We start from the raw sequence: 115,343 nt of genomic DNA on the forward strand, positions 1-115,343 counted from the left end.
TTGATAGCGGCTTCCAGAGCAACCAGTGCAGCTTCTACCGCAGTCTTCTCTTCAGCAGTGACCTTGTCACCCGCGTCAGCGATCATCTTGCGAGTCGAGTGGACCAGCGCATCACCCTGGTTACGGGCAGAGGCCAGCTCTTCGAACTTGCGATCTTCTTCGGAGTTGACTTCAGCATCACGAACCATCTGCTGAATTTCTTCCTCGGACAGACCGGAGTTGGCCTTGATCACGATGGACTGCTGCTTGCCGGTGGCCTTGTCTTTCGCGCCAACGTGCAGGATGCCGTTTGCGTCGATGTCGAAGGTCACTTCGATCTGTGGCACGCCACGTGGAGCAGGTGGAATCTCGGCCAGGTCGAACTTGCCCAGCGACTTGTTCTGACCGGCTTGCTTACGCTCGCCCTGCAGGACGTGGATGGTTACCGCGTTCTGGTTGTCATCGGCAGTCGAGAACACCTGGGATTTCTTGGTAGGAATCGTGGTGTTTTTCTCGATCAGCGCAGTCATCACGCCGCCCATGGTTTCGATACCCAGGGTCAGCGGGCTGACGTCCAGCAGCAGAACGTCTTTGACATCACCAGCCAATACTGCGCCCTGAATGGCAGCACCCATGGCAACGGCTTCGTCAGGGTTGACGTCTTTACGTGCTTCTTTGCCGAAGAACTCGGTCACCAGCTTCTGCACCAGCGGCATACGCGTCTGACCACCGACCAGAATCACGTCGTTGATCTTGCTGATATCGATACCCGCGTCTTTCAACGCCATGCGGCAAGGCTCGATGGTGCGCTGAACCAGGTCTTCAACCAGCGATTCCAGCTTGGAGCGGGAGATCTTCACTACCAGGTGCTTAGGACCAGTTGCGTCTGCAGTGATGTACGGCAGATTGACTTCGGTCTGGGTGCTGGAAGAAAGCTCGATCTTGGCTTTTTCGGCAGCTTCTTTCAGACGCTGCATCGCCAGCGGATCACCCTTGAGGTTCATGCCGCTTTCTTTCTTGAATTCGTCGACGAAGTAGTCGATCAGACGAATGTCGAAGTCTTCACCACCCAGGAACGTGTCGCCGTTGGTGGCCAACACTTCGAACTGGTGCTCGCCATCGACTTCAGCGATCTCGATGACCGAAACGTCGAAGGTACCGCCACCCAGGTCATAAACGATGACAGTGTGGTCGCCCTTGGCCTTATCCATACCGTAAGCCAGTGCAGCTGCGGTAGGTTCGTTGATGATGCGCTTGACGTCCAGACCGGCGATACGGCCAGCGTCCTTGGTAGCCTGACGCTGACTGTCGTTGAAGTAGGCCGGAACGGTAATGACCGCTTCGGTAACCGCTTCACCGAGATAGTCTTCGGCAGTCTTCTTCATTTTCTTCAGGATTTCAGCGGAGATCTGAGGAGGCGCCATTTTCTGGCCATTCACTTCAACCCAGGCATCACCGTTGTCAGCCTTGACGATCTTGTAAGGGACCATCTGGATGTCTTTCTGAACGACTTCCTCTTCGAACTTGCGACCGATCAGACGCTTTACCGCATAGAGGGTGTTGTGCGGGTTAGTGACCGCCTGACGCTTGGCGGACTGACCGACCAGGATCTCACCATCATTTGCATAAGCAATGATCGAAGGTGTAGTACGAGTACCTTCGGCGTTCTCGATAACCTTGACGTTACCGTTTTCCAGAATGGAGACGCAGGAGTTGGTAGTCCCCAGGTCGATACCGATAATTCTGCCCATCTTTGACTCTCCCGAAACTTGCAAAACTTGGATTGGGTTGCCGCCAGTGCGTTTACACCGTGCGGTAGCTCTTAAACGCTTGACCTTTAAATGGGGGCCTTACAGCTGATTTCAAGCCTGCTCGTTGATTGACGGCGTTGCAGGCGACGGTGCCTTGCTGACCACGACCATGGCCGGGCGCAACAGGCGACCATTAAGCTGATAACCCTTCTGAAATACCTTGAGCACCGTATTGGGCTCAACGTCGGCACTTTCCTGCATGGCCATAGCCTGGTGCTGGTCGGCACTGAACGGTTGACCGTGTGGATCGATGGCTTCCAACTGATAACGCTTGAGGGTGTCCTGGAACATCTTCAAGGTCAGCTCGATGCCTTCACGCATCGGGCGAATGCTTTCATCGTCCGGACTGGACAGATCAAGGCCTCGCTCCAGACTGTCGATGATCGGCAACAGATCACCGGCAAATTTTTCCAGCGCAAACTTGTGCGCCTTTTCAACATCCTGTTCGGCACGGCGGCGGACATTCTGCAGATCCGCAGCCACGCGAAGGGATTGGTCCTGCGCAGCAGCCAGTTGCTCTTCGAGCACCTGCACGCGAGTTGTCAGTTCATCACCCGCGCCCGCTTCGGCAGCCTGATCCTGCGCCTGCGCATCCAGATTCTGTTCGTCAGCCATACATGTTCTCCTCTAAAGACGTCCGCGATCCCGATTCGCGCTTCTGCCCACCTATATGGGATCGGATTTTCCGGCTTCAAGGGTTTCATGTGATCGAGATACGCATTCCCTGACAAATAATCCGGATTCCAGCCCACCAAAAAATGGCGACTTGACACAAGAGGGACTAAAAACCACCACAGACCGATCAAATCGAGCTAAGCAAGGGCATTGTCAGCCACAAATAAAACACTGTATAAATAACCAGACAAACAGCCCGGGAGCCGCTCAATGCTGGTGCACCTTTCCGTACACAACTACGCCATCGTCGAACACCTTGACCTTGAACTGGATCGAGGCATGAGCGTCATCACCGGCGAAACCGGCGCGGGCAAGTCGATCATGCTCGACGCCCTCGGCCTGACCCTGGGCGACCGTGCCGACAGCGGCGTGGTCCGGCCAGGCGCCGACAAGGCCGACATCCTGGCCACGTTCGACCTGGGCGACATTCCCGAGGCACAGACCTGGCTCAAAGAGCGCGACCTGGACAACGACGGCCCCTGCATCCTGCGCCGGGTCATCACGGCCGAAGGCCGGTCACGCGCTTATATCAATGGCTCGCCCTGCCCTCAGGGCGACCTTAAAGCGCTGGGCGAATTGCTCATCGATATTCACAGCCAGCATGAGCACCAGTCGCTGCTCAAGACCGATACCCATCGACGCCTGCTCGACGAATACGCGGGTGCGACCGATCTGGCCCGTCAGGTCCATCTCGCTGCACAGCGCTGGCGGCAGACGCGGCAGGAGCTCGAACGCCTCTCCAACTCGGGTGACGAGCAACGCGCACGGCATCAGTTGCTGAGCTATCAGCTCGAAGAACTGGAAAGCCTGAGCCTGGGTGAAAACGAGCTTGAACAGCTCGAACAGGAACACAAGGACCTGACCAACGCCGAAAGCCTGCTGAGCATTTGCCGACAAGTGGTCGAGCAGTGCAGCGAAAGCGATTCCGGCAACGTACTCAATGCCCTGACCGCCAGCCTGCATCGTCTTGGCAGCGTCGACCATTCACCCTCCGCCCTCAGCGAGGCCACAGGGCTGCTGTCCAGCGCGCAGATACAGGTAGAAGAAGCGGTAGGCGAACTGAATCGTTTTCTGGATCACTTCGATGCCGATCCGGCCAGGCTGCAACAGCTTGAAGAACGTCTCGATGCCATTTACACACTGGCGCGCAAACACCGCATCCAGCCGGGCGAAGTCGCGACACTGCAACAAAAGCTGCTGGATGAAATAGAAACACTGAATGCCAACGACGAATCCATCGAACGGCTGGAGCATGAAGTGCAGGCATTTGCCAGGCACTATCAGGATAAAGCCCGCGAGCTGAGCGACCTGCGCCACAATTCGGCGACGAAACTGGCCAGCGCTGTAGAACAGGAAATTCATCGTCTGGGCATGCCCGGCGGCCGCTTCCAGATCGACCTCAAAGCCAACGCCAGCGTAGAACCCTCGCCTCACGGCCTGGAGCAGGTAGAGCTACTGGTCAGCGCCAACCCCGGCCAGCCATTGAAAGCGCTGGCGAAAGTCGCGTCGGGTGGCGAACTGTCGCGCATCAGCCTGGCGATTCAGGTCATCACCGCACAAACTTCGCGGGTGCCGACACTGGTATTCGACGAAGTGGATGTGGGGATTGGCGGGCCGACCGCCGAGATCGTGGGGCAACTGCTGCGTCGCCTGGGCGAGCGCGGCCAGGTCATGACCGTCACTCACCTGCCGCAGGTCGCGGCGCAGGGCCATCAGCACCTGTTCGTGCACAAGGTGCGGGACAACGACGCAACGCGCACCGCCGTGTCCAAGCTCAGCAAGACTGAACGTATAGAGGAAGTCGCCCGAATGCTGGGCGGCATCGACCTGACCAAGGAATCTCTGGCGCACGCCAAAAAGATGGTCGTTACGGCTAAAAGCTGAGCCATAGAAAGCACAAAGGCGACCGCGGTCGCCCCTGTTGCTGATTACGCCTTCTTGTTGCGGACGTAGAGCACCAGATTGTGGTCCACCAGGTCAAAGCCGTGTCTTTCGACGATGGCTTTCTGAAGCTTCTCGATTTCTTCGTCGAAGAATTCGATCACCTCACCCGACTCCACGTTGACCATGTGGTCGTGGTGGCCGCCATCAGCCAGCTCGAATACCGCATGACCGCCATCGAAATTGTGGCGCACCACCAGTCCAGCGGACTCGAACTGAGTCAGAACACGGTAAACCGTGGCCAGACCGACGTCCTCGCTGGCCTCCATCAGAGCCTTGTAGACATCCTCGGCACTCATGTGGCGTTGCTCTGCAGAATCGAGCATTTGCAGTATTTTGACCCGCGGTAAGGTTACCTTGAGTCCTACTTTACGTAGTTCGTTATTTTCAACCATGGTCAGCTTTCTCGCAGACGCTGCTTCGCAGCTTCTCTTAATGCAGGTATGATCGGAGTTTACGTTGTCCCAGCCAAGATAGTGGAAGTCGCCCACCGATGCAAAACACCAAGCTCTTGCTAACCAGTTTCACCTTCGTGGGACTGCTCGCACTCGCCGGTTGTTCATTCCCCGGGGTTTACAAAATCGACATCCAGCAGGGTAATGTCGTCACGCAGGACATGATAGACCAGTTACGCCCCGGAATGACCCGGCGGCAAGTACGGTTTATCATGGGCAACCCCCTGTTGACCGACACTTTCCACTCCGATCGGTGGGATTACCTGTACAGCCTGCAACCAGGTGGCGGTGAACGCCAGCAGGAGCGTGTCAGCCTTATATTCAACGGCAATGACCAGCTCGTGAGCCTGTCTGGCGACTTCATGCCCGGCGTCAGCCGCGATGAAGCCATTCTCGGCAAGGGCAGCGACACCACTGTCCCGGCAGAGAACCAGCCAGTGCAGCAGCCTGAAGAACCGGCCAAGCCAGGTTCATTGCTGGATACAATCCAGAAGGACGTGGACAGCGTCGAGACCGTACCGGTCCCGACCCAGGAGCCGCTGGACACCAACACCCGGTAGTCCAAAGCGCCCAACAAAAAGCCCGGCATGCCGGGCTTTTTTGTGCCTTCCATTCAGCCAGCGTTCAGCCGGGAGGCGTTCTTTTCTCACGCGCCTTGGCGGCACGCAGACGTCTGATCTCCATGGGGTCGGCCACCAGCGGGCGATAAATCTCTATCCGCTCACCCGCCTCGAGCACCCGCGCAGCAGGATCAGCCACCACTTTGCCGAAGATACCCACGGCACACTGACCAAGATCCAGCTCGGGAAACTCCTTGTCCATACCGCTGAGTGCCAGCGCCTGACGTACCGAAGATCCGGCCGGGACATCAATCGTCTTCAATGCCTGGCGCTGTACAGAGGCGTAGACCACCTCTATCTGAATCGATGCGTCAGCCATGCAGCTCTTTCGCTCGCTGGCAGAACGCATCCACCAGCGTGTTGGCTGCCTGATTGAACAGTGGCCCTAGTGTGGCGCGAACGAGGGTGCCGGCATAATCGAAGGACAGATCCAGACTGATCTTGCAGGCTTTCTCGCCCAGCGGCTTGAACGTCCAGACGCCGTGAAACTGTTCGAAAGGCCCTTCGACCAGGTCCATCACGATCGACTCGCCGGGAACCAGCGTGTTGCGCGTCATGAACTTCTGGCTCAAACCGCCCTTGGCGATCTCCAGGCTGGCGCGCATCTGCGCCTCACTGGCTTCAACCACGGTAGCGGACGAACACCACGGCAGGAACTCGGGATAACGAGCCACATCATTGACCAGGTCATAAAGGAACCCGGCCGGGTAAGGCAGTAAAGCAGAGCGTTGTATATGCGTAGTCATGTGAGCGTCATTTCCAGAGCTGAGCGGCAAACACCACAAGAATGCCGAGCGGCGCCACGTAGCGCATCAAAAAGTACGTCAGGTTGAAGAGCAGCGGACTGCGAATCGACAATTCGTCGCGCACTGTCTCACGGCCCATCACCCAACCAGCGAATACTACAAAACACAACCCACCCAGCGGCAACATGATCCGCGAAGTGAAGAAATCAATGACTCCGAAGAAGTCCAGGCCAGTCGATGCGCCCCATTGATAGAGGTGGAATGCGCCTCCATCGTTCACGAAAAACTTGGCTTTTTGCCAGATATTGAACGAGAACACGGTGCCGAGGCCCACAAACCAGCAGGTAAAGGCCAGCCAGAACGTCACCCAGGCGCGGCGAATACGGGTGCGCTCGACCAAGTAGGCGACCATTGGCTCTAGCAACGAAATCGCCGAGCTCCAGGCTGCGACGGCCACCAGCACGAAGAACACGATGCCCATCAATTGGCCGAATGCGACGTTGCCGAACGCGTAAGGCAGCGTGACGAACATAAGGCCCGGCCCCTCGCTGGGGTTCAGGCCCGCAGCAAACACGATCGGGAACAGCGCAAGGCCGGCCAACAGCGAAACGAAGGTATCGAGCAACGCGATACCGACGACCGTGCTGCTGATCGACGCACCTTTGGTCATGTACGCGCCATAAACCATGATCGAGCCGACACCGACGCTCAGGGAAAAGAACGCATGACCCATCGCGGGCAGCAAGCCATCCAGCACCTTCTCCGGGTTGAAGTCGAACATGAAATGCACGCCTTCCATGAAATGCCCCGTGGTCAGGCTATAGCCCAACAGCGCGAGCATCAGCAGGAACAGCATCGGCATCATGATGCGCAGGCTTTTCTCCAGCCCGGCCTCGACACCCTTGCCGATCACCACCGCCGACAGCAGCATGAAAATGGTGTGCCACAGAATCAGACGCCATGGGTCGGCAATCACCGCGCCGAAATACGCACCGACCTGATCCGGCGACACGCCTTGAAAGTCGCCGCGCCCCATGTCGATGATGTAATCCAGCGACCAGCCGCCCACCACACTATAAAAGGAGAGAATCAGCAGCGCCGTGATCATCCCGGCAAACGCACCCCAGGACCAGCGCGGCGAATGCCCGGCTTCCTGCGCCAGCGTCTTGAGCGCATTCGCAGGACTGAGCCGGGAACGACGGCCAATCAGCGTCTCGGCGATCATGACCGGAATACCGATCAGCGCGATGCACGCCAGAAAAACCAGTACAAATGCACCGTCGCCATAGGCACCGACCATGTACGGAAATTTCCAGATACTGCCCAGCCCCACAGCAGAGCCGGTAGCAGCCAGGATGAACACCCAGCGACTTGCCCAGCTACCGTGGACCGAAACCTTGTCCGTCGACATTATCGAAACGCCCAGCCAAAAAAGATCGCGCATTGTCCGGGATTCAACCTTTGTGCTCAAGCACGCGCTTTCCCGTAGCCGACATTGATGCAACTGCCTATAATGCGCCCCCTATGGCTAAGCTCAAGAAACACCCTACAGGGACCATCGCGCAAAATAAGAAAGCGCGTCACGATTACTTCATCGAACACAAGTTCGAGGCCGGTCTGGTCCTGTCTGGCTGGGAAGTAAAAAGCCTGCGTGCCACCAAGGTACAGCTGGTCGACAGTTATGTGCTGCTCAAGGATGGCGAGGCCTGGCTGATGGGTTGCCACATCACGCCTCTCAAGACTGCCAGCACGCACGTCATCGCTGACCCGACACGCACCCGCAAACTGCTGCTGAACAAGCGCGAGCTCGAAAAGCTCACCAGCTCGGTTCAGCAGAAAGGCTATGCCTGCGTAGCCCTTTCCGTTTACTGGAAGGAGCACCTGGTGAAGTGCGAAATTGCGCTGGGTAAAGGCAAGAAGGAATACGACAAGCGCCACACCGAACGTGAACGCGATTCGGACCGTGAGCTGCAGCGTGCCGTGCGCTCCAAAGGCAAGGAAGACTAGCCCCTGGCGCTGGCGTGTGCCAAATGTCCTGACCCGGACATTTGGCACTTCGTATCCACCCCTTTATCCCCACCCCCCTCTCCACTCCCCCGCTTCAACCCGTTCGATACCCCAAAGCGAAGATCGCCTCATTTTGGTGCTTGAATGCGCAATGTGGCTATTTCGCAGTATTCCGAAAATAAAATAGAACGCCTGCGTCACACCACAGTCAATCCTTTAGGCCCAACTGTTAAACGGGCTTTCAAACCCTCGGGCGACGGCCTCAAATACCGGCCATACCGAGTCCACAGGTTATAAGGAGACACACATGAAGCGTACCGCCCTCACTGGATTGTTCCTCAGCGCCGCCCTGTTGGCTTCGCCGGTTTTTGCCGCCGATGATTTGTGCGCTGCAAACATCAAGACCATCGAAAACGCCAACACCTCGTCCAGCACTAACCTGAGTCCCGAAAACAAGACCATGCTCGAGACCACTGTGAAGAACGCCAAAGCGGCCCAAGCGCAGAATGACGAGAAAAAATGCGTTGAGATCACCACCAAGACCATCACTTCCCTGAAAAACACCGGTTCGGGCAGCGAAGGCACCAAGTAAACCTTCGAGCAGGCCAGCCACTCAGGCTGGCCTGAACGATTGCAGCAGACGGGTCGACGTGCCACGCCAATTGGCGTACACTGCGCCCCAGCGATTGCGAAAGCAGTCTCGGGGCCGATTTGGATTCGACGCCGGTGATGAAACTTTAGGTGCATGCCGAGTTGGTAACAGAACTCGTAAATCCACTGTTGCAACTTTCTATAGTTGCCAATGACGAAACCTACGGGGAATACGCTCTCGCCGCGTAAGCGGTGCTAGCCTTCCTTCTGGTAGCTTCGGCTCCAGCAATCATCAGGGGATGCCTGTAAACCCGAAATGATTGTCATATAGAACAGGATCGTCGCCTAGTACGTTGTGGACGAAGCGACTAAAACTTACACAACTCGCCCAAAGCACCCTGCCCGTCGGGTCGCTGAGGGTTAACTTAATAGACACGGCTAAGCATGTAGTACCGACAGCGGAGTACTGGCGGACGGGGGTTCAAATCCCCCCGGCTCCACCATATCCTTACACAGCGCCCCGTTTTCGGGGCGTTGTGCTGTCAGAAGCTAGCATTTTTAGCTAGTGCGCCACCAAGGCGTGACACTCTGGTGAGGCATCAACCGGTGCTCATCATGAAACTCCTCCCCTCCTACCTATCGCTCAACCGTCACGGAACTTACTATTTCCGGATGGTCATTCCGGCACCCGTTCGCAAACTGCTCCAGGGTAAACGCGAGATTCGCCGATCACTTAAGACTGACAGCCAGAGGCTAGCCGTGAAGCGTGCTAGGCAGCATGCTGTGCGCTTAGAATCAGTTTTTGATCGAGTATTGAGCATGACGGCACAAGACGACTACGAGCCCTCAGAGGAGGACTGGAAGCTGTTTGACGAACTCACCGGCGAAAATCAGCACGGGGTATGGGGCGAAGCCGAATTGCGGCCGCAGGACCCTCCAGAGCCTAAGCTGTCCAATGCTGAAATTGAGACCCGTCAGCGGAGAAGCGAAGTCGAACGCCTGTTGGCTGGCGCTTATCACAGGCCTATCCCGCCGGAACAAGAGCCGCTCGCACGCAGGTTGCTTGAGTTATCAGCCCCCTACCAGCCTACTGAACTCCGCACAGTGCTACCCCGGTTGCGGGATGAGCTAGTGCTTCAAAATATAGCCCTCGACTCCCAAGCGCCCACTTTGAAGGATGCTGTATGTCCCGCCCCGGACAAGGCACATTGGACGCTGTATGAGGTTTGGCAACACCAACTTGCCCGCGACAGAGCCGACAGCTCTTCAAAGGGCGGACAAGCCAACCACGGCGGCACGTTGGAGGAACGAGAGAGACGCGCCCGAGTAATGACTGTTTTAACTAACCACAGGCCGGTCATGTCGCTAACGAAACACGACTGGCAGGACGCCTATGACGCTGCTCGCAAAATGAGAAGTGGCGCCACCGCCTCGATAGCACCGACGCCCACTCCGCTTGTTGAGCTTCTGACAGATGACCCGGAGCTCAGGACAGGTCATGAGCGCGTGGGCGCACTCGTTACATCAATGAAGCAGATCCAAGAACATGCCCGGTTTCTCGACTTAACTACTGTCAGAGCAGACGACCTTATCATCAAGCCCATCGAGAAGAGGGTGACCCCACGAAGCCGGGACGGTGTTCCGTTCTCAGCAAAAGACTCAGAAACAATTTTCTCTGGATACATCTATCAAGGGGCATTGCCTGCGAATAGGACGAAGGCATACCCCTATTGGTTCTGGCTTCCCCTAGTGGGTTATTTCACCGGCGCACGAACCAACGAGATAGCTCAGCTCGACACCGCAGACGTCAAAAATATTGATGGGCATGCATGCATTGACTTCTGCGCTGACGATCAAAATGCCTTTGAGGCGAAACGAATCAAGACGGGTGAGGCGCGGCTCGTGCCGATTCATCCACGCCTGATAGAAATCGGTTTCCTTGATTACGTGGATGAGCAGCGACATAACAAGCAGAAAAAACTTTTCGGTGATGGCCTGACATATCTACAGTCCCGAGAAAGCAACACTGCGCACAACAAGGAAGGGTGGGCTAAAGCAGCAGGTAAATTCTTCAACGAGAGTCCCAATGGATACTTGGTCACCATTGGCGTCCACCTTCCAAACGATGGGAAAAGCCTTTACTCGTTCAGGCATACGTTGGAGACAAATTTACGCAACGCTAGGCGTGACGGCAAACCAGTGGACCAGAGCATTATTGATTCAATCACTGGACACGCCCCTGAAACAGTTGCGAGCAAACATTATGATGGCGGAGCCACGATGGATCAGAAGCTCGCCGCGCTTATGCATCTTCCTATCCCAGCGGCGGTTAAATGCCTCACTAGCTACAAGGCAGATTTTGTGGATCGATTTGGCGAGACCCTGACGAAAGGTATCACTAGTCACCGGCTGAAACGTCCGCGTACCATCTATGCGACGGCTAGAGATCAATCTATGCTCCTGACAGCAACGCTACGCTAGCGGTCCTACATGGCCATGCCTTCAATGGACCGGCTGCGGAGGCGGGCTGGGTCTCATCTCACTCGTACGACTCTGAATCGACCTCGCAGGGAATTGCACCGATGCTGCATCACTACACGACAGTGAACACGTTGGCTTTGATACTTAGGCACCAGACTTTACGCTTCACTCGTTTAGACCAGTTTGATGACATAACCGAAGGCCGGTCGCTGGGCCCATATCCTCTCGGGGCGCGGATGTTTGCAAGCTGCTGGTCAGCCGCCGACGAGGAAAGCATTCCGCAGTGGGCGATGTACGGAGACTCAATGCGGGGTGTTCGCCTTTCCCTCCGCTCTGACCCTTTCACCTGGCGTCCAATCGATATTAGGTGGCACGAGAATTTTCAATTTCTCGATCTTGAAGCGCCGTACAGTATTGAAGAGATGCTCGCCGCCAACATAACGCTACTTCCTACGCCTCAGATGAGACAAACATTCGGTCAACCAGTCAACTACGTGCCGGACGTATCCGCTGCGATTGGGCGATTCGCTACCGTATCCAGTGAAAACGAAATCACACTCCATGGTGAAGGCACCGAGATCGCATTCTTGAAGTCTGACTCATGGGCGTTTCAGCAGGAGCATCGGTTCGTAATGGTCGCAGCGCCGGGCCCCACGGAGCCGTACACCGGCGACGCATCTGCATATATTGAATCCAGGAAAATCTGGCATCGAAAGGGCGTCGATCCCATAAGAGGAATCCCTAGTCCTCTTCACGTTGACCTGAAGCTCGATCACAAAGCGCTGACGAATGCGGAAATTTTGGTAGGACCTCTAGCGCCGCCAGGCACGATGGAGATCGTTGAATCGCTAATCGCGCGCTTCGCAGTAGGTGCAGTCGTGCGTGAAAGCAATCTCAGAGGCATGATCCGCCCGAAGTAACGTTACACGAGCGCAAACCACTCGAAAGACACCCTTCGAATCACTATCAATAAAGTAGACAGGTTTGATAGTCAGCCGACCATTTGTCGCCATCTATCAAATAACTATAGTTAATAGCTATATGATCATATTATCATAGACCTATCAAATCGTAGTCTAACGGATAAACGCTAATGCTCGCCCATCTCTACCTCCGCGCATCGACCAAAGATCAAGACGCCAACAGAGCGAAAGCTGCACTCGAAGCCTTTGCCACAGAGAAAGGGCTCACCATCGCGGGCATCTACGCGGAGAACATCAGCGGGACTAAGCTTGATCGCCCTCAGTTGCTCGCCATGCTCGAAGCAGCAGCACCCGGTGACATCTGTCTATGTGAATCCGTAGACAGGCTTACTCGCCTCTCTCAGTCGGATTGGAGATCGCTGAAAGCTACGATTGAAGCTAAGGGCTTGCGGCTGGTCATCGCTGACCTACCAACCAGCCACTTACTTGTACAGGACAGCGGTATCACCGGCCAGATCATGGAAGTGGTCAACGGCATGCTGATCGATCTTATGGCAACAATGGCTCGTCTCGATCAAGAAAAACGCGTGGAGCGTATCCGCCAAGGTATCCAGAACAAGCAGGCCGCTAACCCTGACTGGAAGCCTACTGGCAAGAGCAAGGACGCGGCCAAGTGGAAGAAGGTTGAAAGCATCCTCGCAAAACATCCGCAGGCGTCTGCTGAAGAGGTCGCCAAGATGGCCGAGTGCGGCGTTGCGACTGTGTACCGCATCAAGCGGGCGCTGATCGCCTGAGCTAGCCGTAAGGTCCCCTAGCCCGCCTCGTGCGGGCTTTGTGCTTCTTGGCATGTGTCAGCGTCCACGGACGAATTTTGTCCGGAGTCGGTAGCGTGAATTTCAGGCGCATGGATCAAGAAACCACGACTTTGAGCCAGCCCAATCTTCCAGTGATAAATGTCGAAAAAACGCTTGCAAATCAACAGACTACCTGAAATCAAACGCTAGACGCTAAGCATTCAACGCCTTATCATCAACCCACTGCTCAATAGAAGCAGATTAACCATTAAACAGACGAGAGACTCACTCATGAACCGCTGCCAATACCCTAAACGAAGGATACGCCCCGATGAGTACCGTAGAAGAAAACGCTCGTGATTTCCTCAGCAACTCACTCAGCTCATACCGCCGACTAGCGCAACATCTGAACAACAGCAATCCCAGAACCGACGGGGTTCGCTGGACGAAAGATTCCGCCTACCATCTTTGCCGTAAGAATGGCATCCGTTCGCCTAGACCGTGTAGGAACCAACCTGCTGCTGCGATCACCCAACGCAAACACACACGCCAAGCCATCGCTGAGGCTCTTACAGAAGCACTCAGAGCGTCCGGCACCCCGCTCGCCTCGCTAACTCCCTTTCAGACAAACGATGTCGCCCGCTTGTCCGGCTTTCCGCTTGCCACCGTTTCAGGCAACTGGGGCCGACTTGAATGCGAGCTGCTAGCCCTCGCAAAGCTGCCCCCAAAGCCGACTGTCATCCCCATTCTTGAAGACGAGGTGTGAGATGCCTGGCAAAAAAACCACAACAGATAAAAGCACTCAGGTCGTCATTCTCCGGGAAGCCGGATACACACTGCCGGTGATTGCGGATCGCCTGGACTTAAGCATTAGCACTGTGCAACGCATCATCAAAACAACAAAAGCTGTCGCTGGCGCGGGAACACAGGCTCTCATCGACAAAGCGAGGGAAGAGCTGCTCAGCTCTGCTTTTTCACTCGACGCTGTACAACAGACAGTAGCGACACTGGTAGCTGATGAGCTAGCACTGAGTCATCTGATCAGGACCAAGATCGCTAACGCCTTGGAAGCGCTTGACCCGACGGACCCGGTTGCGTTCAGGGGGCTCGCAGCCGCATCGACGGCGCTCAAGCTAACCCAAGATGTGACCCGACGTTCCCTGCCTATCGAGAAGCTCAATCAGGCGCAGGATATTGAGGAGCTGCCCACACTACAGATTCACATCCTGACGGAAAACGATGTAGCTGAGATGCGCGCAAAACAGCGGCTTGAGGAAGCGGAGATGAATGGAGACACTCAAGGAATCGAGGATGAAATCGCGAACCTTGAATGGATGGAGCGTCGGAGGCTCGCGCAGTCAGATCAAACGGATGACGACGATGATGTGGTATGTGAAGGCTTTGACCTACACATGACCGGGACGTGAACAGGCCAAGTGTCAAAGTCTTAGAACGAAATTTGATGGTCGATCACCTTGGCGGCTCTGCCGGGGTGACGATTTTGAAAATCCAATCCACCGGACCAGCGCGGAGTTGGGTCATGACGCAGAATCACAAGGTCCTCAGCATTAGCCATCTTGTTGAGGACGCCCCCCTCAAATCAAGCGGACCTTTTCCAAAAAAGGCTGCTATTTCGCCGACTGCACAAAAGCGCTGCACCTCAGCTGTGTCGGGGGTGTTGGCGTGCTTCTATGCTCTACATGCTAGGAACCTAGCAGTATTAGAGGAACTAGAGCTTAAAGAAACAAAAGATCAAGCAAGAATCGACTCGTTGAAAGCCAACAACAATTGCTTGAAAGCAATCGCCCAGGCCTACGCTTCTGATGTACTTCTTCAAGACTGGAAACGAAGACTGCCGCCTGAGGCAAAGCGGGCCTTCTGCTTCCTAGGATTCGCAATGAAGCCCGGCGCGAAAGCAATCACGTTTCGCCTGGGACACGAAGTGGCAACCGCTGCACTTTCGGCCAAGAAAGGATCAACAGACTATCTTTCAGCGCTTGCAAGGACGATGGGTATCACTGACTTTGCTTTTACCACTGAGTTTGTCGATAGCAAGAGCGAAGAGAACCACGGCCTCCATATTCACGGTATCGCATGCATACCGGCAGCTCTAACTGTCGAAGCGATACAACGGCTACTTGCTCCGAAGCAGAATTTGAAAGCAAACCCGCCGGTGAAGGGATATCGTCAGCGCGGAAAAAATAAAGCCATCTCAGCTACTGAGCTTCAGACGCCGGGCGCCTGGGTATCCTACATCGATAAAGAGTTCGAATTTACCTCCCACCGTTTGCACTCCAATCCGGGCTACGCCAGTCGGTCAGCAACCCTCGCAGGTAAAGAACTCTATGAGGCTATAAGAGCGTGGCTGCGATCTTAAGCTACTTGGATGAATCTCCGCCTACCCTGTTCATTTTAGGCAGCCGGTCACAGATAAGTCATGAAGGCCTGCATGGCAGGGTGAGGACGCCCTGTATCGGCCGGTAATGGCTTAGCTTATGCCTGGCTCAAACTCATCATTGTAGTGGGCATACTCTGAGCATCTATCACACACTGACCCATTCTCGGCCTCGTAACCTTCGAGTACCGTATGGCAACCAGCGCACCGTGGCGGGCTATATACATAGCCACAAAGATGACAGTGGCATTCAGTCAAATCAAAAGTAGGCGCACCACAGCAGTTGCACCCTGTAATTAACTCCTCTTCGCTGAAAGGATCTTCCTTCGCGAAGCGTAGTTGCTCAGCCAGCATCTCAACAAACGGATCAGTCTGGTTGCAAGCAAGGCAGTTGTAGCGGAACTCGGAGCAGTCAAACGGCATCCCCGACTGGACATCCTCACGGTTTGGCTCAAGTAATGGAGATCCGCAAGCGCGGCATACGCAAGTCTTGAGCAGGGCACGCGCGTGTTCAATAACCCCTAGCTCTGCCCACCGATGCTGTATCTCATCTAAGTTCCGAACGAAAAACTCGTGATTTTTGAGCATTACCTCCCATGTAATGCCTAGAAGGGCTGCCGGGTTCTCCGATAGCTCATATGTGATGAAGTCTTTCAGAAGAGGAAACAGATCAAGCAAGAACTTGTTGATATCCTCCAGCGGGTGTTTTGCATGAAGATGCTCCAAATCGTTCCGACACGCTTGCAAAGCGTGAACAGCTGGCCAATTCGTTCGGATGCCCAATCCTTCGAAGTGAAGCTCGATGTCTCCCACGTCGATTGTCTTGTTTCTTTCGAGCTCGGGACGCCATTCGATCATGCCTCCGTCGATTAGACATGGTTTAAATTTCCGAGCTTTGTATATAAGGCTTGCGGCGTGCTCTGGGGAGTTTGCAAGCGTAGAAATCTTGTACTTGAATAGCAGGAGTACGCCAGCAAACAAGTTGCGAGCGGCGGATACCGCTCGGAGCGGGTTCCCACTTTTTCCTTGAGTGAGCTGATAGTCCTCTATGCCCAGTTGGATCGAGGTCACTGCGTTGTCTAGGACCTTGTTTTTTTCTAGCGTTGGTACACGTTTCCCAGACATATAGCTCCCATCCCTGAGCGCCTCTGGCGCGATTGATGCCGCAAGATAGCCCATCCACGCGATAACAGAAAGGATGCCTCTATCCGTGCTTGGCTTGGCGGGCAGTCGGGCATGTCGGTGTGCTGACCAGATTTCCAACCGAACCCATTGGACATGGTGAACGCTAGGGGTTAGCTTTCAAAACACGGCTCCTGGATACGCTGTGGTAGACGCCGACCAGTTACTCAGGAGTGCTCCGGCCCAATACTGCAAACAGCGAAGGATGCCTAATACGATGTCTAACCTTGATAACCTTGACACGTTTTTTTTTGGGGGTGAGGCAGAAGCAGAGGCCGAGATCCGGAACGACATCTTTATCGAGCCTGGTGCGATTGATGAGCTCCTAAGCTTCCGGAGATCGAGATATAAGGTTCTGATTGCTCCTAAAGGAGTGGGGAAAACGATTCTGCTGTCGGTTCTGCATGAGTCAATATTGGAGCATGATCAAATATCGATACTTCTAACTCCTCGTGATATGGACTGCAAAGATATTTTTGATAGGGACGCACTTGCAGATCGCATTAGCTGTGCCTATAGGCAGTTACTAACCGCTGCTGCAAGTCATATTGGATCACTGAGTAAAGATATTGCAATTTCAGACGCGCTAGTTAATTTACAAGCATTGAGTGTGGATCAGGGGGTTACACGTCCGGATCTTATGTCCAGGGTCACAACCTTTCTGACGGCTATTGCACCAAAGGGTAAAGACATAGCTGAGGCTGCAAGAGGAGTTCAGCGCCTAAACAAATCAGTAGCCATTCTCAAAGGCGATGTGCAGTCGGTGCTGGCACGCAACAAAAATAAGCTTTGGTTATTGATCGACGATATCGATCTAGCCGCTGTGGATGCTGGGGACAAGTATGACTATTCGGCCTGTTGGGCCATCATAAGTGCAGCCATAGACTTGGCCAATGATTTTGAAGGCGTGCGCTGCTTGATATCGGTTCGCTCTGATATATGGCATGTTATGACCAAAGTTAAACGTTTAGGATCAGAGCGTCTCGACAAGATAAAGAAAAATACAGTGCATCTCTCTTTCGGAGAGAAGGAGTTGCGTGAAATGTTTGTTCGGCGTGTGGACTTAGCCAGTCGCACAGCAGGTGCCGACTCTATCGATATGGATTTGTTTTTTGCTAATCGCTGGCTGGTGTTGCCTGGAGTGAAAGAGGAAAAAAGGACTTGGGATCAATGGATCTCTAAGAACTCTAGAGATAAACCGAGAGACATGGTTCAGCTTGTACAAACTTTAATTGAAGAAGCGCGGCGATGCAAAGCGGATAAAATTGGGGATACCCACGCTCATGCGATCGTGCTGAGTTTCTCAAAAGACCTGATAGGAAACATTTCGGCTGAATATCAGCAAATCTGCCCGCAGATTGAAGGCGTCATGAAATTTGTTGCTCGAAAAACACTTTTTGATTTCGAGGAGATAATCGACTTATTAAAGAAATCGCCTTCTGCACAAAAAATCTATGTAGATGGCGTGCGTATGAAGCCAGACGATAAGGAAAGTGCGCTAAAACTGCTAGGAATATTGCATATGGCAAATTTCATGAATCCAAGAGTTGAGGTTGATCAACGATATGATCACCTACCGTTTTCTGCGTTCCCGGATTTCGTAAGGGAAGAGAACTGGAATGAGATGCAGAAAACAAAATGGGAGATACACCCAGCGTTTCACGCTTTTGTCAATGAGGCTAAATTAAAGAACAATTGACTGGCTAAGTTGACTCACTACCGACGAGTTGTTTTGATTTGGCCGATAGCTGTCATTTGGGCTAGGCAGCTGTCTGTATTGAGGTTGCATCGGGTCGACTTTTGCAGACAAGGCTACCAAGTGTGCTAGTCAAACCCAACGCAAGCCACTGGTGAAAAGTCGAATGCAGATAGGTGTACAAGTCGGTGCAGTTACGCGAGCTGGCTCCGTCAGCGCGCAGCCATCAGCGAACGCTAGCTAGGAAGCCTATTCATCTGATAGGCAAGCGCCTCCAATACCAGAAGGTTATTGGCACGAACCAGTCTTCAAGAAGAGAGCGATCTCGTCTACAAAATCAGTCTGGGGCGTGTAGCTCTGATCCCGTATCGTCACCTTAACCGTATCACCATCCTGTTTTCCGTAAGCGCCGTCCCAAATGTAGCTGTGCCCTATGAAATTCTCGCCAAAATAAACCACGAAACCGTCTCCATTGTTGTAAAGCTTACTTGAATGAATTGGGGGGCAACCAGGCCCCTGCATCTCCTGAGCGAGCGACTGGTAAACCTGACGGGCGGAGCCCTTTACTGTGACTGTCCTACTTTCTGGCGAGTTGTCGATGCCCTTTTGAGTAAGACCGTAGCTGCATCCAGTGACCATAGCGGCAGTAGTGATCAGCAATGCAACACACCTCAGAGATGCATCAAATGAGAATCCTCTCGCTCTACGTGGGCTGATCGAGTCACAAACTTCGCAACCGTCAGGCGTTTTATGCCCCTTTGAATCAGCGATCATGCGGCGGCCCCTTTACTAAAACCTCTAGCTACCCAAGCGATGCTGCATCCCAAGAGATAGAGCAGTGCACATAAAACGATCCAAGCTCCAGCGAGCTGAGCCACAGTAACCGGACGCTGCTTGCTCACCTTCGCCATAAACTCAGCGTGTTGAGCATTGCTCTCATCGATTTTGGCTAGGCGTTCAGAAACCGGGGTCTGCATCAGAGCATCACGAACAAGGCGGTTCGAACCCTGCACAGGTTCCTCAATGATCTTGATATCAGCTAGCTGCTCCTCAATACGTTCCTGATGGTCCCGATTCAGCTTTTCATCACTTGGTATGTACGTGCGATACACATACACCGGTGCAAGGAGTAGCGCCATGCAACCTACGACCCAAAGCCTCCTCCAGCCGTTCATACCTGAGCGCCTCGCGCGCTTTCGTTAGATTCCCGTGACGGATCAGGTGCTGGGATAAACGGGACCAAGAGTGACCGAACGGTTAGCACATGCAGCTCCTTGCATTTCGATGATTGGATTCTGCGAGCAGAATTAGGTACTGCGCGCTTGAAAGTGCTAATCATAGTATGTCGAATCATGGTATGCAAAAAGCGAAATTTGGTGAATGCCTATATCACCAGATCAATGCCCGCTCGTAGCAATTTTCGCCACCAATGTGCGTCGGAGAAGGCTGGCGCTTGGGCTATCGCAGGAAGAATTAGCGGAGCACGCCGGGGTTCATAGGACCTATATCGGGATGCTGGAAAGGAGTGAGAAAAATGTCACGATTTACAACATCTGGCGGCTTGCCTCTGCCTTGGACGTAAAGGCATCAGACCTGCTAATCGAATAGGCATCTCGTGGTCGGAGGATGCCGGTTCAGTTCCCCTCCAAGCATTTATCTCCAGCGAGCGGGTTGTCCAAGGAGAGCAACGGCGGTATTCTGGCCCCTCAACCATTAACCCGCTCACCAGGGTGTGACACTGACGGTAGCAGCGGAAGGCATGGGGGCAGGCAGATTGGGGGTGGAAACTTAGCGGCTGTGTAAGGTTATGTTCCCCCCGGCTCCACCAAATTGCAAATGAAGACGCCTCAGGGCGTCTTTTTTTGTGGGTGGGATTCTGTGGACTCGCACACAAGCCTGCCTTCAATGCAGCATCATCGATGAGAAGCTACTGTTCGTAAGGAGCATAGCTCGCGCACCGTAAGGGCCTGGCTTTGCGATTTCAGGTGGTCACGTCACGGAACGTTAACCCGCACAGGCAAAAGGTGCTTGACGACGAATCTCAAATGTATGAGTTGTGCTATCGTACGGCGTCAATGAATTACATTAAGAGATATTCCAAGGAGCTGGAATGAGTATTGATGCATATCTTTGGATTGATGGCATTAGCGGAGAGTCTACGGACTCTGACTGCAAAAACTGGATTGAGATTAACACATTTTGCCTATCAGCCTCTCAATCAGTTTCTAGGACTGCAAGCTCGGCAGGCGGGGCTACCGTAGCCAGGGTCTATTTAAGCGACTTCAGTATTGTAAAACTCGCTGACAGTGCGACTCCAAAAATCCTCGAAGCATGTTGCGCTGGTCGACATATCAAGCAGATGAAGCTGTATGTACGTCGTGCGGGCGGTGACAAGCAAAAATATCTGGAATACGTATTTGACGAAGTCATAGTAAGCGGCGTCGTATCCGGCAATCTATTTGAGCGGTCGCCCTCAAACTTTCCTGAGGAGGTAGTTAGATTTAATTACGCCAAGATCAGCATGCAGTATTCACAGCAAAGCCGAACCACAGGCTTGATAATTGGACAGATCTCCGGCGGCTGGGATCAAGTAAAAAATAGCACTTACGCATAAGGATAGTTTAAGTGGCTAGAATATATTGTTACGATGGCGACTGCGGATTAACTGCAAATGAGCTGCTATTTGTAATTGCCACAGAGGTGGCAATGGATGAATTTGGATTGGACGATGCAGGGGCTGCATTAGCCATCGTCTTAGGTGCCAACATAATACCAACCAGAACAAAGCCTGGCGGAGCGATTAACAACACTTCCATCATGTCCATAGTCATGCGACGCACTCTAAACAACCGCAAATTTCCTGGAGACTTCAGAGCACCATCTCTTACAGGATGGTTTCCGCCGCACCTCCGATGGACACGAAGCATTGGTGGCTTCATCGCACGAGCAACACCGGTTATCGGATGGTCTTATACTGCATACGAACTGGGTAAGATAGGATACGTAACGGTGAACACCTACAACTCTATCGTAGATGAACAAGATCAGGTTTTTTAAGATGGATAAAAATGATCTGAACCATGAAGTACTTAATTACCTCATAGAGAGAATTTACTTTTATGTTGGATTCGGAAAAAAGGCATTTGAAACACTTAGCCTCGCCACCAGAGTCAGTTGGGATCTAGGGCTTGACGGTGACGATGCCAGTGCTTTCATGGAAGATTTTTTCGAACACTTTGGCGTTGACCCCGGCGACTACGACCACTATCGTTACTTCAAGCCAGAAGGGACTGACATTTTCGTGTTCTTCAGATCTAAAGATCGGCGTGCAAAGACAGTAATGACGTTAGGCATGTTGTATAACGCAGCCCAAACCAAGGCATGGGACTGCGAAACTCTTGAAAAGATTAACTTTAGCACTTTACCAATTTACAATCGTACCGAAGAAATTCCTATTGAGGGTTTTAGCATAAACACCAGATGATATTTATATTAGAGGATAGCTGAGCAGAAGCACAAATGACTGAGCTCGTTCAAAGGAGCTCCTCATGCCCGGTATAAATATTTAAACCTTGCGAATCCCGAACTGTGCGACCTTGGCCGTCGAATTCTGCGCGACGCCTGCGGTCCGGTAAAGACTCATCCGTGAGGTAGTAACCGTTTCAGTCAAGTAATCGTGCCGCGCTGCGTTTCCAGCTTTCAGTCATCGCCATGCCGTACTGGAGCCTGCCCAGATACTGCTCATGCATGGAGTAGACCCGGTCATCGATGATTCTGAAAATCATCGTGGTGCCAAACCAGATATTTCCGTCCACCGCTCGTCTGCCGAGCTTGGCGTTGCGCGGGCCTTAAACCCCATCCGCCGTTGTGGTGTATTCCATTACCTCTCCTTGGTGCTGCCCCAGCTCCTGCTGGCTGCTTTGCCCATAGCAGTGAATAGCAACGGCGGACGCTTATGAAATCGAATCGCACCCAAGCGTCGTGAAAAACGTTGGATGCATAACCACAACCTGATTTTGCGAAAGCCAGCAATCGCGGCAGGCAGCAGCCTGCCTACAGAAACCAAAATGAGTTGCATCATGCTTTGCCTATCCCGTCGCGTCGGCGAATCAATTGTCATCGGAGACAACATCACGGTGATCAGTGGCCGTGACGGCAAGATCTGCCTGGTCATCCATGCCCCGTTCGAGCTGGCTGTCGATCGTTCCGAAGTCCGTACTGCCAAGCTGGCCAACCCCTGCGGGATAGCACTCAAGCTGCGCACGGTCGCTGAATCGGGGGCGCGCGATGATGAAGGCTGACGCGTCAGTCTCCACCGAAGTTCCAAACCTGACACGGCAGGAGTAGCAACCAATGCGCTACATGACCATCAGGAAATTCGCCAGCGAGTCTGGCTACAGCGAGGACGCTATCCGCTCGAAAATCCGTGATGGAATTTGGCGGCTTGGCGAAATCTGGTACAGAGCTCCGGATGGCCGGACGCTCATCGACATGGAAGGGTACGAGTCATGGGTAGAGACGGGCGGGGAGTTCGGGCGGTCTCCGATACGAGCATCGAAATCACGTTCATGTATCGGGGCGTCCGGTGCCGCGAGCGCATCACGCTCAAGCCCTCCCCCACTAATCTGAAGAAGGCAGAGCAGCACAAGGCAGCGATCGAGCATGCGATATCGATCGGCGCGTTCGACTACTCAGTGACGTTTCCCGGCTCGCCCAGGGCCGCGAAGTTTGCACCCGAAGCGAACAGGGAGACGGTTGCGGGATTTCTGACTCGCTGGCTCGACGGCAAGAAGCGGCACGTATCGAGCAGCACGCTTGACGGCTATCGCAAGATCGTGGAGCTGCGCCTGGTGCCGGCTCTGGGCGAGCACATGGTGGTCGATCTGAAACGGAAAGACGTGCGGGACTGGCTGAGCACCTTGGAAATCAGCAACAAGACTTTAAGCAATATCCAGAGTTGCCTCAGATCGGCGCTTAACGACGCCGCCGAAGAGGAGTTGATCGATGTGAATCCGCTGGCAGGGTGGACGTATTCGCGAAAAAAAACGCCAGCCAAGGACGACGACGTAGATCCGTTCAGCCCGGAAGAGCAGCAGGCGGTGCTGGCGGCGCTCAATGGCCAGGCACGCAACATGATGCAGTTCGCCCTGTGGACTGGCTTGCGCACGAGCGAACTGGTTGCGCTGGACTGGGGGGATATCGACTGGCTTCGCGAAGAAGTGATGGTCAGCCGCGCTATGACGCAAGCTGCAAAGGGTCGAGCTGAGGTGACGAAGACCGCGGCCGGGCGCAGGGCCGTGAAGTTACCGAGACCTGCGATGGAGGCTTTGAAGGCACAGAAGGCCCACACATTTCTGGCTGACACGGAGGTGTTTCAGAACCCTCGCACGCTTGAACGTTGGGCCGGCGACGGGCCGATTCGTAAGACGATGTGGGTTACGGCGATGAAGAAGGCGGGAGCTCGCTACCGCCGTCCGTACCAGACTCGCCATACCTACGCCTCGATGATGCTTTCCGCTGGAGAGCATCCTATGTGGGTGGCCAAACAGATGGGGCATACAGATTGGACGATGATTGCACGGGTGTATGGAAGATGGATGCCATCTGCTGACTCAAGTGCAGGGAACAAAGCCGAGGCGCTATGGCACCTGGAACCTATGACCGGCCATCAAGAAACCTCTTGAAAGACTCGTCGTTAAGAATTTTCTGTATTTCAGTTGCTTGAATACTTTCAATAGTTAAAGTTTTACGACTAAGCAATTCACTCCCGCCGTAGAGTAAATGATGATACTGCTCAGCAGCATCGTGCGGCTTAGAAGAGGCAAATGTGCATAGATTATTAAAGAAGTTTCTGAGGTATCGTACTGAGGCAAGAATCTCGACAGTGGTTTTCCCTACGGTAGCCACTGGGGTTAAGCCTGTATCATCGTATTGCACTGAAAATGACGCACCTTTTTCGACCATGCCGATAGATACTTCGGCCACTCCAAGCCGCTTGGCAACTGACAATATACTGTTGCAGGCGCTCAAATAGTAATCGAAAGCTTTTTCATCGTTGCGCGCGACTACAGCACGCAGCAACTTAAGAATAAAATCTAAATCACTTCGGACTGACTCAAAGGCTTGTTCTCTGGGCTCTGGAATACCATTTTTTGGATCCCCAGAAAAAAAAGCTTGATGGATATTAGGATGTATTTTGTATTCGGCGACTAGACAACCCAAGTAAGTCACAGTACCTATCTGAGCAAAATAAGAAAACAGTTCTTTACGATGAGAATAGAACGCATCGAAATTATTCTTTCGTGAGACTACTGCGATCTGAACGGCAGTCTGCTGAGTGGAGTGAAGCTTTGAAACAAGACCTGCTAAGGGCAAAGAAATTGACAGAGTCGCCAAGGGTAGGACACTTATCTCGATAAATTTCTTAAAACCTTCTGCGTCTATTGAAATATTGTACCCATGCCACGCCGCCATACCTAAAATTAAAAAATATAAAAATGGAATCACTATACTTACCCAAAGCAAACCCTGATGCACTAATCCATCCTCAGGGTGCAAAGTCAGTATCGAACGCCAGCGGGAGTTTTTCCATTCCCCCTTGCCCATAACTAAAGCAACAAGTCCAACGCCAAAGAAAGGCGGTGCGAGTACCACGAGCATCAAAAGTAAAAACTGTTCCATCAGAGCGTCTTCCTTGAGTAAGCCGCGATTCTACATCCTTCCAGCCTATGACAGCAAAATGACAGCTCCATAGCTGTAGGCCTAGATTTACAAGCCCTGGATGCGGGTTCAAATCCCTCCAGCCACATTTATACCTAAGACGCCAAAAGGCGTCTTTTTTGACCTGAAATTCAGTGAGTACTAGCACCAAGCAGAACACTGCCCTCCAGGCTCATCCATGCCTTGCAAACCTCACGAAGCACTCCAAGCATGCCAGACGCCCAGCTTTTAGCCCCCCATTGACACCCAACCCAATCCCCCAGACTATAAATCAATGACCAATCCTAACCGACCAAACATCATGCACACCTCAATGACCGCCTCGTGCGGGCCATAGGGTGATGCGCGCGTAACTACCAAGTGCATTGACTAGAGCCCCGCCAGGAATGGATGGGGCTTTTTTATTCTCCGTTCACGATGGCCCCCATTTCAGGAGCATAAAAATGCTACAGGTCCGTCGAGCTAAGCGATGCGATGCCGAGGCAGCGTTCAATATCCGCTTTCAGGCAATTCAGAATCAATGCAACTCCGTTTATACGCACGACCAAGTGGTGGCGTGGACCTGCGTTCCGCTCACGGATAAATACAGATCCTGGGTCGAAAAAGATTATTACCTGGCCTGCGTCGATGGAGTTCCTGTGGCAACAGGAGTGATCAATTTTGAGAGCGGCGAGCTGGAGGCGATCTTCGTATTGCCCTCATTCATGGGCCAGGGAATAGGTAAAAAGATGGTCACTCATCTTGAGCATTTGGCACGAGAGGCAGGACTCACCGAAATCCATCTCGAAGCCACATTGAATGCGGAGATGTTCTATCAACGTTGTGGCTTCACAGGAAGCGCCCATGCTGTCTACATCTCCCCCTCAGGGCTACGTTTGGCATGCGTACCTATGCGCAAGCAACTGTAGAACAGACTGGCCGCTGCCCTGCCCCTCATTCAACAAGGCCTGCGCGCGCCGCCCACAGCAAGACCAGCGGCCATGCCCCCCCATCTGACAATCACGTATAGTGGCCATATATCATCACCCCTCTCGACCAAGGCGTGTGCCGTCGATAATGGTTCGGCTGGCATAAGTATGGAAAACTGCACATGCCGCAAAGAAGAAACCTGAAAAACTCTATTTTCATACCCTTGAAGCTGTCTCAACTGATCGGTCTTTTCAGTTGGGTTATCAGTTGGTGCCTGAATCCGTCCATTGATCGATCGCTGGATGTATTCATCTGTTGCGCGCTGACGGGGGCGGCGCTGTCGATCATTGTCACGTCCAATAGCAGGAGCATGCTGGCGTGGCGTCTGTTCGGCATTATTTACATGGCGTCACTGACATTTCTGTTCAATGAACAGATCGAACGCATGGGCGAGCAAGCGTCGATGTGGGGGCTGGTTGTCACCTCCCTGCTCATCACGGGAATGAGCGTGTTCTTCGTCAAGTTTATTGATTACATCGCCGCCACTGCGCTGATCTGGTTGATCATGTGGCACACGGACCTGACGGCCATCGGCGTGGGCCATAAGCCTCTGTTTTATGTGTTCCTGATCAGTTCGACCTTGCTGGGCGGCTGCCTGAATGCGACCTTCCTGAGCCTGATCATGCAGACCATGGCAGCCAGGGACCGCTATCAGGAACTGTCCGAAACCGACACCCTGACGCACGCCCCCAATCGCCGTGCGCTGGTTGACAGTCTGAATACTGCGCTGGCGTCCGCTGAAAAGTCGTCGTTGTGGTTTGCCATGCTTGATCTGGATCACTTTAAAAGTATCAACGACACCCATGGGCATGAGGTGGGTGACAATGTCCTTATAAGTTTTGCGACACGCCTCAAAGACACTAAGGGGCGAATCGCTTTTGGGCGCTTGGGTGGGGAAGAGTTTGGTGTGATCTTATCGGCGGCGAACGCCACAGACGCTGTACACGCACTGGAAGAGTTATTGATGCTCACGCAAAAGGATGAAACGGCTCAAGTGCCCTATTCATTCAGTGGCGGTGTTGCAAGTTTGTCGCGGGTTGAAACGTTCAATGACCTGTTGAAAGAGGCTGACGAGAACCTGTATCACGCCAAGCGCAGTGGCAGAAAATGTATCGCCTTTGAAGGCAGGATAGTTTCACCGAGCGCTGCCAGCACGACAAAGCAGAATCAAGCGATGCAATTAGTTGACGCGCCTACGCATGCGTAGCGCCCGTCTCCCCCTTCAAACATTCCCGCCCCGCCGCACCTTCGAATACCGATCGATATCCTCCCGCAACGTCCACCCTTGCCCGTGCCAATAACGCCCGGCCGCTTCATTACTCTTCATGACGTCCAGGTGACATTTGTAAATACCCAGCGCGTCCAGACACTCAAGGCAGCGTTCAACCAACTCATGGGCAATACCGCGCCGGCGATACTCGGGCAGCACGATCAGATGCTGCAGATAACCGCGGCGTCCGTCGTGCCCGCACATCACACAGCCGCACAGGGCGCCGCCTGCCTCGGCGACGAAGCTCATGCCGGGGTTGCGCTCAAGGTAACGTGCGGTCGCTTCGCGTGAATCGGCGTCGCGCAGGGAAATGCCCGGCGTGCTGCGCATCAGTTCGATGACCGCGTCGTAGTCGTCCAGGGTCATGCGGCGAATCGTGATCATGGGCTAAGCCTGGCCTGCAGTCTCATGGGCTGGACAGGTTAGCAGAGCCGCTTGATGCCTTGATGACAGCGCCGCCAGAGTCTGCCTATCAACCCGTAATGTTCTTTCTATTAGAAATCTTCGCGAAGAAGGCTAATCTGGATAAGCGTCGGTGAGAGCCGCGCGGTTTCACCCTGATGAGGAGATAAGAATGAGCTCAAGTTTGCGACGCACGTTGCGGGCTTGCCTCGCAGCAATCTGATGATCGCTGTGCTGCGTATCTGTAGAGCTGGCCCGATCGTTGACCGAGCGGCCGGCATGAACCCAGTGCTGTTGAGTTTCGTCATCACTGTCTGAGGTCCCGCGAGTGGACTGGATGGCCGGATGCAAATGACAAAAAAGGTGTATCAAGCATGTCAACTGAATCGAAATGCCCCTTCAACCACGCTGCTGGCGGCGGCACTACCAACCGTGATTGGTGGCCCAAGCAGCTGAATCTGAAGATCCTGCATCAGCATTCCTCGCTCTCCGACCCGATGGGCGAGAGTTTCGACTATGCCAAGGAATTCAAGAGCCTTGACATCGAAGCGGTCAAACAGGACCTGCGCAACGTCATGACCCAGTCCCAGGACTGGTGGCCGGCAGACTTCGGCCACTATGGCCCACTGTTCATTCGTATGGCCTGGCACAGCGCCGGTACCTACCGCACAGGCGATGGTCGTGGCGGTGCCGGTGCCGGTCAGCAACGTTTTGCGCCGCTCAACAGCTGGCCTGACAACGTCAGCCTGGATAAGGCGCGCCGCCTGATCTGGCCGGTCAAGCAGAAGTATGGCCGCAAGATTTCCTGGGCTGACCTGATCGTGCTGACCGGTAACGTCGCGCTGGAGTCCATGGGCTTCAAGACCTTCGGTTTCTCCGGTGGTCGCGCGGATGTCTGGGAACCGGAAGAAGACGTGTACTGGGGTTCCGAGACCACCTGGCTGGGTGGTGAAGAGCGCTACGGCGCGCAGAAGAAAATGCAGCAACCGGGCGACGGCACGCTGGTGGCCGAGCCGGAGAACCATGCCAACGAAGAAAGCCGTACTGCCAGCGGCGAACGCAACCTGGAAAACCCGCTCGCCGCCGTGCAGATGGGCTTGATCTATGTGAACCCTGAAGGCCCTGAGGGTGTGCCGGACCCGGTTGCTTCGGCAAGGGATATCCGTGAAACCTTCGGTCGTATGGCGATGAATGACGAAGAGACCGTGGCGCTGATCGCCGGTGGTCACGCCTTCGGCAAGACCCACGGTGCCGGCCCTGCCGACAACGTTGGTCCGGAGCCTGAAGCAGCCGGCCTTGAAGAGCAGGGTTTTGGCTGGAGAAACAAATTCGGCAGCGGCAAGGGTGGCGACACCATCACCAGTGGCCTGGAAGTGACCTGGACTTCGACGCCGACCAAATGGAGCAACGAGTACCTCGAAAACCTCTTTGGCTTCGAATGGGAACTGACCAAAAGCCCGGCAGGCGCGCATCAGTGGACGCCGAAGAACGGCGCTGGCGCGGGCAAGATTCCGGATGCCCACGATCCCTCCAAGCGTCATGCACCGAGCATGCTGACCTCTGACCTGGCGCTGCGCTTCGATCCGGCTTACGAGCAGATCTCCCGCCGTTTCCTGAACAACCCTGAGCAACTGGCCGACGCGTTCGCCCGCGCCTGGTTCAAGCTGACTCACCGTGACATGGGCCCGCTGGCCCGCTACCTCGGCCCGGAAACACCGACCGAAGAGCTGCTGTGGCAGGACCCGATTCCAAACGTTGATCATGCGTTGGTCGATGATCAGGATGTGGCCGCACTCAAGGCCAGGATTCTCGCTTCGGGCCTTTCGGTCTCGCAGCTGGTATCGACGGCTTGGGCGGCAGCTTCTACCTTCCGTGGCTCGGACAAGCGCGGTGGTGCCAATGGCGGCCGTCTGCGTCTGGCTCCGCAGAAGGATTGGGCGGTCAACCAGCCTGACCAACTGGCGGGCGTGCTGAAGACCCTCGAGGGCATTCAGAGCGAATTCAACGCGGGTCAGTCGAGCGGCAAGAAGGTTTCAATCGCCGACCTGATCGTCCTGGCGGGTAACGCAGGTGTCGAGCAGGCTGCGAAAAATGCAGGCCAGCACGTCACCGTTCCATTTGCACCGGGCCGCGCCGATGCGTCTCAAGAGCAGACCGATGTCGAGTCGTTCGGCTTCCTTGAGCCAATCGCTGATGGTTTCCGCAACTATCAGAAGGGGCATTACAAGGTCTCGGCAGAATCGTTGCTGGTCGACAAGGCGCAATTGCTGACCCTGACTGCACCGGAAATGACTGTACTGCTGGGCGGCCTGCGGGTCTTGAACATCAACGTCGGACAGAGCAAGCATGGCGTCTTCACTGATCAGCCGGGCACCCTGACCAACGACTTCTTCAAGAACCTGCTGGACATGGGCGTGGAGTGGAAAGCGACCGCAGGTGGCACTGATACCTTCGAGGCCCGTGACCGCAAGACTGGCGCAGTGAAATGGACCGGCACCCGTGTCGACCTGGTCTTCGGCTCGCATGCTCAACTGCGTGCGATTTCCGAGGTGTATGGCAGCTCGGATGCTCACGAGAAGTTCGTCAAAGACTTCGTGGCAGCCTGGACCAAGGTGATGAACCTGGACCGCTTCGACCTGGCTTGATGTGTCGGATGTGCTGAGTTGAAAAAACGCCTCCCTTGCGGAGGCGTTTTTTTTTGCTGCGATCAAAAAGCGAAGGCTGGTTTCATGAGCGGCTCATCATGCTTGCCGCCTGCTCCGTCGCTTCGGTCGTTCGGGTCGCCAGCTTGCGGACTTCATCTGCCACAACCGCAAAGCCCCGCCCTGCCTCACCGGCGCGCGCAGCTTCGATTGCCGCATTGAGCGCCAGGAGGTTGGTCTGGCTGGCAATGCTCTGGATAGTGCCAACTATCTGGGTCAGTTGAGCGATGTTCTCTTCCAGGTTTTTCTGATGCTGTGCTTCGGTGTCGCGAAGAGCGTCCTGTTCATGCTTCAAATGCACATCCACCAACGCACCCACCACCCTGAGTGGAACACCTTCGGGGTCACGGCGAGTCTGGCCGCGCGCACGGAACCAGCGGTACTCGCCGGTTTTCATCTTCAGGCGGTACTCGATATCGAACGGCGTCTTGCCAGTCCGGTCATTCAGGTGCTCACCGAAAGCCGTCAGACTGCGCTCCTTATCTTCAGGGTGCAGCCGTGACGCCCAGCTATCCAGTACGTCGGGAAACTCTTCCACCGTTTCAAAACCCAGCAGACGCCTGAATTGTGGAGACCACCAAAAAGGATTGCGCGCATTGACCGGGTCGCCAGCAATGACCTCCATGTCCCAGAGCCCGTCGGAGAGCATCTCCCGGGCCAGTTCGAATCGGGTAATGATCACATCGTGTTCAAGATCACGTTCAAGCTCGTCGTGGATATCCCGAAGAGAGCCGGCGACCCTCAGCGGCGTTCCGCGTGCGTCTCTTAACGTTTCGCCCTGGGCATAGAACCAGCGATACGTGCCATTCTTCATCGCCAGACGATTCTTGACTCGGTACGGCGTGTTGCCGGAACGGTCATTCAGATGCTTGGCAAATGCATCGAGCGTGGCTTGTTTATCCTGAGGATGAAGCCGGTCTGCCCAGCTCGCCAGTACGTTGGGGAAGTCGCGCTCGTCGTTGAAACCGAGAAGCGTGCGTAGTTGCTGAGACCACCAGAATCGGTTGTTCGGATTGACCGGATCGCCCGCGACCACCTCCATATCCCAGAGGCCCTCGCTCGATGCACGGTTGACCAGATCAAAGCGGGTTTCATAAGCGGCAGCCGAGGCAGAGGCTTCACCCAGTAGATGGCGGGCGGTTTCCAGTTCTTGCTCAAGATCGGCAATACGTTGCTCGTCAAGGCGACGCTGGGTGCTCAGCAAGCTCCAGCATTCAAGTACCGCAGCTTTTTCAGCACATCCCCCTAGCGCGGGCTCAGTGCCGCCCTTGAGCGAGGAGATCAGTTGCTGAAGGGCCTTTTTGTCACGACGGGGACTGAACAGGTGAAGCATGCTGTGGGCTCTCAAAGTAGGAGAAGTTGGCCGAGTCCCTGACACGTCCCGTCTTTATCGTCCTGCCGCCCGGTTTCTGTAATGCCAGATTGCGATCAGATTCACCCCCGCTGCGCAAACCTGCGCAACACAACCACACCCAACACAGCCGACAACACCGAACCGATCAGCACACCCACCTTGACCTCGTCGACCAGTTCCGGCGCGCCCGGAAAAGCCAGTGCGCCGATGAACAGGCTCATGGTGAAGCCGATACCACACAAGGCCGCAACGCCGTAAAGCTGACCCCAGTTGCTGCCGTCCGGCAAACGGGCCAGGCCTGCGCGAATCGCCAGCGCGGCCATGGCGAATATGCCGACCTGCTTGCCGACCAGCAGCCCTAGCGCAACGCCGAGCGGGACCGGGTCCACGAGCTTGTCGGTGGTAATGCCCGACAGTGACACGCCAGCGTTGGCAAAACCAAAGATCGGCACGACCGCAAACGCCACCCACGGGTGCAGCTTTTCTTCCAGATGCAGCAGTGGCGAGCGAGCCTCTTCATCGGGTTTGCCCAACGGGATGCACAGCGCAAGCGCAACGCCAGCGAGGGTGGCGTGGATGCCGGACTGGAGCATAAAGAACCACAGCAGCGCGCCAACGATGAGGTAAGGCAGCAGTTTTTTAACACCCAGACGATTCAGCGCGACGAGCACGGCGATGGAACCCAGCGCTGCCAGCAACATGGGCATGGAGAGATCGCTGGTGTAGAACAGCGCGATGATCAATACAGCGCCGAGGTCATCGAGAATCGCCAGTGCAGACAGGAAGATCTTCAACGACAGCGGTACGCGCTTGCCCAGCAGGGACAGCACGCCCAGGGCGAATGCGATATCGGTCGCTGCCGGAATGGCCCAGCCGCCGATGGTGTCTGGCCGTCCCCAGTTGAACGCCACGTAGATCAGCGCCGGAACCATCATGCCGCCCAGTGCCGCAAAGCCTGGCAAGGCTCTCTGGTTCCAGGACGCGAGCTGACCGGCGAGCACTTCGCGCTTGATCTCCAGGCCGACGAGCATGAAGAAGATCGCCATCAGACCGTCATTGATCCAGTGCGAAACCGATAACCCGGCGAACACTGCGTGCAGCGCGGCGAAGTAGCTGTCGGCCAGCGGTGAGTTGGCAACGATCAAGGCCGCCAGCGCAGCCGCCATCAACACCAGCCCGCCAGCGGATTCAGCAGCGAAGAAACGCGTGATGAACGCCAGCGCGTTCGGGGATTCGGTACGGGGGGTGGGTTTATGCATGACGGCTCCGCGGGGGTACAGCGCAAAAAAGGCCGCAACCTTACCATCCGCGGAGTCTGTTGAAGGCTTGGTAAACCTGAGGATACAAATTAACGCTTCCCGGCCGAAACCGGGCCGGGAAACGTCGCTGAACAATGCCTGCCGATCAGGCAGATATTGTTCATGTCACTTCTTGACCGTTTCCTCGAGCGTAAAGCGGCCCAGCGGGTTCTGACCGAAGTGCTCGATGTTCTTGCGCGACACACTGATGTAGGGACTGTAGTAGAGGTCGATCCAGTTGACGTCGGCCTTGGCCATTTTCTGCAGGTCGATGTACATCTGCTCGCGCTTTTTCGGGTCCATTTCGACCCGTGCGGCAGCGACCAGCTCTTTGACCTTGTCGTTCTTGTAATGGGTCATGTAGTTATTGTTGGTGTCGTGGCCGAGCACGAAGGTGGTCTTCTGGTCCGGGTCGAGGATGTCGTTGGTCCAGTACATCACGGAGATGTCGTAGTCACCGGCAATCAGCATGTCCCAGCTCTGGCTCGGGTCGACTTTCTGCAGCGTTGTGGTCACGCCGACCTTGGCCAGTTGCTGTTGCAGCATGACCGCGATTTGCTCGTCGACTTCGTTGCCCGCGTTGACCACGTAATTGAGTTTCAGGTCCGACGCGCCGGCGTCCGCCAGCATCTGTTTGGCCTTCACCGGGTCATAAGGGCGTTGCAGGTTGTCGGCGTAATGGTACAGCGCGCCTTTGGGAATGTAGGAATTGGCCACGGTGCCCAGCCCGAAGGTAGCGGCTTCGACCAGCGATTTCTTGTCGATGGCCATGTCCAGCGCCTGACGCACTTCAGGCTTGGCCAATGCGCCGTGTTCGTGGTTGATCAGCAGGTGATCCTCGCGAGTGGAGGGGTCGAGGTGGACCACCAGATCGGGGTCCTTCTGCAGATTTGCGATGCGCGAGAACGGTATCCATATCGCAGCATCGAGCTCGCCCTTCTGGACCATGAGCGTGCGGGTGTTGTCGTCCGGCACCGAGATCCACTCGACACCGTCCAGGCTCACGCTCGGCGCTTCCCAGAAGTTAGGGTTCTTCGCCAGAATTACCCGGTCACCGCGCCGCCATTCCTTCACGGTAAATGCGCCGGAGCTGACAGGCTGCTCGGCATACGCCTCTTCGCCCATGCTCTTCATGGCTTTCTCGGAGAGAATCGACACGTTGGGCAGGGCCAGTTGCGAGAGGAACGAGGCCGAAGGATTCTTCAGCGTGATGACCAGCGTATGCGGATCTGTCGCAACGGCCTTGTCGATAATCTTGTAGGAATCGCTCCACAGCGAACCCTTGTCGTCGCGAATTCGCAGCAGGCTGAACACTGCGTCACTGGCCGTCAGGTCCGAGCCATCGGAGAATTTGGCCGGGCGCATCTTGAGCGTATAGGTCAGCCCGTCAGGCGAGATCGACCAGCTTTCCGCCAGCCCCGGCACCAGCTTGGTGCCTTTGTCATCTACGCGGATCAGCACATCGTAGACGTTGGAAAACACCCAATTGTCGATGTTCTGCGCACTTTTGATCGGGTCGAACGTGGTGCCGTCCTCACGACGGCCGATGGTCAGCACGCCCGCAGCTTCGGCAACACCCGCCGCCAGTGAACAGGCCGCCAGCATGGCGACGGTCAGCATTTTCATTGGTCGAGCTTTCATACGCATGAACTCCTTGTCGATGTCGGGACAGATGTCGTTACAAATCAGGATCAAAAAATCGGGGCTTCCAGCACACAGTCGTAGCGCTGCTGGCCGACATGCCGCGTCGGTGGCGCGACGCTGGAACAGGTCGGCCTGGCAAACCGGCAACGCGGATGAAACGCGCAGCCGTCGGGTAGCTGCAGGGGGCTTGGCGGCTCACCCTGCAACGGCTCGCCGGGCAACGGGCGATCCGGATCGATTTCCGGAATCGCCTGAATCAGCGCAGCGGTATAGGGGTGACGCGGCGAGAGAAAGACGTCCTCTACCGGGCCTTCTTCAACAATTTTGCCCAGGTACATGACCGCCACCCGATCGCACAGGCGACGCACGATGGCCAGGTCATGGGCAATGAACAGAATCGCCAGGTTCATGCGCTGGCGCAGCTCCAGCAGCAGGTTGATGATCTGTCCCTGAATGGAGACGTCCAGTGCCGCCACGCATTCGTCGGCAATGATCAGCCGTGGCTCGATGGCCAGCGCGCGGGCGATACCGACACGCTGACATTGTCCGCCGCTCAAGGCACCCGGCTTGCGTTCGGCAAATTCGGGCCGCAGACCGACCATGTCGAGCAGCTCGATGACCCGCGCCGGAATGTCGGAAGTGGCGACCTTGCGCTGCACGGCGAGCACCTCGGCCAGCGTCGCACCGATGGTCATGCGCGGGTTGAGCGAAGAGGACGGGTCCTGAAAGACCATCGCGGTTTCGCTGCGCAGGCGTTGCAGATTGATACCGCTGCCTTGGGCCATGTCGACGTCATCGAAGACGATCTGCCCGGAGGTGATGTCATTCAGGCGCAGAATAGCCCGCCCCAGCGTGCTCTTGCCGCTGCCGGACTCGCCGACCAGACCCAGCGTTTCACCCGTACAAATGCTCAGCGACACCCCGTTGACGGCGTGCACCCAACGCTTGTTGAGACCGAGGAAACCCGAGCCGGGGGCCGGGAAGCGCACCACCAGATCATTGACGTTCAGCAGTGTGGTGCCGCTCATGAAACGGCCTCCCGGGATTGCACCAACGGGTGGTGACAGGCCGCAGCATGGGCAACGCCCATCGGCCGCATCAGCGGCAGCTTGTCAGGGCAGTCTGCCCCCGCATGACTGCAGCGGGCATGAAAACGACAACCGCTTGGCAGTGCGTCGAGCAAGGGCGGCTGACCGGGAATGGTCCGTAGCAGTTCGCTGCCCGCGCTGCTGGCGGGCTGGCATTCGATCAGGCCGTGGGTATAAGGATGGCGTGCGCGAGCGAGCACGTCGCGCTTGCTGCCGTGCTCACACAGGCGACCGGCATACATCACCGCGATGGAGTCGCAGGTTTGCGCCACCACGCCGAGGTCGTGGGTGATCATGATCAACGACAGCCCGTGCCGGTCGCGCAAGTCCAGCAACAGACGCAGGATTTGCGCCTGCACCGTCACATCCAGTGCGGTGGTCGGCTCATCGGCGATCAGGACCTGCGGCCCACAGCCCAGCGCCACGGCAATCATCGCGCGCTGGCGCATGCCACCGGAAAATTCGTGGGGGAAGTTATCCACACGCGACGCCGGATCGGGAATGCCGACCTGGCGCAAAAGGTCGATGGCCTGCGCCCGGGCTTCACGCTTCGACGCGCCCTGATGCAGACGCACACCTTCGGCGATCTGCTCGCCGATGCGCATCAGCGGGTCCAGGTGGCTGCTGGGATTCTGGAAAATCATGCCGATCCGCCGTCCGCGCATGGCACGCATTGCAGCGGCATCCAGCGTCAACAGATCGATATCATTGAGGCGTACCGAGCCGCCGCGCACGTGCAGATCCGGCGACGGCATCAATTGCATCAACGCCCGGCAGGCCATGGTCTTGCCAGAGCCACTTTCACCGACCAGCCCGAGAATCTCGCCCTGGTGCAGGTCGAACGACAACCGGTCAACCAAGGTCACTTCGCGATTTCGATGGTTCGCTGCATGGCTCGCCACCACGCTCATCTCGCTGACCTGCAGCACGGGCGTACTCATTGCCGTTCTCCCAGGGTTTCGGCGACGCCGTCCGCCAACAGGCTGAAGCCCATAGCCAACGTCACGATGGCCAGGCCCGGAAAGGTGCAGATCCACCACGCCGAGGTGAGGAACGCCTGCCCTTCGGCGACCATGGTCCCCCACTCCGCCATCGGTGGTTGCACACCCAGGCCCAGGTAGCTGACCGATGCGCCGCTGAGCAGCACCAGAACCGCGTCAGACATGGAAAACACAATCGAGCCGAACATCGCGTTGGGCAGCAGATGGCGGAACAGGATACGCAAGTGACCAAAACCCAGGCTTTTGGCCGCCAAGGCAAAATCGCTTTCCTTGAGCACCAGGATCTGTGAGCGGATCAGCCGCGCATAAGACACCCAGCCCACCATCGCCATGGCGATGTAGAAGCTGCCCAGGCCCGGCCCGAGAATCGCGATGATCGCCAGCATCAATACCAGAAACGGGAACGCCAGCACGATGTCGATCACGCGCATGCACAGGTTGTCGAAGCGCCCGCCGATGTAGCCCGACAAGGCGCCTATGAAGGTCCCGATCATGAACGGGAAGATCACCCCGAGCACGCAGATCTGCAGGTCGACGCGTGCCGCCCAGATCACTCTGGACAGAATGTCGCGACCAAAATTGTCGGTGCCGAACGGATGCGCGAGGTGCGGCGCGAGCATGCGCAGCTCGGTGTTCTGGTAGATCGGATCGTAAGGTGCCAGCCATGGCGCAAACAGCGCCAGTATCAGCCACCCGCCCAGTAAGCAGCCGCCCAGCAGCATCGCCAGCCGGCCATTGCGCAAACGCAGGCGCAGCCGGGAACGCCAGTGCGGACGAAGATGCGCATGGGCCACGGTCATTTGATATTCACCCGCGGGTCGATGGCCACCGTGGCCACATCGGCAAGGAAGTTCACGATCACCGTGGCGCATGCCAGCACCATCGCCACACCCTGCACCACCATGTAATCGCGGCTGAAGATGCCGCGCACCAGCAACTGACCGATGCCGGGAATCGCAAACAGACTTTCGATCACCACGGTGCCGCTGATCAGCCAGCCGATGTTCACCGCCAGCAGGTTGATCGAAGGCACCAGCGAATTGGGCAACACGTGGCGCCGAAACAGCGCACTTTCACTGAGGCCACGCGCCCGGGCCGCCGTCACATGATCGGCTTGCAGCTCCACGAGCATGCTCGCACGCAGGTTGCGAATCAGCACCGCAGACAGGGCCAGAGCGATGGTCAGACAGGGCAGCACCAGGTGATGAACCTTGTCCAGCCAGTCGCTGCCGTAGCCCGACACCGGAAACCAGCCAAGCTGCACACTGAACATCAGGATCAGCATGATCCCCAGCCAGAACGCCGGCATGCCCAGCCCGGTGGTGGTGAAGACGCGGATCAGGTTGTCGCTCCAACTGCCTTTGTTGCGCGCCGCGAGCGTGGCCAGGGGCACGGCAATCAGCAACGCCAGCAGAACGCTGCCCAACACCAGAAATACGGTGGGCTCGATCCGTGTGCTGATCAGCTTGAGTACGTCTATCTTGTACAGCAGCGATTTACCCATATCACCCTGCACCAGGTTTTTCATGAAATACACGTACTGTGTCCACAGAGGCTCATCCAGACCATACTGGGCGCGGATGTTGGCCAAGGCCTGCGGTGTGGAACGCGAACCCAGCAGGATGCGCGCCGGATCGCCGGGGATCGAACGCACCAAAATGAAGGTGACCAGGCTGATGCCGAACAGCACCGGCAGCAGCTGCAACGGACGCTGGAGAATGAAACGATAACGACCCAGATTCATCAGACGCCCCGATGCTGTGACAGAAAATTCAGCAGGACCGGAAAGTACGCCGCCGCCCCCTCTACGTAAAAGGGCAGAGCAAAGTTGTAGTCGAACATTGACCATCCGTCGACTTTGATTGTTTTCAGCTCATCCGGCCTGTGTTCATAGCCCATTGAATTGCACCTTTGCGGACGACGCTCATGGCATCAACCCTATCCTGCAAGGCGAGCGCAGACAGCTAGCAATTCTTATAGGTTTTACAGGACTGGCAGCCGATTGGGCGCACGCGTGGCACCGTCCTTGCTAATTGCTATATTAGGGCCCTACATCGGCTCAATGACAAAGGAGGTCATGCCATGCATATCAGGTTGTCGGATTTCAATTCGCGGCTGCAGTCTGCATCCACGCTGGATCAGCAAATGGATTGCGCGCTGCTGCTGGCATCGGATCTCGGATTCGATGCCGTGATTTATGACTACAGCCCGGTGCCGGTGTCCCATGATGGAGCACTGATCACCCCGTCGCTGCTGTCATTGCGCAATACACCTGCGGACTGGTACGCGCTTTGGTGCAGTCAGGGCTATTACCAGATCGATCCGGTGCAACACCTGGCCGTCGCCAGCGTCTCGCCTTTTGTATGGTCATACCAGCCCAGGGCCGATACGGTCCTGAAAACCTTCATCACGGATATGCACAAGCCGGTAGTGCGCTATCTGCATGACTCACACATGACCTGTGGCGTGACGGTGCCGATCCACATGCCCAAAGGCGGTTTCGCCACATTGACCGGCCTGTGTGCGGACGGCAGCGACGTTGCCCTTGAGGACGCCCGCCAGAGCCTGGCCGAGTTCGGCCTGCTGGCTCACGCCTTTCAGGAGGTCGCCTACCCGCTGTTCGACCAGAAAATTCGCTCGTGCAATGCGATCAGGCTGACCCCGCGCGAGCGCGAATGCCTGAGCTGGTCTGCCGAGGGCCTGACGGCCAGAGAGATTGCCGATCAGCTCAACCGCTCTGTCGCCACGGTGACCTTGCACCTGAATTCGGCCATGCAGAAGCTGGGGGCCAAAAACCGTGTACAAGCGGTAGTGCGTGCCGTTCATTACCGTTTACTCGACCACTGACCGGTTTATCGGCCAAAACCTATCATTTTCTATAGTTATGAGGCGCAAGACGCCGCGCTATGGTGCCCCCAAACTATCCAGCAGGGACCGGCGACATGGCAGATATGACGATCAAGGAAGGTTTTGCGCCTTTTGGCGACTATCAGACGTGGTATCGCATCACAGGCGACCTGCACGGTCCCGGCACACCATTGGTCATTCTGCACGGCGGCCCCGGTTGCACGCACGACTACGTCGATTCGTTCAAGGACATCGCCAGCACCGGCCGGGCCGTTATCCACTACGACCAGTTGGGTAACGGAAAGTCGACCCACTTGCCCGACAAGGGTCGCGACTTCTGGACGGTCAAACTGTTCCTGAGCGAGCTGGATAACCTGCTTGAGCACCTGGGCATCGAAAACAACTACGCATTGCTGGGCCAGTCGTGGGGCGGCATGCTGGCTTCAGAGCATGCCGTGCGTCAGCCCGAAGGGCTGAAAGCGCTGATCATCGCCAACTCCCCCGCAGACATGCGCACCTGGGTAAGTGAGGCCAACCGGCTGCGCGAGAATCTGCCATCTGACGTACAGGCCGCGCTGCTCAAGCATGAAAAAGCGGACACCTTGAAAGACCCTGAATACCTGAAAGCCTCGCGAGCATTCTATGACCGTCACGTGTGCCGCATCACACCGTGGCCGGAGGAGGTAAAACGTACCTTCGACGCGATTGACGCCGATCCGACCGTGTACCACGCCATGAATGGCCCTACCGAGTTTCACGTTATCGGCACGATGAAGGACTGGACCATCGTCGATCGCCTGAAACTCATCAGCGTTCCGACCTTGCTGATTTCCGGTAAGTATGACGAAGCCACACCGCTCGTCGTGAAGCCCTATGTGGATAACGTCCCCACCATCAGTTGGTCTGTTTTCGAAGAGTCCAGTCACATGCCCCATGTAGAAGAGCGAATGGCCTGCATGGGATGCATCGCAGGTTTTCTGGACACGTTGGTCGAATCGGTTGCAGAGTCCGCAGCTTGATGCTCAGGCCTGATGGATCCACGCCCTGAGAGTTGCATTATTAGAGTGAATACTTTAGTAGCATTCACCCGACTAACGGTTAACTTTGCTCACAGTGTTACTGGAACTTTTTGCCGACATACCGCTGCCTTACAGCGGATAGTTGCAAAAGGCCATTATTAAATAACTTTCATGGCTATTTTGTTAAAGCTCTCTCGTTTTCAGCAGAAAAACAGTTACTGAAAGGAAAGTATTGGCCTTCCGCCTGTTTTGCCGCTGGAGGCAACCATGAACCTCAGATCGTTAAGTATTTCACGCAGGGCCTCCCTGTGCTTTGGCGTCATTACCTTACTGTTGATCGGTCTGGGTGCCTTCTCCTACGTGCAGATCGACCATCTGCGTAAGGCTGAGCAGAACATTGAAGAAAACTCACTGCCCAGCATCCAGGTAGTCGACGACATTCAGATCGCCCTGCTTCACGCTCGCCTGGAAAGCATCAGGATGCTTGCGAGCACCGATCCGGCTGTACACGCCACCGCGGAAGCCAAGGTCCGGGAAGCGATCGAGGCGCTGCGTGCCAACAGCGACTTTTATCAAAAACACCTGCTTTCAGGTGAAGCCGACCGCGCGCAATTCGAAGAAGCCAACAACAAGATGAGCGTATACATTGATGGCTTGAAACAGGTGGTCGCGCTGGACACCTCTGATCATGAAAGAGCGGTCTCCCTTGCCAACGGAGAGCAGGCCCAAAAGGCCACTGCGTACCAGGAAAAACTTACCAGACTGCGCGAGCAAAATGCCACGGAAGCCGTGAGCTCCGGGAAAGATGCAACCGAGGTCTACAATCACAGCGTCAACGTCCTGATGATTGTGCTGATCGCAGCGTTCCTGCTTACCGTGGTCCTCGCGATTGCCCTGACACGCAGCATCGTCGACCCGATCAGCGTCTCGCTTAAACTCGCAGAAGACATCGCCGCCGGTGACCTGACCCGACAACTTAGCGTTGCCGGCAGTGATGAAGCATCACGCTTGATGACGGCCCTGAATACCATGTCGGGGAACCTGCGCACCACCATTCACGAAATTTCCGGCGCCTCCGCACAACTGAGCACTGCCGCCGTCGAGATGACGTCGATCACCGAAAGTGCCGACCGCACGCTGCAGCAGCAGAACAGCGAAATCGAGCAGGCTGCTACTGCGGTAAACGAAATGAGTGCTGCCGTAGAAGAGGTCGCTCGTAATGCTACGTCGACCTCGCAGGCCGCCCAACAGTCGAGCCTTTCCGCCGACCTGGGTAACCAGCGCGTTAACGAAACCCTGACGGCCATGCAGAACCTGACAGGCCTGGTCGAGGGCTCTTCAGCGCAAGTCACTGCGCTGGCTGGCCAGGCTCAGGACATCAGCAAAGTGCTGGGCGTGATTCGCGGCATTGCCGAACAGACTAACCTGCTGGCACTCAACGCAGCCATCGAAGCGGCGCGTGCCGGTGAACAGGGTCGTGGCTTCGCTGTAGTAGCCGATGAAGTGCGGGCTCTGGCGCATCGCACACAGACGTCCACCCAGGAAGTCGAACAGATGATTTCAGCGATTCAGGCCGGTTCTTCCGCCACGGTCGAGTCCATGCAGAAGAGCACTGAGGAAGTTCACAGCACCCGCAAGACGGCAGAGGACGCCGGAGAGTCGCTGCGTCAGATCACCAACTCGGTACTCGAGATCAATAACCGTAACCTGCAGATCGCAGCGGCCTCCGAGCAGCAGGCGCATGTAGCACGTGATGTCGACAGAAGCCTGGTCAGCATTCGCGACCTGGCCGTTCAGAGCAGCGAAGGCACCCGTCAGACCCTGATCGCCAGTACCGAACTTTCGCAGTTGGCGGTCAACCTGAATGATCTGGTGCTGCGCTTCAAGACGTAATCCAGAACAACACCCACACATGCCGGGCATGACAGAAGGGCAGCAGATTCGTCTGCTGCCCTTCTTTTATAGCGTCAGTACCGTTTTCGGCAAAAAACCCGCAATGGTTCCTCCAGCCGGCGGTCCCCTCCTCTCAAAAACTGTGAGCCGCGTCTCTCTGCTGACAGCCTTTCAGACACATAGTCTTCATTAGTTGAAATAGGATCCATAAAGACCTATTTACAAGCACAGGCTATTTGAAAAAGCCCGCAACGTTGACAGGGGCATTGAACTCATTCAATAGTTGGCGTCGAACAACACAATATTTATGTAAGCCACGATCAGGTATGACACGATCACTTCCTGCACGGGATCGGCAGCGCCCGGCGTACCGCCAAGGCCGCATCAGTGCTTTTATGACCAGGGTGACACATTTTGAACAACAAACTGACTTCAGCAGAGCTGGCAGTCATCAGTGAAATCGAGGCCACTTCCAGTCTTTTACGACTGGTGACCCGGCTGACCGGGCTGAGATTTGCGGCAATTGCCAAAGTAACCGAGGCCAGCTGGACCGCATGTGCTGTATACGATGAAATCCAGTTCGGGCTGGAACCCGGTCATCAGCTCAAGCTGGAGACCACGTTCTGCAATGAGTTGCGTCAGCACCGCCAGCCTATCGTGATCAACGAAGTCGCGACCGACCCCGTCTACGCAGAGCATCCCATTACTAAAATGTACGGTTTCCAGAGCTACTTCTCGTTGCCGATCATTTTTCCCAACGGAGAGTTCTTCGGCACCCTGTGTGGCCTGGATACCAAGCCTGCGCCACTCGATGACGCCAATACCCTCGATACCCTGAAAGTGTTTTGCACGCTGATCGCCAGCACGCTGTATGCGCACTATCAATTGCAGGAAATGCAGGAAGTCACCGCTTAAGGCATGGAATGCCTCAGACGCGCAGTTGCCGCTCCATGATCAATGTGCGCTCCTCTCCCTCCAGGTGCTCCCGCACCACGTTGAAACCCAGCGCCAAGTAGAACGCCTGCGCAGTCAAGGATGACGGTCAACCATCCGCACCGCTGCTCTCTGACGCTACGAATACCCAACGCTGCTGTGGATGACGGATTTATTCACTCAGCACGCAAAAAATGTAGGCGAACAGCCCGAATAACGACGTTCGATCAACTTATTTTCGGCCAGTCGACGAATGGTAGTGCTCACAAGATACCGTAAACAAATGGCCAACCCCTCGCCGTGCGCGGCTTGAACAACGATAGCGTTCAAAAAATCCGATCTGCGGCCGATTAATCGGTATCTCGCCGCTGTGGTCGGAATATTTTCGTCTGTTAAAGTGAGTTTCGTGATGTCATATAGTCATCATCGAGCACCCATTGAGAATTGTCATGAACGCCAGTGCCCCTATTCCCTTGAATGAAACGCAACGTCTGTTGCGCATACGGGAGCTGTGCGTGCTTGAAGATACGTCCGATGACGTATTCGATGAAATCGTCGCGATGACCGCTGCCTTTTTCGAGACGCCGATTGCCTTGATCTCGATCGTCGATGAGCACCGTCAGTGGTTCCGCGCAAGGGTAGGCCTGAATGCCCGCGAAACACCACGCAACGTGTCCTTCTGCGCCTACACCATCCTTTCCGAAACACTGTTCGAGATTCCCGACGCCACGCTCGACGAGCGCTTCGTCAACAACAGCCTGGTGACCGGACACCCTGACATTCGCTACTACGCAGGCGCGCCACTGATCACCGATGACGGCATTGCCCTGGGCAGCCTGTGTGTGATCGACACCAAGCCGCGCGAGCCGATGAGCGAGTACCAGACGCAGATGCTCAAGCGCTTTGCGTCGCTGGTCATGAAACGCATTGTCGGCCTCAGGCTCAGTTGCTTTATCGACCAGCCCACCGGCTTGTACAACCGCTCGCGCCTGCAGGAAGATATTCATCAGGCCGTAGCATCCAGTGTCGATTATCAGCTGGTCGTGGTGGACATGATTACCTCCGCGTTCCTCAACGATATCGTCAAGGCCCTGGGTTACAGCTTCTCCCAGGACCTGGTAACAGGTATCAAGAGCCGCTTGGAGCGCCTGTTGCCGCCGACCTGTTCTTTATACAAGGTCAGTCCTACGCGCTTCGGCTTTCTGTTGGCAGGCGACCGTACGCCCGAACACCTGTTCCGCACCATCCTCAAGGATTTCGAGACGCCCGTTGAGTGCCGGGGAATTCCGGTGCAGATGCAGGTCGGCCTGGGCGTCGTGACCCTTAACCGTAATCCGGTCGAAGAACAGGACTGGATGCGCATGGTGATCAGCGCTGCCGACGATGCCCGCGACCGCGACCTCGGCTGGGCGATGTATGAACCGCACTTTGACGCCGCCCAGCAGCGTGCTTTCAAATTGCTCAGTTCGTTGACCGGGGCGGTGCATGCTGACGATCAACTGCGTCTGGTCTACCAACCGCGCATCGACCTCGACTCCGGCCTGTGCACCTCGGTAGAGGCCTTGCTGCGCTGGAATCACCCGACGCTCGGCGCCATCGGGCCTGCCGAGTTCGTGCCGCTGGCCGAGAAGACCGCTCTGATGCGCCCGCTGAGCCTCTGGGTGCTGACCAGTGCAATCGAACAGGCCGCTCGTTGGCAGCAGCAGGGTTTCGATTTCCGTATTGCGATCAACGTGACGCCCGAAGACCTCACCGGCCCGGCGTTCACCGACCGGATGATACGCCTGCTGGGCAAGCACAAGATTGACCCCACCCGCTTTGAGCTGGAGTTCACCGAAGGCGCGTTGATGCACAACCCGGCAGAAGTGCGCCACCAGCTGGAGCGCATGCGCCAGGAGGGCATGGATGTGGCGATCGATGACTTCGGTACGGGCTACAGCAACTGGAATTACCTGCGGCAGCTGCCTGCCACGACGGTCAAGCTCGACCAGTCGCTGATCCGCAATCTGGCGTCCGACAAAACCGATCAGCGTCTGGTCAAGGCACTGATCGGTCTGGCCAAGAAACTTGGTTACTGCGTCGTGGCCGAGGGCATCGAAACCGACGAGATTCGTCGCCTGGTCAAGCAGTGGGGCTGCGATGAAGGTCAGGGTTATCTGATCGCCAAACCCATGGAAGCCGAGGCGTTGCTGAACTGGCTGGGCCCCAACCAGCGCCTGCAGAGTGCCTCCGAAGCCGCAGAAGCCGCCATCATCCGCGACAAACGGTTATAACCTTAGAACACATCTTCATAACCGATTACAACGCAAGCCGTTATGCTGCCCGCCACTTTTTGCCTGATGCGTTTGCTTGAAAAAGGTTGGATATGGAAGCGGGTGGTCTGGGTTTCGTAGTTGCAGGGCTGGTAGTCGGTTTCATCGTGGGCATGACCGGAGTCGGCGGCGGCTCGCTGATGACTCCGATACTGCTGTGGTTCGGGATCAATCCGGCCACGGCGGTCGGCACGGACTTGCTGTACGCGGCGATTACCAAATCCGGCGGGGTTCTGGTTCATCGCAAGAACGACAACATCGACTGGAAAGTTACCGGGCTGCTGACTCTGGGCAGCGTCCCGGCGGTGCTCATGACGCTGTGGTTTCTGAGCACCCTGCACACCGCCCCCGAAGCACTTAACGCGATCATCAAGCAGGCCTTGGGCTATGTGCTGCTGCTTACCGCACTCGCCGTTCTGTTCAAGAAAAAACTGCTGGCCTTCGCTCATCGGCGCGGAGACGGGTACTCGTTTTTCAGCGGCACCAGCCTGACGGTACTGACCGTCATCACCGGTCTGATCCTCGGCACCATGGTTGCACTCACCTCCATCGGTGCAGGCGCGCTGGGCACGGTGGCCCTGTTCATCCTCTATCCATTGCTGCCGACCCGACGTCTGGTGGGTACGGAGATCGCCCATGCGGTCCCGCTCACGCTGGTCGCAGGCCTGGGTCATGCGAGCATGGGCAACATGAACTGGGAGTTGCTGGGCTGGCTGCTGATGGGCTCACTGCCCGGCATCTACCTGGGCAGCCACATGGCCGGCCGCGTCTCCGATGACCTGCTACGGCCCTTCCTGGCCATCATGCTGGGCACGATCGGCTTCAAGCTGGCGTTCTGATCGGCGCCTATCCATCAGCCTGTCACATTTCTGAGTCAGGCTTGCCCACGAACATAGCCTCGAAAGCCGCAGAGCCGGTTTGCTTGCAGGCTGTGCGCACTCATCGGGAATTGTAATTTTTTGTAGCGAGACACCGATTTTCGGCGCAGGATTTCGTGCGTCAGCTTCAGCGCCGATGACCCGGCACAGACTTACCCTCACTGAAAGGAGATGCCAACAATGCTCATCCGAATTGAAGAAGGTGTATATGGCGACGCTTGGGTTGTAATACTGGACGACTACCCGGTCAAATGCCGGAGCTGGCAGGAAGCCAGAGAATTTGCCGACCGCATGAAATCCAGAATCGACGCGCCTCATTCGCTGCCGCATATGGCACGCCGCGCAGCGGCCGAAATAAGTGTTCAGGCGGCCGCCCGCTAGACCGCCCCCTCCCCGCGAATTAATCCCTACAGCGTTGCCAGGCAATGGGCGACGCTGCTTCACCCTGTCATGTTCGCCCTGTCATAACGCCGCTTGAACTATCGAACCACTTCTCGTTTCCATGACATCCGTTTCACATCCCCTTCACGTCCGGCTGCGTAAATTGGCCCTACTCCTTTGATGAATCCCATTTGGCCCACCCCGTTGTGGGCCATTTTTTTGCCTGCAGAAAAGTGCCGGTGCTCCCACGCTGATGCGGCGGGATTACTCGTCTTGCGCTGCGGGCGACGATGATACAGCCAGCACTTGGCTGCCCAATACGCCAGCATTCAGCTCTGCCAGCCGATCACTGCCGGTGCCATTGGCAACGTGATTGCTCCAGCTCGCCACCGAAACTGCCATCCAACCCAGCACAAACAACGCAGCTGCCTGTAACGCCCACTTGGTCATGATCGACATACGCTTTCTCCTTGTTCAGGTCTGGATGGCAAGCATGTAAACACCTCACCATTGCAGAAGAATTGCAGAGATTTTTATTTTTGCCAGCCGACATTCCACCTTTGTGAGCAAAGGTGTCGAAAAACAGGAGGGAGCGATCTACATGAGGAAATACCCACGCCCGCAGGCGGGGTATTTTTGAAAAGCGGGGTCAGTACTTGGTGCTTTGCTGCTCAGGTCTGGCCGGTGTGTCCACATGACTCGGACCCGCAATCAGCAGAGCCAGCACGCCAACGATTGGCACGGCAACAACGACAATGATCCACATCAGCTTGTTGCTGGATTGTGCCTTGCTCTTGCGAATACGCAGTACTGCCCAGATGTCCGAAATCACGATCAGGGCGGTCAGCGCTGCGAACAACCACAAATGATTTTCCGATATCCAACCCATTTGAAATCTCCTGCACCATCAACGAAGGCAACCAGATCGGCTGCCCTACTGTAGAAGAGGTCAAAAAGAGCCTTAAAGTTCAGAGAATATTTCGGATTGTGACCGGGTGCTCAGCGCAGAGGCAAGAGCGTCCAGAACGGCACGCCCACGCAGAGCATGGGCACGATAGGCGTATTCCTCTGCACATCGCTCCTCACACTCCAGCGTGGGAATGCCGTTCGTGACGCTGCGCGCCACACTTCCGTCAGGTAATCGGTGCCGGGTTGAAGAGCGTGATGTCGTTGTGCAGCCGGTAATGCTCGGTCCAGGTCTTCTTCTTGCCGCTGGCCACGTCCAGGTAGAAGTGGAAAAGCTCCCAACCCAGGTCCTCGATGCTCGCGCGTCCGGTCGCGATGCGTCCGGCGTCTATGTCGATCAGGTCAGGCCAGCGCTGGGCCAGTTCGGTGCGGGTCGAGACCTTCACCACCGGCGCCATTGCCAGACCGTACGGAGTACCGCGGCCGGTGGTGAACACGTGCAGGTTCATACCGGCAGCCAGTTGCAAGGTGCCGCAGACAAAGTCACTGGCCGGTGTCGCGCAGAAGATCAAGCCCTTGCCGCTGACCCGCTCGCCCGGGCCGAGTACGCCGTTGATGGCGCTGCTGCCTGACTTGACGATCGACCCTAGAGACTTCTCGACGATGTTCGACAACCCGCCCTTCTTGTTGCCCGGCGTGGTGTTGGCGCTGCGATCAGCCTCGCCTTTGGCCAGATAGCGGTCGTACCAGTCCATTTCCCGCACCAGCGCTTGTGCGACGTCCTGATCCTGTGCGCGGGAAGTCAGCAAATAGATGGCATCCCGCACTTCGGTCACTTCGGAAAACATCACTGTCGCCCCAGCGCGCAACAGCAGATCCGATGCATAACCCAGCGCCGGGTTGGCGGTAATGCCGGAAAACGCATCACTGCCGCCGCACTGCATGCCCAGAATCAACTCCGACGCCGGAACCGTTTCGCGACGCCGCAGATCCAGCTTTTTCAAGCGTGTTTCGGCCAGCTCCATGATCTGTTCGATCATTTCATTGAAGCCATGACTGGAATCCTGCAAGCGATACAGCCAAGGCTCGCTGAGGTCCACCGAGCTGTCGCCCTCATGCATGACCTGTCCGGCCTGCAACTTCTCGCAGCCCAGGCTGATCACCAGCGCTTCGCCGCCCAGGTTCGGGTTGCGCGCCAGGTTGCGTACTGTACGAATCGGGATGTAGGCATCGGTGGCCGTGATTGCCACGCCGCAGCCATAGCTATGGGTCAGCGCCACGACGTCATCGACGTTCGGGTACTTGGGCAACAACTCGTCACGGATGCGCTTGACCGCGTGGTCGAGCACACCGGTCACGCACTGCACGGTAGTGGTGATGCCGAGAATGTTGCGAGTGCCCACTGTGCCGTCGGCGTTGCGATAGCCTTCGAAGGTGTAACCCTCAAGCGACGCCTGCTTTTCCGGCACGGCATCGGACATCGGCAGGCTGTCGAGCGCAGGCGCGGAAGGCATGCGCAACTGGTCTTCCCTGACCCAACTGCCGCGCGGTATTGGTTGCAATGCATAGCCAATGGTGTGGCCGTAACGAATCACGGCTTCGCCCACGGCCAGGTCAACGGTGCTGACCTTGTGGCTCTGCGGTACGTTATCGACAGTGACCAGGCCGTTGTCGAATTCGGTTCCGGCCGGCACACCCTGGTCGTTGACCACGACCACGACGTTATCCAGCGGATGCAGCCGGATATAGCGTGGCGAATCGGCATGTTGAATCAGGTTCATCACGGTTTCCTCAGGATTTTGCTTCGGAAAGGTCGCTGACCGAGTCGTTCAGCAATGGCCCCTTGGCAGGCGGCTCTTTCAATTCCACACGCTTGATTTCACCCACGATGAAAATGTAACTGATCACCGCCAGCAGCGCGTTGGCGCCCACGAACACCAGCGCCCATTTGAACGAGCCGGTGCTGCTGATGATGTAGCCAATCACGATCGGAGTGGTGATCGATGCAATGTTACCGAAGGTGTTGAACAGGCCGCCGCTCAAACCGGCGATCTGCTTGGGCGACACGTCGGACATCACAGCCCAGCCCAGCGCACCCACGCCCTTGCCGAAGAATGCCAGGGCCATGAAGCCCACGACCACCCATTCGATGTCGACGTAGTTGCAGGTCACGATCGAGGTCGACAGCAGCAGGCCACCGATGATCGGCGCCTTGCGGGCGAAGGTCAGCGAATGGCCCTTGCGCAGCAGGTAGTCGGAAATGATGCCGCCCAATACCCCGCCGATGAAGCCGCAGATAGCCGGCAGAGAGGCGATGATGCCAGCCTTGAGGATGGTCATGCCGCGCTCCTGAACCAGGTACACCGGGAACCAGGTCAGGAAGAAGTAGGTGATGCCGTTGATGCAGTATTGGCTGAGGTAGATACCCAGCATCATGCGGTTGGTCAGCAACTGGCGGATGTAATCCCACTTGGGGCCGCTGCTGGCTGTTTTTTGCGCGCCTTTACCCTTGTCCTGATCCAGATCGACCAGCGCGCCATTGCTGGAAATGTGCTCCAGTTCGGCCTCGTTGATCATCGGGTGGTTGCGCGGGCCGTAGATGACCTTCATCCAGATCATGGAGAACACGATACCGAACGCGCCCATCACGACGAACACGTGCTGCCAGCCGTAGGTGTAAACGATCCAGCCCATCAGCGGAGCGAACAGCACGGTGGCGAAGTACTGCGCCGAGTTGAAGATCGCCGAGGCGGTGCCGCGCTCGGCAGTCGGGAACCAGGCGGCGACGATGCGCGCGTTGCCCGGGAAGGACGGCGCTTCGGCCAGACCGACCAGAAAGCGCAGCATGAACAGCGCAACGATTGCCGTGGAGACGCCGAACTCGCCCACATAGCCTTGCAGCAGGGTGAACAGCGACCAGGTGAAAATGCTCATGGCATAGACTTTCTTCGACCCGAAACGGTCGAGCAGCCAGCCACCGGGAATCTGACCGGCCACGTAGGCCCAGCCGAATGCGGAGAAAATATAGCCCAGAGTGACGGCACTGATGCCCAGGTCTTTCTGAATGCTGGAACCAGCGATAGCGATGGTGGCGCGGTCGGCGTAGTTGATCGTAGTGACCAGAAACAGCATCAACAGGATCAAATAGCGGACGTGCGTCGGCTTGGACTTTTGCATGGTAGAGCTCCCACTGATTATTTTTTTACGCGGGTAAATCTGTTTTTTGGGTGTAGCGTTACAGGCCCCTTGGCAGTATCACGGCGACGACATCTGCCACCTGTAAGGGTCATGCAGTGCAATGAAAAAACCGCTGATCGCTCAGCGGCTTTGTCGTGGCAGGTGTTATTGCTTGCCTTGCTTGTCCATCAGAGCGGCGAGCATGTCGCACTCGTCTGGCGTCAGATCGGTCAACGGCGCGCGCACCGGACCTGCGTCGTAACCGGCGATCTTCGCGCCGGCCTTGACGATACTCACGGCATAGCCAGCCTTGCGGTTGCGGATTTCCAGGTAAGGCAGGAAGAAATCGTCGATGTATTTACCGACCGCCTGATGATCGTCGCGGGCGATGGCGTGGTAGAAGTCCATCGCCAGTTTCGGTACGAAGTTGAACACGGCAGACGAGTAGACCGGCACGCCCAGCGCCTTGTAGGCAGCGGCGTAGACTTCAGCGGTCGGCAGCCCGCCCAGGTACGAGAAGCGGTCACCAAGACGGCGGCGGATCGAAACCATCAGCTCGATATCACCCAGGCCATCCTTGTAACCGATCAGGTTCGGGCAACGCTCGGCCAGTTGCTCGAGCAGGGCCGGCGTCAGGCGGCAGACATTACGGTTGTAGACCACCACACCGATCTTCACCGATTTGCACACGGCTTCGACGTGCGCGGCAACGCCGTCCTGGCTGGCTTCGGTCAGGTAGTGCGGCAGTAGCAGCAGACCCTTGGCGCCCAGACGCTCGGCTTCCTGCGCGTACTCGATGGCCTGACGAGTCGGCCCGCCTACACCGGCGAGGATTGGCACACTGGTGGCGCAGGTGTCGACGGCAGTCTTGATGATTTCGGAATATTCGCTGGCAGCCAGGGAGAAAAACTCACCTGTGCCGCCCGCAGCGAACAGAGCGCTCGCGCCGTACGGGGCCAGCCACTCGAGACGTTTAATGTAGCCGGCGCGGTGGAAGTCGCCCTGGGCATTGAAATCGGTAACCGGGAAAGACAGCAGACCGGACGAGAGGATGGACTTCAGTTCTTGTGGATTCATTATTCGAACACCCTGGAGGACTTAATTGTTAGAGGATCACCGGGTCAGTGCCGATGTCGTAAGTCATCGTACAACTGATAATAAAATCACTCAACAGGGATTTTCGGGTTTTTTCAGGGGGAGCGGACAGAGCCCGGTTTTGACTTTTGCGCTGCCGCATAGATGTGTGACGCAGAGCGTCTGGCGCGTGAGGAACGATAGGTGTTCCCCCTGCCACCTATCGTACCCAAGCTCCAGCGTGGGTATGCCGTTCCGGACGCTCCGTGTCCTCTTTTAATCATCAAGCCCGCTGCGATTCAGCCTCTTCATGCGCATGGCGCAGGCGTTCGCGGCTGTTGGTGAGGTGCAGGCGCATGGCCGCGCGGGCCGCATCGGAATCCTGGCGGGCGATGGCGTCGAAGATTTCTTCGTGCTCACGGCTCAGCCGATCCATGTAGTGCTGCTGGTCATCATGCGCCAGACGCGCGGAATTGAGCCGGGTGCGCGGGATGATGCTGGTGCCCAAGTGGGTCATGATGTCCGTGAAGTAGCGATTGCCGGTCGACAAGGCAATCTGCAGATGGAACTGGAAGTCCGACGCCACGGCATCGGTGGCATGTGCCGCACTTTCATTGAGCGCGTCCAGCGCCGAACGCATGGCTGCCAGTTGTTCATCACTGCGCCGCTGGGCTGCAAGGCCTGCCGACTCGACTTCCAGACTGATGCGCAACTCGAGAATCGCCAGTACATCACGCAGGGTGACGATGGTCGCCGGGTCAATCCGGAAGCCACTGGGGCTCGGCGTGTCGAGCACGAAGGTGCCGATGCCGTGACGGGTCTCGACCAGACCGGAGGCCTGCAGACGCGAAATCGCCTCACGCACGACAGTCCTGCTGACGCCCTGCTCTTCCATGATTGCGGATTCGGTGGGCAGTTTGTCGCCGCGCTTGAGCTGACCGCTGCGAATACGCTCGGACAGCTCTGTCACCAGCTCCTGCGCGAGGCTGCGGTGTTTTCTGCGGGCGCGGGGCAGAGCGCTTTGATTTTCCATCCAACATCGATCTCTGGACTGCTAAACATGGGGCTAATCATAGCTCAGCGGTTGTATGATCACACCCTCAAAAGCGCCGTGTCCCCTATAGCATCGACCTCAAAACGTTGCGAATCACGGTTGCTCGATCAATTTGCCGCCCTCGACACGCACATGCCGGTCATGAAAGCGTTTGAGGCTGCTGCGGTGCCCGACGCTGATCAGCGTCAGGCCCGGCAGCCCGTCGATGACTGCGCGGTGCATGGCCGTCTCGTCATCTTCGTCCATGGCCGAGGTGGCTTCATCCACATACAGCCAGTTCGGCGCGACCAGCAGGGCACGAGCGAACGCCACCCGCTGCTGCTCGCCCGGTGAGAGAAAACGCTGCCAGTGATTACTTTCGTCCAGACGCGGTATCAGATGCTCCAGACGGCACTGCTCCAATACCTCGGCAAATCGCTGAGCCGGGTAATGTTCCGCGGGTTGTGGATAACTCATCGCCTCACGCAGTGTGCCGATAGGCAGGTAAGGCCGCTGTGGCAGGAACAGCGCCGTACCAGTGGGCAAGCGAATCTGCCCCGCCCCCTCAGGCCAGAGACCGCCCAACGCCCTCAGCAACGAGCTTTTACCACTGCCCGAACGACCGCTGAGCATCACCCGCTCTCCCGCGCCGACCTGCAGACTCGCGTCGCTCAGCAATTGCCGCCCACCGGCGATGCTCAAGCCCAGATTGCGCAGGTCAAGCGTGTCGTTGGCGTGAATTCTTTCGATAGCAGGCTGCCGATCTTCATTGTCACTCATCGCCTGACGGAAGCTCAGCAGACGGTCGCTGGTGGCGCGCCATGACGCCAGCGTGCCATAGGCGCTGATGAACCAGCTGAAGTTCTCCTGCACATTGCCGAATGCCGAATTGATCTGCATCAGATCACCCAGCTCGATCTTGCCGGCGAAATACCGTGGCGCGGCCACAATGAACGGAAAGATCAGCGCAATCTGCGAATAGCCCGAGGTGAAGAACGTCAGCCGCTTCTGGACCTTCATCGACGCCCGGAAGTTATTCCAGATCATCATGAAGCGCGCGCTCAGGCGCTGGTTTTCATTGCGTTCGCCCTCGGACAAGGCAATGCTTTCAGCGTTTTCGCGCACACGCACCAGCGCAAAACGCAGGTCTGCCTCGAATCGCTCCTGCTGGTTGTTCAACGGGATCAGCCGCTTGCCGATCCAGTGGGTCAGCAGGCTGCCCACCAGCGCATAGAGCATGGCCGCCCAGAACATGTAACCGGGAATGGTGACGCCGAACACCTCGATACTGCCCGACACGCCCCAGAGGATCACTGAAAACGACACCAGACTGACCACCGCGCTCATCAAACCCAGGCCCAGGCTGAGCGTGCTGGTGGTGAACTCGTTGAGGTCTTCGGACAGACGCTGGTCAGGGTTATCGGTGTAACCGCCCTGCTCCAGGTGGTAGTAGTTCTTGTCCGCGAGCCAGCGCGCGAAGTGTTTCTCCGTCAGCCAGCGGCGCCAGCGGATGGTCAGCAACTGGGTCAGGTACAAGCGATAGACCGCCGCCAGAATGGCGATCGCGGCGATGCCGCTGAAGTACAGGATCAGGTGGGTGAACGCGGCAAGATCCTTGTTCTGCAGAGCGTTGTAGAAGTCTCGGTACCAGCTGTTGAAAAACACCGAGACCTGCACGCTAAACAGCGACAGCGCGATCACCGAGACCAGCAGCAGCCAGGCAGTGGCCTTTTCCTCACTGCGCCAGTACGGCGTTATCAGCTTCCAGACGCGGGGTAGAAAGGCTCCTTGCACAGTATCGTTGACGGCAGAATATTCAGCATTGCGATTCATGTGGTTCAGGCTCGCTCTCTTCGAAAGTACGATGCCTGAGCACAATGAAGCAAAAAAAAGCCTAAACGATCACTATGAAAAAACCTTCATCAACGCCGCACGGGACGCTTCTGCAACTTGCGCTGCAAGGTGCGGCGGTGCATGCCCAGCGCCCGGGCAGTTGCGGAAATATTGCCCTCGTGCTCGGTCAGCACGCGCTGGATATGCTCCCACTGCAAGCGATCCACCGACATCGGATTCTCGGGAACCAGCGTGTCGAGGTTGGCGTGCTCGGACAGCAGGGCCGCCAGTACGTCATCCGCGTCAGCCGGTTTGCACAGGTAGTTGCACGCGCCGCGCTTGATCGCTTCGACCGCCGTGGCGATGCTCGAATAACCGGTGAGAATCACCACGCGCATGTCCGGGTCCATTTCCAGCAGCTTGGGCAGCAGCACCAGACCGGAATCGCCGTCCATCTTCAGGTCCAGCGCGGCATATTCGGGAATGTCCTGTTGCGCCAGGGCCAGACCTTCTTCGGCCGAGCCGGCGGTGCTCACGCGAAAACCACGACGGCTCATGGCCCTCGCCATCACACGGGTGAACGTCGCGTCGTCATCGACCAGCAACAGGTGCGGCAGCTCTTCGCCTTCGACCTGGATGTCATCGTCACTCATGCTTCTTCTCCTCGCGTATCTCGGGGCAGGCGCAGCTCGGTGAGCGTACCGCCTTCTTCATGACTGTAGAGCTTCACCGAGCCACCCGCACGGGTGACGCTGGCCTTGCTCAGGAACAGCCCCAGGCCGAAACCTTTGCCCTTGGTAGTAAAGAACGGCTTGCCGATCTGTTCGGCAATCGCCAGCGGCACACCCGCGCCATGGTCGCGAATGCTGATGCAGACTTCCGCACTGTCCCAGTCCAGATTGACTTCAAGGCCATCGGGGCAGGCATCGGCAGCGTTGTTGAGCAGGTTGAGCAGCGCCTGGGTCAGGTCCGGCGGCGGTGCCAGCATCGGCGCCTCGCCCTTGCCCAACTGATAGAAACGGTAACTCACCTCCGGGCGCATCAGATGCCAGCGGTTGAGGGACTCGTCCAGCCAGCGGGTGGCGGTCTGATATTCGACGGCCATGCGCCGATTGGCTTCGGCGGCACGCACCAGTTGCTGCAGGGTCTGCTTGCACTGTTTGACCTGCTCCTGCAGCACGGACAGATCATCCTGCAACACTGGGTCGCTGTGATCCTGGCGCATTTCCTTGAGCAGCACGCTCATGGTTGCCAGCGGCGTTCCCAATTCATGGGCGGCCCCTGCAGCCTGGGTCGCGACGGCGAGCAATTGCTGATCACGCAGGCCTTCTTCGCGACGCTCGGCACGCAGTTGCTCCTGGCGGCGCAGCTCTTCGGCCATCTTCGCAGCAAAGAAGGTAATCACCGCAGCGGCCAACGCAAAACTCAGCCACATGCCGTAGATCTGCATGTTTTCCCGGGCAATTGAGTCGGTTTCCAGCGGGTAGGAGCGCACCATCAGTAAGGTGTACATGCTCAGCGCAAAGCCGGACAGAATCAGCGAATAACGCCATGGCAGCGTGGCGGCGGCAATGGTCAGCGGCACCAGATAATAGGAAACGAACGGGTTGGCCGAGCCGCCCGAGTAATACAGCAGCGCGCTGTGAATCAGCAGGTCCAGCGCCAGTTGTAGCGCATATTCAAGCTCGGTGAGCGGCAGCGAGGTGCGCAGACGAATGACTGTCAGCCCGCAGAGCACCAGCGAACAGCACAGGGTGATCGACAGCTGCAGCCACGGCAACGGCAGAAAGTCGAACAGCCAGGCCATACCGACCGAGCCGGCCTGCGCGGCCAGCACCAGAATACGGATGAATGTCAGGCGCCACAGGTTTTGCCGTGTGGCTGAAAGCATTTGAACGGGGGCGAGCATGAGCTCTCCTGATGAGTGCTCCAGGCGGATCGCAGCGAGTATAACCAAGCGGGAGACAAAACTGAAAAAGTGCGTCAACGCACCGCACGCCAGAGCACTCGGTCATCGCAGGAACCGGACCAAAGCGCTACAGTCAGAACACTTTGCGCCGCCCGACCATCGTCGGAGGCCGTTTGATAACAAGGAGCTCTCATGTTCAACCTTCGCCCTGCCGCCACCCTCGTCGCGCTGGCTGCGGCTTTGTCCAGCCTGCCCGCCATGGCTGAAGAAGCCCGTTACAACCAGATTTCATTGCGCGCCGAGGTCAATCAGGAGGTGCAGCGCGACCTGATGCTCGTCACGCTGTACACCGAAGCGCAGGACAGCGATCCGGCCAAACTGGCCGCGCAGATCACCGAGACGCTGAACAAGGCGCTGGGGCAGGCGCGCCAGGTCAAGGACGTAAAGATTCGCCAGGGCAGCCGCAACAGCTACCCGGTCTACGACGATAAAGGCCAGAAGATTACCGGCTGGCGTGAACGCGCCGAACTGCGCCTGGAAAGCGCAGACTTTGCTGTGCTGTCCAAGCTGACCGGCGAGCTGCTGACCGACCTGAAAATGGGCGGCATGGACTTCTCGATCTCGCCATCGACGCGCAAGACCAGCGAAGACGCCCTGCTCAAGGACGCCGTGACTGCGTTCAAGGCTCGTGCGCAACTGGTCACCGAGGCGCTGGGCGGTACAGGCTACAAGCTGGTCAACCTGAATCTGAATACCTCGGGCTACCCGCAGCCGTATCTGCGCGCGCCGGTCATGATGATGGCCAAGTCCTCGCGCGAAGACGCAGCTCCGACGCCCGATGTCGAGGCTGGCACCAGCCAGGTCAGCGTCGCCGCGGATGGCGTGATCGAAGTCGCGATACCCTGAGCAGGGTTGATCATTGAGCCCGAGCCCGGAAAAGCGAGCTCCAATCAGCACAACCATCGTTCCCATGCTCGGCGTGGGAACGCAGTTCCGGACGCTCTGCGTCCGATCTTGAGAACGCAGTACCACGCGAGGGATCCATGGGACACACACTTTTCAAACCGCTGCTGTTGACCACCGCGCTGCTGGCCTGCGCACCTTTGGCCCAAGCGGCAAGCACGCTGGTGTATTGCTCGGAAGCAAGCCCGGCCGGTTTCGACCCCAGCCAGTACACCAGCGGCACCGACTTCGATGCCTCGGCCGAAACCGTTTTCAACCGTCTGACCCAGTTCAAGCGTGGCGGTACGGAAGTGGAGCCGGGTCTGGCCACGCGCTGGGACGTTTCGCCGGATGGTCTGACCTACACGTTTCACCTGCGCGACGGCGTGAAATTCCATACCACGGATTATTTCACCCCGACTCGTACGTTCAACGCCGATGACGTGCTGTTCACGTTCAATCGCCTGCTTGATGCCAACCACCCGTTCCGCAAGGCGTATCCGTCCGAGTCGCCCTATTTCACCGATATGGGGCTGAATACGACGATCAAGAGCGTCGAGAAAGTCGACCCGCTGACCGTCAAGTTCACCCTGAACAACATCGATGCCGCCTTTGTGCAGAACCTGGCGATGAGCTTCGCCTCGATCCAGTCTGCCGAGTACGCAGACAAACTGCTCAAGGAAGGCAAGGCCGAGGACTTGAACCAGAAGCCCATCGGCACGGGTCCGTTCGTCTTCAAGCGCTATCAGAAGGATTCACAGATCCGTTACGTCGGCAATACCGAGTACTGGAAGCCGGAGGATGTGAAGATCGACAACCTGATCTTCTCGATCAGCAGCGATGCCGCCGTGCGCCTGCAGAAGCTCAAGGCCAACGAATGCCAGGTCAGCGGCTATCCGCGTCCGCAGGACATCGAGGAGATGAAAAAGGACCCGAAACTCAAGGTCCTCAGTCAGCCGGGCTTCAACCTGGGCTTCCTGGCCTACAACGTTACGCATCCGCCGCTGGACCAGCTCAAGGTGCGTCAGGCGCTGGACATGGCCATCGACAAGCCAGCAATCATCAAGGCGGTTTATCAGAGTGCAGGCCAGCTGGCTGAAAATGCCCTGCCGCCGGGTCAGTGGAGCTTCGATCCGACCATCAAGGACGCCCCGCACGACCTGACCAAAGCCAAACAACTGCTCAAGGAAGCAGGTGTGGCACCGGGTACCAAAATCGATCTGTGGGCCATGACCGTCCAGCGCGCGTCGAACCCCAATGCACGCATGTCGGCTCAGATGATTCAGTCCGACTGGGAGAAGATCGGTATCAAGGCCAACATCGTCAGCTATGAATGGGGCGAATACATCAAGCGCGCCAAGGCCGGCGAACATGACGCAATGATCTATGGCTGGACCGGTGACAACGGCGACCCCGACAACTGGCTCGGCGTGCTTTACAGCTGCGCAGCCGTCAAAGGCAGCAACTACGCCAAGTGGTGCGACCCGGCTTACGACAAGCTGGTGCAGAAGGCCAAGCTGACCAGCAACCGCGATGAGCGCATCAAGCTCTATCAGCAGGCTCAGCACATTCTCAAGCAGCAGGTGCCGATCACCCCGATTGCCAACTCCAAGGTGTTTCAGCCAATGCGCCAGGAAGTGCAGGACTTCAAGATCAGCCCCTTCGGCCTGACACCCTTTTATGGTGTCAGCCTGGGAACAGTGAAGTAACAACACAGCGCCAACCGGGTGCATTTTTCTCACCCGGTTGCGCTTTATTGGTGCACGAAACAATTGAAAAAGCGTCGCGCAAACGATCAACTACCAAGAAAGTTACACTTTCGCGACATTCCTGTACGATCGTGCCACTCTTTGTCGCTTCTTTCGCCTCACTGTCTTGCTTTGGGTATGGCCCCTGCATAAGTATCGGACGGATCGGCTCACGAGGTCGTTCCCTCTAATCAAAAATGACAACAACTGAGGCAACCATGCTCAAACACGCGGTCATTCCGTTTCTGGTCGGCGCCAGCTTGCTCGCCAGCGCACCTTTCGCTCACGCTGCATCGAATCTGGTGTTCTGTTCCGAGGGCAGCCCTGCGGGCTTCGATCCAGGTCAATACACCACAGGTACTGACTTCGACGCCTCAGCCGAGACCATTTTCAATCGCTTGAGCCAGTTTGAACGCGGCGGCACCGCCGTGGTGCCAGGTCTGGCAACCAAATGGGACATCTCCGACGATGGCCTGACGTACACCTTCCACCTTCGTGAAGGCGTCAAGTTCCACACCACGTCCTACTTCAAGCCGACCCGTGAATTCAATGCCGATGACGTGCTGTTCACGTTCAATCGCATGATCGACAAGGACATGCCTTACCGCAAAGCGTATCCGACCGAGTTCCCGTACTTCACCGATATGGCGATGGACACCAACATCACCAAAATCGAGAAGATCGACGACCACACCGTCAAGTTCGTTCTGGGCAAGGTCGACGCCGCGTTCATCCAGAACATGGCGATGAGCTTCGCGTCCATCCAGTCCGCAGAATATGCCGCCCAGCTGCTGAAGGAAGGCAAGCCGGAGCTGATCAACCAGCAGCCGATCGGCACTGGTCCGTTCGTGTTCAAGAGCTACCAGAAAGACTCCAACATCCGTTACACCGGCAACAAGGATTACTGGAAGCCTGAGGACGTCAAGGTCGACAACCTGATCTTCGCCATCACCACCGATGCTTCGGTGCGCATGCAGAAGCTCAAGAAAAACGAATGCCAGATCACTGCCTACCCGCGTCCTGCCGACCTCGAACCGCTCAAGGCCGACAAGAACCTGAAGATGCCCGATCAGGCAGGCTTCAACCTGGGGTACATCGCCTACAACGTGATGCCTGAGATCAAGGGCGAAGACCATCCAAATCCCCTGGCTCAGTTGAAAGTGCGTCAGGCGCTGGACATGGCGGTCAACAAGCAGCAGATCATCGACTCGGTTTATCAGGGTGCAGGCCAATTGGCGGTCAACGCCATGCCGCCGACCCAGTGGTCCTATGACACCACCATCAAGGACGCCAAGTACGATCCCGAGAAAGCTCGCGAGCTGCTCAAGGAAGCCGGTATCAAGGAAGGCACCGAAATCACCCTGTGGGCGATGCCGGTTCAGCGTCCTTACAACCCCAACGCCAAACTGATGGCCGAGATGCTCCAGTCCGACTGGAAGAAGATCGGTATCAACGCCAAGATCGTCAGCTATGAATGGGGCGAGTACATCAAGCGCGCCAAGAATGGCGAGAACGGCGCCATGCTGATTGGCTGGAGCGGTGACAATGGTGACCCGGACAACTGGCTCGGCACCCTGTTCGGCTGCGACGCACTGAATGGCAACAACTTTGCCAAATGGTGTGACAAGCCGTTCGACACGCTGATCCATCAGGCCAAGGAAACGTCCGATCAGGCCAAGCGCACCGAGCTGTACAAACAGGCGCAACACCTCCTGAAAGACGCCGTGCCAATGACGCCTATTGCGCACTCGACGGTCTATCAACCCATGCGCACCAGCGTGCAGGACTTCAAGATCAGCCCGTTTGGCTTGAACTCCTTTTACGGTGTGAGCGTGAGCGGCAAGTAAAAGTGACAGCTTGCTGCGCCGCTCATCCGGCGCAGCAAACCGCTCTACTTGAATAGCAAGCCCCGAGCGATGGGTTGAAAAAGTGCCGATAACGGCATTCTTCTACTATCACTAAGATATTTCCTACGAGCTTTGCAGCCTTCGAGCCTATATACCGCGGGCCTCTGACGACTTACCGTCGAAGGGCAGCGGCAATGGCAGGAAGCCCGTCGCTTCGTGTCCAGGTGCGCCGGGCATGTCGTGCGAAGTTGCGTGGGGCGACGCCTTTGGGCCAGTTAGACATTCGAGCCTCGGCTCATCCTTCGAGGATAGGGATCATCATGCGTAAAACTCTTGCGATGACGTCGTGCCTGGGACTGTTGGCACTGGCCCCGTTTGCCCAGGCGGCAAGCAATCTGGTGTTTTGCTCCGAAGCGAGTCCGGCTGGCTTCGACGGTGCGCAATACACCTCCTCCACCGATAACGATGCATCCGAGCCGATCTACAATCGACTCACCGAATTCAAGCAAGGCGACACCACCGTGGTTCCAGCGCTGGCGACTTCCTGGGACATCTCGGAAGACGGCCTGGTCTACACGTTTCATCTGCGCGAGGGCGTGAAGTTCCACAGCAACAAGAACTTCAAACCCAGCCGTGACTTCAACGCCGACGATGTGCTGTTCACCTTCAATCGCATGCTCAAGCCCGATCATCCGTTCCGTGTCGCTTACCCGACCGAGTTCCCCTACTTCACCAGCATGGGCCTGAACAAGAAGATCAAGTCCGTCGAGAAGACCGACCCGCTGACCGTCGTGTTCACCCTCAATACGGTCGATGCGGCCTTCATTCAGAACATCGCGATGAACTTCGCCGGCATCCTCTCCGCCGAGTACGCCGAACAGCTGATGGCCAAGGGTGACGTACGCGACATCAACCAGCAGCCTATCGGCACAGGCCCGTTCGTGTTTCAGCGTTATCAGAAGGATTCGCAGATTCGCTACAAGGGCAACAAGGAGTTCTGGGACCCGAGCCGGGTGAAAATCGATCAGTTGATCTTCGCCATCGTGACCGACGCCTCTGCGCGCATGCAAAAGCTCAAGGCCAATGAATGCCAGGTCTCGGTCAACCCGCGCCCGGCGGACCTCGCCAGCCTCAAGGCAGACAAAAGCCTGCAAATCATCGAGAAACCAGGCTTCAATCTCGGCTACATCGCCTACAACGTGCGCCACGAACCGTTGGGCAAGCTGGAAGTGCGTCAGGCGCTGGACATGGCCGTCAACAAGAAGGCGATCATCAACGCGGTTTACCAAGGCGCAGGGCAACTGGCAGTCAACGCCATGCCACCGACCCAGTGGTCCTATGACGACACTATCAAGGACGCCCCCTACGACCCGGAAAAAGCCAGGACCCTGTTGCGTGCCGCAGGCGTCAAGGAAGGCACCGAACTGACCCTGTGGGCCATGCCGGTTCAGCGCCCTTACAACCCTAACGCCAAACTGATGGCCGAAATGCTTCAGGCCGACTGGGCCAAGGTCGGCATCAAGGTCAAGATCGTCAGTTACGAATGGGGTGAATACCTCAAACGCACCAAAAATGGCGAGCACGATATCTCGCTGATCGGCTGGACTGGTGACAACGGTGACCCGGACAACTGGCTGGGCACGCTTTACAGCTGCGCCGCGATTGGCGGCAACAACTACTCGATGTGGTGCGACGAAAAATACGACCAACTGGTCAAGGCCGCGGTTGCGACCACTGACCGCGCGAAGCGTACCGACCTGTACCAACAGGCGCAGCGCTACCTCAAGGAGCAGGTGCCAATCACACCGGTTGCCCACTCGACCGTCAATCAGCCATTGCGCGCCGAGGTCAGGGACTTCCACGTCAGCCCGTTCGGTCGCAACAATTTTTCAGGCGTCAGCATCGTCGATTGATCGAAAACTCCGCACGCCCTCGCCGTCTTGTGTCACGGCGAGAGCGGGCACTTGCGCGTCGATACCTATAACAACGCAGGACCCAAAGTCCTGCACCACCAAAAGCCAGGCTTAAAGAACTGGCATATAAAAAAGTGATAAAGGGAGCTGCACATCGTGAAAACAACTAGCACTGCATTATTGGCATTGTCTCTCTCGTCGTTTGGCGCACTGGTTCAGGCTGAACCGGCAAGCCAGACGTTCGTACCGACCGAGCTGAGTTCAAAGAATGCACAGGCCGACGCCAACGGCTTTATCGAAGACCAACACCTGACCGGCACGACCCGTAACTGGTACGCCAATGAACTCAAGCGTCGCGGCGAAGTGTTCCGCTACAACGACAACGGCGTTGCCGAGCAGACCTCGCGTCGCATCAACTGGCAGCAGGGCACGATCGTCAACTACACCTCCGGTTATACGCAGGGCGTTGTAGGTTTCTCCACCGAACTGGCGCTGTACAACGCCATTGCGCTGGACCGTGACACCGACGACTTTGCCGGCAACTCCAACCGTACCCTGGCACACAGTGACGGTGATGCAGTGGGTCAGTGGAGCAAGATGGGCCTGGGCAACGTGAAGGCGCGGGTTTCCAACACCGTCCTGACCATGGGTCGCCAATCGGTGAACACCCCGGTCATCGCCTTCATCGGCAACCGCGCACTGCCGTCCAGTTTCCAGGGTTTTGCAGTCCAGAGCGACGAATTCAACAACCTGTCCCTGCAGGGCGGCAGCTTCGACCGCGTATCGCCACGTATGGAACAGAGCCTGGACAAGTTCCGCTCCGAGTACGGTGATCGCAGCAAGACGGCCGACCGTCTGGACATGTTTGGTGGTGACTACAAGCCGACCGACAGCCTGACCGCCAGCTTCTATGCGTCCAACCTCGAAGACTTCTGGCACCAGTACTACTTCGGCTTCACCCACGAACTGGGTGACAGCAAGGTGTTCGCCCTCAGCACCAACCTGAACTACTACAAGACCAAGGATGCAGGTCAGAGCAAGCTGGGCGCGATCGACAACGATACCTACAGCCTGTCCTTCACCGGTACACATAACGCGCACAGCATCAGCGTTGCGTACCAGGAAGTTAACGGTAACGAGTATTTCGACTACGCCCACGACACCAACGCGATTTTCCTGGCCAACTCCCTGCTCTCGGACTTCAACGGCCCGAACGAGAAGTCCCTGCAGGTCGCTTACGTACTGAACATGGCCGAATATGGCGTGCCGGGCCTGAAATTCAACATCTACCAGGCACGTGGCTGGGACATCGACGGTACGCACTACAAGGGCACCGGCTACACCGACGTACTGGCAATGGACGGCGAGACTCACTACGAATACGGCATTGGTTCGTCGTACTCCGTGCAGTCCGGCCCGCTCAAGGCCACTGCCATCCGCGCCACCTACACCACGCACCGCGCCAGCGAGAATCAGGCTGATGGCAACATCAACGAATTCCGTCTGGTGACCACCGTTCCGTTCAACATTCTTTGATTCGCTGAAAACCGTTGGGGCGCAAGGCAATGGCCTTGCGCCTCATCATCACCATCGGCGTCAACTCTATGGAGGGTTCACAATGAAACTGTTATCGCTACGAAACTCGATCGCCCTGGCCCTGCTCAGCGTCGCCGTCAGTGTTTCGGCAAAACCCCTGGTGGTCTGCACCGAAGCCAGCCCCGAAGGCTTCGACATGGTGCAATACACAACAGCAGTGACGGCCGATGCCGTGGCTGAAACCGTGTTCAACCGCCTCGCGGATTTCAAACCCGGTACCACGGAAGTGATTCCTGCGCTGGCTGACTCCTGGGAGATCAGCGACGACGGCCTGACGTACACCTTCCACCTGCGTAAAGGCGTCAAGTTCCACACCACCGATTACTTCAAACCGACCCGCGACATGAACGCCGACGATGTGCTCTGGAGTTTTCAGCGTCAGCTGGACCCGAAGCACCCGTGGCATGACAAGTCGAGCGTCGGCTTCCCCTACTTTGAAAGCATGGGCTTCAAAGAGCTGCTGAAAAGCGTCGAGAAAACTGACGACTACACCGTCAAGTTCACCCTGACCCGCCGCGAAGCACCATTCCTGGCCGACCTCGCGATGGCCTTCGCGTCGATCTATCCGGCTGAATACGCTGACCAACTGTTGAAAGCCAACAGGACCGGCGACCTCAACAGCAAGCCGATCGGCACCGGCCCGTTCATCTTCCAGCGCTATGCCAAGGATGCGCAGGTACGCTTCAAGGCAAACCCGGACTACTTCCGCGGCAAGCCGCCTGCCGATGCCTTGATTCTGGCAATCGCCACCGACAACAACGTGCGCCTGCAGAAGCTCAAGGCCAACGAATGTCAGATCGCGCTGTATCCGAAGCCGGACGACGTACCGAGCATCAAGAAAGACCCGAATCTGAAAATCGATGAGCTGGAGGCAATGACCACCGGCTACATCGCTATCAACACCACGCACAAGTACCTGAGCGACGTGCGCGTCCGCAAAGCCATTGACATGACGTTCGACAAGAACGCTTATGTCAACGCGGTGTTCGGCAAGGGCAACGCGCTGGTAGCGGTCAACCCGTATCCGCCGACCCTGCTGGGTTATAACAAAGACCTGAAAAACCCACCGATTGACCTCGACAAGGCACGCGCCTTGCTGAAGGAAGCTGGCGTTCCGGAAGGCACCACGTTTACCCTGTTCACCCGCAACGGCGGCGGACCAACCAACCCCAACCCGATGCTCGGCGCGCAAATGATGCAATCCGACCTGGCGAAGATCGGCATCAAGATCGACATCCGCGTCATGGAATGGGGTGAAATGCTCAAACGTGCCAAGAATGGCGAACATGACATGGTGTCTGCTGGCTGGGCAGGCGACAATGGCGACCCTGATAACTTCCTGACTCCGATGCTGAGCTGTGAAGCGGCGAAAAACGGCGAGAACTACGCCCGCTGGTGCAACGCCGATTTCCAGAAGCTGATCGATAAGGCGCGTGAAACAGTGAACCCCGAGGAGCGCGCTGGGCTCTATGAACAGGCCCAGGCCATATTCAACAAGGATCAGCCATGGATCAGCATGGCTCACACCAGAATGTTCACCGCCATGCGTAAAAATGTGGAGGGCTACCAAATCAGCCCGCTCACAACCAACAACTTCGCCACTACCCAGGTGAAGTAGAAAAACAATCCGGCGAGCTCATAACCCGAGACTCGCCGGAGCATGCCTAACCGGCTGATGAGGTACACACCAAGATGTTTAGTTTTATCGCCCGCCGAGTGGGGTTGCTGATACCCACTTTCTTCGGCATCACCTTATTGACCTTCGCCCTGATTCGTCTGATTCCGGGCGACCCGGTCGAAGTCATGATGGGTGAGCGCCGTGTCGATCCGGAAATGCACGCTCAGGCCATGGAACGTCTGGGTCTGAACAAACCCCTCTACGCCCAGTACATCGATTACATCGGCAAGCTCGCCCAGGGCGACCTTGGTGAATCGTTGCGTACACGCACCAGTGTCTGGTCCGAATTCACTTCGCTGTTCCCGGCAACCCTGGAGTTGTCGCTGGCGGCGCTGATTTTCGCGGGTATTCTCGGCCTGCTGGCCGGGGTGATCGCCGCACTCAAGCGAGGGTCCCTGTTCGACCATGGGGTCATGGGGATTTCCCTCGCTGGCTATTCCATGCCGATCTTCTGGTGGGGCCTGATCCTCATCATGTTCTTCTCGGTAACACTGGGATGGACCCCTGTTTCCGGGCGGATCGACCTGCTGTACGACATTCCGCCGGTCACCGGCTTCATGCTGATCGACACGCTGCTGAGTGACGAACAGGGTGCGTTTCTCGATGCCCTGCACCACATGATTCTGCCGGCCATCGTGCTGGGTACCATCCCGCTGGCGGTGATCGCCCGGATGACCCGCTCGTCGATGCTCGAAGTATTGCGGGAAGACTACGTGCGAACCGCCCGCGCCAAAGGCCTGTCGCCTGCCCGTGTGGTCTTCGTTCACGGCCTGCGCAACGCGCTGATTCCGGTACTGACCGTGTTCGGCCTGCAAATCGGTACGTTGTTGGCCGGTGCGGTACTCACCGAAACGATCTTCTCCTGGCCGGGTATCGGCAAGTGGTTGATCGAAGCCATTGGCGCCCGGGACTACCCGGTCGTGCAAAACGGCATTCTGCTGATCGCCTGTCTGGTGATCCTGGTCAATTTCGTGGTGGATATCCTCTACGGCTTTGCCAACCCACGCATTCGTCACCAGCGCTGAGATCATCGATATGAGCACCCCTACTCCTGCGGTAGCAGTCGATCAAAGCCTGCTTTACCCATCCCCGTACAAAGAATTCTGGCAAGCCTTCTCGAAAAACAAAGGCGCGGTTGCCGGCCTGCTGTTCATGACCCTGATCGTGTTCTGCGCCCTGTTCGCGCCCTGGGTTGCCCCCCATGACCCGAGCGAGCAATACCGCGACTTCCTGCTCACGCCGCCGGTGTGGCTTGAAGGCGGTCAATGGCAATTCATCCTCGGCACCGACGAGCTGGGCCGCGACCTGCTGTCACGCCTGATCCAGGGTTCGCGCCTGTCGCTGCTGATCGGTCTGGCATCGGTGGTCATGTCGCTGATCCCAGGCATTCTGCTGGGCCTGCTGGCGGGCTTTTTCCCGCGCATTCTGGGCCCTTCGGTGATGCGCCTGATGGACATCATGCTGGCCCTGCCCTCGCTGCTGCTGGCTGTGGCCATCGTGGCGATCCTCGGCCCTGGCCTGATCAACACCGTGATCGCCATCGCGATCGTGTCGCTGCCTTCCTATGTTCGTCTGACCCGCGCTGCGGTGATGGGCGAACTGAACCGCGACTACGTGACGGCCGCCCGTCTGGCCGGCGCCACCCTGCCGCGCCTGATGTTCATCACCGTGCTGCCCAACTGCATGGCACCGCTGATCGTTCAGGCCACCCTGAGCTTCTCGTCGGCGATTCTCGATGCCGCAGCGCTGGGCTTCTTGGGTCTGGGCGTACAGCCACCGACGCCTGAGTGGGGCACCATGCTCGCCTCGGCGCGCGACTACATCGAACGTGCCTGGTGGGTCGTGAGCCTGCCCGGTCTGACCATTTTGCTCAGCGTGCTGGCAATCAACCTGATGGGCGACGGTCTGCGCGATGCGCTGGACCCGAAACTCAAGAACGCCGCCTGAGGAGATTCGCATGTCACTTCTTGAAATCAAGAATCTCAACGTCCGCTTCGGCGACGCCAAGGCCGTACCTGTTGTGGACGGCCTGTCCCTGAGCGTCGAAAAGGGTGAAGTACTGGCCATCGTCGGCGAATCGGGTTCCGGTAAATCGGTGACCATGATGGCGCTGATGGGGCTGATCGACTCCCCCGGCATCATCACCGCCGACGCGCTCAATTTCGACGGCAACGACCTGCTCAAGCTCAACGCACGGCAGCGTCGACGCATTATCGGCAAAGACCTGGCGATGGTCTTTCAGGACCCGATGACCGCTCTGAACCCCAGTTACACCGTGGGCTTCCAGATCGAGGAAGTGCTGCGCCAGCACCTGAACATGTCGGGCAAGGCTGCACGCCAGCGTGCACTGGAACTGCTGGAAAAGGTCGAGATCCCTGGCGCCGCCGCGCGACTGAATGCCTACCCGCACCAATTGTCCGGCGGCATGAGCCAGCGTGTGGCGATTGCCATGGCGATTGCCGGCGAACCGAAACTGCTGATCGCCGACGAACCGACCACCGCGCTGGACGTGACCATTCAGGCGCAGATCATGGAGCTGCTGCTGAGCCTGCAAAAAGAGCAGGACATGGCACTGGTGCTGATTACTCACGACCTGGCTGTCGTGGCCGAAACCGCCCAGCGTGTCTGCGTGATGTACGCCGGTCAGGCCGTCGAAGTCGGGCAGGTGCCGGGGCTGTTCGATGTCCCTGCCCACCCGTACAGCGAAGCCTTGCTGGCCGCCATTCCCGAGCACAGCATGGGCGCCGAGCGCCTCGCCACGCTGCCGGGCATGGTCCCGGGCCGCTATGACCGTCCACAGGGTTGCCTGCTGTCACCGCGCTGCCCGTACGTGCGCGACAACTGCCGAACCGAACGCCCTGCCCTTGATCCCAAGGCGCACAGTCTGGCGCGCTGCTTCTATCCCTTGAATCAGGAGGTGGCGTAATGAGCGTCGTACTTACCGCCCGCGACCTTACCCGTCACTACGAAGTCTCCCGCGGCCTGTTCAAGGGCACAGCGCTGGTGCGTGCGCTTAACGGCGTGTCCTTCGAACTGGAAGCCGGCAAGACCCTGGCTGTGGTCGGCGAGTCCGGCTGTGGCAAATCGACACTGGCGCGCGCGCTGACGCTGATCGAAGAGCCTTCATCCGGCTCGCTGAAAATCGCCGGTCAGGAAGTTGCCGGGGCCAGCAAGGCCGAGCGCAAGCAGTTGCGCAAGGACGTGCAGATGGTCTTCCAGAGCCCTTATGCCTCGCTCAACCCGAGGCAGAAAGTCGGGGATCAGCTCGGCGAGCCGCTGCTGATCAACACCAGCCTGTCAGCCGCCGAACGCCGCGAGAAAGTCCAGGCGATGATGGCCCAGGTCGGTTTGCGCCCTGAGCACTATCAGCGCTACCCGCACATGTTCTCCGGCGGTCAGCGTCAGCGTATCGCGCTGGCCCGGGCAATGATGCTGCAGCCCAAGGTGCTGGTAGCGGACGAGCCGACTTCAGCACTGGACGTGTCGATTCAGGCGCAGGTACTGAACCTGTTCATGGACCTGCAGCAGGAATTCAACACCGCCTACGTGTTCATCTCCCACAACCTGTCGGTGGTGCGCCATGTCGCCGATACGGTATTGGTGATGTACCTGGGCCGGCCTGCGGAAATGGGTCCCAAGGAAGAGATCTACAACCGTCCGCTGCACCCGTACACCCAGGCGCTGCTGTCGGCGACTCCGACCATCCATCCGGACCCGCTCAAGCCGAAGATCAAGATCGTCGGCGAGCTGCCCAACCCACTCAACCCACCAAGCGGCTGCGCCTTCCACAAGCGCTGCCCCTATGCGACCGAGCGTTGTGCAGCCGAAGTGCCAGAGCTGCGCCTGGTGGATAACCGCCAGGTGGCTTGCCACTATGCCGAGCAATTTGTAGCGGGGTAGCTAAAAGCCAAAAGACTATCGTGCCCACGCTCCAGCGCTCAGCGTTATACACAAGTACGCTTTTGATTCTGGCCAGCGGCCGTGGGAGCGAGCTTGCTCACGAAGAGGCCAGTAAATCCCCTGAAAATGGGGCGTCTGGGCCATCCTATTCGTGAGCAAGCTCACTTCCACAGGGCTCTTGGACGCCCCGCGTCCGATTTTGAGTACGTGGTGCGGCGCAGATTTGTGACGCAGAGCGTCAACCAAGGCATTCCCACGCTGGAGCGTGAGGAACGATACTCTCAACTATCGTGCGATGCTTAATACACATCCCGCCGATAACGCCCTTCCTCGATCAATTCGCTGATCGCCTGCTCGCCCAGCACCTCGTTCAACACCTGATCCACGCCCGCCGCCATACCCAGCAAGCTGCCACAGATGTAAATCGCAGCCCCTTCGTCGAGCCATAGACGCAGTTCATCGGCCGCCTCGCGCAAGCGATCCTGCACGTAGATTTTCTCTGCCTGATCGCGGGAAAAAGCCAGGTCCAGGCGCGTCAGGAGACCAGCCTCCAGCCAGCCCTGCAGCTCAGCGCCGCAATGAAAGTCATGCGCCCGGTTACGTTCGCCGAACAACAACCAGTTGCGCACCTGCCCTTGAGCGATACGCGCCTTGAGCAGGCTGCGTAAACCGGCCAGCCCCGTACCATTGCCCAACAGGATCAGCGGGACAGGTTCGACAGGCAGATGAAAGCTGCTGTTACGGCGCAAACGCAGGCTGACGGCACCGCCTACGGCACAATGTTCGGTAAGCCACCCCGAACCCAGCCCCAGGCTACCGTCGGCATGCACTTCCTGACGCACGATGAGTTGCAGAATACCGTCCTGCGCAATCGAGGCAATCGAGTATTCACGTACGGAGACCGGCACCAGCGCATCGATCAACGCTTGCGCATGCAGCCCCACCAGATGTGAACGGTTCTGCGGTAACTGGCGGCTTTCCAGCGCCTGCGCGAGCGGCTCCTGCAAGCCATCCACGCTGACCGATGCGCCCGGATCGACACCCAGCCCGGCGAGAAACGGCTCGATGACCTGCAGTGTGTGGCGCGGCATCACCTCGACCAGATCCCCCGCCTGCCAATGCGCAAGGGTTGGCGGCGTCAGGTCCAGCAGATAGACCTCCGAACCACTGCTGCCAGCGTTTAAAAGCACGCGCCGGGCCAGCGTCCAGTTCTCGAAAACCGGTGTCTGCCAGTGCGCTGCCGGCACGGAGCCAGTCAACGGCCCCAATTGCTGCTGCCAGTGTTGCAGGGCCACAGGATCGGCGCTGTCCACTTCAACAGGCGGAAACACGCTGCGCCCGCCCTGCTCGGTCAACCAGTCATGCAAACGATGGGCAAAGCCGCAAAAATGCGGATACTGCCGGTCGCCGAGCGCCAGAACGGCGTAATCGAGCTGGTTCAGTGAAAGCGGACTACCCAGCAGATTGCGCTCAAAACGTCGGGCACTGTCCGGTGCCTCTCCGTCACCAAAGGTACTGACAACGAACAAGGCATTGCGGCTTCGGCATAGCTCTTCTTCGCTCAGATCGCCCAGTTGCTTCACGCGCACCGACAATCCTGAAGCCTGCAACTGGCCAGCGGTCTGCCAGGCCAATTGCTCGGAGAAACCGCTTTGACTGGCGAAACAGACGAGCCAGGATGCGTCATCGTCGTGGTCATCACCCTGGACCTCGCCGCGTGCACGCTCGATATCACGCTTCTTGCGACGTCGATCCAGGTACAGCAACCAGCCAGTAATGAAGAACAGCGGCATCAGCAACGATGCGCCGGTCATGATGATTCGACCGACGAGCCCGAAGTAGCTGCCGACGTGCAGCGCATAATTGCTGGCCAGCAATTGCGCACCGAAACTGCGCTCGGCATAGCGTACAACCGAGCTGACCTGACCATTGGCCGGATCAAGGGTGATGGTGTTCAGCGCGCGCGGGTGCGGTGAATCCTTGAGCAGGTAAAACACCGTGGCAGGCTGACCGCCCGCAGCAGGCAGGCGCAGGTTGTAAGCGCGCAAGTCCGGCCCGGCGGCCTTCTGGATACTGTCCCAGACCGCTACGTAATCGACCACCAAGGGCGATCTTCCAGCAGCCTTGGCTGGCGCAGCGACGTCTTCGTTGAGCGGCGAATCCCCGATCAGTTTATTCAGACCGTTGCTCACCCAGTCATACGACCAGGTGAGTCCCGTGAGGGCGAACAACAGGTAGAACAACAGGCACCAGGTGCCGAAGACCGAATGCAGGTCCCAATTGAAACTTCGGCCTTTCTTTGCCCAGTCAATCGTCAGCCAGACCCGCCAGTTCCGCACTGCGCGAGGCCAGCGCAGGTACAGCCCGGACAGGCAAAAGAACACCAGAATCAGCGTACACGCCGCCGTAACCTGCTTGCCCGCCTCGCCCATGGCCAGATAACGGTGCAGCTTCAGGACAAAGTCGAAAAAACCCTCCCCTACTGCATTGCCTTTAAGCTCGCCGGTGTAGGGGTCGAAATTGCGTTTGGGGCTTCGACGCTCACCTGCTTTGGGCGTGAAAAACACCTGGGCGACACGGTTGCCAGTGGTTTCGACACGCAGAATAGCGACCGTCAGGCCGGTAGTGGCCTCCAGCCTGCGCACCAGCTCAACGGGTGGCAGCGTGGCACCACGCGACTCGACCAATAGCACATTCGGGTTCAGCGCGTCGAGAATTTCGTCCTCGAACGAATACAGCGCACCGGTCATCCCCATTAGGGTCAACACCAGACCTGCCGTGATCCCGAAGAACCAGTGCAACTGAAACAGGACTTTCTTCAGCACGCTCGCCACTCTCACTCATATTTCGCGGCGCAATTAATGCACTGACGGCCATGGCCTGTCTATCTGTAACGTGTCTTTTGCATGTTTCAACGCTTCGAGCAATTTGCTCATCTCGCGAACGTAATCGGTCTTGCAAACCTCGACCGAGGCAAGGGCCGAGAGCTGGTCACGCTTGCCCACTTCGACGTCCAGCGCTGCACGCTTTTCGTCAACCGCTGCTTGCAGTTCGGTCAACTGCGTTCGCTGCTTTTCCCTCAAGCCTACCAACTGATCCTGGAACGTATCGGGTTTCGGCAAAAAAAACGCTGCACTCATCGTACGGATCAGCGCCTCAAGGCTTATATAACTATTTTTTTACGGGCAAAAAAAAGCCCACTTTCATGGGCTTTTTCTGACGCAGGTAATTTACAGGTAGAACGACTTCAATGGCGGGAAGCCATTGAATTCTACTGCGCTGTAGCTGGTGGTGTAGGCACCGGTGGACAACCAGTACATACGGTCACCGATGGCCAGGTTGAGTGGCAGACCGTACTTGTAGTTTTCGTACATGATGTCGGCGCTGTCGCAGGTAGGGCCGGCGATAACCACTTCTTCCATTTCGCCTTTTTTCTCGGTCCAGATCGGAAACTTGATGGCTTCGTCCATGGTTTCGATCAGACCGGAGAACTTGCCCACGTCGGTGTATACCCAACGCTCGACCGCAGTACGCGACTTACGGGCGACCAATACCACTTCGCTGACCAGAATACCGGCGTTGGAGATCAGCGAACGGCCTGGCTCCAGAATGATTTCCGGCAGGTCATCACCGAAGTCTTCCTTCAGGAAGCGGATGATCTCTTCAGCGTAGGTTTCGAGGCTGTTGGTGCGGGTGATGTAGTTAGCCGGGAAGCCGCCACCCATGTTGATCAGCTTGAGAACGATGCCGTCTTCTTCTTTCAGACGCTCGAAGATCACTTTGACCTTGGCAATGGCAGCATCCCAGACGCTGATGTCGCGCTGCTGCGAGCCGACGTGGAAGGAGATGCCGTAAGGCACCAGACCCAGGTCGCGGGCAAGAATCAGCAGGTCCATGGCCATGTCGGTCTGGCAGCCGAATTTGCGCGACAGAGGCCAGTCGGCAGTGGTCGAACCTTCGGTCAGAATGCGCACATAGACTTTCGCGCCCGGTGCAGCCTTGGCAATGTTACGCAGGTCGGCTTCGGAGTCGGTCGCAAACAAACGCACGCCCTTCTCGTAGAAGTAGCGAATGTCCTTGGATTTCTTGATGGTGTTGCCGTAGCTCATGCGCTCCGGACCGACACCACAGCTCAGGACCTTGTCCAGCTCGTAGATCGACGCAATGTCGAAGCTCGAACCCTTTTCCTTGAGCAGATTGATGACTTCAACGGCAGGGTTGGCCTTGACCGCATAATAAACCTTGGCGAATTCGAAGCCCGCACGCAGGTCGTCATATGCCTTGCTGATGATGTCAGTATCAATGACCACGAACGGGGTTTCTTGCTTGTCAGCGAACGCCTTCATTTTCTTGAAGGTTTCGGCTGAGTAGTAGTCTTCGACATTGATCGGCATGCTGCTGGAACTCCTATTGGCAAACGGTATTGGTCAATGGGTACAAATGAACGCCCTCCGTATCCCCACTTTGGTTCGCCTACTTCCCAAGGCATGTCGCCGAAAGCAAAAAGGCCCTGAAGGGCTGCCTTCCTGGCCTTGCTGTCTCGTCGTCAGTACTTGAGCCGGATGGATCGTTTCCAGCATGGACGTTCGGCGCGAACTTTAGGACCTGAGGGGCCGGATATCAACAAAAAATGTCGCGTTTTTGCACAGGGCTCTTGAGTTGCCTTCCCAAGGACCTGTTTAACCGACCTGCATGACAGGCAGATGTTCCCCACCTCCGTCGCCAATGCCTTTTCGCAGCACGCTGGGCATCACCTTATTCACCGGCACGCAAAGCAAATCAGCCTGTCAGTTCTGTCAGTAGACGGATGCAGGGGTTGCGCGCTCAATAAACAGCTCAGACCGCCTTTTCAGGTAACGATCATGGATGACCGACACCTTCACGCCGCAAGCTCCGTTGCGCCCAGTGCAGTTCAAGCCCGGTGGCAAGCCTTCGGCTTCGGATCTGCCGAAAGTCATCGCCAACGTCACGCCCGTACCAGGACACACACCGACTTTCAGCCGACTAATATTTATGTAACGAAAGGCGATCGGCTGGAAATCACAGCAACCACTCTGTACATGAATCTGGTGTCTGCAGTGATCGGGGTGCCAGAACTGGATACCCCCACCTCGTACCCGCTGAACCGTGGCATGAACGTTCTTGTCGCTACCAACACAGGCCTGCTGGGCTTCACCAACCTGGACCCCCTTGGCCACGTGGTTCTGGACATAACAGGACAGTACAACCATGTGCCGTTTTTCAGAATGGATATGACCAATCTGGAATGGGAACAGCAAATGGCGCACTACAGCGAAGCGCCTGTCGTGCTGCTTACCAGCCCGAGGGCTATTGTCGTGGTGCGCTATCAGAGCGCACAGCTCTACCTGACCGATCCCGTAAAGCTGATGGGCAATTTCGATGGTGCCATTAGCGCGCAGGATGGTATTTCAGGCTTGATCGACTACGGCACGATGGAATGGGCGCTTGATCCCAGTAAACATTTCTACGTGGAAGCGGACCGGCTTTACATGTTTGCCACAAACGGTCATATGGGGTTTAACGGATCGGCTGCGCTGGCGCGTTTATTGTCGACCGCCCCTGAAGATGGTTGGGGCCCTTGGCACGAAAGCGGCCATCAACGACAACTCAGCCCTATGACATGGGGCACCGGCACCGGAATGACAGAGGTCACGGTCAATCTCTACTCGATGGCCGCCCAAGAGTTTTTCCTTGGCCGTGCTACAGGCGCCGACTCCAGTTACCCCCCCGTGAAAGAGTACCTGGCCAGTAGCCTGCGAGCGTACGACAACATCAAGGAGGCCGGACACAAGCTTGTCATGCTCTGGCAATTGCGTCTTAGCTTCGGTACTTCGTTCTACCCGCAATTGCACCAGCGCTATCGGCTCATGCACAACCCGCCCACCGTCAGCGACGATAAAGCGCAGCGCTTCATCGTCGAAACCTCGCTGCTGAGCCACCTCAACCTGGCGGAATTCTTTGATCGCTGGGGGTTGTACCCAACCCCTGAAACCCTCAACCAGATCGCCGACCTGCCCGCATTGACGCGGGCCATTTGGGAAAATGACGCTGAGACGACGATCCCAATCGATCTGCCGTTGCTCACTTACACCCCGCCGCTTGCCCATATCCTGTCCAGCGTGCACGCTACCTTTCAAGACCGGATAAAGTTTACCGTTGCCAAGCAATGGTACACGCCATACCGTTACGAAATAACGCTCAACGGCACGTTAGTGGCGTGGGCAGACAACGGCGAACACGTGGGTTGTGAAGCCCGTATCGAGGAAGGCATCGCCTACGTTGAAGCCAGCACTCCCCTCTCCGAAGGGGATGAGGCGTCAGTCAAGGTGTTTGCTGGAGGCAAGCCATACACTGTGGCCAGCACCGCATCACGACCCATCCTGCTGTTCAATATCAAGGCCATGTTTACCGATGACCGTTGTGCTGAACTGAGGCCCGGCATTACCCAGCCAAGGCTTGACGTTCTTTTCTTCAATCTGGAGAAAGAAAAGACCGATGAACTGCACGGCCGACTATTGAACCGTGCACAACGGTTGCTCCTGCAAAAAACCATAAGAAGCGTGATCGTCAGCGCAGGACTTGTCCAAGTGACGTTCGAGGGTGAGGCTTTCAAGAATTATGATTACACGATCGTCTTCGGAGCCCCTCCTTATGCAACGCTTGAGAAGGGCTACCCCAACGGCTCAGGACTTATTGACAACACCTGGATACGCCTCGGCGGCGTAGGCCATCAAGAGGTGACCATCACGGCAATTGCAGGCATAGGGAAACCCTATACCCTGTTCTCCGGCAATGTCGAACAGGCAAAAATCGCCCTGCCCATCCGCCAGCTCTTCACCGACTCAACGATGACCCAACTGGTAGCAGGTGTCGATCAGGCAAGCGTTGATGCCCTGTACATGACCGTCAATGGCAACCCTCTCATCAGCGTGACAAACCGGGCGTCTTACCGTTCTTATCTGGCCATTGCCCAGAGTATGTTGTTGCGACTGACAGTCGCGAAGGTCGTCAGAACAGATGACCTGCTGGAGGTCTATTTCGAGGGAGACACGTTTAAAAAGCTTAACTACAAGCTTTTGGTCAATGACCTCTATGCCTCCGAGATCACCCAAGGCAAAGCCTACTATTCAAGTGTGTCCAACCAGGTCTGGACCAGCAGCAAGAAGTTCGAGGGTAATGACCACTGTAAAGTGAACGTCGAGTATCAGGGGGTCGTGACAACGTTGTATGAGAGCGACGCTGCAGACGCAATGACTGCGTCTGCATTGCAGAAAAACAACGTTACTCAATGTGGCATGGAGAATTTCCAAGTGTGAACATTGCCGCCAGCCATGATGCTGGCGGCAATACATCCGGTCAGGAAGCCACTTGCTCGGCTGGCGAGACAATACTGGTCTTCATGCCACGCGAACGGCCGGAGCTCAGATAAGCCGCAATGGACTCTTGCGTCACTTCACCCAGGAACACGTTCTCGGCGTCCAGCACCGGCAGCCAGGCGCGGTTGAACTCGTACATGCGCGACAGCAGGATGCGCAAGTGCTCGTCGTAAGCGGCGGTGGCGTTGAATTCACGCAGGAACTGCGCGCACGTGCCCTGCTGACGGTGCAGGTCACGACGACGTACATAGCCCATCGCCTTGTTTTCGCTGTCGGTGACCACGATATAGCGACGGTCGTTTTCGTCCATCACTTCCAGCGCATCGGCCACCGGGGTTTCCGGGCTGACCGATGGCGCGTTGTCGGCGGCGTCTTCGGCCTTGACCAACAGCAGACGCTTGAGGGTGCTGTCCTGGCCGACGAAGCTGCTGACGAAGTCGTCGGCCGGATGCGCGAGCAAGGTGTCCGGGTGATCGATCTGCAGCAGTTTGCCACCACGGAAGATCGCGATCTTATCGCCCAGCTTGATGGCTTCATCAATGTCGTGGCTGACCATGATCACGGTCTTGTTCAGCGCGCGCTGCATCTCGAAGAACTCGTTCTGAATCATCTCGCGGTTGATCGGGTCGACCGCACCGAACGGTTCGTCCATCAACAGCAAGGGTGCGTCGGCTGCCAGGGCACGGATCACGCCGATACGCTGTTGCTGACCACCGGACAGTTCACGCGGGTAGCGATGCAGGTACTGTTTGGGCTCCAGCTTGATCATGCTCATCAATTCACGAGCACGGTCATGGCAACGCTGCTTGTCCCAGCCGAGCAGCTTGGGCACGACCACGATGTTTTCTTCGATGGTCATGTTCGGGAACAGACCGATCTGCTGAATCACGTAGCCGATGTTGCGACGCAGGGTCACTTCGTCCAGATCCGTGGTGTCTTCGCCATTGATCAGCACTTTGCCGGAGGTCGGCATGATCAGGCGGTTGATCATTTTCAGCGTGGTGCTCTTGCCGCAGCCCGAGGGGCCGAGGAAGACGCAGATTTCGCCTTCGTTGACCGTGAGGCTGACCGAATCGACAGCCTTCACTTCTTTGCCGTTGCTCTGGAAAGTCTTGGAGAGGTTCTGGAGTTCGATCATTTCAGTAATCCTTTTGGAGTCAGCGTGCGTTGCAGCCATTGCAGGAGAAGGTCGGCGATGATGGCCAGAATGCTGACCAGTACCGCGCCGACGATCAGCATCGACATATCGCTGCGGCTGATGGAAGCAAGAATGAGTACACCCAGACCACCGGCACCGATGGTCGCGGCAATGGTCATGACACCGATATTCATCACCACGGCGGTGCGCACACCGGCGAGGATCACAGGCACGGCGATGGGCAGCTCGACCATGCGCAGACGCTGGCCGAAGGTCATGCCGATGCCTTTGGCGGCCTCGCGGATACCCGGTTCTACGCCAGTCAGCGCCAGGTAGGTGTTACGCATGATCGGCAGCAGCGAATAGAGAAACACTGCGGTAATAGCCGGCATCGGGCCAAGGCCCTGGCCGAATTTGGAGTAGAACGGCAGCAACAGGCCGAACAGGGCAATCGACGGCACGGTCAGCAATACCGTGGCGCTGGCCTGCAACGGGCCCGCCAGTGCTGGAAAACGCGTCATCAGCACGCCCAGTGGCACGCCGACGAGAATCGCCAGGGTCACGGCAATGCCCACCAGCGTAATGTGCTGCCAGGTCAGTTGCAGAACCTGTGCCCAGTCCAGATGGGAGAAGGCGCTCAAGAAACTCATATCGTCTCCTTCCTTAATTCAATGGGTGCTGGCGCAGAAAGTCTGCAGCCACCGTGGAGGGGCTTTCATGGCCGACGTCGACGCGCGCGTTGAGGTCGATCATGGTCTGGTTGTCCAGCAGGTCAGCCAGCGGCTTGAGCAGCGTGGCGATGTCCGGATGCTTGTCCAGATATTCCTGACGGATCACCGGCGCTGCGGTGTAGTCAGGGAAGTAGTGCTTGTCGTCTTCCAGCACTTTCAGCTTGAACGCATTCAGACGACCGTCGGTTGTGTACACCAGACCGGCGAAAACCTGACCGTTGCGCAACGCGGTGTAGACCAGCCCGGCGTCCATCTGCCGGGTGTTTTCACGACCGAGGTTCATGTCGTAGTGCTTGACCATGCCGATCAGGCCGTCGGAACGGTTGGCAAACTCGGTGTCCAGCGCTACGACATGACCCTCTTTGGCTTCGTCCTTGAGCACTTTGGTCAGGTCGGTCATGGTGTTGATCTGCGGGTACTTGTCAGCCACTTTCTGCGGCAGTGCCAACGCGTAGGTGTTGTTGAACTTCGACGGTGAAAGCCAGACCAGGCCTTTCTTCGCATCCACTTCCTTGACCCGCGCATAGGTCTGGGCGCTGTCGAGTTTTTCGTCGATGTGGTTGTAGGCCACCAGCGACACACCGGTGTATTCCCACAGCAGATCCAGCTGACCGCTCTCCTGAGCGCTGCGCGCCAGGTTGCTGCCAAGGCCGCCGGTAATCTGGACGTCGTAGTTCTTGGTCCGCAGGTATTGCGCGGTCAGTTCGGCAAGCATGGTCTGTTCGGTGAACACTCGTGCGCCGATACGTAGCAGCGGCTTTTCCGCAGCCTGGGCAAGTGCCGGAAACAGCAAGGCAAAGCCTAAAAACAAGCATATTCTTTTCATGAGAATTCCTTCGCTCAGCGAGCCAGTCCGCGTTCCAGCCAAAGACGACTGGCCAGTGTCACCAGACCATCGAGCAGCAGCGCCAGCAGAGCGGTACACGCTGCACCCAGCACCAGTTGCGGCTGGTTGTTCAACGCAATGCCCGGGAAAATCAGGCTGCCAAGGCTGTTGGCGCCGATGAGAAACGCCAGTGGCGCGGTCCCGACATTGATCGCCAGCGCGACACGCACACCGCCGACAATGATCGGCACGGCGTTGGGCAGCTCGACACGCCACAGCACCTGACGCGGAGTCATGCCAATACCGACGGCAGCTTCCTTGAGTGAACCCTGGACGTTTTTCAGGCCTTCGTAGGTATTACGCACGATAGGCAACAGAGAGGCGAGGAACAGCGCCAAGATCGCCGGCCCGCTGCCGATCCCGAGAATTCCGAGGGCAATGGCCAGAACGGCGAGAGGAGGAACGGTGTTGCCAATGTTGAAGATCTGCATGAAGCGTTCAGCGCGGCCAACCATGCTCGGTCGGCTGAGGGCAATGCCTGCAGGGATGCCGACCACCAGGGCCGCCAACATTGAAACCAGAACCAGAATCAGGTGAGCCTGAAGGTAGAACAGCAGGTCATCCTGGTATTGCTTGATAGTACTGATGCCGATCCAGTGGATCAGCAGGGCCAGGAGTGCGATCGCAACCGCACCTCCCAATAGCCCCTTGCCATAGCGATTTGCCACAGGCGGACTCCTTATTTCAGTCGGCGAACGCGTTGACCTGGACGTCCGGAAAGGACGCCGGCAATAACGTTCGCGAAGAGCAGCGGGTGGGTCGCCGGTAAGGGTTTAACCTCGGCGAAAACACAAGCCATAAGCGCAGCTTCGTCAAACCAACATGCTGATGAATCAGCCCCTTGCGTTGGCTTCGTTGCGAGCCTTGACGGGGGAGTGGACGTCTCCACGACCTGAAAGGTTCCCACACGAGACATTATCTGGCCATCGTTTATTGTCTGAACGGTTCGGTTATTGCCGCGAGTTGAGCTATAATCTGCGCCCTTTTTCAATCCCATCCCAGGCGATTTCCCATGACCCAACAGGCCGCCGAAGTCGCGAAACGCCGCACTTTCGCCATTATTTCCCACCCGGATGCGGGTAAAACCACCATCACGGAAAAACTCCTGCTGATGGGCAAGGCCATTTCCGTCGCCGGTACGGTCAAGTCGCGTAAATCCGACCGTCACGCCACCTCCGACTGGATGGAAATGGAGAAACAGCGTGGTATCTCCATTACCACGTCCGTGATGCAGTTTCCGTATCGCGACCACATGATCAACCTGCTCGACACCCCGGGCCACGAAGACTTCTCCGAAGACACCTATCGCACCCTGACGGCAGTCGACTCGGCCTTGATGGTCCTCGACGGCGGTAAAGGCGTCGAGCCACGCACCATCGCGCTGATGGATGTCTGCCGTCTGCGCGACACGCCTATCGTCAGCTTCATCAACAAGCTCGACCGCGATATCCGCGACCCGATCGAGCTGCTCGATGAAATCGAAGCGGTCCTCAAGATCAAGGCGGCACCGATCACCTGGCCGATCGGTTGCTACCGGGACTTCAAGGGTGTCTACCACCTGGCCGACGACTACATCATTGTCTACACCGCAGGTCACGGCCACGAGCGCACCGAAACCAAAATCATCGAGAAGCTCGATTCGGACGAAGCCCGCGCTCACCTGGGCGATGAATACGAGCGCTTCGTCGAGCAACTGGAGTTGGTGCAGGGTGCCTGCCACGAATTCAACCAGCAGGAATTCATCGACGGTCAGCTGACCCCGGTGTTCTTCGGCACCGCACTGGGCAACTTCGGCGTCGATCATGTACTCGATGCCGTGGTGAACTGGGCGCCCAAGCCGCTGGCACGTGTGGCCAACGAGCGCACCGTCGAGCCGGCGGAAGAGAAATTCAGCGGTTTCGTGTTCAAGATCCAGGCAAACATGGACCCCAAGCACCGCGACCGCATCGCCTTCATGCGGATCTGCTCGGGCCGTTACGACAAGGGCATGAAAATGCGCCATGTGCGTCTGGGCAAGGACGTACGGATCGGCGACGCGCTGACGTTCTTCTCGTCGGAGCGCGAACAACTGGAAGAAGCCTATGCCGGTGACATCATCGGTTTGCACAACCACGGCACCATCCAGATCGGCGACACCTTCACCGAAGGCGAAGCGCTGGGCTTCACCGGTATTCCGCACTTCGCACCGGAGCTGTTCCGTCGCGTACGCCTGAAGGACCCGCTCAAGTCCAAGCAATTGCGTCAGGGTCTGCAACAGCTGGCCGAAGAAGGCGCCACGCAGGTGTTCTTCCCGCAGCGCAGCAACGACATCATCCTCGGCGCCGTCGGTGTGCTGCAGTTCGATGTGGTCGCCAGCCGTCTGAAGGAAGAATACAAGGTTGAATGCGCCTACGAGCCGATCACTGTGTGGTCTGCCCGCTGGATCGACTGCGACGACAAGAAGAAGCTCGAAGAGTTTGAGAACAAGGCGGTGGAAAACCTGGCAATGGACGGCGGCGGTCACCTGACCTACCTCGCCCCTACCCGCGTGAACCTGGCGCTGATGGAAGAACGCTGGCCCGACGTGAAATTCCGCGCTACCCGCGAGCATCACTGACAGGCCGACGGCGTCGCTGTGTGACGCAGAGCGTCACGAACGGCATTCCCACGCTGGAGCGTGAGGAACGATAGTTCTGTAACTATCGTCCCAACGCTCCGCGTCGAGCGTGAGGAATGATAAGCGTCCGAGAGAACACCTATCGTGCCGATGCTCCGCGTCGGCATGCCGTTCTGGACGCTCCGCGTCCTCTCTCGACCGGCATTCGCTGATCTGGATCAACCATTCAGCGCAAAATGAGAATTAATCTCAATAGAGCCTTGCTATTATCCCGATAAGAATTATTCTCATCTAACTTGCACAGGAGATGAGACATGACTTATTTGATCGATGCATGGCTGGACAGACCCCACCCTTACCTGAGAATTCTCCACCGCGAGACGGGGGAAGTGTGTGCCGTACTGGAAGAGGAAGCGCTGGAAGAGTTACGCGATCAGGGCGATCTGGATGTGTGCAGTTTGAGTTCCAGCGAGCCATTGGTGCTCAAGGAACTGGTGAGAAACCTGTTTCTGTTCTGCTACGCGCGGGCGTTGCGCCCCATGAGTGAGTTGCACTGAGCATGAAGCATCAGCACAACTGCGTCGCTGAACGAATCGGCGCGATTCGTTCAGCGACTATCTGCATCGACCGGGTCGCTTACAGAACGTCCAGCAGTTCCACATCAAACACCAGCACGCTGTGCGGTGCGATGCTGCCTACGCCCTGAGCGCCGTAAGCCAGCTCGCTCGGCACGTGCAGACGCCATTTGCTGCCGGCGTTCATCAGTTGCAGCGCCTCGGTCCAGCCGGCAATCACGCCGCTGACAGGAAATTCGGCCGGCTCGCCGCGATCGTAGGAGCTGTCGAAGACGTTACCGTCGATCAACGTGCCGTGGTAGTGAACGCGTACCTGATCTTCACGGGTTGGCTTAGGGCCAGTGCCAGCGGTCACGACTTCGAATTGCAGACCCGAAGCCAGGGTGGTCACGCCTTCGCGCTTGGCGTTTTCAGCCAGGTAGGCCTTGCCGGCGCCCGCAGCCTGCTCGGCTTTGGCGGCTGCTTCAGCCTGCATGATTTCGCGGATGACCTTGAAGCTGGCGGACATTTCTTCCTGACCAACACGGCTTGGCTGACCGCCGAACGCATCGCGCAGGCCTGCCACGATGGCTTCCAGATCGACACCCGGTGGCGGGTTGTCGCGCAACTGATCGCCCAACTGACGGCCAATGCCGTAGCTGACGCGGGTTTCGTCGGTGGACAGATTGACTTCGGACATGACACTGCTCCGTAGAGGGGCACGCAGTCGGTATCGCGCAAAACCTGAACGGCAATCACGCTATACGCTGATGCGCCCCGAACCAAAAGGCCGAGCAGCCTAGCACAATTGCCGCTACAGCCCCTACCGCAGCAGCAATACGCGGCTGGCGATCAGGACCAGGAGGAATGAAACGAGATCGGCAGGCGCATTTCAGAGCGGTCATTGACCGGCATGCCGCACAGCTCGTCATGGACCACACAATGGACCAGGTAAAAAGGCACCACCGGTATGTCCTTGAGCAAATCCCGCGCATGCTCCACCGAGCGAAGATGCAGGGTCTTGCCCGCTGGGTCCTTGAGCATCACCGAAGTGCCATTCATGCGCACATCCAGCAGATAGATGCCGCCTTCGATGGAGATCAGGTTCAGCTCATCGACCCGCCCGGCCTGGGCGTGGTCGATAAATTCCTGATAATTCATGATCGAACCTCCTGCGCAAATGCCTGATGCATCGGAACGGACGTTTTACAACACACAGCGCCGACATGCCAGAAACGATAACACCCGCCCCTTTCATCGCGCGTCGCCTTAGTGCTTGGTGACCTTGTCCAGATAGCCCATCGCAAACGCCGATATCACGAACGTCATGTGAATAATCACGTACCACATCAGGTATTCGGGCTTGATGTTGGTGGCATCCATGAACACCCGCAACAGGTGGATGGAGGAAATCGCGACAATGGATGCTGCAACTTTCATCTTCAACGAAGAGGAATCCATAGTGCCCAGCCAGTTGAGCTTTTCCTTGTCCTCGTCGATGTCCAGCTGCGACACGAAATTCTCGTAGCCGGAGATCATCACCATCACCAGCAAGCCACCGACCAGCGCCATGTCGATCAACGACAACAGCACCAGAATCAGGTCAGCTTCGGCCAGCGAGAAGATGTTGGGAATGACGTGAAAGATTTCCTGGAAAAACTTCAGACACAACGCCAACAGGCCAAGGGAGAGGCCGAAATAGATCGGCGCCAGCAGCCAGCGCGATGCGTACATGGCATTTTCAAAAAAACGTTCCATTGATACTCGCAAGGTGTTTTGAAGGAGCGGGCGAGTATATCAGCGGTAATGCACCGCTCTGGCCGTGCGACAAAATATCGCACAGCGGCAGTTAGCGCACTTGAGGAACCGGATTGAAGGCTAGGCTCTGTACGAAAAGTCGGCGAGCGAAGGTCAGGCGAGCCTGTTTTTAACGAAGCATCACCGAGCGCAGCCACTTTTCGTACAGAGCCTAGAACAGCGACGAGCTTTGACAGACCGTCCTGCCGCTATCGATACGGCGCAGTTCGGCCTGAATGTGCAGCATCCAGATAGGTACGTCATCGGCACATTGATAACCATGCAACGACAGGCTTTCGAGAATGCTGGTCAGCACCGATTGCGCTGCGGGCAGGCCCTTGAAAGGCCCTTGGGTCTTGATTGCGGAAGGCTGTTCCTCGGCCATTCCGGCCGCGAAGAGCACCATCCATTGTCCGTTGTCATGAGGGAGGGGCCGGATGACGCACTCGATACGTGTCATCAGCCCCATGCATTCTCGGGTAAGGCAAAGGCTACGCTGCATGATGCGCTCCTGATCAGCAACACTATTCATCCTTCTCGTAAAACAGGATTTACGCCAATCTCTTTGGCCACTGCGATCACCTCAAGACTAGAAGAAAACCGCTCTGCGAGAAACTATCCCTGATGAACGGAGCAACGGGCGGCCCTCACCGCCCGGCTCCTGCGCTGTCAGACCTTGAGTTCAGGCTGCAACTGCGCAGGCTCCTTTTCCAGCTCTTCCTTGAGGTCTTCATCACTGAGCATCTCTGCGATATCGCGCAGACGCTCCACGACGCGTGCATTGACGCTGCCCTCAGGGAATTCGCCATGCTCGTCAGGCGCACCGGCAGGTTCGCCCACCAGCAAGCTCAGCGCCTCATCGGCCTGACGTACGGCATAGATGTGGAATTGCCCGGCACGAACAGCCTGCACCACGCGCTCGTCAAGCATCAGCGTGGTGACGTTGGCGTGCGGGATGATCGCGCCCTGCTCGCCAGTCAGCCCACGTGCTTCGCAGAGACGGAAGAAGCCCTCGATCTTTTCATTGACCCCGCCCACCGCCTGAACTTCACCAAACTGGTTGATGGAACCGGTAATCGCGAAGCACTGCTTGAGTGGCGTGCGTGACAGCGCCGAGATCAGCGTGCAGACCTCGCCAAGCGACGCACTGTCGCCATCCACGTAACCGTAGGACTGCTCGAGCGCGATACTCGCGGAAATCGCCAGCGGAAATTCCTGGGCATAACGGCTGCCAAGGTAGCCGGTGAGGATCATCACGCCCTTGGAGTGGATCGGCTGGCCAAGATTGACCTCGCGCTCGATGTCGACAATCCCGCTGCCGCCCGGGTACACCGTGGCGGAAATGCGCGCGGGCACGCCGAAGGCCGAGTCGCCGACCTCCAGCACCGTCAGGCCGTTGCATTTGCCGACTGCCGCGCCGTCAGTGTCGATCAGAATCACACCAGCCATCATGTCATCGAGAATCCGCGCCGAGACCCGCCCGGTACGGGTGGCCTTGGCCTTGAGCGCACGTTCGATATGCCCGGCGTCGGTCTTGTCGTCGTTGGCCAGCTGGCGGATGAAATCGGCCTCGCTGACCAATTGGAACAGATCACCGATACGCGCCGACAAACGCCCTTGGTGCTCGGCCAAACGGGCGCTGTAAGTCGCCAGTCGTGCCACCGCATCGGCGGTCAGCGGCGCCATGCCCTCTTCCGAGGTCCGGGTCTTGAGTAGCTGAGCGAATTGCTCGAGCGTCTCGTCGACCATCGGAATCTCTTCGTCAAAGTCGACCAGCACCCGGAACATCTCCTGGAAGTCAGGATCGAGGTCTTGCAGGGTGTAATACAGCGAGCGGGAACCGATGATGATGATTTTGACGTTCCACGGGATCACCTGCGGCGTCAGGCTCACGGTTGCAACGCGGCCGAGCTCGCCCAGCGGCGACTCCATCTTCAGCTTGCGCGATTGCAGGGTACGCTTGAGCGCATCCCAGACGAACGGCTCGCCCAGCATTTTCTCGGCTTCCAGAATCAGGAAACCGCCGTTGGCACGATGCAGCGCGCCGGGGCGCAGTTGCCGGTACGTGGTGTACAGCGCGCCCTGATCGGTGCTGTATTCGATGCGCCCGAACAGGTTGTCGTAGGTGGGGTGCTGTTCGAAAACCACCGGCGCACCGCCATCACGAGTATGCCCGACCACCAGACTCGGGCTGTATTGCTCTTCCAGCAGCTTGCGCGCCTGAGCGTCGGTCTTGGCGTCATCGACCAACTGCTCGACCAGAGTCTTGAGCAGGTAAACCTGCATGGCCTGCAGGTAGGCGCAGACCGCAGCGTTCTCGGCGTACTTTTCAGAAAGCGGTGCCAGCAAGGGCTGCAGGGTCAGGGTGATGGTCTCTTCATTCAACTGACGCAGCTGATTGTTGGACTCGCGCTTCCACTGCGGCAGGCTGGCCAGTTCTTCGTTGAGACGCTCCTCGAGCGCGGAGATATCTTCGTGGAAGCGCTCGCGATCCGCTTCGGGCAACTGGGAAAACTCGGCCTCATCCAGCGCCTTGCCATCGGCCATCGGCGTGAACGCGATGTTGGAGCTGTCGCGATACAGCGCGATGTCCTTTTCCAGCGACAGGCGCTCGATGACGTCCAGGGCGCGGTCATAGCGCTGATTGAACGCACGGTCGATCGAGCTTTTCTTCTGCTGATACGACGGGTGCTCGAAAACCGCCGGGAAGGTCACCAGCAGGTTGTCGATCAGGCCACCGATGTCGGCGGTGAACTCATGGGCAGTGCCAGGCGGCAGCTCCAGCGCCTTTGGCTCGCGGGGCTCGTCGAAGTTGTTGACGTAGACCCAGTCCGACGGCGTCTGCATCCGTTTGCCTTCGGCCTTGAGATAGCGTTTTACGAACGAAAAGCGCCCGGTGCCGGGCTCGCCCATGACAAACACGTTGTAACCGGGGCGCGGCATCGCAACGCCGAACTGCAGGGCCTCTACGGCTCTCTCCTGGCCAAGGACACCGCGAAAGGGTTCGAGCTCGTGGGTGGTCGCAAAGCTGAACTGCTCAGCGGAAAACGGACGGGTCAGCGCGTTGGGCGCCAGGCGTAGGTTGGCTGCGACAGAATCGGGCATCAGTAATCCTTACATCAGGCGGGGCAGATGTCGGCATTCTGGCGCTCGCTGTGCACGACTTGCAAGGCAGGAAAGAGCCGAAAAGCATTTGCGTGTGTAGCGTCACCCGCCGCGTTCTGAAAAAAGCCGTTTTCAAGTAATAATCTGTAATCCCTCACGGAACCCTTGGAACCTGCCTAAACTCCAAACTGCACAGGTGGCTGCTGGCTAACCATCTGTCTTGATGTGACAACTCAAGAAACTCGACCCTTGGCTGAACTAAAAAGAGAAAAAGCTATGAAACGGATTCTTCTTGGAACGCTCTTCGCCGCTGTATCGATCAACGCTATGGCTCAAGCACCAGGCGGTCCTGACTGCGGTTGGGGCAACATGCTGTTTGAAGGCCAACGCGGTACTCCAGCTCACTTCCTCGCTTCGACCACCAACGGTACATCGGGTAACGCCACCTTCGGCATGACCTCCGGCACCAACGGCTGCTCGACCAACGGCGCGCTGACTTATGGCGGTAAATCCTGGCTTGCCATGAACGGCATGATGGATGAACTCTCCAAAGACATGGCCATGGGTCAGGGCGAAGCACTGACTACCTACGCTGTGGTACTGGGCGTTGCACCAGAAGACCGCGAGCACTTTGCCGCCGTCACTCACGAGCACTTCTCGCAAATCTTCAGCAAGGCCGACGCCACTGCCGAAGACGTTCACACCAACACCGTCAATGTTCTGAAAAACGATCCGACTCTGGCCAAGTACGCTACCCAGGCTTAAAGTCGTTCGCCCGCCCTTTCTTCGCAAAGGGCGGGATCCCCTTTTCTGACTAGTTGCCCTCTATGCTCAAACGTCTTGTATCGCTGGCGCTGTTCGTCTGTGCCCCCTTGTCTGCGGCACCTCATGCCAGCGCTGACCGTTTGCAGCAATTGGCCAATGAGCCGTTCTGGATTTCCCTGGGTCACTACGAAGCCGGCAAGCTCGGTGGCTGGCGCAGCTATGTCACAGACCCGAAATTCTTTCTCGCCGCCAACGGTGCACACGACCCGCAGGCAGAGCTGAGCGCGACACTCGACGCTATTTACGCACCGGTCAGCAACGAACAGACTCACGCCCAGTGCGTATACCCGGCACGCACCCGCTGGCTGCGTCACCAGTTGCACCTGACTGACCTGCCGACGCCGGACTGTAAGGAATTCAAGGCCTGGTACAAGGATGTGGCCCCGGACAGCACAGTGCTGATTTTCCCGGCCGCCTACCTCAACAGCCCCTCGTCGATGTTTGGCCATACGCTGTTGCGCATCGATCCGGCCAGCGCGAAAACCAATAACACCACCTTGCTGAGCTACGCGATCAACTTCGGTGCCTATATCGAAGGCATGGACAACAGCATTCTGTACGCGTGGAAAGGTCTGGCAGGCGGCTACCCGGGGTTGTTTGCGCTGGTGCCGTATCAGGAAAAACTGTCGGAATACCGCAGCCTGGAAAACCGTGACCTGTGGGAATACCGCCTGAACCTGACTGCGGAAGAAACCGGGCGCATGGTCGAGCATGTCTGGGAGCTGAAACAGATCCGTTTCAGTTATTTCTTCTTCGACGAAAACTGCTCCTACCGGCTGCTGGAATTGCTGCAGGTCGCCCGACCGGGCCTGAAGCTTACCGATCAGTTTGGCCTGACCGCGATCCCGACCGATACGGTCAAGGCGATCAAGGCCGCCGGGCTGGTGGAGAAGATCGACTATCGCCCGTCACGCGAACGCGAGTTGCTGAGCCGCGCCGAACCGCTCGATGCAGACGAGCAACAGTGGGTATTGAAGGTCAGCGCCGATCAGAAACAACTGCACAACAGCGAGTACCTCGCGCAGCCCAAAGAACGCCGCGCGTTGATTCAGGACGCTGCCTATCGTCTGGAGCGCTATCGCGCCAACGGTCTTGAGCGCGATACACAACGCTCACAACGCAGCTTCGAGCTGTTGCAGGCGATCAATCAGAACCCGCCGCCACAGCTGGACATCCCGCGCCCCGGCCTGCCGGAAGAAGGCCATGAATCACGTACCTGGCAGTTGGGGGCGGGCACACGCGGTGACAAGGCGTTCGCTGAATATGGTCTGCGTATGGCCTATCACGACCTGAACGACAATGCCTACGGTTTCCCGCTGGGTGCGCAGATCGAGATTCTTCAGCTCAAAGTGCGTCAATACGAAGGCAATGACTGGCAGGTGCAACAACTGGACCTGGCCACCATTCGCTCACTGACCCCGCGCACCGAACTGCTGAAACCCTGGTCATGGCAAGTCACCGGGGGGCTGGAGCGGGTTCTCGGCAAGCACGGCGACGAAAACCTCGTCAGCCACGTCAACGGTGGTGGCGGCGGCACCTGGCAGCTGGCCGACGATATGCTCGGCTTTGCACTGGGCACCGTGCGAGTCGAGCACAATAACGATTTCGCCGAATTCATCTCTCCCGCCGCAGGCTTCAACACCGGCGTGCTGTGGCGCAACCCGCTGGGCAACCTGAGCCTGGAAGCCAAGGGCGACTATTTCACCAATGGCGAAGTGCGCCGCAGCGTCAGTCTCAACCAGCAATGGGAGCTGTCGCGCAACCTTGGTCTGCGCCTGAGCGCCCAGCGCGAATTCAGCCAGATGAGCTCGCCGCAGAACGAGGTGATGCTTGAGGTGAAGTGGTATCACTATTGACCGGAGCAGTGTCAATGTCGGCAGTGTGCCTGGAAAAAACCGGCACACTGCTATTACACGTTCCCTACATCGCTTTTACGAATAACTCACAAATTACCTTCTAGACTCCTCTCATAAGCAGAGGGAATCACCATGAAGCGGTATTGGCTGTTGTTGTCGCTGGCCATCGTGCTGGCGGGTTGTCAGTCCACCCGTGACCAGATGCTGGCCGAGGGTTATCCGCCGGGTTTTGCAGACGGCTATCAGGACGGTTGCAGCAGCGGCAGGGACGCAGCAGGCGCCACTACCGGCCAATTTCGCAAAAACGTGCCCCGCTATCTGAAGGACAAGCTCTACGCCCAGGGCTGGACCGATGGCTTTCGTCAGTGCGAAACCTCGCAGGACAATCGCGACCGGCTCGACCCCGGCCAGGTCTTCAATGAGCGTGACCGTGCCTGGGAGCAGGAAAAAACCCGCAGCGCGGCCAAGGCCTATCGTCCCAACTGATCAGGCATCGGTGCAATCCGACGAAACCAATGATGTCCTGCTGTGGCCCAAAGCCTATTAGGGAGGACTCTTCATGAGCCGCGCATTCGTAAACGAAGACAACGCTGCCGCCGAGGCCGAGCAACCGGTCGAGCGGCTGGTCAGTACACAGATCAACTACGTCACGGCCGAAGGCCTGACCTTGTTGAAGAAACACGTCAATAGCCTGCAGGCGCAGCACAGCGCGCAAACCGCGTTGGGCGAAGCGGCGGACAAGCAGCGACTGGCCGACCTGGAACGCGACCTGCGTTACTTCAATCAGCGCCTGCAAAGCGCGCAGGTCGTCGCCCCGGCTGTGTCGACCGAAAAGGTGCAGATCGGCAGCTGGGTGACGTTCGCGGATGAACAGGATAACCAGCAGCGCGTGCATCTGGTCGGAGAGGATCAGGCCGATGCAGCCAACGGGCTGATCAATTGGGGATCGCCACTGGGCCGCGCCCTGATCGGTGCGCAGAAAGGCGATGAAGTGTTGTGGCAGCGCCCGGCGGGCGATCAATCGATTGAAGTGCTGCTGATCGAACCTGACGCGTGAGTCAGGCCAGCCAACGGCAGCGCCGCTCCTTGCAAGGAGCGGCGCGTGCCTGAGCGCTGATCAGGCCAGCTTTTTGTGACGCACACGATGCGGCTGAGCAGCGGCTTCGCCCAGACGCTTCTTGCGATCCGCTTCATACTCGGTGTAGTTACCTTCAAAGAAGATCGCTTGCGAATCGTCTTCGTACGCCAGGATGTGCGTGGCTACACGGTCAAGGAACCACCGATCGTGAGAGATCACAATGGCAGCGCCCGGGAAGTCCAGCAGCGCTTCTTCCAGTGAACGCAGGGTTTCCACGTCGAGGTCGTTGGACGGTTCGTCGAGCAGCAGCACGTTGCCGCCCTCTTTCAGGGTCAGCGCCAGGTGCAGACGACCACGCTCACCACCGGACAGGTCCTTGACGAACTTCTGCTGATCGCCGCCCTTGAAGTTGAAGCGACCGACGTAGGTGCGCGACGGAATCTCATAGTTACCGATACGGATCACATCGGAACCGTCGGATACCGCCTGGAATACCGACTTGCTGCCGTCCAGGTCATCACGGCTCTGGTCCACGCAGGCCAGTTGTACGGTTTCACCGACTTCGATGCTGCCCGAATCCGGCTGCTCCTTGCCCATCAGCATGCGGAACAGGGTCGACTTACCGGCACCGTTACCGCCGATCACGCCAACGATGGCGCCTTTGGGCATGGAGAACGACAGGTTGTCGATCAGCACGCGGTCGCCATAGCCCTTGGTGACGTTCTTGAACTCGATAACCTTGTCGCCCAGGCGCGGACCGGCCGGGATGTAGATCTCGTTGGTCTCGCTGCGCTTCTGGAACTCCTGCGACTGCATCTCTTCGAAGCGTTGCAGACGCGCCTTGGATTTGGACTGACGCGCCTTGGCACCCTTGCGAACCCACTCCAGCTCGTCTTTCATGGCCTTTTCGTGAGCAGTCTGCTGCTTGGATTCCTGCGCCAGACGGTCGGACTTGGCTTCAAGCCAGCCGGAATAGTTGCCTTCGTAAGGAATGCCCGCGCCGCGGTCGAGTTCCAGAATCCAGCCAGCCACGTTGTCCAGGAAGTAACGGTCGTGCGTGATCGCAACCACAGTTCCCGGGAAGTCGTGGAGGAAGTGCTCCAGCCAGGCGACAGAGTCGGCATCCAGGTGGTTGGTCGGTTCGTCGAGCAGCAGCATGTCCGGGGCGGAGAGCAGCAGGCGGCACAGCGCGACACGGCGCTTCTCACCACCGGAAAGGACCGAAACCTTCGCATCCCAGGCCGGTAGACGCAGCGCATCGGCGGCGACTTCCAGCTGGCGCTCCAGGTTATGGCCATCGCTGGCCTGCAGGATGGCTTCGAGCTTGGCCTGCTCGGCCGCCAGCTTGTCGAAATCAGCGTCCGGCTCGGCGTACTCGGCGTAGACCTGATCGAGACGCGCCTGTGCGTCCTTGATCACGCTGACCGCCTCTTCCACGACCTCACGGACCGTCTTGTTCGGGTCAAGTTGTGGCTCTTGCGGCAGATAACCCACATTGAGCTCCGGCATCGGACGCGCTTCGCCATCAAACTCGGTGTCGACACCCGCCATGATTTTCAACAGCGTGGATTTACCCGAACCGTTGAGGCCCAGCACACCGATCTTGGCACCGGGAAAGAATGACAGAGAGATGTTTTTCAGGATTTCACGCTTCGGCGGCACAACTTTGCTCAGCCGATGCATGGTGTAGACGTATTGAGCCATGAAATGAAAACCTAGCGTCTGTAATGAGGACCGATTTGGGTAACGAGCTTAAAGCTCCGGCCGGAAAAAAGCTTTTATTTGTCCTTGAGACTTGCCGCGAGACCGTTCCGAGCCTTGAATAAACTCAGTGGTAAACCTGTCGGGGCAGTGCTGGCAAATATAAAGCCTGATCGATATTGCAAAAAGTGGAGTCACTCATGCAGGAGTCGGTGGATACCACGCGTTGCGCAAAGCTACCCGAATGCGTCGTGCAGGGCAAACGATACGGCCCAATGGGGCTGGCACTTTGCCACAACTAAAGGCATGCTAGCCGCCCTCTTTGAGCGACCCGCCTATTTTACATAAAGCACCACTGCTTCAGTCCAGCAGTCAGGAACAGCGATTTGCCCACTTTAACGCCTCTGTCGTCATCCAGTGTCGCTCCAGACAGTGCGACCAGGCCTTTGCGTGGGTCAGTGAAAGGCATGCTGGCGGGCCTGGTTCTGGTGGTGCTTGCCCTGTTGCTCTGGCAACTGATCGAGCAGTTCCACCAGACCCAGGAACGTCAGCGTCAGCGCAGTCTGGAGTACAGCGTCCAACTGTCCGACCGGATGAGTCTGAACATGGCGCTCAAGGCGCAGATCGCCATGAACCTGCTGGACGAGGCGCTATCCGCCGGAGAGCGACTGGAGCAGTCGACCACGCTGGTGAACCTGCGCACTGCCCTGCCCGCGCTGCGCAGCGTCGCTCGCCTGAACCGGGAGGGTGAAATTGTCAGTGACAGCGCCGAGGCCTCGCGCGACAGTGAGTTTCTTGAACAAGCCATGAAACAGGCGCGAGGTCGCCCCTACTTCTATACCGGCTCGGAAGACGGCAACCAGATTTATATACTGATTCGCCTGGGCAACGGCGTGAGCGGCGATTACTGGGCATTGCGCGTGGCCCCCGAAGCCTTGAAGGAACTTGCCAGCCAGCCGGCGCAGGACTTTCAGCACCTGTGGCGTCTTGAACAGCGCAAGACGCAGCGGGTCATTCTCCATGAACCGGTGCCCGCCAACGAAGCGGAGAGTGGCCTGTCCGATACCATTCTGCTTCAACCACTGAGCAATAGTGACTGGCAACTGCGGGGGCTGTTCGACACCTACAAGGCGCGCAGCGAACTGCTCGCGCCACTGATCGGCAAGTGCCTGATCGGCCTGCTGCTGTCGATCCTGCCGCTGATCGCGCTGATGAGCCTGCGCAGGCGCCAGCGCCAGATGCTGCAGAGCCGACGCCGCTATCGGGATATCTTCGAGGGCGCGGGCGTCGCCATCTGTGTCATGGACATGTCCGGCCTTCAGGAGCAACTTGAAGCACTCGAGGTCAGCACCGGCGAGGACTTCGAGCGCCTGCTCAAAAGCCAGCCAGCCGCTCTGAAACGCCTTTTGCAGCAATTGCGCATCAGCGAACTCAATGAAGTCGCCCTGAGCCTGCTGGACATCGAGCACCGCGAACAGGCATGGCAACCGTTGATCGAGGGCGAGTCGCGCTCGCGTCCGGGCGTCGGCATTCCGATCATCCAGGCGGTGCTTTCCGGGCAGCCACGACTGGAACTGGAAATCTGCCTGACCCGTACGGGTGGTCATGACCAGCACCTGTGGCTGGTCATGCGCCTGCCCGAGACACGCAGTGACTTCGATGCGGTGATTCTCAGTATTGGCGATATCACCAGCCGCAAACAGGTCGAGCTGTCGTTGCTGGACCGCGAGAGCTTCTGGTCCGACGTGGTACGAACCGTACCGGACCATTTGTACGTTCAGGATGTGCTCAGCCAGCGGGTGATCTACAGCAACCACCACTTTGGCTATACGCTGGGTTACAGCAAGTCAGAACTGCACGCCATGGGCGAGTTCTTCTGGGAAGTCCTGCTGCACCCCGACGACGCCCGAAACTATCAGGACATGCGCCTGCGCCAGCGTCACCACGGGCACAATGAATTACTGCAACGCGTGTTGCGCTTTCGGGACCGCGAGAGCAACTGGCGGTCCTTCGACATTCGCGAGCAGGCACTGGCCTGGGACGAAGAAGACCGGGTCACGCGTATCATCGGCATTGCCAAGGACATTACCGAACAGGTCGCGTCCAGCCAGTCGCTGCGTGACAGCGAACAGCGTTACCGCATGCTGGCCGAAAGCATCAGTGATGTGATTTTCTCTACCGACGGCCGGTTGGCAGTCAACTACGTCAGCCCTTCGGTAGAACGTGCGTTGGGCTACAGCGCCGAGTGGATCCTGCAGAACGGCTGGTCCGCCGCCATTGCCAACCCCCAGCAAACAGTCGGTTTTGATGCGCTCATGGGCCGCATCGACAAGGTCCTCGACAAACCTCAGGAACTCGCCAGGCTGCGCGAAGAAGTCACCACCAGAATGTTTCTGTTCGACTGCCTGCGTGCCGACGGTCGCAAGATTCCGGTGGAGCTGCGCGTGGTCCTGGTGTGGGGCGAAAACGGCAACTTTGAAGGCATCTTCGGGGTAGGCCGCGACATCAGTCAGCAGCGTCGGGCCGAGAAAGACCTGCGCATGGCTGCCACGGTATTCGAGCATTCCACATCCGCCATCCTGATTACCGACCCCGCCGGCTATATCGTGCAGGCCAACGAGGCCTTTACCCGCGTCAGCGGCTATGAAGTGGCTCAGGTGCTCGATCAGTTGCCGGGCATGCTCACCGTGGAAGCCGAACAGGAAACCCGTCTGCGCCATATCCTCAGGCAACTGAACGGACAAGGCACGTGGGAAGGTGAAATCCGGCTCAAGCGGCGTAACGGCGAACACTATCCGGCCTGGGTCGGCATTACCGCGGTCCTCGACGATGAAGGCGATCTGGCCAGCTACGTGTGCTTCTTCAGCGATATCAGCGAGCGTAAGGCCAGCGAGGACCGTATCCACCGCCTGGCCTACTACGACGCGCTGACTCATCTGCCCAACCGCACCCTGTTCCAGGATCGTCTGCACTCGGCGCTGCAGCACGCCGAGCGCCAGCAGGCCTGGGTCGTGCTGATGTTCCTCGACCTCGACCGTTTCAAACCGATCAACGATTCCCTGGGCCATGCCGCTGGCGACCGGATGCTGCAGGAAATGGCCACGCGGCTGCTTGCCTGTGTGTCGGTGGATGACACCGTGGCCCGCATGGGCGGGGATGAATTCACCCTGCTGCTGGAACCGGATGAAACCCGTGAAGCCGCGCTGAGCCGCGCCATTCACGTTGCCGAACGCATTCTGACCAGCCTGATCACACCGTTCGTGCTGGAAGGCCGCGAGTTCTTTGTGACCGCCAGTATCGGCATCGCCCTCAGCCCGCAGGACGGCAAGGAACTGAGCCAGTTGATGAAGAACGCCGACACGGCGATGTATCACGCCAAAGAGCGTGGCAAGAACAACTTCCAGTTCTATCAGGCGGACATGAACGCCACCGCGCTGGAGCGTCTGGAGCTGGAAAGCGACTTGCGCCACGCCCTGGAGCAGAAGGAGTTCACCCTCTTCTACCAACCGCAGTTCAGCGGCGACGGCAAACGCCTGACAGGCGCGGAAGCCCTGCTGCGCTGGCGCCATCCACGCCGCGGGCTGGTGCCGCCCAACGACTTCATCCCGGTGCTCGAAGAGCTCGGGCTGGTCGTAGAGGTCGGCGATTGGGTCCTGGCCGAAGCCTGCCGCCAACTCAAACACTGGCATCAGGCAAGGGTTCGCGTGCCCAAGGTGTCGGTCAACATCTCGGCACGGCAGTTCTCGGACGGCCAGCTCGGCAAGCGCATCGCCCACATACTCGAACAGACCGGCCTGTCACCCGCCTGCCTGGAGCTGGAACTGACCGAAAGCATCCTGATGCGTGAGGTCAACGAGGCCATGCAGATACTCGACGGCCTCAAGAACCTCGGCCTGAGCATCGCTGTCGATGACTTCGGCACCGGCTACTCGTCGCTGAACTACCTCAAACAGTTCCCGATCGACGTGCTGAAGATCGACCGCACCTTTGTCGATGGCCTGCCATCCGGCGAGCAGGACGCCCAGATCGCCCGCGCCATCATCGCCATGGCGCACAGCCTGAACCTCTCGGTGATCGCTGAAGGCGTGGAGACCCATGAGCAACTGGAGTTTCTTCGCGAACACGACTGCGACGAAGTCCAGGGCTACCTGTTCGGCCGCCCGATGCCCCCCGCCCAGTTCGAAGCGCAATTCAGCAATGATGCGCTGTTCATGCTGGATTGAGGGCGAGCCTTGCGACCCGGCCATCGTCCATTTGAACGATAGCCGAACCCTTGAATATGAGTAGACTTGAGCCAATGCCTCGCACAGCGTCAATGACAGCGAGCGCTCTACCCATAACAAAGAACACAAGGGGGTAGCATGATCAGCGATACAACGTCCCTGGACAGTGTTTCCTGTCAGGTCGTCGAAGCCTTGAACAAGGTGATTCTCGAGCTTCAGACCGAGGTCAGCAGCGCGTCGATCTCTACATTCCATCAACAGGCGCTTGAACGGGTGCGCGCACTGGTGCAGTTCGACAAGGCCTGGTGGGGAAGATCTACCTGGCGTGACAACTGGCCCGTCGAGCACAGTTCCTTTTTGCTGGGCCTGCCCAACGGTTACGCCGCCGAGTGGGAGCAACTCAAGACCTCGGACGCCAGCGTCGGCAAAATGCATCAGACCCAGGGCGTCTGTCAGGTCATTCACTGCACGGCAGCGGATGCACCTCCTGCGCTTGCCGACCTCGGTCGCCAATACGATCTTTGCTTCGCGCTGGGCATTGTCCTGACCGACCCTCACACCCAGCAGGGCGTGCATCTGACACTGTTTCGCTCGGCTGGCCACACGCCCTTCTCGCCCCTGGACAAACGCCTGATCGAGTGGCTGATGCCGCATCTGATCGCCGCTGAACAGGCCAGTTATCTGCGTACGCTAACGACTCTGCGGGAAACTCAGGGCGCCTACGATGAGACCGCCATGGCGGTGAGCGATCGTTACGGCGTGCTGCTTTCCATGGAGCCTGCGTTCTCGTCGATGCTGGGCTCGGAATGGCCCGACAGACCGTCCAATCGTCTACCCCGACAGTGCAACCCTCAAGAGGGCTATTCGAGTCATAACCTGCACATCACGTCGCAGCCGGTGGGCGACCTCGTTCTATTGACGGCGCGGCGACGCAGCAGTCTGGAACTGTTAAGCACGCGCGAGCTTCAGGTTGCCCGAGGCTTTGCGGTCGGACAGACGTACAAGGAAGTCGCGCGCAACATCGGTGTGTCACCCTGCACCGTCCGGCACCACTTGAGAAAGATCTACAACAAGCTCGGTGTCACCCGTAAAGCGCAGATCGCCCAGTTACTGCATTTGACTGACGGCTGACGCCAACGCGCTCTACCCCATTTCCGGTTTTTCCAATAACTGCCACCCCGCAAGGGAGGGCTGTGCTCGCCCATAAAAATAACAAGGCACTTACCGATGTCATTAAAAAACCACTTCCTTAGCGCTTCAGGGCTCGCCATGGCGATCCTGTGGTTATCGTCCACGGCCTGTGCCACCGAAAATGCTGCGCCCACGACAGCTGCTGGCGTTTTCGACTTTGGCGCAGGCTTCATGCCGCCCACCACCCCCAATGGCACCGTCGGCCTGCGCATCAGCAACTACCACGCGGATGTCATCAAGGACAGCCACGGCAATGACAGCCCCAACGACTTCCAGATCAACGTCCTGGCGATCGGTCTCGCCTACTTGCGAATGACCGAGCAGGAGTTTTTGGGTGCCCGCTATGGTTTCGCGGTGGTGCCGGTCTTTTTCAAGATGGATGCCGACCTGGGCGTGAACGTCGGGGGGCAGCGGGTATTCAGCGACAGTGCATCGCTGTTTCGTCAGGCGGACCTGCAAGTGGTGCCGATCATCCTGGACTGGAAGCTCGCGCCGGGGCTGGGCATCAATACCCAACTGATGATTCAGGCGCCCACGGGGGACTACGATAAAAACCGTCTGGTCAGCCCTGGCACCCATCACTGGACGGTTTCTCCGCTGTTGAATGCGACCTACATTTCACCCGGCGGCTTCGAGGTTTCCTCGAGTTTCCAGATCGATATAAATGCGCGTAACCCCGACACCGATTACCGCAGTGGCGTTGAGTACCGACATGAGTTTGCAGTGGGCCAGCATGTCGGCGACTGGACCGTCGGCGTGGGCGGCTACTACTACCGGCAGCTGTCGGACGACGACGCGCCGGGGCTGACCCGCGGCAATCGCGCCCGGGTAATCGCCGCAGGCCCTGCAGTAAGTTACTTCAAACCCGGCGCCGGGCTGCCCCCCATCTGGTTGCACGCCTACAAGGAGTTCGACGCCCACAACCGTGCCGAGGGCTACACCGTGGCGCTGCGTACCGGAATCAGCTTTTAAGTGGCGCGCGTAACGCGACGACACGCTTTCAATCCTGGAGACCATCGATGAAAGACCTGCACGATTTATTCAATACGCTGGACGGCCGTGGCCTGGCAACACTGGTACGCAATGGCGAGGTGAGCCCGGGCGAGCTGCTGGAAACCGCCATCGCACGGGTCGAGCAGGTCGAGCCCGGCCTGAACGCCGTCAGCGAAAGGCTTTACGATCAGGCGCGCAGCCAGGCGAGCGGGAGTAGCGTCAGACAGGGCGTCATGGCAGGCGTACCGACCCTGGTGAAAGACATGTTCACCCCGATGACCGGGGCACGGATGACCAGTGGCTCGCATGCGCTGGGCGAGTTTCGCTCAGACATCGACTGCGAAATCGTCAGTCGGCTGCGTCATGCAGGCTGCCAACTGCTCGGCACGACCACCGCTCCAGAATTCGGCGTGTCCTACAGCACCGAATCGCAACGCTTCGGCGCGACCCGCAACCCCTGGAATCCGCAACACAGCGTAGGCGGTTCCAGTGGGGGCGCAGCCGCTCTGGTTGCGGCACGCGCCATCCCTTTCGCGCATGGCAACGATGGCGGCGGCTCGCTTCGCGTACCGGCCTCCTGCTGTGGCGTATTCGGCTTCAAGCCATCACGCGGCCTGCTGCCTTCAGGCCCGATGGTCGGCGAGGGCTGGGCAGGCCTGAGCACCGCTCACGCGATTACCCTGTCGGTAGGCGACAGCGCCGCCCTGCTCGACGCCACTGCCGGGAGTGACCTGGGGGCTCCCTACGCCGCGCCCATGCCAGCGACGCCCTTTGCACACGCCGCAGGACGCGATCCCAAGCGTCTGAAAATCGCCCTGATCTCGGCAATATCGCCGTGGCCGGCAGAACCGGAGGCCCTGGCTGCACTGCAACACACTGCGGCCTTGCTGGAGGCGCTCGGGCATTACGTGGTCCCGGCGACGTTGCCGGTCCGGCTGCCTGAATTCCTCGACGCGACGTTCGACATCATCGGTTCACACACCCAGGGCTACCTCGATCTGCTGGGCAAAATGCGCGGCCTCCCGGTCGCCATGGACGAACTGGAGCCGCGTACCCGTGTCATTCTGCGCGAACGCGGGCAACTGCCTGCGACACGCTACATTTCCGCGGTCGAGTCGATGCATGCACTGGGCCGGGCGATGGCCGGTTTCTTCGAAGAGTACGATATTGTTCTCACCCCGACGCTCAACCGCGCGCCACCCCGCCTGGGAGAACTGGTCTTCGATGACGACAGCCGGTCCCTGCAGGACTTCATCGCGCTTTCGCACAGCTACTCGCCCTACACGGCGATCTTCAACGCGACTGGCCAGCCAGCCATGTCCGTGCCCCTCTATTGGACAGCCGATTCGCTGCCGCTGGGTTCTCACTTTGCCGCGCGGTTTGGCGACGAACTGACCTTGCTGAGCCTTGCCGGGCAACTGGAGCGCGCCCAGCCGTGGGCCGCACGCAGGCCGCCGTTAAACGCTTGCGCGGGTTGATGCGAAGGGATTATTGGCGGTGATGGTGGTAAGCCAGGCAAGACCACCGCCTGCGTTGCTGGCGGCGGTCTACCGGCTACAGGCTTATGGCTCGCCAGCCGCCTGCGGTGCAGGCGCCGGGTGCGACCAGGTCAGGTACCGGAAGCGGTCGTAGAGACCCGCCACGACCTGCCCGCCTGCAATCCTGCCCGGAATTGCCGTTTGCAGGGTGCCGACCGCGCTCCCCAAACGCGAGGTGCTGACGTAATCTCCGGCCCAGGACGCTGCCGCCCTGCCGGCCTGATGCGCCGCCTTGCCTTTGTCAGTCAGGTAGCTCAACCCCTTGCCGGCTGCTGCGCCAGCCACTTCTCCAACCATACCGGGAAGCGTGAGGTTGGCTGCGGTCAGGACCGCAGCACCGGAGGCGTAGCCTTTGATCCCCTTGTCGAGAAAATTCCAGACTTTGTTGACGCCCAGAAACCCCGTCATCACCAGATTCAGACCGACGATTTCCTTGAAGACCTGAACCGCCTTTTGCATATCGACTTCAGGGTTCATGGCCAGTTTGAGCATCTCCGATACGCACCAGACGCCATCCGCCGCGTAATCGGCTTTGCCGACCATGCTTTTCATCAACATCACCAGCGCCGCACCGATACTCGCCGTCAAGGCCACCAGGCCCAGCTTGGTGTAGAAGTCAGGGTCCGCCTTGCGCTCCACCTCGGCCAGTTGCTGCCCTGCGCGCAGGGCATCGGCGACTTCGAACCTGGCCTGGAACTCGCTGCTTTTGGTGCCCAGGTATGTCAGGCTCGAGTTCATGATGTCGGTGATGCTTTTGTCTTGCTTGTACAATTCGGTCGCCACTTTCATCTGCTGGGCAAAATGCTCGCTGACGTCGAAATGCTTGACCACGGCCAGATGGTCTTCCTCCGGGATGCGGGCGTTCCCGGTGTCTTGCCTGGAAAGCTTGCTCTTGGCGAGCTTGAAGGCAGCGACGATCGATTCACGGTTGAATACGCCCAGCGTGGCTGCGCCCGATGCCACGGCCGTTGCGATACCGAAGCCGACCTGCTCCAGCAGGTGTTCGTTCCTGGCAAAGGTGGGCTGCGCCACGATGGCGTTGGCCAGCACGGTGACGAAGTAGCGGTTCAGGCCATGATCGACATTGGTCCGCGCGTTGGTCAGCTCGTTCATCATCAGACCAGCCATGAACACCGCGTTCTTGGTGAAGTGGGCAACCAGCGATGAGCTGTAGGAGTTGTCCTTGCTGACGAACGCCACGGCCAGTGGCAAGGGTGCCAGCGCGAGCAGCATCGCCGGGCTTGCAAGGACGCGACTCTTGAGCGAGGCGCCGTTCTTGAGCGTGCCCAGTTCGGCATTCATGCTTTTGTTGAGGCTGAGCAACTCGTCTTTCACATCAGAGGGCAGCCCCGAGCGGCTCAACACTGCTGGCAACTGTTCGTTGTGAGCGCGCCAAGCGTCGAGTTGCCCCTGAGCATTGGCCTGAACGATTGCGCCCAACATGTCACGCTCGGCTTCGCTCAGCGCAGACGATGGCTTTTCCAGCAGCGTCTTCGCAACGTCGGACGTCGTGGTAGCGGCACTTGGCAAATCACCAAGACGGGCCAGTTGTTCCTCGCTCAACACCAGCGAACCGTTGGCCAGCGCCAACCGCAGTTTTTCATCGAAACCCATGCCGCACCTGGCCTCGATGTCTTCTTCAGGGGCGAAGGGCAGCGGGGTATTGCTGACGATATCGCGTTGTTCTTGCGTGAGATGCAGCACATGCTTGTTCAGGAAGGCATGCATCTGATCGGGCGACAGGTGTGGCGCCGGGGTGCGCATCAAAGCCAGCAACGCCTTGTCGTCCATCGGCGCGAGCGCCCCATAGGCATCAAACTTGCGCACCAGATTGCCGCCGGCCTTGAGCAATGCCTGGCGTGTCGTCAGCCTGGGCTCGGCAGGCTCGTGGCCAGGTGCAGGTGCTTCGCCTGGCTCGATGGAGATTTCTTCCAGCCTCGGCAAAAGATCGTGTTCGCGCAATAGCTGCAGCAGCGCCCCCGCCACTTCCGCCAGCTCGCGCAATTCATTGCAGGCTGGCGCGTCCTGGCAATTTTCGGTCAATGCCTGCAATGCGCCCGGCAGCATCTCCAGATCATTGAGCGTGTCGGCATGTGAGCGCAGCAGACTGACGACCGCGTCGGGTTGACGCTGGAGGCTGTCATTCAAATCCGCCGTACGCTGCTTGGCCGTGCGAACGAAATGACTGAAGAGCGTGTAAGACGAAACAACGGGGGGCTCTGCGCCCAGCGTCTCGGGATCCAGATGAGTCAACGTCAGCAGATCCGGAATCGCCCGGGCCAGGGCGGACGGTCGGGCAGCCAAACGAGCGACGGATTGGTGCAGCCGCGCCGTCCTGAGCCCTTCACAGGCCTGCGACAGCGAGTCGTGAGATGCGTGAGAAGCCGGCATATCGGCCAGCCGGTGAGTACAACGGTCAAGCAGTTCTCTCAGCGCCGGCACCTGATCCTCGCTTGCCAGTTGATGCCAGCCCTGCTCGGTCGTGCTGACCTCGGCGACGCTCTGACAGAGTTGAGCAACGGTGTGCCAGGACGGATGCTGTTTATCCAGCTCACGCTGAAGAGCAGACAACAGGCGCACAGAGTCCTGCGCTGGCGCAGCCGAGGTGCGACCAAATGCCACGGCCAGCTCGCCGGAGGTAAAAAACGCTACGGTACGAGCCTGCTGCGGAGTTTGCTCACTAACGCCGGTTGCATCGCCGGACGCAGGAGCAACCTCCGGCAATGAGGAATGAGAGGAGCGCGTGATCTGAGAGGGCGTCATGGCGTTTTTACCTACTGTCGGTGGGTATGGGCAACAGACCGACTGAGTGTCGTCCGGCCCGGAACGGTTCCGGCAGTTGAAGGTAAATAGATGCGTGATCGCTGAAAATTCGAGTGGATGTGCCCGGTTCACGCCGCCGATGACTAAATCGATCTCGACCCTCTCATGTGGGCGAGCCCCCTACAGAACGAGCCTTGCGCCTGCGGCACGTCCATGATTTCAGGCCTTGTCGAAACCCGCGTGAACGGCGTCACTGGTCAAGATGACTGCCTTTCATATGCCAGATAAAACCCGATGGGGTAGAATAGCCGCCTTTTCCGCCATGCCCCCTTGAGGACTGCCATGTTCAGCCGTGATTTGACTATCGCCAAGTACGACGCCGATCTGTTTGCCGCCATGGAGCAAGAAGCTCTGCGTCAGGAAGAACACATCGAGCTGATTGCCTCGGAAAACTACACCAGTCCGGCCGTCATGGAAGCTCAGGGCTCGGCCCTGACCAACAAGTACGCCGAAGGCTATCCAGGCAAGCGCTACTACGGTGGTTGCGAGTACGTCGACGTTATCGAACAACTGGCCATCGACCGCGCCAAGGAGCTGTTCGGCGCTGATTACGCCAACGTCCAGCCACACGCGGGTTCGCAAGCCAACTCGGCGGTCTACCTGGCCCTGCTGCAAGGCGGCGACACCATTCTGGGCATGAGCCTGGCTCACGGTGGTCACCTGACCCACGGCGCCAGCGTTTCGTCCTCGGGCAAGCTGTACAACGCCGTTCAGTACGGTATCGATGCCAACGGCATGATCGACTATGACGAAGTCGAGCGCCTGGCTGTCGAGCACAAGCCAAAAATGATCGTCGCCGGCTTCTCTGCCTACTCGCAGATCCTCGACTTCCCGCGCTTCCGTGCAATCGCTGACAAGGTCGGTGCCTACCTGTTCGTCGACATGGCTCACGTAGCCGGTCTGGTCGCCGCAGGCGTCTACCCGAACCCGGTGCCATTCGCTGACGTCGTGACCACCACCACGCACAAGACCCTGCGCGGTCCACGTGGCGGCCTGATCCTGGCGCGCGCCAACGCCGAAATCGAGAAGAAGCTGAACTCCGCAGTATTCCCTGGCTCCCAGGGCGGCCCGCTGGAGCACGTCATCGCAGCCAAGGCCGTGTGCTTCAAGGAAGCGCTGCAGCCTGAGTTCAAGACCTACCAGCAGCAAGTGGTCAAGAACGCCAAGGCGATGGCCGGTGTGTTCATCGAGCGTGGCTTCGACGTGGTTTCCGGCGGTACTGAAAACCACCTGTTCCTGCTGTCGCTGATCAAACAGGACATCTCCGGTAAAGACGCCGACGCCGCTCTGGGTCGCGCCTTCATCACCGTCAACAAGAACTCCGTTCCAAACGACCCACGCTCGCCGTTCGTCACCTCCGGCCTGCGCTTCGGCACCCCGGCAGTGACCACTCGCGGCTTCAAGGAAGCTGAGTGCAAGGAACTGGCGGGCTGGATCTGCGACATCCTGGCTGACCTGAACAACGAAGCCGTGATCGACGCTGTTCGCGAGAAGGTCAAGGCCATCTGCGCGAAGCTGCCGGTTTACGGCGCTTGATAAGCCTGGTTTAAACGCAGTACCAAAAAGCCCCGGCTCGTGAGAGTCGGGGCTTTTTGTTGGGCAGATCACTCTATGGGCAGAAGCTCAGCCGCTGCCTGACCTCTCAGCCGCATACCCTCTCGAACCCCGCCCGGATCTTCTCCTCCGGCAATTCATCGGCAATGAACACGATCACGCTCTCGCGTTTTTCGCCTTCGGCCCACTCGGTGTCCCAGTCAAAGCCGTACAGCTTGAGCACGCCCTGAAACACCATCTTGCGCGGTTCGTATTCGATGTTGAGCACGCCCTTGTAACGCAGCAGTTGCTTGCCATGGTCTTCCAGCAGTTCGTTCATGAACTCGCTGAGGCGGTCCAGGTTCAGCGGTTTTTCACTGCGCAGGACCAGGCTGCTGATGCGGTCAGCGGAATTGCCGGTCGGGGCCAGTGGGCGCAGGATCATGCCGCCGCCGAGGTCGGCGTTGAGGTTGAAGCCGCGTACGTCGAGCAGTTCGGCGAGGTCGATCCTGCCGTGCTCGACGATACGGATCGGCGCGCGGCGGTTGATGCGGGTCAGGCGCGCGCTCAGGGCATCGAAGGCTGCATCGTCGACCAGATCACGCTTGCTGACCAGCAACCGGTCGGCAAAGCCGATCTGCGCCTGGGCGATGGTTTGCGCCAGGTGAGTATCGGCGTGCGCGGCGTCGACCAGGGTGATGATGCCGTCGAGGATGTAACGCTCGCGCAGCTCTTCATCGATGAAAAAGGTCTGCGCGACCGGCGCGGGATCGGCCAGCCCGGTGCATTCGATCACCAGCCGGTCGAACACGATCTCGCCGCTGTCCAGACGCTCCAGCAGCAGGTAGAGCGCCTTGGTCAGGTCAGTGTGGATGGTGCAGCACACGCAACCGTTGGACAGGGTCATGATCTGCACGGGATCCGTGCCGAGCAACTGGCTGTCGATGCCTGCATCGCTGAATTCGTTTTCGATCACGGCGATTTTCAGGCCGTGTTCGGCCTTGAGCAGGTGGCGCAGCAAGGTGGTCTTGCCGGCGCCCAGAAAGCCGGTCAGCACGGTCACGGGGATGGGTTGCAACTCAGTCATAAGGCTCCTGGCGTGAGGCATTCAGCTGAAATGAAAACGCGCCACAGGTGATGGCCTGCGGCGCGTCGGATCAAACAATAACGCAGATCAGCGGATCAACAGCATTTCGGACCGGCCTTGCCGCCGTAACGGGCCTCTTGCCGCTCCCGAAAGAACTGCTCATAGGTCATCACCGGCTTGTCCGGGTGGGTGTTCTGCATGTGCTCTACGTAAGTGTCGTAGTCCGGCATGCCCACCATCAGGCGCGCGGCCTGACCGAGGTATTTGCCGAGGCGACTCAGGTCATTGAACATGGGCAAATCCTCTATGGGTAAGCGTGGTCACACCTGCGACGCTGGCGGCATGGCCTGGAACGGAGCTTCCTTGTCGGTGCGCTCCTTGGTGCTCCAGGCCGCTCGGCCGACTTTAATGGCGTAGAACAGGATGCTGAACACCACGAACAGGAACAGCACGGTCAGCCCGGCGTTGGTGTAAGCGTTGAAGATCACATGCTGCATCTGGTCCATGGTCTTGGCCGGGGCCAGAATCTGACCGGCATCGGCCGCCGCGCTGTATTTCTTGGCCAAGGCCAGGAAACCTACCGCAGGGTTGGCATCGAACAGCTTGATCAAGCCAGCCGTCACGGTGCAGATCAGCAGCCAGGTGGCAGGCAGCATGGTCACCCAGACATAGCGCTGGCGCTTCATCTTGATCAGCACCACGCTGGCGAGCATCAGGGCGATACCGGCGAGCATCTGGTTGGAGATACCGAACAGTGGCCACAAGGTATTGATGCCACCCAGCGGATCGATTACACCCTGATACAGCAGATAGCCCCACAGCGCCACGCAACCGCCGGTGCCGATGGCGTTGGCCGTCCACGACTCGGTGCGCTTCAAGGCCGGGACGAAGCTGCCCAGCAGGTCCTGCAGCATGAAGCGTCCGGCACGTGTACCGGCGTCGACTGCGGTCAGAATGAACAGCGCCTCGAACAGAATCGCAAAGTGGTACCAGAACGCCATGGTGTTTTCACCCGGCAGCACCTGATGGAGGATCTGCGCGATACCGACGGCCAGCGTCGGAGCACCACCGGCACGGGCCAGCACGGTGTTTTCACCGATGTCTTTCGCCACAGCGGTCAGTTGTTCCGGCGTGATGGCAAAGCCCCAGCTGGACACGGTCTGCGCCACTGTTACCACGTCACTGCCGACCACCGCAGCAGGGCTGTTCATGGCGAAGTACACACCCGGCTCGATCACCGAAGCGGCAACCATTGCCATGATGGCCACGAAGGATTCCATCAGCATGCCGCCGTAACCGATGTAGCGGGCGTTCTTTTCGTTATCCAGCAGCTTGGGCGTCGTGCCCGACGAGATCAGTGCGTGGAAACCCGATACGGCACCGCAGGCAATGGTGATGAACAGGAACGGGAACAATGCGCCCTTCCAGACCGGGCCTGTGCCGTTGGTGAACTGGGTCAGGGCCGGCATTTTCAGCTCGGGCGCCAGAATCAGGATGCCGATTGCCAGTGCCAGAATGGTGCCGATTTTCAGGAAGGTCGACAGGTAGTCACGTGGCGCAAGCAGCAGCCAGACCGGCAGCATGGCCGCGACAAAACCGTAGCCGACCAGCATCCAGGTGATCTGCACACCGGTGAACGTGAACATCGGACCCCAGGTAGGATCCGCCGCGACCATGCCGCCGACCCAGATCGAACCGAGCAACAGAATGACGCCGACGATGGAGATCTCACCAATGCGTCCCGGACGGATGTAGCGCATATAAATGCCCATGAACATCGCGATCGGGATCGTTGCCATTACCGTGAACATGCCCCACGGGCTCTCGGCCAGGGCCTTGACCACGATCAGCGCCAGCACCGCAAGGATGATGATCATGATCAGGAAACAGCCGAACAGCGCGATGGTGCCGGGAATACGGCCCATTTCCTCGCGCACCATGTCGCCCAGCGAGCGACCGTTACGGCGCGTGGAAAGGAACAGGATCATGAAGTCCTGCACCGCACCGGCCAGCACCACGCCGGCAATCAGCCAGAGCGTGCCGGGCAGATAGCCCATTTGCGCTGCCAGTACCGGGCCGACCAGCGGGCCTGCGCCGGCGATGGCTGCAAAGTGGTGACCGAAGAGGATGTGTTTGTTGGTCGGCACATAGTCCAGACCGTCGTTGTTGACCACTGCCGGTGTCGCACGCAGCGGATCGAGCTGCATGACGTGAGTGGCGATGAAAAGACTGTAGTAACGATAGGCAACCAGGTAGATAGCTACCGCAGCGACCACTATCCACAAGGCGTTGATCGCCTCTCCGCGACGTAAGGCCACGACCCCAAGGGCACATGCCCCGACAATGGCGATGATGAGCCAGGGAACATGGCGCATCAGACTATTATTATTTTTCATTTTTTTTATTCCAGCAGAGTTGACTAGAAGGCAAGCCATGCGAGTTTAGCGCCGGATCAGCGAAAGACCACCCCCAACCAAGGTCTAGGTCGAAATTTGATCAATTGCGGCAGATACCCGGCATAGAGGGCTGGAATGGCCTCGACAGATGGCGTCCCGATCACAAAACCGTGATGCGGAACTGTTCTGCAATTGCTTTACGGTCTATCGTGCATGGACAACAGAATCGATCAGATAACGACCTGCACGCTGACTCAGGCGGCGGTCAACAAGAGAGTTCATTCGATGACCGACTCACCTGCAGATCGCCGTCGTTTCAAACGCATTGCCTTTGATGCCAAGACCGATCTGAAGCAAGGCGACAAAAGCTGGAAAGTGCAACTGGTCGACCTGTCCCTCAAAGGGCTGCTGATCGAACGGCCTGATCCGTGGAACGGTGATCAGACGCAGCCCTTTGAAGTCGACATCATTCTAAGCAACGATGCCCATGTGAAAATGGATGTCGAAATCACTCATGACAACAAACGGCAACTGGGATGCGTTTGCCGGCACATAGGGCTGGACTCGATCAGCCACCTGAGGCGGCTGGTCGAATTGAACCTCGGAGACCCCGAGGAACTGGATCGGGAACTGGCAGCCTTGATCGAACTGCAGGAATAATCCTCAGGGCGAGGTTACTCGAACAGCGCATCCAGGGCCTGTTCCAGTCGCGTAACGGCAATGATCTGCAAACCGGGCGGCGCCTCCTTTGGCGCGTTGCCCTTGGGCACGATGGCGCGTTTGAAGCCGTGCTTGGCGGCCTCCTTGAGGCGCTCCTGCCCACTGGGCACCGGCCTGACTTCACCCGACAGCCCCACCTCACCGAACACCAGCAAGTCATGCGGCAGCGGACGATTGCGCAGGCTGGACATTACGGCTGCCATCAAGGCCAGGTCGGATGCGGTTTCCAGCACCTTCACCCCACCTACCACGTTGAGAAACACGTCCTGGTCGTGAGTGGGAATGCCGCCGTGGCGGTGCAGAACCGCCAGCAGCATGGCCAGACGATTCTGATCCAGACCCAGCGTCACGCGGCGCGGGTTGGACATGTGACTGTCGTCCACCAGCGCCTGCACCTCCACCAGCATCGGCCGCGTGCCTTCCCAGGTCGCCATGACCACACTGCCCGGCACTTCTTCCTGCGCACGGGTAAGAAAGATCGCAGACGGATTGGAGACTTCTTTCAGGCCCTTGTCGGTCATGCCGAACACGCCCAGCTCGTTGACCGCGCCAAAGCGGTTCTTCACCGCCCGCAGCAGGCGCAGGCGCCCGTCCGACTCGCCCTCGAAATACAACACGGTGTCGACCATGTGCTCAAGCACGCGCGGACCGGCCAAGGCGCCTTCCTTGGTGACGTGACCGACCAGGAAGATCGCCGTGCCGCTCTGCTTGGCGTAACGCACCAGCAAGGCAGCGCTTTCGCGAACCTGCGACACGCCGCCGGGGGCCGACTGCAACTGTTCGGTGAAAATCGTCTGGATCGAATCGATCACCATCACCTTGGGCTTCTCGACCTTGGCGGTGGCAATGATGGTCTCGATGCAGGTTTCGGTCATGACCCGCAGCTTGTCCTGCGGCAGTCCCAGGCGACGGGCACGCATGGCGACCTGCTGCTGGGATTCCTCACCAGTGACGTACAACGCGGGCATGCGCTGGGCAATGTTGCACAGCGTCTGCAAGAGGATCGTGGACTTGCCGATGCCGGGGTCACCGCCGATCAGCACCACCGAACCATCAACCAGGCCGCCGCCGAGCACCCTGTCCAGCTCGGTGGAGTTGGTGGAGAAGCGCGGAATCTCTTCGACACTGACCTCCGCCAGGGTCCTGATCTGCGCCTGGGAACCGGTCCAGCCGGTACGCCCGGTAGGCGGCGCGGCGGCACCGCTTTCAATCATGGTTTCGACCAGTGTGTTCCAGGCACCGCATTCGCTGCACTGGCCCGCCCACTTGGGAAATGTCGCGCCGCACTCGGTGCAGCCGTACAAGCGTTTGGCCTTGGCCATGACAACCCCAGTCGTTAGAAAACGCCCATGATAACGCAGGTTGCAACACCTGCCAGTCGCAGGGCGACGACTGCTTTTGAAAACCGGATAAAACTTACGCGGACGACTCCGGTCGATTGAAAGTGGCACGGGCGGCAGCAGTACGTCTGGGCTACACTCATCCGGATCAAATTTATCTGCTACAAGGAATTACCCCATGAGCGTGCTTAAGGAATTCAAGGCATTCGCGGTCAAAGGCAACGTAGTTGATATGGCCGTCGGTATTATCATCGGCGCGGCATTCGGCAAGATCGTTTCTTCGTTCGTCGGCGATGTCATCATGCCGCCGCTGGGCCTGTTGATTGGCGGCGTCGACTTCAGTGACCTGGCGGTCACCCTGCGCCCCGCGCAAGGGACCGCACCTGCGGTACTGCTGGCTTACGGCAAGTTCATCCAGACCGTTATCGACTTCATCATCGTCGCGTTCGCGATCTTCATGGGCGTCAAGGCCATCAACCGCCTGAAACGCGAAGAAGCCAAAGCGCCTACCCTACCGCCAACGCCCACCAAGCAGGAAATCCTGCTGAGCGAAATCCGCGACCTGCTCAAGGAGCAGAGCAAACCGGCAGCGCCCATTACCGTGGATCCTGCGCGTACGCCTTGATTGAGTAAGGCCTGCACCTGCAGGCCATCGCCCTCACGCAGCGCTTTTCAATCGCGATGTCACTGATGACGCAAATTGCGACGTAAGTGACGGCTGCGTCCTGGCGCTGATCCGCCTGACAAAGAAAAGCCGCTGTGTGACGCGGAGCGTCATGAACTGCATTCCCACGCGGAGCGTGAGGAACGATAGTTATGTGACTATCGTGCCAATGCTCGGCACGATAGCCATAGCCAGCTGCCAGCCATCACCAATACGTTTCCACCGCCACTTGCCCCGGCTTGCGTGACAGGCTCAAGCGCATCTCGCGCTGCTTGAGAATCGCCCGAGTGTCATCGATCATCTGCGGATTGCCACACAACATCACCCGCGAATGCTCCGGCGTGAGGGCAATACCGGCAGCGCGCTCCAGCTCTCCGTTTTCGATCAACTGCGTGATACGCCCATTCAATGCACCCGGATGCTGCTCGCGGGTCACCGTAGGCAAAAACAGAAACTTGTCCGCGTATTCAGCCAGGTACTCACGCTGCATCAGTTCGGCAATCAATTGCTGATAGGCCAGCTCGCGCGACTCACGAACGCTGTACACCAGAATCACCCGCTCGAACTTCTCCCAGACCTCGAAATCCTGAAGGATCGACAGAAACGGTGCGACCCCAGTGCCTGTGGATAACAGCCAGAGATCGCGACCGTCAATGAAACGATCCAGAGTCAGATAACCAAACGCCTGCTTTTCCACCAACAGACTGTCGCCCTCACGCAAGCGGCTCAACTCGCTGGTGAATTCGCCATCCGGCACCACGATGGAAAAAAACTCCAGAAACTCATCGTGCGGAGAAGAAACCATCGAATAGGCACGCCATACCACCGTGCCGTCGGCCTTGGTCACCCCGAGACGCGCAAACTGTCCGGCACGAAAGCGAAAACCGGGATCACGCGTGGTACGCAGGGTGAACAGGTTCGCGGTCAGCGGCGTGACACGCTGCAGTGTCTGTCGGGTGAATTTGTCGTCACTGACGGTCATGGTGCGCTTTGAACTCCTGAATATGGAAAGCAGCGCCCAGTGTCCCGCAAAACAGGCTCGATAAACACCGGCTGTTTGTGATGGATTACCCGGCAACGGGCTCTGCAGCTTAGAGTATTTGGTTCTTGGATCAGCCCTTGCAGGGTCGAACATCCACAGAGCCGATTACCCCGACCCTTCTCGCGCGGGGGTTTCAGCCGACAGCCCCAGAACACGCTGCCAAGTGCCATCAGCCCATCCGTCCGGCTGATCCGCGCCACCACGGACTGCCACGTATTTGTCCCTAAACTGGATAAACACCCAGCAAGGTCTGTACACGTACTGCAAGGAGGCTACATGAACACGATGGACATAAATTTCTCACAGCCCTCGCCAGCAAAAAACCTGACTCAGAGAGAAATCGAAGTCCTCAAATGGTCCGCTGAAGGCAAAACAGCTGGCGACATCGCAATGATCCTCTGCCTGAAGGAGCGCACCATTCACTTCCACATTGCCAGCGCCATTCAAAAAATGGGCGTTTGCAACAAGACGGCTGCCGCCGTACAAGCCGCGCTCAGCGGGATGTTCTGACAAAACGGGCAATCACCGCGTAATCAGACAGGTATCGGAACGAAAAAATACGTAAAATCGTCTGTCTCAGCGAGCCCACCTGTCATCGGGCTCACTGACATACCTTCGATTGCACAGAGTTCTCCCGCCAATGCCCCTGCTCATCAGTCCCTTCGCTGAACTTGATCTCATTCGCCAACCCGAGCAACAGGATGAGCCCCTGCAGGCCTTCGATGCCGCTGACGAATACCTGCTCAATCATGTTGCAGAAGCAGGGCTGAGCCTGCAAAGCCGGGTTCTGGTGCTCAATGACAGTTTCGGCGCGTTGGCGGCAAGTCTCGCGCCACATGCCACGGTGATCAGCAGCACCGACTCGTTTCTGGCGGCGCAGGGGCTGGAAAAAAATCTGGCACGCAACGGCATGAGCTACGACGCAGTACCGCACATACCGGCCAGCGAAGCGTTGCAGGGTCCATTCGACTGGGTGCTGATCCGGGTGCCCAAGACCCTGGCGCTGCTCGAAGAGCAACTGATACGCCTGCAAGGTCAACTGGCCCCTGGCGCTCGGGTCATCGCTGCGGCAATGGTCAAGCATTTGCCGCGCTCGGCGGGCGACTTGCTGGAGGAATATGTCGGACCGGTACAGGCCTCGCTGGCAGTGAAAAAAGCCAGGTTGCTGTTCGCCACACCACAGCCCATGGAAGTGCGCACCTCGCCCTACCCGACGCGCTACCGGCTGGATGATCCGGCCATCGAACTGCTCAACCATGCCAATGTGTTCTGCCGCGACGGGCTGGACATCGGCACCCGCGCCTTCCTGCCGCATCTGCCGAAAAACCTTGGTACGGCAAGGGTCGCAGACCTGGGTTGCGGTAACGGCGTGCTGGCCATTGCCAGCGCGCTGGACAACCCGCAGGCGCACTACACGCTGGTCGACGAGTCGTTCATGGCCGTGCAATCGGCAGCCGAGAACTGGCAAGCGACGCTGGGGGATCGCGACGTACAGCTTCGCGCAGGCGACGGTCTGGAGATGCAGGAGCCTGACTCGCTGGATGTGGTGCTGTGTAACCCGCCCTT

The 115,343-nt window shown here is 57.9% G+C and carries 98 protein-coding genes, 1 other RNA gene and 5 pseudogenes (2 of these 104 running past the window's edge); 54 read left to right on the top strand and 50 right to left on the bottom strand.

What is annotated here, in order from left to right:
• Positions 1-1,730, bottom strand: the 5' portion of a protein-coding gene (dnaK, locus tag BLR16_RS07135) for a molecular chaperone DnaK (protein WP_003431542.1). 187 nt of this gene lie to the left of the window's left edge; only the first 1,730 of its 1,917 coding nucleotides appear in the window; it begins with the start codon at positions 1,728-1,730; the stop codon falls past the left edge of the window.
• A gap of 111 nt (positions 1,731-1,841) precedes the next feature.
• Positions 1,842-2,405, bottom strand: coding sequence for a nucleotide exchange factor GrpE (gene grpE, locus BLR16_RS07140; RefSeq protein WP_003313642.1), 564 nt, complete (start codon positions 2,403-2,405; stop codon positions 1,842-1,844).
• Between the two features lie 270 nt (positions 2,406-2,675).
• On the opposite strand from grpE, the gene recN reads away from it, so the two are divergent.
• Positions 2,676-4,349, top strand: coding sequence for a DNA repair protein RecN (gene recN, locus BLR16_RS07145; protein ID WP_003431547.1), 1,674 nt, complete (start codon positions 2,676-2,678; stop codon positions 4,347-4,349).
• Between the two features lie 44 nt (positions 4,350-4,393).
• Here recN and fur read toward each other — a convergent pair whose 3' ends face one another.
• The gene (gene fur, locus BLR16_RS07150; RefSeq protein WP_003313643.1) at positions 4,394-4,801 is read right to left on the bottom strand and encodes a ferric iron uptake transcriptional regulator; all 408 of its coding nucleotides are present in this window, start codon (positions 4,799-4,801) and stop codon (positions 4,394-4,396) included.
• Positions 4,802-4,899: 98 nt separating this feature from the next.
• Here fur and bamE point away from each other — a divergent pair, with 98 nt between their 5' ends.
• Positions 4,900-5,421, top strand: a complete 522-nt coding sequence (gene bamE, locus BLR16_RS07155; protein ID WP_003431549.1) for an outer membrane protein assembly factor BamE — start codon at positions 4,900-4,902, stop codon at positions 5,419-5,421.
• Positions 5,422-5,485: 64 nt separating this feature from the next.
• Here the strand turns inward: bamE and BLR16_RS07160 are convergent, their stop codons facing one another.
• The 3 genes from BLR16_RS07160 to BLR16_RS07170 are packed head-to-tail and all read right to left on the bottom strand — an operon-like array spanning position 5,486 to position 7,638.
• Positions 5,486-5,800: an RnfH family protein gene (locus tag BLR16_RS07160; RefSeq protein ID WP_054082028.1), complete on the bottom strand. Its 315-nt coding sequence runs from the start codon at positions 5,798-5,800 to the stop codon at positions 5,486-5,488.
• The gene (locus BLR16_RS07165) at positions 5,793-6,227 is read right to left on the bottom strand and encodes a type II toxin-antitoxin system RatA family toxin (protein ID WP_003431552.1); all 435 of its coding nucleotides are present in this window, start codon (positions 6,225-6,227) and stop codon (positions 5,793-5,795) included. The genes BLR16_RS07160 and BLR16_RS07165 overlap by 8 nt, the downstream gene beginning before the upstream one ends.
• Positions 6,228-6,234: 7 nt before the next feature.
• A complete protein-coding gene (locus BLR16_RS07170) occupies positions 6,235-7,638 on the bottom strand; it encodes a sodium-dependent transporter (protein WP_092194208.1) in 1,404 nt (467 codons plus the stop codon).
• A gap of 113 nt (positions 7,639-7,751) precedes the next feature.
• On the opposite strand from BLR16_RS07170, the gene smpB reads away from it, so the two are divergent.
• The 8 genes from smpB to BLR16_RS28810 all read left to right on the top strand — a co-directional run bounded on the left by smpB (position 7,752) and on the right by BLR16_RS28810 (position 15,400).
• A complete protein-coding gene (gene smpB / locus BLR16_RS07175; RefSeq protein ID WP_003313649.1) occupies positions 7,752-8,234 on the top strand; it encodes an SsrA-binding protein SmpB in 483 nt (160 codons plus the stop codon).
• 307 nt (positions 8,235-8,541) lie between these two features.
• Positions 8,542-8,826: a hypothetical protein gene (locus tag BLR16_RS07180; protein WP_003364180.1), complete on the top strand. Its 285-nt coding sequence runs from the start codon at positions 8,542-8,544 to the stop codon at positions 8,824-8,826.
• A 110-nt stretch (positions 8,827-8,936) separates the two neighbouring features.
• Positions 8,937-9,328: a transfer-messenger RNA gene (ssrA, locus tag BLR16_RS07185) on the top strand.
• A gap of 112 nt (positions 9,329-9,440) precedes the next feature.
• Positions 9,441-11,306: a site-specific integrase gene (locus BLR16_RS07190; RefSeq protein WP_074805403.1), complete on the top strand. Its 1,866-nt coding sequence runs from the start codon at positions 9,441-9,443 to the stop codon at positions 11,304-11,306.
• A gap of 101 nt (positions 11,307-11,407) precedes the next feature.
• Positions 11,408-12,226, top strand: coding sequence for a DUF2971 domain-containing protein (locus tag BLR16_RS07195; RefSeq protein ID WP_046719003.1), 819 nt, complete (start codon positions 11,408-11,410; stop codon positions 12,224-12,226).
• A 173-nt stretch (positions 12,227-12,399) separates the two neighbouring features.
• Positions 12,400-13,023 (top strand): recombinase family protein, encoded by a 624-nt coding sequence (locus BLR16_RS07200; protein ID WP_046719002.1) that lies wholly within the window; start codon positions 12,400-12,402, stop codon positions 13,021-13,023.
• Between the two features lie 767 nt (positions 13,024-13,790).
• Positions 13,791-14,450: a helix-turn-helix domain-containing protein gene (locus BLR16_RS07210; RefSeq protein ID WP_074805116.1), complete on the top strand. Its 660-nt coding sequence runs from the start codon at positions 13,791-13,793 to the stop codon at positions 14,448-14,450.
• Positions 14,451-14,485: 35 nt separating this feature from the next.
• Positions 14,486-15,400: a hypothetical protein gene (locus BLR16_RS28810; RefSeq protein ID WP_052755351.1), complete on the top strand. Its 915-nt coding sequence runs from the start codon at positions 14,486-14,488 to the stop codon at positions 15,398-15,400.
• 111 nt (positions 15,401-15,511) lie between these two features.
• On the opposite strand, the gene BLR16_RS07220 is transcribed toward BLR16_RS28810, so the two are convergent.
• Positions 15,512-16,276, bottom strand: a complete 765-nt coding sequence (locus tag BLR16_RS07220; protein WP_232917446.1) for a hypothetical protein — start codon at positions 16,274-16,276, stop codon at positions 15,512-15,514.
• A 541-nt stretch (positions 16,277-16,817) separates the two neighbouring features.
• On the opposite strand from BLR16_RS07220, the gene BLR16_RS07225 reads away from it, so the two are divergent.
• Complete coding sequence (locus BLR16_RS07225; RefSeq protein WP_092217657.1) at positions 16,818-18,299, top strand: P-loop ATPase, Sll1717 family; 1,482 nt, start codon at positions 16,818-16,820, stop codon at positions 18,297-18,299.
• Between the two features lie 285 nt (positions 18,300-18,584).
• Here the strand turns inward: BLR16_RS07225 and BLR16_RS07230 are convergent, their stop codons facing one another.
• Both BLR16_RS07230 and BLR16_RS07235 read right to left on the bottom strand, forming a co-directional pair.
• A complete protein-coding gene (locus tag BLR16_RS07230; RefSeq protein WP_046718999.1) occupies positions 18,585-19,070 on the bottom strand; it encodes a hypothetical protein in 486 nt (161 codons plus the stop codon).
• Positions 19,067-19,435 carry a hypothetical protein gene (locus BLR16_RS07235; protein ID WP_232917447.1) on the bottom strand — a complete coding sequence of 123 codons (369 nt, stop codon included), beginning with the start codon at positions 19,433-19,435 and terminating at the stop codon, positions 19,067-19,069. The genes BLR16_RS07230 and BLR16_RS07235 overlap by 4 nt, the downstream gene beginning before the upstream one ends.
• 241 nt (positions 19,436-19,676) lie before the next feature.
• On the opposite strand from BLR16_RS07235, the gene BLR16_RS07240 reads away from it, so the two are divergent.
• From BLR16_RS07240 to BLR16_RS07255, 4 genes are all read left to right on the top strand, one after another.
• The gene (locus BLR16_RS07240) at positions 19,677-19,904 is read left to right on the top strand and encodes a helix-turn-helix domain-containing protein (RefSeq protein WP_046718997.1); all 228 of its coding nucleotides are present in this window, start codon (positions 19,677-19,679) and stop codon (positions 19,902-19,904) included.
• A 502-nt stretch (positions 19,905-20,406) separates the two neighbouring features.
• Positions 20,407-20,910, top strand: coding sequence for an Hcp family type VI secretion system effector (locus tag BLR16_RS07245; RefSeq protein WP_024662451.1), 504 nt, complete (start codon positions 20,407-20,409; stop codon positions 20,908-20,910).
• Between the two features lie 11 nt (positions 20,911-20,921).
• Complete coding sequence (locus tag BLR16_RS28535) at positions 20,922-21,353, top strand: STM2901 family protein (RefSeq protein ID WP_074805122.1); 432 nt, start codon at positions 20,922-20,924, stop codon at positions 21,351-21,353.
• Positions 21,331-21,780, top strand: coding sequence for a DUF1493 family protein (locus BLR16_RS07255; protein ID WP_046718996.1), 450 nt, complete (start codon positions 21,331-21,333; stop codon positions 21,778-21,780). The genes BLR16_RS28535 and BLR16_RS07255 overlap by 23 nt, the downstream gene beginning before the upstream one ends.
• A gap of 178 nt (positions 21,781-21,958) precedes the next feature.
• Here BLR16_RS07255 and BLR16_RS07260 read toward each other — a convergent pair.
• Positions 21,959-22,177: pseudogene (locus tag BLR16_RS07260) on the bottom strand (hypothetical protein).
• A 198-nt stretch (positions 22,178-22,375) separates the two neighbouring features.
• Between BLR16_RS07260 and BLR16_RS07265 the strand changes: the two are divergent.
• Positions 22,376-22,597 carry a carbon storage regulator gene (locus BLR16_RS07265; protein WP_046720240.1) on the top strand — a complete coding sequence of 74 codons (222 nt, stop codon included), beginning with the start codon at positions 22,376-22,378 and terminating at the stop codon, positions 22,595-22,597.
• Positions 22,598-22,804: 207 nt separating this feature from the next.
• Positions 22,805-23,980, top strand: coding sequence for an Arm DNA-binding domain-containing protein (locus BLR16_RS07270; RefSeq protein WP_046718995.1), 1,176 nt, complete (start codon positions 22,805-22,807; stop codon positions 23,978-23,980).
• Here BLR16_RS07270 and BLR16_RS07275 read toward each other — a convergent pair.
• Complete coding sequence (locus tag BLR16_RS07275; RefSeq protein ID WP_046718994.1) at positions 23,952-24,977, bottom strand: hypothetical protein; 1,026 nt, start codon at positions 24,975-24,977, stop codon at positions 23,952-23,954. The two genes, BLR16_RS07270 and BLR16_RS07275, sit on opposite strands and share 29 nt — an antisense overlap.
• A gap of 482 nt (positions 24,978-25,459) precedes the next feature.
• Here BLR16_RS07275 and BLR16_RS07280 point away from each other — a divergent pair, with 482 nt between their 5' ends.
• Together BLR16_RS07280 and BLR16_RS07285 are read left to right on the top strand one after the other, a co-directional pair.
• On the top strand, positions 25,460-25,924 hold the full coding sequence (locus BLR16_RS07280; RefSeq protein ID WP_161437889.1) for a GNAT family N-acetyltransferase: 465 nt from the start codon (positions 25,460-25,462) through the stop codon (positions 25,922-25,924).
• A gap of 182 nt (positions 25,925-26,106) precedes the next feature.
• On the top strand, positions 26,107-27,192 hold the full coding sequence (locus BLR16_RS07285; RefSeq protein ID WP_074805131.1) for a GGDEF domain-containing protein: 1,086 nt from the start codon (positions 26,107-26,109) through the stop codon (positions 27,190-27,192).
• Between the two features lie 15 nt (positions 27,193-27,207).
• On the opposite strand, the gene BLR16_RS07290 is transcribed toward BLR16_RS07285, so the two are convergent.
• Positions 27,208-27,639: a GNAT family N-acetyltransferase gene (locus BLR16_RS07290; protein WP_003431571.1), complete on the bottom strand. Its 432-nt coding sequence runs from the start codon at positions 27,637-27,639 to the stop codon at positions 27,208-27,210.
• A gap of 392 nt (positions 27,640-28,031) precedes the next feature.
• On the opposite strand from BLR16_RS07290, the gene katG reads away from it, so the two are divergent.
• The gene (gene katG, locus BLR16_RS07295; protein ID WP_003431573.1) at positions 28,032-30,302 is read left to right on the top strand and encodes a catalase/peroxidase HPI; all 2,271 of its coding nucleotides are present in this window, start codon (positions 28,032-28,034) and stop codon (positions 30,300-30,302) included.
• A gap of 91 nt (positions 30,303-30,393) precedes the next feature.
• Here katG and BLR16_RS29230 read toward each other — a convergent pair.
• The 9 genes and pseudogenes from BLR16_RS29230 to BLR16_RS28540 form a co-directional block, all read right to left on the bottom strand.
• Positions 30,394-30,681: pseudogene (locus BLR16_RS29230) on the bottom strand (methyl-accepting chemotaxis protein); the annotation flags it as partial.
• Positions 30,670-31,692 (bottom strand): annotated as a pseudogene (locus BLR16_RS29090) (PAS domain-containing protein); the annotation flags it as partial. The pseudogenes BLR16_RS29230 and BLR16_RS29090, both read right to left, overlap by 12 nt.
• Before the next feature lie 101 nt (positions 31,693-31,793).
• Positions 31,794-32,972 (bottom strand): Na+/H+ antiporter NhaA, encoded by a 1,179-nt coding sequence (gene nhaA, locus BLR16_RS07305; RefSeq protein ID WP_074805133.1) that lies wholly within the window; start codon positions 32,970-32,972, stop codon positions 31,794-31,796.
• A 165-nt stretch (positions 32,973-33,137) separates the two neighbouring features.
• The gene (locus tag BLR16_RS07310; protein ID WP_042930652.1) at positions 33,138-34,652 is read right to left on the bottom strand and encodes an ABC transporter substrate-binding protein; all 1,515 of its coding nucleotides are present in this window, start codon (positions 34,650-34,652) and stop codon (positions 33,138-33,140) included.
• A gap of 50 nt (positions 34,653-34,702) precedes the next feature.
• Positions 34,703-35,683 (bottom strand): ABC transporter ATP-binding protein, encoded by a 981-nt coding sequence (locus tag BLR16_RS07315; RefSeq protein WP_058417044.1) that lies wholly within the window; start codon positions 35,681-35,683, stop codon positions 34,703-34,705.
• Positions 35,680-36,684: an ABC transporter ATP-binding protein gene (locus BLR16_RS07320; RefSeq protein WP_074805138.1), complete on the bottom strand. Its 1,005-nt coding sequence runs from the start codon at positions 36,682-36,684 to the stop codon at positions 35,680-35,682. Before BLR16_RS07320 ends, BLR16_RS07315 begins: the two co-directional genes overlap by 4 nt.
• Complete coding sequence (locus tag BLR16_RS07325; RefSeq protein WP_074805141.1) at positions 36,681-37,544, bottom strand: ABC transporter permease; 864 nt, start codon at positions 37,542-37,544, stop codon at positions 36,681-36,683. Before BLR16_RS07325 ends, BLR16_RS07320 begins: the two co-directional genes overlap by 4 nt.
• Entirely contained in the window at positions 37,541-38,488 is a 948-nt protein-coding gene (locus BLR16_RS07330) for an ABC transporter permease (protein ID WP_003431591.1), read from the bottom strand. Before BLR16_RS07330 ends, BLR16_RS07325 begins: the two co-directional genes overlap by 4 nt.
• Positions 38,488-38,643 carry a hypothetical protein gene (locus BLR16_RS28540; protein WP_003368637.1) on the bottom strand — a complete coding sequence of 52 codons (156 nt, stop codon included), beginning with the start codon at positions 38,641-38,643 and terminating at the stop codon, positions 38,488-38,490. The genes BLR16_RS07330 and BLR16_RS28540 overlap by 1 nt, the downstream gene beginning before the upstream one ends.
• 183 nt (positions 38,644-38,826) lie before the next feature.
• Between BLR16_RS28540 and BLR16_RS07335 the strand changes: the two genes are divergently transcribed.
• The 5 genes and pseudogenes from BLR16_RS07335 to BLR16_RS07350 all read left to right on the top strand — a co-directional run bounded on the left by BLR16_RS07335 (position 38,827) and on the right by BLR16_RS07350 (position 43,418).
• Positions 38,827-39,591, top strand: coding sequence for a LuxR family transcriptional regulator (locus BLR16_RS07335; protein WP_054082005.1), 765 nt, complete (start codon positions 38,827-38,829; stop codon positions 39,589-39,591).
• A 95-nt stretch (positions 39,592-39,686) separates the two neighbouring features.
• Positions 39,687-40,610, top strand: coding sequence for a proline iminopeptidase-family hydrolase (locus BLR16_RS07340; protein WP_074805144.1), 924 nt, complete (start codon positions 39,687-39,689; stop codon positions 40,608-40,610).
• Positions 40,611-40,877: 267 nt separating this feature from the next.
• Positions 40,878-41,645, top strand: a pseudogene (locus BLR16_RS29235) (MCP four helix bundle domain-containing protein); the annotation flags it as partial.
• A gap of 69 nt (positions 41,646-41,714) precedes the next feature.
• Entirely contained in the window at positions 41,715-42,503 is a 789-nt protein-coding gene (locus BLR16_RS29240; RefSeq protein ID WP_371123822.1) for a methyl-accepting chemotaxis protein, read from the top strand.
• A gap of 414 nt (positions 42,504-42,917) precedes the next feature.
• Positions 42,918-43,418: a GAF domain-containing protein gene (locus tag BLR16_RS07350; protein WP_003431595.1), complete on the top strand. Its 501-nt coding sequence runs from the start codon at positions 42,918-42,920 to the stop codon at positions 43,416-43,418.
• A 13-nt stretch (positions 43,419-43,431) separates the two neighbouring features.
• On the opposite strand, the pseudogene BLR16_RS28825 reads toward BLR16_RS07350, so the two are convergent.
• Positions 43,432-43,545 (bottom strand): annotated as a pseudogene (locus tag BLR16_RS28825) (GNAT family N-acetyltransferase); the annotation flags it as partial.
• Between the two features lie 340 nt (positions 43,546-43,885).
• Here BLR16_RS28825 and BLR16_RS07360 point away from each other — a divergent pair.
• From BLR16_RS07360 to BLR16_RS07370, 3 genes are all read left to right on the top strand, one after another.
• Positions 43,886-45,709, top strand: a complete 1,824-nt coding sequence (locus tag BLR16_RS07360; RefSeq protein ID WP_003431597.1) for a sensor domain-containing phosphodiesterase — start codon at positions 43,886-43,888, stop codon at positions 45,707-45,709.
• Positions 45,710-45,801: 92 nt separating this feature from the next.
• Positions 45,802-46,587, top strand: a complete 786-nt coding sequence (locus BLR16_RS07365; protein WP_092194186.1) for a sulfite exporter TauE/SafE family protein — start codon at positions 45,802-45,804, stop codon at positions 46,585-46,587.
• Between the two features lie 219 nt (positions 46,588-46,806).
• Entirely contained in the window at positions 46,807-47,007 is a 201-nt protein-coding gene (locus tag BLR16_RS07370; protein ID WP_003313743.1) for a hypothetical protein, read from the top strand.
• A gap of 264 nt (positions 47,008-47,271) precedes the next feature.
• Here the strand turns inward: BLR16_RS07370 and BLR16_RS07375 are convergent, their stop codons facing one another.
• The 9 genes from BLR16_RS07375 to BLR16_RS07420 all read right to left on the bottom strand — a co-directional run bounded on the left by BLR16_RS07375 (position 47,272) and on the right by BLR16_RS07420 (position 56,939).
• Positions 47,272-47,466: a hypothetical protein gene (locus tag BLR16_RS07375; RefSeq protein WP_003431599.1), complete on the bottom strand. Its 195-nt coding sequence runs from the start codon at positions 47,464-47,466 to the stop codon at positions 47,272-47,274.
• Positions 47,467-47,656: 190 nt separating this feature from the next.
• Positions 47,657-47,896, bottom strand: coding sequence for a PLDc N-terminal domain-containing protein (locus tag BLR16_RS07380; protein ID WP_003431600.1), 240 nt, complete (start codon positions 47,894-47,896; stop codon positions 47,657-47,659).
• 244 nt (positions 47,897-48,140) lie between these two features.
• Positions 48,141-49,694: a galactarate dehydratase gene (gene garD, locus BLR16_RS07385; protein WP_074805149.1), complete on the bottom strand. Its 1,554-nt coding sequence runs from the start codon at positions 49,692-49,694 to the stop codon at positions 48,141-48,143.
• 10 nt (positions 49,695-49,704) lie between these two features.
• Entirely contained in the window at positions 49,705-51,090 is a 1,386-nt protein-coding gene (locus BLR16_RS07390) for an MFS transporter (protein ID WP_003431603.1), read from the bottom strand.
• 165 nt (positions 51,091-51,255) lie between these two features.
• Positions 51,256-52,167, bottom strand: a complete 912-nt coding sequence (kdgD, locus tag BLR16_RS07395; protein WP_003431605.1) for a 5-dehydro-4-deoxyglucarate dehydratase — start codon at positions 52,165-52,167, stop codon at positions 51,256-51,258.
• 280 nt (positions 52,168-52,447) lie between these two features.
• On the bottom strand, positions 52,448-53,197 hold the full coding sequence (locus BLR16_RS07400) for a FadR/GntR family transcriptional regulator (RefSeq protein WP_003313750.1): 750 nt from the start codon (positions 53,195-53,197) through the stop codon (positions 52,448-52,450).
• A 114-nt stretch (positions 53,198-53,311) separates the two neighbouring features.
• On the bottom strand, positions 53,312-55,030 hold the full coding sequence (locus BLR16_RS07405) for an ABC transporter ATP-binding protein/permease (protein ID WP_074805152.1): 1,719 nt from the start codon (positions 55,028-55,030) through the stop codon (positions 53,312-53,314).
• An 89-nt stretch (positions 55,031-55,119) separates the two neighbouring features.
• A complete protein-coding gene (locus tag BLR16_RS07415) occupies positions 55,120-55,683 on the bottom strand; it encodes a response regulator transcription factor (protein ID WP_003395104.1) in 564 nt (187 codons plus the stop codon).
• Positions 55,680-56,939, bottom strand: coding sequence for an ATP-binding protein (locus tag BLR16_RS07420; RefSeq protein ID WP_074805155.1), 1,260 nt, complete (start codon positions 56,937-56,939; stop codon positions 55,680-55,682). Before BLR16_RS07420 ends, BLR16_RS07415 begins: the two co-directional genes overlap by 4 nt.
• A gap of 192 nt (positions 56,940-57,131) precedes the next feature.
• Here BLR16_RS07420 and BLR16_RS07425 point away from each other — a divergent pair, with 192 nt between their 5' ends.
• The 10 genes from BLR16_RS07425 (at position 57,132) to BLR16_RS07470 (ending at position 70,563) form a co-directional block, all read left to right on the top strand.
• Positions 57,132-57,845, top strand: coding sequence for an SIMPL domain-containing protein (locus BLR16_RS07425; RefSeq protein ID WP_003419020.1), 714 nt, complete (start codon positions 57,132-57,134; stop codon positions 57,843-57,845).
• A gap of 137 nt (positions 57,846-57,982) precedes the next feature.
• A complete protein-coding gene (locus BLR16_RS07430; RefSeq protein WP_003431608.1) occupies positions 57,983-59,590 on the top strand; it encodes an ABC transporter substrate-binding protein in 1,608 nt (535 codons plus the stop codon).
• Positions 59,591-59,847: 257 nt separating this feature from the next.
• A complete protein-coding gene (locus BLR16_RS07435; protein ID WP_044309441.1) occupies positions 59,848-61,476 on the top strand; it encodes an ABC transporter substrate-binding protein in 1,629 nt (542 codons plus the stop codon).
• Between the two features lie 320 nt (positions 61,477-61,796).
• Entirely contained in the window at positions 61,797-63,389 is a 1,593-nt protein-coding gene (locus tag BLR16_RS07440; protein ID WP_054081997.1) for an ABC transporter substrate-binding protein, read from the top strand.
• Between the two features lie 156 nt (positions 63,390-63,545).
• On the top strand, positions 63,546-64,925 hold the full coding sequence (locus tag BLR16_RS07445; protein WP_003368668.1) for an OprD family porin: 1,380 nt from the start codon (positions 63,546-63,548) through the stop codon (positions 64,923-64,925).
• Positions 64,926-65,007: 82 nt separating this feature from the next.
• Positions 65,008-66,603: an ABC transporter substrate-binding protein gene (locus BLR16_RS07450; protein WP_074805158.1), complete on the top strand. Its 1,596-nt coding sequence runs from the start codon at positions 65,008-65,010 to the stop codon at positions 66,601-66,603.
• Between the two features lie 74 nt (positions 66,604-66,677).
• On the top strand, positions 66,678-67,688 hold the full coding sequence (locus BLR16_RS07455; protein WP_003313766.1) for an ABC transporter permease subunit: 1,011 nt from the start codon (positions 66,678-66,680) through the stop codon (positions 67,686-67,688).
• A 10-nt stretch (positions 67,689-67,698) separates the two neighbouring features.
• On the top strand, positions 67,699-68,610 hold the full coding sequence (locus tag BLR16_RS07460) for an ABC transporter permease subunit (protein WP_003431612.1): 912 nt from the start codon (positions 67,699-67,701) through the stop codon (positions 68,608-68,610).
• A gap of 10 nt (positions 68,611-68,620) precedes the next feature.
• Positions 68,621-69,589, top strand: coding sequence for an ABC transporter ATP-binding protein (locus BLR16_RS07465; protein ID WP_003431613.1), 969 nt, complete (start codon positions 68,621-68,623; stop codon positions 69,587-69,589).
• Complete coding sequence (locus BLR16_RS07470) at positions 69,589-70,563, top strand: peptide ABC transporter ATP-binding protein (RefSeq protein WP_074805162.1); 975 nt, start codon at positions 69,589-69,591, stop codon at positions 70,561-70,563. The genes BLR16_RS07465 and BLR16_RS07470 overlap by 1 nt, the downstream gene beginning before the upstream one ends.
• A gap of 299 nt (positions 70,564-70,862) precedes the next feature.
• Here BLR16_RS07470 and BLR16_RS07480 read toward each other — a convergent pair whose 3' ends face one another.
• The 3 genes from BLR16_RS07480 to BLR16_RS07490 all read right to left on the bottom strand — a co-directional run bounded on the left by BLR16_RS07480 (position 70,863) and on the right by BLR16_RS07490 (position 74,957).
• Entirely contained in the window at positions 70,863-73,385 is a 2,523-nt protein-coding gene (locus BLR16_RS07480; RefSeq protein ID WP_074805404.1) for a PepSY domain-containing protein, read from the bottom strand.
• Between the two features lie 36 nt (positions 73,386-73,421).
• Complete coding sequence (locus BLR16_RS07485) at positions 73,422-73,703, bottom strand: binary cytotoxin component (protein WP_223886461.1); 282 nt, start codon at positions 73,701-73,703, stop codon at positions 73,422-73,424.
• Between the two features lie 90 nt (positions 73,704-73,793).
• A complete protein-coding gene (locus tag BLR16_RS07490; RefSeq protein WP_003368674.1) occupies positions 73,794-74,957 on the bottom strand; it encodes a type III PLP-dependent enzyme in 1,164 nt (387 codons plus the stop codon).
• A 468-nt stretch (positions 74,958-75,425) separates the two neighbouring features.
• On the opposite strand from BLR16_RS07490, the gene BLR16_RS07495 reads away from it, so the two are divergent.
• Positions 75,426-77,900 carry a M60 family metallopeptidase gene (locus BLR16_RS07495; RefSeq protein WP_092194210.1) on the top strand — a complete coding sequence of 825 codons (2,475 nt, stop codon included), beginning with the start codon at positions 75,426-75,428 and terminating at the stop codon, positions 77,898-77,900.
• A gap of 40 nt (positions 77,901-77,940) precedes the next feature.
• Here the strand turns inward: BLR16_RS07495 and BLR16_RS07500 are convergent, their stop codons facing one another.
• From BLR16_RS07500 to BLR16_RS07515, 4 genes are read right to left on the bottom strand one after another with little or no spacing between them, the layout of a single operon-like run.
• Entirely contained in the window at positions 77,941-79,098 is a 1,158-nt protein-coding gene (locus tag BLR16_RS07500) for an osmoprotectant ABC transporter ATP-binding protein OsmV (protein WP_003368676.1), read from the bottom strand.
• The gene (locus BLR16_RS07505) at positions 79,095-79,748 is read right to left on the bottom strand and encodes an ABC transporter permease (protein ID WP_005745339.1); all 654 of its coding nucleotides are present in this window, start codon (positions 79,746-79,748) and stop codon (positions 79,095-79,097) included. Before BLR16_RS07505 ends, BLR16_RS07500 begins: the two co-directional genes overlap by 4 nt.
• A 13-nt stretch (positions 79,749-79,761) precedes the next feature.
• Positions 79,762-80,655, bottom strand: a complete 894-nt coding sequence (locus BLR16_RS07510; RefSeq protein WP_003431617.1) for a glycine betaine ABC transporter substrate-binding protein — start codon at positions 80,653-80,655, stop codon at positions 79,762-79,764.
• A 14-nt stretch (positions 80,656-80,669) separates the two neighbouring features.
• The gene (locus BLR16_RS07515; protein ID WP_074805169.1) at positions 80,670-81,383 is read right to left on the bottom strand and encodes an ABC transporter permease; all 714 of its coding nucleotides are present in this window, start codon (positions 81,381-81,383) and stop codon (positions 80,670-80,672) included.
• 344 nt (positions 81,384-81,727) lie between these two features.
• Between BLR16_RS07515 and BLR16_RS07525 the strand changes: the two genes are divergently transcribed.
• Both BLR16_RS07525 and BLR16_RS07530 read left to right on the top strand, forming a co-directional pair.
• Complete coding sequence (locus tag BLR16_RS07525) at positions 81,728-83,311, top strand: peptide chain release factor 3 (RefSeq protein WP_003368681.1); 1,584 nt, start codon at positions 81,728-81,730, stop codon at positions 83,309-83,311.
• A 314-nt stretch (positions 83,312-83,625) separates the two neighbouring features.
• Positions 83,626-83,868, top strand: coding sequence for a PA4570 family protein (locus BLR16_RS07530; protein WP_003368682.1), 243 nt, complete (start codon positions 83,626-83,628; stop codon positions 83,866-83,868).
• Between the two features lie 79 nt (positions 83,869-83,947).
• Here BLR16_RS07530 and BLR16_RS07535 read toward each other — a convergent pair whose 3' ends face one another.
• The 5 genes from BLR16_RS07535 to BLR16_RS07555 form a co-directional block, all read right to left on the bottom strand.
• Positions 83,948-84,565: a BamJ family beta-barrel-assembly machinery protein gene (locus tag BLR16_RS07535; protein WP_003340445.1), complete on the bottom strand. Its 618-nt coding sequence runs from the start codon at positions 84,563-84,565 to the stop codon at positions 83,948-83,950.
• A 152-nt stretch (positions 84,566-84,717) separates the two neighbouring features.
• Entirely contained in the window at positions 84,718-85,026 is a 309-nt protein-coding gene (locus BLR16_RS07540; RefSeq protein WP_003368683.1) for a DUF6482 family protein, read from the bottom strand.
• A gap of 108 nt (positions 85,027-85,134) precedes the next feature.
• On the bottom strand, positions 85,135-85,623 hold the full coding sequence (locus BLR16_RS07545) for a TIGR00645 family protein (protein WP_003313787.1): 489 nt from the start codon (positions 85,621-85,623) through the stop codon (positions 85,135-85,137).
• Positions 85,624-85,834: 211 nt separating this feature from the next.
• Positions 85,835-86,164 carry a PA4575 family protein gene (locus BLR16_RS07550; protein WP_092194188.1) on the bottom strand — a complete coding sequence of 110 codons (330 nt, stop codon included), beginning with the start codon at positions 86,162-86,164 and terminating at the stop codon, positions 85,835-85,837.
• A gap of 167 nt (positions 86,165-86,331) precedes the next feature.
• On the bottom strand, positions 86,332-88,767 hold the full coding sequence (locus BLR16_RS07555; RefSeq protein ID WP_003368685.1) for a Lon protease family protein: 2,436 nt from the start codon (positions 88,765-88,767) through the stop codon (positions 86,332-86,334).
• A 276-nt stretch (positions 88,768-89,043) separates the two neighbouring features.
• Here BLR16_RS07555 and BLR16_RS07560 point away from each other — a divergent pair, with 276 nt between their 5' ends.
• The 4 genes from BLR16_RS07560 (at position 89,044) to BLR16_RS07575 (ending at position 92,505) form a co-directional block, all read left to right on the top strand.
• Positions 89,044-89,532 (top strand): DUF3015 domain-containing protein, encoded by a 489-nt coding sequence (locus tag BLR16_RS07560; protein ID WP_002555221.1) that lies wholly within the window; start codon positions 89,044-89,046, stop codon positions 89,530-89,532.
• Between the two features lie 62 nt (positions 89,533-89,594).
• Positions 89,595-91,448: an Lnb N-terminal periplasmic domain-containing protein gene (locus BLR16_RS07565; RefSeq protein ID WP_074805175.1), complete on the top strand. Its 1,854-nt coding sequence runs from the start codon at positions 89,595-89,597 to the stop codon at positions 91,446-91,448.
• A gap of 132 nt (positions 91,449-91,580) precedes the next feature.
• Positions 91,581-91,934: a lipoprotein gene (locus BLR16_RS07570; RefSeq protein ID WP_003368687.1), complete on the top strand. Its 354-nt coding sequence runs from the start codon at positions 91,581-91,583 to the stop codon at positions 91,932-91,934.
• 73 nt (positions 91,935-92,007) lie between these two features.
• The gene (locus BLR16_RS07575) at positions 92,008-92,505 is read left to right on the top strand and encodes a GreA/GreB family elongation factor (RefSeq protein ID WP_003368688.1); all 498 of its coding nucleotides are present in this window, start codon (positions 92,008-92,010) and stop codon (positions 92,503-92,505) included.
• 60 nt (positions 92,506-92,565) lie between these two features.
• On the opposite strand, the gene ettA is transcribed toward BLR16_RS07575, so the two are convergent.
• Positions 92,566-94,230 (bottom strand): energy-dependent translational throttle protein EttA, encoded by a 1,665-nt coding sequence (gene ettA, locus BLR16_RS07580; RefSeq protein ID WP_003368689.1) that lies wholly within the window; start codon positions 94,228-94,230, stop codon positions 92,566-92,568.
• Positions 94,231-94,685: 455 nt separating this feature from the next.
• Between ettA and BLR16_RS07585 the strand changes: the two genes are divergently transcribed.
• From BLR16_RS07585 to BLR16_RS07600, 4 genes are all read left to right on the top strand, one after another.
• Positions 94,686-98,450 carry a sensor domain-containing protein gene (locus BLR16_RS07585; protein ID WP_371123824.1) on the top strand — a complete coding sequence of 1,255 codons (3,765 nt, stop codon included), beginning with the start codon at positions 94,686-94,688 and terminating at the stop codon, positions 98,448-98,450.
• A gap of 138 nt (positions 98,451-98,588) precedes the next feature.
• Positions 98,589-99,581 (top strand): helix-turn-helix transcriptional regulator, encoded by a 993-nt coding sequence (locus tag BLR16_RS07590; protein WP_003431621.1) that lies wholly within the window; start codon positions 98,589-98,591, stop codon positions 99,579-99,581.
• 96 nt (positions 99,582-99,677) lie between these two features.
• Positions 99,678-100,613, top strand: coding sequence for a SphA family protein (locus BLR16_RS07595; protein ID WP_032609173.1), 936 nt, complete (start codon positions 99,678-99,680; stop codon positions 100,611-100,613).
• 47 nt (positions 100,614-100,660) lie between these two features.
• The gene (locus BLR16_RS07600; protein ID WP_058398046.1) at positions 100,661-102,112 is read left to right on the top strand and encodes an amidase; all 1,452 of its coding nucleotides are present in this window, start codon (positions 100,661-100,663) and stop codon (positions 102,110-102,112) included.
• Between the two features lie 84 nt (positions 102,113-102,196).
• Here the strand turns inward: BLR16_RS07600 and BLR16_RS07605 are convergent, their stop codons facing one another.
• The gene (locus BLR16_RS07605) at positions 102,197-104,935 is read right to left on the bottom strand and encodes a HopW family type III effector protein (RefSeq protein WP_092194190.1); all 2,739 of its coding nucleotides are present in this window, start codon (positions 104,933-104,935) and stop codon (positions 102,197-102,199) included.
• A 342-nt stretch (positions 104,936-105,277) separates the two neighbouring features.
• Here BLR16_RS07605 and glyA point away from each other — a divergent pair, with 342 nt between their 5' ends.
• Entirely contained in the window at positions 105,278-106,531 is a 1,254-nt protein-coding gene (glyA, locus tag BLR16_RS07610; protein WP_003340745.1) for a serine hydroxymethyltransferase, read from the top strand.
• 106 nt (positions 106,532-106,637) lie between these two features.
• On the opposite strand, the gene yjiA is transcribed toward glyA, so the two are convergent.
• The 3 genes from yjiA to BLR16_RS07625 form a co-directional block, all read right to left on the bottom strand.
• Positions 106,638-107,615 carry a GTPase gene (gene yjiA, locus BLR16_RS07615; RefSeq protein ID WP_003368700.1) on the bottom strand — a complete coding sequence of 326 codons (978 nt, stop codon included), beginning with the start codon at positions 107,613-107,615 and terminating at the stop codon, positions 106,638-106,640.
• A 95-nt stretch (positions 107,616-107,710) separates the two neighbouring features.
• Positions 107,711-107,908, bottom strand: a complete 198-nt coding sequence (locus BLR16_RS07620) for a YbdD/YjiX family protein (protein ID WP_003313802.1) — start codon at positions 107,906-107,908, stop codon at positions 107,711-107,713.
• Positions 107,909-107,935: 27 nt separating this feature from the next.
• On the bottom strand, positions 107,936-110,011 hold the full coding sequence (locus tag BLR16_RS07625) for a carbon starvation CstA family protein (RefSeq protein ID WP_003368701.1): 2,076 nt from the start codon (positions 110,009-110,011) through the stop codon (positions 107,936-107,938).
• Positions 110,012-110,296: 285 nt separating this feature from the next.
• Here BLR16_RS07625 and BLR16_RS07630 point away from each other — a divergent pair, with 285 nt between their 5' ends.
• Positions 110,297-110,671, top strand: coding sequence for a PilZ domain-containing protein (locus BLR16_RS07630; protein WP_003368702.1), 375 nt, complete (start codon positions 110,297-110,299; stop codon positions 110,669-110,671).
• A gap of 14 nt (positions 110,672-110,685) precedes the next feature.
• Here the strand turns inward: BLR16_RS07630 and radA are convergent, their stop codons facing one another.
• A complete protein-coding gene (radA, locus tag BLR16_RS07635; RefSeq protein WP_002555235.1) occupies positions 110,686-112,053 on the bottom strand; it encodes a DNA repair protein RadA in 1,368 nt (455 codons plus the stop codon).
• Between the two features lie 196 nt (positions 112,054-112,249).
• On the opposite strand from radA, the gene mscL reads away from it, so the two are divergent.
• Positions 112,250-112,696: a large-conductance mechanosensitive channel protein MscL gene (gene mscL, locus BLR16_RS07640; protein ID WP_003368707.1), complete on the top strand. Its 447-nt coding sequence runs from the start codon at positions 112,250-112,252 to the stop codon at positions 112,694-112,696.
• A gap of 244 nt (positions 112,697-112,940) precedes the next feature.
• Here the strand turns inward: mscL and BLR16_RS07650 are convergent, their stop codons facing one another.
• Positions 112,941-113,717, bottom strand: coding sequence for a ferredoxin--NADP reductase (locus BLR16_RS07650; RefSeq protein ID WP_003368708.1), 777 nt, complete (start codon positions 113,715-113,717; stop codon positions 112,941-112,943).
• A 336-nt stretch (positions 113,718-114,053) separates the two neighbouring features.
• On the opposite strand from BLR16_RS07650, the gene BLR16_RS07655 reads away from it, so the two are divergent.
• A complete protein-coding gene (locus BLR16_RS07655) occupies positions 114,054-114,287 on the top strand; it encodes a helix-turn-helix domain-containing protein (protein ID WP_003340758.1) in 234 nt (77 codons plus the stop codon).
• A gap of 130 nt (positions 114,288-114,417) precedes the next feature.
• A protein-coding gene (locus BLR16_RS07660) for a methyltransferase (protein ID WP_003431638.1) crosses the window boundary here: on the top strand, positions 114,418-115,343 show its 5' portion. 199 nt of this gene lie beyond the right edge of the window; only the first 926 of its 1,125 coding nucleotides appear in the window; the start codon lies at positions 114,418-114,420; its stop codon lies beyond the right edge, outside the window.

It is taken from the genome of Pseudomonas sp. BS3767, assembly GCF_900099665.1.
Lineage (GTDB): Bacteria > Pseudomonadota > Gammaproteobacteria > Pseudomonadales > Pseudomonadaceae > Aquipseudomonas > Aquipseudomonas cerasi.

Coding starts and splice junctions, on each gene's coding strand:
- BLR16_RS07485 (WP_223886461.1), bottom strand. CDS start 73,703: ATGAGTGCAGCGTTTTTTTTGCCGAAACCCGATACGTTCCAGGATCAG.
- BLR16_RS07590 (WP_003431621.1), top strand. CDS start 98,589: ATGATCAGCGATACAACGTCCCTGGACAGTGTTTCCTGTCAGGTCGTC.
- BLR16_RS07290 (WP_003431571.1), bottom strand. CDS start 27,639: ATGATCACGATTCGCCGCATGACCCTGGACGACTACGACGCGGTCATC.
- BLR16_RS07210 (WP_074805116.1), top strand. CDS start 13,791: ATGCCTGGCAAAAAAACCACAACAGATAAAAGCACTCAGGTCGTCATT.
- BLR16_RS07570 (WP_003368687.1), top strand. CDS start 91,581: ATGAAGCGGTATTGGCTGTTGTTGTCGCTGGCCATCGTGCTGGCGGGT.
- kdgD (WP_003431605.1), bottom strand. CDS start 52,167: ATGAATCCACAAGAACTGAAGTCCATCCTCTCGTCCGGTCTGCTGTCT.
- BLR16_RS07440 (WP_054081997.1), top strand. CDS start 61,797: ATGCGTAAAACTCTTGCGATGACGTCGTGCCTGGGACTGTTGGCACTG.
- BLR16_RS28810 (WP_052755351.1), top strand. CDS start 14,486: ATGGTCGATCACCTTGGCGGCTCTGCCGGGGTGACGATTTTGAAAATC.
- BLR16_RS07165 (WP_003431552.1), bottom strand. CDS start 6,227: ATGACTACGCATATACAACGCTCTGCTTTACTGCCTTACCCGGCCGGG.
- BLR16_RS07340 (WP_074805144.1), top strand. CDS start 39,687: ATGGCAGATATGACGATCAAGGAAGGTTTTGCGCCTTTTGGCGACTAT.
- BLR16_RS07360 (WP_003431597.1), top strand. CDS start 43,886: ATGAACGCCAGTGCCCCTATTCCCTTGAATGAAACGCAACGTCTGTTG.
- BLR16_RS07380 (WP_003431600.1), bottom strand. CDS start 47,896: ATGGGTTGGATATCGGAAAATCATTTGTGGTTGTTCGCAGCGCTGACC.
- BLR16_RS07415 (WP_003395104.1), bottom strand. CDS start 55,683: ATGAGTGACGATGACATCCAGGTCGAAGGCGAAGAGCTGCCGCACCTG.
- BLR16_RS07470 (WP_074805162.1), top strand. CDS start 69,589: ATGAGCGTCGTACTTACCGCCCGCGACCTTACCCGTCACTACGAAGTC.
- BLR16_RS07420 (WP_074805155.1), bottom strand. CDS start 56,939: ATGCTCGCCCCCGTTCAAATGCTTTCAGCCACACGGCAAAACCTGTGG.
- BLR16_RS07600 (WP_058398046.1), top strand. CDS start 100,661: ATGAAAGACCTGCACGATTTATTCAATACGCTGGACGGCCGTGGCCTG.
- BLR16_RS07240 (WP_046718997.1), top strand. CDS start 19,677: ATGCCTATATCACCAGATCAATGCCCGCTCGTAGCAATTTTCGCCACC.
- BLR16_RS07650 (WP_003368708.1), bottom strand. CDS start 113,717: ATGACCGTCAGTGACGACAAATTCACCCGACAGACACTGCAGCGTGTC.
- nhaA (WP_074805133.1), bottom strand. CDS start 32,972: ATGCATAAACCCACCCCCCGTACCGAATCCCCGAACGCGCTGGCGTTC.
- BLR16_RS07455 (WP_003313766.1), top strand. CDS start 66,678: ATGTTTAGTTTTATCGCCCGCCGAGTGGGGTTGCTGATACCCACTTTC.
- grpE (WP_003313642.1), bottom strand. CDS start 2,405: ATGGCTGACGAACAGAATCTGGATGCGCAGGCGCAGGATCAGGCTGCC.
- BLR16_RS07195 (WP_046719003.1), top strand. CDS start 11,408: ATGCTGCATCACTACACGACAGTGAACACGTTGGCTTTGATACTTAGG.
- BLR16_RS07555 (WP_003368685.1), bottom strand. CDS start 88,767: ATGCCCGATTCTGTCGCAGCCAACCTACGCCTGGCGCCCAACGCGCTG.
- BLR16_RS07495 (WP_092194210.1), top strand. CDS start 75,426: ATGGATGACCGACACCTTCACGCCGCAAGCTCCGTTGCGCCCAGTGCA.
- BLR16_RS07200 (WP_046719002.1), top strand. CDS start 12,400: ATGCTCGCCCATCTCTACCTCCGCGCATCGACCAAAGATCAAGACGCC.
- katG (WP_003431573.1), top strand. CDS start 28,032: ATGTCAACTGAATCGAAATGCCCCTTCAACCACGCTGCTGGCGGCGGC.
- BLR16_RS29240 (WP_371123822.1), top strand. CDS start 41,715: ATGACGTCGATCACCGAAAGTGCCGACCGCACGCTGCAGCAGCAGAAC.
- BLR16_RS07335 (WP_054082005.1), top strand. CDS start 38,827: ATGCATATCAGGTTGTCGGATTTCAATTCGCGGCTGCAGTCTGCATCC.
- BLR16_RS07460 (WP_003431612.1), top strand. CDS start 67,699: ATGAGCACCCCTACTCCTGCGGTAGCAGTCGATCAAAGCCTGCTTTAC.
- BLR16_RS28540 (WP_003368637.1), bottom strand. CDS start 38,643: ATGGGCTATGAACACAGGCCGGATGAGCTGAAAACAATCAAAGTCGAC.
- BLR16_RS07400 (WP_003313750.1), bottom strand. CDS start 53,197: ATGGAAAATCAAAGCGCTCTGCCCCGCGCCCGCAGAAAACACCGCAGC.
- glyA (WP_003340745.1), top strand. CDS start 105,278: ATGTTCAGCCGTGATTTGACTATCGCCAAGTACGACGCCGATCTGTTT.
- BLR16_RS07425 (WP_003419020.1), top strand. CDS start 57,132: ATGTTCAACCTTCGCCCTGCCGCCACCCTCGTCGCGCTGGCTGCGGCT.
- BLR16_RS07605 (WP_092194190.1), bottom strand. CDS start 104,935: ATGACGCCCTCTCAGATCACGCGCTCCTCTCATTCCTCATTGCCGGAG.
- BLR16_RS07540 (WP_003368683.1), bottom strand. CDS start 85,026: ATGAATTATCAGGAATTTATCGACCACGCCCAGGCCGGGCGGGTCGAT.
- garD (WP_074805149.1), bottom strand. CDS start 49,694: ATGAACCTGATTCAACATGCCGATTCGCCACGCTATATCCGGCTGCAT.
- BLR16_RS07505 (WP_005745339.1), bottom strand. CDS start 79,748: ATGAGTTTCTTGAGCGCCTTCTCCCATCTGGACTGGGCACAGGTTCTG.
- BLR16_RS07320 (WP_074805138.1), bottom strand. CDS start 36,684: ATGAGTACGCCCGTGCTGCAGGTCAGCGAGATGAGCGTGGTGGCGAGC.
- BLR16_RS07330 (WP_003431591.1), bottom strand. CDS start 38,488: ATGAATCTGGGTCGTTATCGTTTCATTCTCCAGCGTCCGTTGCAGCTG.
- BLR16_RS07655 (WP_003340758.1), top strand. CDS start 114,054: ATGAACACGATGGACATAAATTTCTCACAGCCCTCGCCAGCAAAAAAC.
- BLR16_RS07325 (WP_074805141.1), bottom strand. CDS start 37,544: ATGACCGTGGCCCATGCGCATCTTCGTCCGCACTGGCGTTCCCGGCTG.
- BLR16_RS07490 (WP_003368674.1), bottom strand. CDS start 74,957: ATGCCGATCAATGTCGAAGACTACTACTCAGCCGAAACCTTCAAGAAA.
- mscL (WP_003368707.1), top strand. CDS start 112,250: ATGAGCGTGCTTAAGGAATTCAAGGCATTCGCGGTCAAAGGCAACGTA.
- BLR16_RS07530 (WP_003368682.1), top strand. CDS start 83,626: ATGACTTATTTGATCGATGCATGGCTGGACAGACCCCACCCTTACCTG.
- BLR16_RS07545 (WP_003313787.1), bottom strand. CDS start 85,623: ATGGAACGTTTTTTTGAAAATGCCATGTACGCATCGCGCTGGCTGCTG.
- BLR16_RS07375 (WP_003431599.1), bottom strand. CDS start 47,466: ATGTCGATCATGACCAAGTGGGCGTTACAGGCAGCTGCGTTGTTTGTG.
- BLR16_RS07245 (WP_024662451.1), top strand. CDS start 20,407: ATGAGTATTGATGCATATCTTTGGATTGATGGCATTAGCGGAGAGTCT.
- BLR16_RS07565 (WP_074805175.1), top strand. CDS start 89,595: ATGCTCAAACGTCTTGTATCGCTGGCGCTGTTCGTCTGTGCCCCCTTG.
- yjiA (WP_003368700.1), bottom strand. CDS start 107,615: ATGACTGAGTTGCAACCCATCCCCGTGACCGTGCTGACCGGCTTTCTG.
- BLR16_RS07500 (WP_003368676.1), bottom strand. CDS start 79,098: ATGATCGAACTCCAGAACCTCTCCAAGACTTTCCAGAGCAACGGCAAA.
- BLR16_RS07465 (WP_003431613.1), top strand. CDS start 68,621: ATGTCACTTCTTGAAATCAAGAATCTCAACGTCCGCTTCGGCGACGCC.
- BLR16_RS07620 (WP_003313802.1), bottom strand. CDS start 107,908: ATGTTCAATGACCTGAGTCGCCTCGGCAAATACCTCGGTCAGGCCGCG.
- BLR16_RS07390 (WP_003431603.1), bottom strand. CDS start 51,090: ATGCAAAAGTCCAAGCCGACGCACGTCCGCTATTTGATCCTGTTGATG.
- BLR16_RS07285 (WP_074805131.1), top strand. CDS start 26,107: ATGCCGCAAAGAAGAAACCTGAAAAACTCTATTTTCATACCCTTGAAG.
- BLR16_RS07365 (WP_092194186.1), top strand. CDS start 45,802: ATGGAAGCGGGTGGTCTGGGTTTCGTAGTTGCAGGGCTGGTAGTCGGT.
- BLR16_RS07435 (WP_044309441.1), top strand. CDS start 59,848: ATGCTCAAACACGCGGTCATTCCGTTTCTGGTCGGCGCCAGCTTGCTC.
- BLR16_RS07220 (WP_232917446.1), bottom strand. CDS start 16,276: ATGATCGAATGGCGTCCCGAGCTCGAAAGAAACAAGACAATCGACGTG.
- BLR16_RS07275 (WP_046718994.1), bottom strand. CDS start 24,977: ATGGAACAGTTTTTACTTTTGATGCTCGTGGTACTCGCACCGCCTTTC.
- BLR16_RS07550 (WP_092194188.1), bottom strand. CDS start 86,164: ATGCAGCGTAGCCTTTGCCTTACCCGAGAATGCATGGGGCTGATGACA.
- BLR16_RS07525 (WP_003368681.1), top strand. CDS start 81,728: ATGACCCAACAGGCCGCCGAAGTCGCGAAACGCCGCACTTTCGCCATT.
- BLR16_RS07225 (WP_092217657.1), top strand. CDS start 16,818: ATGTCTAACCTTGATAACCTTGACACGTTTTTTTTTGGGGGTGAGGCA.
- BLR16_RS07405 (WP_074805152.1), bottom strand. CDS start 55,030: ATGAATCGCAATGCTGAATATTCTGCCGTCAACGATACTGTGCAAGGA.
- BLR16_RS07315 (WP_058417044.1), bottom strand. CDS start 35,683: ATGAGCGGCACCACACTGCTGAACGTCAATGATCTGGTGGTGCGCTTC.
- smpB (WP_003313649.1), top strand. CDS start 7,752: ATGGCTAAGCTCAAGAAACACCCTACAGGGACCATCGCGCAAAATAAG.
- BLR16_RS07370 (WP_003313743.1), top strand. CDS start 46,807: ATGCTCATCCGAATTGAAGAAGGTGTATATGGCGACGCTTGGGTTGTA.
- BLR16_RS07575 (WP_003368688.1), top strand. CDS start 92,008: ATGAGCCGCGCATTCGTAAACGAAGACAACGCTGCCGCCGAGGCCGAG.
- ettA (WP_003368689.1), bottom strand. CDS start 94,230: ATGGCTCAATACGTCTACACCATGCATCGGCTGAGCAAAGTTGTGCCG.
- BLR16_RS07595 (WP_032609173.1), top strand. CDS start 99,678: ATGTCATTAAAAAACCACTTCCTTAGCGCTTCAGGGCTCGCCATGGCG.
- BLR16_RS07450 (WP_074805158.1), top strand. CDS start 65,008: ATGAAACTGTTATCGCTACGAAACTCGATCGCCCTGGCCCTGCTCAGC.
- BLR16_RS07310 (WP_042930652.1), bottom strand. CDS start 34,652: ATGAAAGCTCGACCAATGAAAATGCTGACCGTCGCCATGCTGGCGGCC.
- BLR16_RS07560 (WP_002555221.1), top strand. CDS start 89,044: ATGAAACGGATTCTTCTTGGAACGCTCTTCGCCGCTGTATCGATCAAC.
- BLR16_RS07265 (WP_046720240.1), top strand. CDS start 22,376: ATGCTTTGCCTATCCCGTCGCGTCGGCGAATCAATTGTCATCGGAGAC.
- BLR16_RS07280 (WP_161437889.1), top strand. CDS start 25,460: ATGCTACAGGTCCGTCGAGCTAAGCGATGCGATGCCGAGGCAGCGTTC.
- radA (WP_002555235.1), bottom strand. CDS start 112,053: ATGGCCAAGGCCAAACGCTTGTACGGCTGCACCGAGTGCGGCGCGACA.
- BLR16_RS07510 (WP_003431617.1), bottom strand. CDS start 80,655: ATGAAAAGAATATGCTTGTTTTTAGGCTTTGCCTTGCTGTTTCCGGCA.
- BLR16_RS07235 (WP_232917447.1), bottom strand. CDS start 19,435: ATGGCGCTACTCCTTGCACCGGTGTATGTGTATCGCACGTACATACCA.
- BLR16_RS07430 (WP_003431608.1), top strand. CDS start 57,983: ATGGGACACACACTTTTCAAACCGCTGCTGTTGACCACCGCGCTGCTG.
- BLR16_RS07625 (WP_003368701.1), bottom strand. CDS start 110,011: ATGAAAAATAATAATAGTCTGATGCGCCATGTTCCCTGGCTCATCATC.
- BLR16_RS07160 (WP_054082028.1), bottom strand. CDS start 5,800: ATGGCTGACGCATCGATTCAGATAGAGGTGGTCTACGCCTCTGTACAG.
- BLR16_RS07535 (WP_003340445.1), bottom strand. CDS start 84,565: ATGTCCGAAGTCAATCTGTCCACCGACGAAACCCGCGTCAGCTACGGC.
- BLR16_RS07255 (WP_046718996.1), top strand. CDS start 21,331: ATGAACAAGATCAGGTTTTTTAAGATGGATAAAAATGATCTGAACCAT.
- bamE (WP_003431549.1), top strand. CDS start 4,900: ATGCAAAACACCAAGCTCTTGCTAACCAGTTTCACCTTCGTGGGACTG.
- recN (WP_003431547.1), top strand. CDS start 2,676: ATGCTGGTGCACCTTTCCGTACACAACTACGCCATCGTCGAACACCTT.
- BLR16_RS07230 (WP_046718999.1), bottom strand. CDS start 19,070: ATGATCGCTGATTCAAAGGGGCATAAAACGCCTGACGGTTGCGAAGTT.
- BLR16_RS07270 (WP_046718995.1), top strand. CDS start 22,805: ATGGGTAGAGACGGGCGGGGAGTTCGGGCGGTCTCCGATACGAGCATC.
- BLR16_RS07170 (WP_092194208.1), bottom strand. CDS start 7,638: ATGTCGACGGACAAGGTTTCGGTCCACGGTAGCTGGGCAAGTCGCTGG.
- BLR16_RS07190 (WP_074805403.1), top strand. CDS start 9,441: ATGAAACTCCTCCCCTCCTACCTATCGCTCAACCGTCACGGAACTTAC.
- BLR16_RS07180 (WP_003364180.1), top strand. CDS start 8,542: ATGAAGCGTACCGCCCTCACTGGATTGTTCCTCAGCGCCGCCCTGTTG.
- BLR16_RS07630 (WP_003368702.1), top strand. CDS start 110,297: ATGACCGACTCACCTGCAGATCGCCGTCGTTTCAAACGCATTGCCTTT.
- fur (WP_003313643.1), bottom strand. CDS start 4,801: ATGGTTGAAAATAACGAACTACGTAAAGTAGGACTCAAGGTAACCTTA.